At 69.9% G+C, this 104141-nt stretch carries 140 protein-coding genes and 3 pseudogenes (2 of these 143 cut by a window edge); 34 read left to right on the top strand and 109 right to left on the bottom strand.

The annotated features are described in order from the left end of the window. Positions 1 to 218: the 3' portion of a YciI family protein gene (locus ACZ6D7_RS23025; RefSeq protein WP_469493625.1), read on the top strand. 331 nt of this gene lie to the left of the window's left edge; the window shows 218 of its 549 coding nt (coding positions 332-549); the start codon falls outside the window, past its left edge; the stop codon is at positions 216 to 218. A gap of 69 nt (positions 219 to 287) precedes the next feature. On the opposite strand, the gene ACZ6D7_RS23020 is transcribed toward ACZ6D7_RS23025, so the two are convergent. Then, entirely contained in the window at positions 288 to 1085 is a 798-nt protein-coding gene (locus ACZ6D7_RS23020; protein WP_469493622.1) for an acyltransferase, read from the bottom strand. A 173-nt stretch (positions 1086 to 1258) separates the two neighbouring features. Here ACZ6D7_RS23020 and ACZ6D7_RS23015 point away from each other — a divergent pair, with 173 nt between their 5' ends. Continuing rightward, positions 1259 to 1813 (top strand): gamma carbonic anhydrase family protein, encoded by a 555-nt coding sequence (locus ACZ6D7_RS23015; protein WP_469493619.1) that lies wholly within the window; start codon positions 1259 to 1261, stop codon positions 1811 to 1813. A gap of 33 nt (positions 1814 to 1846) precedes the next feature. On the opposite strand, the gene ACZ6D7_RS23010 is transcribed toward ACZ6D7_RS23015, so the two are convergent. Beyond that, on the bottom strand, positions 1847 to 2518 hold the full coding sequence (locus tag ACZ6D7_RS23010; protein WP_469493616.1) for a DedA family protein: 672 nt from the start codon (positions 2516 to 2518) through the stop codon (positions 1847 to 1849). A gap of 225 nt (positions 2519 to 2743) precedes the next feature. Between ACZ6D7_RS23010 and ACZ6D7_RS23005 the strand changes: the two genes are divergently transcribed. Next, complete coding sequence (locus tag ACZ6D7_RS23005; RefSeq protein ID WP_469493613.1) at positions 2744 to 3142, top strand: hypothetical protein; 399 nt, start codon at positions 2744 to 2746, stop codon at positions 3140 to 3142. 33 nt (positions 3143 to 3175) lie between these two features. Here ACZ6D7_RS23005 and ACZ6D7_RS23000 read toward each other — a convergent pair whose 3' ends face one another. Continuing rightward, complete coding sequence (locus tag ACZ6D7_RS23000; RefSeq protein ID WP_469493610.1) at positions 3176 to 5644, bottom strand: beta-glucosidase; 2469 nt, start codon at positions 5642 to 5644, stop codon at positions 3176 to 3178. A 302-nt stretch (positions 5645 to 5946) separates the two neighbouring features. Beyond that, positions 5947 to 8001: an RICIN domain-containing protein gene (locus ACZ6D7_RS22995; protein WP_469493607.1), complete on the bottom strand. Its 2055-nt coding sequence runs from the start codon at positions 7999 to 8001 to the stop codon at positions 5947 to 5949. Positions 8002 to 8401: 400 nt separating this feature from the next. Here ACZ6D7_RS22995 and ACZ6D7_RS22990 point away from each other — a divergent pair. Further along, positions 8402 to 9260 (top strand): annotated as a pseudogene (locus ACZ6D7_RS22990) (UTP--glucose-1-phosphate uridylyltransferase). A gap of 159 nt (positions 9261 to 9419) precedes the next feature. Here ACZ6D7_RS22990 and ACZ6D7_RS22985 read toward each other — a convergent pair. Beyond that, a complete protein-coding gene (locus tag ACZ6D7_RS22985) occupies positions 9420 to 9857 on the bottom strand; it encodes a DUF4442 domain-containing protein (RefSeq protein WP_469494118.1) in 438 nt (145 codons plus the stop codon). Between the two features lie 176 nt (positions 9858 to 10033). On the opposite strand from ACZ6D7_RS22985, the gene ACZ6D7_RS22980 reads away from it, so the two are divergent. The 4 genes from ACZ6D7_RS22980 to ACZ6D7_RS22965 all read left to right on the top strand — a co-directional run bounded on the left by ACZ6D7_RS22980 (position 10034) and on the right by ACZ6D7_RS22965 (position 14489). Continuing rightward, positions 10034 to 11053 carry a DUF8017 domain-containing protein gene (locus ACZ6D7_RS22980; protein ID WP_469493604.1) on the top strand — a complete coding sequence of 340 codons (1020 nt, stop codon included), beginning with the start codon at positions 10034 to 10036 and terminating at the stop codon, positions 11051 to 11053. Between the two features lie 104 nt (positions 11054 to 11157). Further along, a complete protein-coding gene (locus ACZ6D7_RS22975) occupies positions 11158 to 12324 on the top strand; it encodes an MFS transporter (RefSeq protein WP_469493601.1) in 1167 nt (388 codons plus the stop codon). After that, complete coding sequence (locus tag ACZ6D7_RS22970) at positions 12216 to 13838, top strand: recombinase family protein (protein ID WP_469494115.1); 1623 nt, start codon at positions 12216 to 12218, stop codon at positions 13836 to 13838. The genes ACZ6D7_RS22975 and ACZ6D7_RS22970 overlap by 109 nt, the downstream gene beginning before the upstream one ends. A gap of 186 nt (positions 13839 to 14024) precedes the next feature. Then, positions 14025 to 14489 (top strand): Pycsar system effector family protein, encoded by a 465-nt coding sequence (locus ACZ6D7_RS22965; RefSeq protein WP_469493598.1) that lies wholly within the window; start codon positions 14025 to 14027, stop codon positions 14487 to 14489. Between the two features lie 190 nt (positions 14490 to 14679). Here ACZ6D7_RS22965 and ACZ6D7_RS22960 read toward each other — a convergent pair whose 3' ends face one another. The 4 genes from ACZ6D7_RS22960 to ACZ6D7_RS22945 all read right to left on the bottom strand — a co-directional run bounded on the left by ACZ6D7_RS22960 (position 14680) and on the right by ACZ6D7_RS22945 (position 18196). Then, complete coding sequence (locus ACZ6D7_RS22960) at positions 14680 to 16053, bottom strand: replication initiator (RefSeq protein WP_469494110.1); 1374 nt, start codon at positions 16051 to 16053, stop codon at positions 14680 to 14682. A gap of 300 nt (positions 16054 to 16353) precedes the next feature. After that, entirely contained in the window at positions 16354 to 16551 is a 198-nt protein-coding gene (locus tag ACZ6D7_RS22955) for a hypothetical protein (RefSeq protein WP_020130201.1), read from the bottom strand. Next, a complete protein-coding gene (locus ACZ6D7_RS22950; protein WP_469493595.1) occupies positions 16548 to 17849 on the bottom strand; it encodes an FtsK/SpoIIIE domain-containing protein in 1302 nt (433 codons plus the stop codon). The genes ACZ6D7_RS22955 and ACZ6D7_RS22950 overlap by 4 nt, the downstream gene beginning before the upstream one ends. Continuing rightward, complete coding sequence (locus ACZ6D7_RS22945) at positions 17849 to 18196, bottom strand: SCO3933 family regulatory protein (protein WP_469493592.1); 348 nt, start codon at positions 18194 to 18196, stop codon at positions 17849 to 17851. The genes ACZ6D7_RS22950 and ACZ6D7_RS22945 overlap by 1 nt, the downstream gene beginning before the upstream one ends. A gap of 168 nt (positions 18197 to 18364) precedes the next feature. Between ACZ6D7_RS22945 and ACZ6D7_RS22940 the strand changes: the two genes are divergently transcribed. Continuing rightward, positions 18365 to 19144: a GntR family transcriptional regulator gene (locus tag ACZ6D7_RS22940; protein WP_469493588.1), complete on the top strand. Its 780-nt coding sequence runs from the start codon at positions 18365 to 18367 to the stop codon at positions 19142 to 19144. A gap of 410 nt (positions 19145 to 19554) precedes the next feature. On the opposite strand, the gene ACZ6D7_RS22935 is transcribed toward ACZ6D7_RS22940, so the two are convergent. Continuing rightward, complete coding sequence (locus tag ACZ6D7_RS22935) at positions 19555 to 19854, bottom strand: hypothetical protein (protein ID WP_469493586.1); 300 nt, start codon at positions 19852 to 19854, stop codon at positions 19555 to 19557. Positions 19855 to 20167: 313 nt separating this feature from the next. Then, entirely contained in the window at positions 20168 to 20737 is a 570-nt protein-coding gene (locus tag ACZ6D7_RS22930; RefSeq protein ID WP_469493584.1) for an ATP-binding protein, read from the bottom strand. 193 nt (positions 20738 to 20930) lie between these two features. Between ACZ6D7_RS22930 and ACZ6D7_RS22925 the strand changes: the two genes are divergently transcribed. Further along, complete coding sequence (locus ACZ6D7_RS22925) at positions 20931 to 22283, top strand: tetratricopeptide repeat protein (RefSeq protein ID WP_469493576.1); 1353 nt, start codon at positions 20931 to 20933, stop codon at positions 22281 to 22283. A 120-nt stretch (positions 22284 to 22403) separates the two neighbouring features. Here the strand turns inward: ACZ6D7_RS22925 and ACZ6D7_RS22920 are convergent, their stop codons facing one another. Further along, positions 22404 to 23717 carry a hypothetical protein gene (locus ACZ6D7_RS22920; protein ID WP_469493571.1) on the bottom strand — a complete coding sequence of 438 codons (1314 nt, stop codon included), beginning with the start codon at positions 23715 to 23717 and terminating at the stop codon, positions 22404 to 22406. A 144-nt stretch (positions 23718 to 23861) separates the two neighbouring features. On the opposite strand from ACZ6D7_RS22920, the gene ACZ6D7_RS22915 reads away from it, so the two are divergent. Continuing rightward, complete coding sequence (locus ACZ6D7_RS22915) at positions 23862 to 24617, top strand: hypothetical protein (protein WP_469493568.1); 756 nt, start codon at positions 23862 to 23864, stop codon at positions 24615 to 24617. Positions 24618 to 24767: 150 nt separating this feature from the next. Here ACZ6D7_RS22915 and ACZ6D7_RS22910 read toward each other — a convergent pair whose 3' ends face one another. The 3 genes from ACZ6D7_RS22910 to ACZ6D7_RS22900 form a co-directional block, all read right to left on the bottom strand. Then, positions 24768 to 25262, bottom strand: coding sequence for a hypothetical protein (locus tag ACZ6D7_RS22910; protein WP_469494145.1), 495 nt, complete (start codon positions 25260 to 25262; stop codon positions 24768 to 24770). Then, positions 25235 to 25522, bottom strand: a complete 288-nt coding sequence (locus ACZ6D7_RS22905) for a DUF4238 domain-containing protein (RefSeq protein ID WP_469493566.1) — start codon at positions 25520 to 25522, stop codon at positions 25235 to 25237. Before ACZ6D7_RS22905 ends, ACZ6D7_RS22910 begins: the two co-directional genes overlap by 28 nt. A gap of 201 nt (positions 25523 to 25723) precedes the next feature. Beyond that, positions 25724 to 26002, bottom strand: a complete 279-nt coding sequence (locus ACZ6D7_RS22900; protein WP_469493563.1) for a DUF4238 domain-containing protein — start codon at positions 26000 to 26002, stop codon at positions 25724 to 25726. A gap of 130 nt (positions 26003 to 26132) precedes the next feature. Between ACZ6D7_RS22900 and ACZ6D7_RS22895 the strand changes: the two are divergent. Continuing rightward, a pseudogene (locus tag ACZ6D7_RS22895) lies at positions 26133 to 26441 on the top strand (MFS transporter); the annotation flags it as partial. A gap of 1 nt (position 26442) precedes the next feature. Here the strand turns inward: ACZ6D7_RS22895 and ACZ6D7_RS22890 are convergent. Then, positions 26443 to 27234, bottom strand: a complete 792-nt coding sequence (locus ACZ6D7_RS22890) for a spermidine synthase (protein ID WP_469494104.1) — start codon at positions 27232 to 27234, stop codon at positions 26443 to 26445. Between the two features lie 150 nt (positions 27235 to 27384). Further along, positions 27385 to 28554: an elongation factor Tu gene (tuf, locus tag ACZ6D7_RS22885; protein ID WP_469493558.1), complete on the bottom strand. Its 1170-nt coding sequence runs from the start codon at positions 28552 to 28554 to the stop codon at positions 27385 to 27387. 313 nt (positions 28555 to 28867) lie between these two features. On the opposite strand from tuf, the gene ACZ6D7_RS22880 reads away from it, so the two are divergent. After that, positions 28868 to 29428: a hypothetical protein gene (locus ACZ6D7_RS22880; protein WP_469493555.1), complete on the top strand. Its 561-nt coding sequence runs from the start codon at positions 28868 to 28870 to the stop codon at positions 29426 to 29428. Here ACZ6D7_RS22880 and ACZ6D7_RS22875 read toward each other — a convergent pair. Continuing rightward, positions 29425 to 30156 (bottom strand): DNA alkylation repair protein, encoded by a 732-nt coding sequence (locus ACZ6D7_RS22875; RefSeq protein WP_469493552.1) that lies wholly within the window; start codon positions 30154 to 30156, stop codon positions 29425 to 29427. The two genes, ACZ6D7_RS22880 and ACZ6D7_RS22875, sit on opposite strands and share 4 nt — an antisense overlap. Positions 30157 to 30205: 49 nt before the next feature. On the opposite strand from ACZ6D7_RS22875, the gene ACZ6D7_RS22870 reads away from it, so the two are divergent. Beyond that, a complete protein-coding gene (locus tag ACZ6D7_RS22870; protein ID WP_469493549.1) occupies positions 30206 to 30994 on the top strand; it encodes a TVP38/TMEM64 family protein in 789 nt (262 codons plus the stop codon). Between the two features lie 33 nt (positions 30995 to 31027). Here ACZ6D7_RS22870 and ACZ6D7_RS22865 read toward each other — a convergent pair whose 3' ends face one another. Continuing rightward, the gene (locus tag ACZ6D7_RS22865; RefSeq protein WP_469493546.1) at positions 31028 to 32197 is read right to left on the bottom strand and encodes a thiolase family protein; all 1170 of its coding nucleotides are present in this window, start codon (positions 32195 to 32197) and stop codon (positions 31028 to 31030) included. Between the two features lie 116 nt (positions 32198 to 32313). Here ACZ6D7_RS22865 and ACZ6D7_RS22860 point away from each other — a divergent pair, with 116 nt between their 5' ends. Next, a complete protein-coding gene (locus ACZ6D7_RS22860; RefSeq protein WP_469493543.1) occupies positions 32314 to 32805 on the top strand; it encodes a winged helix-turn-helix transcriptional regulator in 492 nt (163 codons plus the stop codon). A gap of 42 nt (positions 32806 to 32847) precedes the next feature. Here ACZ6D7_RS22860 and ACZ6D7_RS22855 read toward each other — a convergent pair whose 3' ends face one another. The 4 genes from ACZ6D7_RS22855 to ACZ6D7_RS22840 form a co-directional block, all read right to left on the bottom strand. After that, positions 32848 to 33642, bottom strand: coding sequence for an alpha/beta fold hydrolase (locus ACZ6D7_RS22855; RefSeq protein ID WP_469493540.1), 795 nt, complete (start codon positions 33640 to 33642; stop codon positions 32848 to 32850). Between the two features lie 139 nt (positions 33643 to 33781). After that, the gene (locus ACZ6D7_RS22850) at positions 33782 to 34501 is read right to left on the bottom strand and encodes a cupin domain-containing protein (RefSeq protein ID WP_469493537.1); all 720 of its coding nucleotides are present in this window, start codon (positions 34499 to 34501) and stop codon (positions 33782 to 33784) included. Continuing rightward, a complete protein-coding gene (locus tag ACZ6D7_RS22845; protein WP_469493535.1) occupies positions 34495 to 35508 on the bottom strand; it encodes a DUF6807 domain-containing protein in 1014 nt (337 codons plus the stop codon). The genes ACZ6D7_RS22850 and ACZ6D7_RS22845 overlap by 7 nt, the downstream gene beginning before the upstream one ends. Beyond that, on the bottom strand, positions 35505 to 36698 hold the full coding sequence (locus ACZ6D7_RS22840) for a Gfo/Idh/MocA family protein (protein ID WP_469493532.1): 1194 nt from the start codon (positions 36696 to 36698) through the stop codon (positions 35505 to 35507). Before ACZ6D7_RS22840 ends, ACZ6D7_RS22845 begins: the two co-directional genes overlap by 4 nt. Positions 36699 to 37023: 325 nt before the next feature. On the opposite strand from ACZ6D7_RS22840, the gene ACZ6D7_RS22835 reads away from it, so the two are divergent. Next, on the top strand, positions 37024 to 37902 hold the full coding sequence (locus ACZ6D7_RS22835) for an undecaprenyl-diphosphate phosphatase (protein ID WP_469493530.1): 879 nt from the start codon (positions 37024 to 37026) through the stop codon (positions 37900 to 37902). A 644-nt stretch (positions 37903 to 38546) separates the two neighbouring features. Continuing rightward, positions 38547 to 38786, top strand: a complete 240-nt coding sequence (locus ACZ6D7_RS22830) for a helix-turn-helix domain-containing protein (RefSeq protein ID WP_469493527.1) — start codon at positions 38547 to 38549, stop codon at positions 38784 to 38786. A 104-nt stretch (positions 38787 to 38890) separates the two neighbouring features. Here ACZ6D7_RS22830 and ACZ6D7_RS22825 read toward each other — a convergent pair whose 3' ends face one another. From ACZ6D7_RS22825 to ACZ6D7_RS22815, 3 genes are all read right to left on the bottom strand, one after another. Continuing rightward, positions 38891 to 39082: a hypothetical protein gene (locus tag ACZ6D7_RS22825; protein ID WP_469493524.1), complete on the bottom strand. Its 192-nt coding sequence runs from the start codon at positions 39080 to 39082 to the stop codon at positions 38891 to 38893. Next, complete coding sequence (locus ACZ6D7_RS22820) at positions 39079 to 39396, bottom strand: hypothetical protein (protein ID WP_469493522.1); 318 nt, start codon at positions 39394 to 39396, stop codon at positions 39079 to 39081. Before ACZ6D7_RS22820 ends, ACZ6D7_RS22825 begins: the two co-directional genes overlap by 4 nt. Positions 39397 to 39483: 87 nt before the next feature. Then, positions 39484 to 40734 carry a helix-turn-helix domain-containing protein gene (locus tag ACZ6D7_RS22815; protein WP_469493519.1) on the bottom strand — a complete coding sequence of 417 codons (1251 nt, stop codon included), beginning with the start codon at positions 40732 to 40734 and terminating at the stop codon, positions 39484 to 39486. Positions 40735 to 40907: 173 nt separating this feature from the next. On the opposite strand from ACZ6D7_RS22815, the gene ACZ6D7_RS22810 reads away from it, so the two are divergent. Next, positions 40908 to 41045, top strand: coding sequence for a hypothetical protein (locus ACZ6D7_RS22810; protein WP_469493517.1), 138 nt, complete (start codon positions 40908 to 40910; stop codon positions 41043 to 41045). Positions 41046 to 41922: 877 nt separating this feature from the next. Here ACZ6D7_RS22810 and ACZ6D7_RS22805 read toward each other — a convergent pair. From ACZ6D7_RS22805 to ACZ6D7_RS22655, 31 genes are all read right to left on the bottom strand, one after another. Beyond that, positions 41923 to 42219: a hypothetical protein gene (locus ACZ6D7_RS22805; RefSeq protein WP_469493514.1), complete on the bottom strand. Its 297-nt coding sequence runs from the start codon at positions 42217 to 42219 to the stop codon at positions 41923 to 41925. Between the two features lie 16 nt (positions 42220 to 42235). Next, complete coding sequence (locus ACZ6D7_RS22800; protein WP_469493512.1) at positions 42236 to 42502, bottom strand: hypothetical protein; 267 nt, start codon at positions 42500 to 42502, stop codon at positions 42236 to 42238. 2 nt (positions 42503 to 42504) lie between these two features. Continuing rightward, complete coding sequence (locus tag ACZ6D7_RS22795; RefSeq protein WP_469493509.1) at positions 42505 to 42723, bottom strand: hypothetical protein; 219 nt, start codon at positions 42721 to 42723, stop codon at positions 42505 to 42507. A 2-nt stretch (positions 42724 to 42725) separates the two neighbouring features. Continuing rightward, positions 42726 to 43697 (bottom strand): hypothetical protein, encoded by a 972-nt coding sequence (locus tag ACZ6D7_RS22790; protein ID WP_469493506.1) that lies wholly within the window; start codon positions 43695 to 43697, stop codon positions 42726 to 42728. Continuing rightward, positions 43697 to 44245, bottom strand: a complete 549-nt coding sequence (locus ACZ6D7_RS22785; RefSeq protein ID WP_469493501.1) for a hypothetical protein — start codon at positions 44243 to 44245, stop codon at positions 43697 to 43699. The genes ACZ6D7_RS22790 and ACZ6D7_RS22785 overlap by 1 nt, the downstream gene beginning before the upstream one ends. 1 nt (position 44246) lies before the next feature. After that, complete coding sequence (locus ACZ6D7_RS22780; protein ID WP_469493498.1) at positions 44247 to 44687, bottom strand: hypothetical protein; 441 nt, start codon at positions 44685 to 44687, stop codon at positions 44247 to 44249. Positions 44688 to 44696: 9 nt separating this feature from the next. Next, positions 44697 to 45254 (bottom strand): hypothetical protein, encoded by a 558-nt coding sequence (locus ACZ6D7_RS22775; RefSeq protein WP_469493495.1) that lies wholly within the window; start codon positions 45252 to 45254, stop codon positions 44697 to 44699. A gap of 9 nt (positions 45255 to 45263) precedes the next feature. Further along, positions 45264 to 48116: a hypothetical protein gene (locus tag ACZ6D7_RS22770; protein ID WP_469493491.1), complete on the bottom strand. Its 2853-nt coding sequence runs from the start codon at positions 48114 to 48116 to the stop codon at positions 45264 to 45266. Positions 48117 to 48120: 4 nt separating this feature from the next. Next, entirely contained in the window at positions 48121 to 48633 is a 513-nt protein-coding gene (locus ACZ6D7_RS22765) for a hypothetical protein (protein WP_469493488.1), read from the bottom strand. Positions 48634 to 48642: 9 nt separating this feature from the next. Continuing rightward, positions 48643 to 52329 carry a phage tail protein gene (locus ACZ6D7_RS22760; protein WP_469493485.1) on the bottom strand — a complete coding sequence of 1229 codons (3687 nt, stop codon included), beginning with the start codon at positions 52327 to 52329 and terminating at the stop codon, positions 48643 to 48645. Positions 52330 to 52486: 157 nt separating this feature from the next. Further along, complete coding sequence (locus ACZ6D7_RS22755; RefSeq protein WP_469493481.1) at positions 52487 to 52885, bottom strand: hypothetical protein; 399 nt, start codon at positions 52883 to 52885, stop codon at positions 52487 to 52489. Between the two features lie 34 nt (positions 52886 to 52919). Then, entirely contained in the window at positions 52920 to 53327 is a 408-nt protein-coding gene (locus ACZ6D7_RS22750; protein ID WP_469493478.1) for a hypothetical protein, read from the bottom strand. 24 nt (positions 53328 to 53351) lie between these two features. Then, positions 53352 to 53723 (bottom strand): hypothetical protein, encoded by a 372-nt coding sequence (locus tag ACZ6D7_RS22745; RefSeq protein WP_469493475.1) that lies wholly within the window; start codon positions 53721 to 53723, stop codon positions 53352 to 53354. 5 nt (positions 53724 to 53728) lie between these two features. Continuing rightward, positions 53729 to 54163, bottom strand: coding sequence for a hypothetical protein (locus ACZ6D7_RS22740; protein WP_469493472.1), 435 nt, complete (start codon positions 54161 to 54163; stop codon positions 53729 to 53731). 11 nt (positions 54164 to 54174) lie between these two features. Continuing rightward, on the bottom strand, positions 54175 to 54927 hold the full coding sequence (locus ACZ6D7_RS22735) for a hypothetical protein (RefSeq protein WP_469493469.1): 753 nt from the start codon (positions 54925 to 54927) through the stop codon (positions 54175 to 54177). A 1-nt stretch (position 54928) separates the two neighbouring features. After that, positions 54929 to 55390 (bottom strand): hypothetical protein, encoded by a 462-nt coding sequence (locus ACZ6D7_RS22730; protein ID WP_469493466.1) that lies wholly within the window; start codon positions 55388 to 55390, stop codon positions 54929 to 54931. Positions 55391 to 55396: 6 nt separating this feature from the next. Next, positions 55397 to 55771, bottom strand: a complete 375-nt coding sequence (locus ACZ6D7_RS22725) for a hypothetical protein (RefSeq protein WP_469493464.1) — start codon at positions 55769 to 55771, stop codon at positions 55397 to 55399. Continuing rightward, complete coding sequence (locus tag ACZ6D7_RS22720; protein WP_469493461.1) at positions 55771 to 56826, bottom strand: hypothetical protein; 1056 nt, start codon at positions 56824 to 56826, stop codon at positions 55771 to 55773. The genes ACZ6D7_RS22725 and ACZ6D7_RS22720 overlap by 1 nt, the downstream gene beginning before the upstream one ends. 37 nt (positions 56827 to 56863) lie before the next feature. Further along, positions 56864 to 57277: a hypothetical protein gene (locus ACZ6D7_RS22715; RefSeq protein WP_469493458.1), complete on the bottom strand. Its 414-nt coding sequence runs from the start codon at positions 57275 to 57277 to the stop codon at positions 56864 to 56866. Further along, positions 57277 to 57729, bottom strand: coding sequence for a hypothetical protein (locus ACZ6D7_RS22710; protein ID WP_469493455.1), 453 nt, complete (start codon positions 57727 to 57729; stop codon positions 57277 to 57279). Before ACZ6D7_RS22710 ends, ACZ6D7_RS22715 begins: the two co-directional genes overlap by 1 nt. Continuing rightward, positions 57729 to 58190, bottom strand: a complete 462-nt coding sequence (locus ACZ6D7_RS22705; protein WP_469493452.1) for a hypothetical protein — start codon at positions 58188 to 58190, stop codon at positions 57729 to 57731. The genes ACZ6D7_RS22710 and ACZ6D7_RS22705 overlap by 1 nt, the downstream gene beginning before the upstream one ends. A 12-nt stretch (positions 58191 to 58202) precedes the next feature. After that, positions 58203 to 58622, bottom strand: coding sequence for a hypothetical protein (locus tag ACZ6D7_RS22700; RefSeq protein ID WP_469493448.1), 420 nt, complete (start codon positions 58620 to 58622; stop codon positions 58203 to 58205). Positions 58623 to 58703: 81 nt separating this feature from the next. Next, positions 58704 to 60206 carry a phage major capsid protein gene (locus ACZ6D7_RS22695; protein ID WP_469493445.1) on the bottom strand — a complete coding sequence of 501 codons (1503 nt, stop codon included), beginning with the start codon at positions 60204 to 60206 and terminating at the stop codon, positions 58704 to 58706. Continuing rightward, positions 60203 to 63700, bottom strand: a complete 3498-nt coding sequence (locus ACZ6D7_RS22690) for a head maturation protease, ClpP-related (protein ID WP_469493442.1) — start codon at positions 63698 to 63700, stop codon at positions 60203 to 60205. Before ACZ6D7_RS22690 ends, ACZ6D7_RS22695 begins: the two co-directional genes overlap by 4 nt. Before the next feature lie 258 nt (positions 63701 to 63958). After that, positions 63959 to 65458 (bottom strand): hypothetical protein, encoded by a 1500-nt coding sequence (locus ACZ6D7_RS22685; RefSeq protein ID WP_469493439.1) that lies wholly within the window; start codon positions 65456 to 65458, stop codon positions 63959 to 63961. Continuing rightward, positions 65439 to 65951: a hypothetical protein gene (locus tag ACZ6D7_RS22680; RefSeq protein ID WP_469493437.1), complete on the bottom strand. Its 513-nt coding sequence runs from the start codon at positions 65949 to 65951 to the stop codon at positions 65439 to 65441. Before ACZ6D7_RS22680 ends, ACZ6D7_RS22685 begins: the two co-directional genes overlap by 20 nt. A gap of 139 nt (positions 65952 to 66090) precedes the next feature. After that, on the bottom strand, positions 66091 to 66249 hold the full coding sequence (locus ACZ6D7_RS22675) for a hypothetical protein (protein ID WP_469493435.1): 159 nt from the start codon (positions 66247 to 66249) through the stop codon (positions 66091 to 66093). Beyond that, the gene (locus ACZ6D7_RS22670; RefSeq protein ID WP_469493432.1) at positions 66246 to 66437 is read right to left on the bottom strand and encodes a hypothetical protein; all 192 of its coding nucleotides are present in this window, start codon (positions 66435 to 66437) and stop codon (positions 66246 to 66248) included. The genes ACZ6D7_RS22675 and ACZ6D7_RS22670 overlap by 4 nt, the downstream gene beginning before the upstream one ends. Positions 66438 to 66475: 38 nt before the next feature. Continuing rightward, entirely contained in the window at positions 66476 to 67204 is a 729-nt protein-coding gene (locus ACZ6D7_RS22665) for a PP2C family serine/threonine-protein phosphatase (RefSeq protein ID WP_469493429.1), read from the bottom strand. A 17-nt stretch (positions 67205 to 67221) separates the two neighbouring features. After that, positions 67222 to 67515: a hypothetical protein gene (locus ACZ6D7_RS22660; RefSeq protein WP_469493426.1), complete on the bottom strand. Its 294-nt coding sequence runs from the start codon at positions 67513 to 67515 to the stop codon at positions 67222 to 67224. Between the two features lie 38 nt (positions 67516 to 67553). Then, positions 67554 to 67970, bottom strand: coding sequence for a WYL domain-containing protein (locus ACZ6D7_RS22655; protein WP_469493424.1), 417 nt, complete (start codon positions 67968 to 67970; stop codon positions 67554 to 67556). Between the two features lie 110 nt (positions 67971 to 68080). On the opposite strand from ACZ6D7_RS22655, the gene ACZ6D7_RS22650 reads away from it, so the two are divergent. The 4 genes from ACZ6D7_RS22650 to ACZ6D7_RS22635 are packed head-to-tail and all read left to right on the top strand — an operon-like array spanning position 68081 to position 68914. After that, positions 68081 to 68293 carry a hypothetical protein gene (locus ACZ6D7_RS22650; RefSeq protein WP_469493421.1) on the top strand — a complete coding sequence of 71 codons (213 nt, stop codon included), beginning with the start codon at positions 68081 to 68083 and terminating at the stop codon, positions 68291 to 68293. Next, positions 68290 to 68526: a hypothetical protein gene (locus tag ACZ6D7_RS22645; RefSeq protein WP_469493418.1), complete on the top strand. Its 237-nt coding sequence runs from the start codon at positions 68290 to 68292 to the stop codon at positions 68524 to 68526. Before ACZ6D7_RS22650 ends, ACZ6D7_RS22645 begins: the two co-directional genes overlap by 4 nt. Beyond that, positions 68523 to 68723 carry a hypothetical protein gene (locus tag ACZ6D7_RS22640; protein ID WP_469493416.1) on the top strand — a complete coding sequence of 67 codons (201 nt, stop codon included), beginning with the start codon at positions 68523 to 68525 and terminating at the stop codon, positions 68721 to 68723. Before ACZ6D7_RS22645 ends, ACZ6D7_RS22640 begins: the two co-directional genes overlap by 4 nt. Continuing rightward, entirely contained in the window at positions 68720 to 68914 is a 195-nt protein-coding gene (locus ACZ6D7_RS22635) for a hypothetical protein (RefSeq protein ID WP_469493413.1), read from the top strand. The genes ACZ6D7_RS22640 and ACZ6D7_RS22635 overlap by 4 nt, the downstream gene beginning before the upstream one ends. Positions 68915 to 69074: 160 nt before the next feature. On the opposite strand, the gene ACZ6D7_RS22630 is transcribed toward ACZ6D7_RS22635, so the two are convergent. The 9 genes from ACZ6D7_RS22630 to ACZ6D7_RS22590 all read right to left on the bottom strand — a co-directional run bounded on the left by ACZ6D7_RS22630 (position 69075) and on the right by ACZ6D7_RS22590 (position 74386). Beyond that, positions 69075 to 69356, bottom strand: coding sequence for a hypothetical protein (locus ACZ6D7_RS22630; protein ID WP_469493411.1), 282 nt, complete (start codon positions 69354 to 69356; stop codon positions 69075 to 69077). 32 nt (positions 69357 to 69388) lie between these two features. Next, positions 69389 to 69730: a hypothetical protein gene (locus tag ACZ6D7_RS22625; protein ID WP_469493408.1), complete on the bottom strand. Its 342-nt coding sequence runs from the start codon at positions 69728 to 69730 to the stop codon at positions 69389 to 69391. Between the two features lie 187 nt (positions 69731 to 69917). Next, complete coding sequence (locus ACZ6D7_RS22620; protein ID WP_469493406.1) at positions 69918 to 70241, bottom strand: hypothetical protein; 324 nt, start codon at positions 70239 to 70241, stop codon at positions 69918 to 69920. A gap of 1 nt (position 70242) precedes the next feature. Further along, positions 70243 to 72147, bottom strand: coding sequence for an FtsK/SpoIIIE domain-containing protein (locus tag ACZ6D7_RS22615; protein ID WP_469493403.1), 1905 nt, complete (start codon positions 72145 to 72147; stop codon positions 70243 to 70245). Positions 72148 to 72153: 6 nt separating this feature from the next. Further along, positions 72154 to 73146 carry a DUF2637 domain-containing protein gene (locus ACZ6D7_RS22610; RefSeq protein ID WP_469493400.1) on the bottom strand — a complete coding sequence of 331 codons (993 nt, stop codon included), beginning with the start codon at positions 73144 to 73146 and terminating at the stop codon, positions 72154 to 72156. 41 nt (positions 73147 to 73187) lie between these two features. Then, positions 73188 to 73433 carry a hypothetical protein gene (locus ACZ6D7_RS22605; RefSeq protein ID WP_469493397.1) on the bottom strand — a complete coding sequence of 82 codons (246 nt, stop codon included), beginning with the start codon at positions 73431 to 73433 and terminating at the stop codon, positions 73188 to 73190. A gap of 88 nt (positions 73434 to 73521) precedes the next feature. Next, positions 73522 to 73731 carry a hypothetical protein gene (locus tag ACZ6D7_RS22600; protein ID WP_469493394.1) on the bottom strand — a complete coding sequence of 70 codons (210 nt, stop codon included), beginning with the start codon at positions 73729 to 73731 and terminating at the stop codon, positions 73522 to 73524. A 152-nt stretch (positions 73732 to 73883) separates the two neighbouring features. Further along, positions 73884 to 74051, bottom strand: coding sequence for a hypothetical protein (locus tag ACZ6D7_RS22595; protein WP_469493391.1), 168 nt, complete (start codon positions 74049 to 74051; stop codon positions 73884 to 73886). Further along, the gene (locus tag ACZ6D7_RS22590) at positions 74048 to 74386 is read right to left on the bottom strand and encodes a hypothetical protein (RefSeq protein WP_469493389.1); all 339 of its coding nucleotides are present in this window, start codon (positions 74384 to 74386) and stop codon (positions 74048 to 74050) included. The genes ACZ6D7_RS22595 and ACZ6D7_RS22590 overlap by 4 nt, the downstream gene beginning before the upstream one ends. 183 nt (positions 74387 to 74569) lie before the next feature. Here ACZ6D7_RS22590 and ACZ6D7_RS22585 point away from each other — a divergent pair, with 183 nt between their 5' ends. Beyond that, a complete protein-coding gene (locus ACZ6D7_RS22585; protein ID WP_469493386.1) occupies positions 74570 to 74866 on the top strand; it encodes a sigma factor-like helix-turn-helix DNA-binding protein in 297 nt (98 codons plus the stop codon). Continuing rightward, the gene (locus tag ACZ6D7_RS22580; RefSeq protein ID WP_469493384.1) at positions 74859 to 75266 is read left to right on the top strand and encodes a DUF6221 family protein; all 408 of its coding nucleotides are present in this window, start codon (positions 74859 to 74861) and stop codon (positions 75264 to 75266) included. Before ACZ6D7_RS22585 ends, ACZ6D7_RS22580 begins: the two co-directional genes overlap by 8 nt. 250 nt (positions 75267 to 75516) lie before the next feature. Here the strand turns inward: ACZ6D7_RS22580 and ACZ6D7_RS22575 are convergent, their stop codons facing one another. From ACZ6D7_RS22575 to ACZ6D7_RS22515, 13 genes are all read right to left on the bottom strand, one after another. Beyond that, complete coding sequence (locus ACZ6D7_RS22575; protein WP_469493381.1) at positions 75517 to 76134, bottom strand: DUF6221 family protein; 618 nt, start codon at positions 76132 to 76134, stop codon at positions 75517 to 75519. Further along, a complete protein-coding gene (locus ACZ6D7_RS22570; RefSeq protein ID WP_469493376.1) occupies positions 76127 to 76357 on the bottom strand; it encodes a hypothetical protein in 231 nt (76 codons plus the stop codon). Before ACZ6D7_RS22570 ends, ACZ6D7_RS22575 begins: the two co-directional genes overlap by 8 nt. Next, positions 76354 to 76767, bottom strand: coding sequence for a hypothetical protein (locus ACZ6D7_RS22565; protein WP_469493374.1), 414 nt, complete (start codon positions 76765 to 76767; stop codon positions 76354 to 76356). Before ACZ6D7_RS22565 ends, ACZ6D7_RS22570 begins: the two co-directional genes overlap by 4 nt. Beyond that, entirely contained in the window at positions 76764 to 76937 is a 174-nt protein-coding gene (locus ACZ6D7_RS22560) for a hypothetical protein (protein WP_469493371.1), read from the bottom strand. Before ACZ6D7_RS22560 ends, ACZ6D7_RS22565 begins: the two co-directional genes overlap by 4 nt. Next, positions 76934 to 77203 carry a hypothetical protein gene (locus ACZ6D7_RS22555; protein ID WP_469493368.1) on the bottom strand — a complete coding sequence of 90 codons (270 nt, stop codon included), beginning with the start codon at positions 77201 to 77203 and terminating at the stop codon, positions 76934 to 76936. The genes ACZ6D7_RS22560 and ACZ6D7_RS22555 overlap by 4 nt, the downstream gene beginning before the upstream one ends. 32 nt (positions 77204 to 77235) lie before the next feature. Continuing rightward, positions 77236 to 77790, bottom strand: a complete 555-nt coding sequence (locus ACZ6D7_RS22550; protein ID WP_469493365.1) for a hypothetical protein — start codon at positions 77788 to 77790, stop codon at positions 77236 to 77238. Between the two features lie 178 nt (positions 77791 to 77968). Beyond that, complete coding sequence (locus ACZ6D7_RS22545; RefSeq protein WP_469493362.1) at positions 77969 to 78328, bottom strand: hypothetical protein; 360 nt, start codon at positions 78326 to 78328, stop codon at positions 77969 to 77971. Continuing rightward, a complete protein-coding gene (locus ACZ6D7_RS22540) occupies positions 78321 to 79148 on the bottom strand; it encodes a hypothetical protein (RefSeq protein WP_469493359.1) in 828 nt (275 codons plus the stop codon). Before ACZ6D7_RS22540 ends, ACZ6D7_RS22545 begins: the two co-directional genes overlap by 8 nt. A gap of 49 nt (positions 79149 to 79197) precedes the next feature. Then, positions 79198 to 79452 (bottom strand): hypothetical protein, encoded by a 255-nt coding sequence (locus ACZ6D7_RS22535; protein WP_469493356.1) that lies wholly within the window; start codon positions 79450 to 79452, stop codon positions 79198 to 79200. 33 nt (positions 79453 to 79485) lie between these two features. Next, on the bottom strand, positions 79486 to 79908 hold the full coding sequence (locus ACZ6D7_RS22530) for a hypothetical protein (protein ID WP_469493351.1): 423 nt from the start codon (positions 79906 to 79908) through the stop codon (positions 79486 to 79488). 47 nt (positions 79909 to 79955) lie between these two features. After that, complete coding sequence (locus ACZ6D7_RS22525; protein ID WP_469493348.1) at positions 79956 to 80606, bottom strand: PDDEXK family nuclease; 651 nt, start codon at positions 80604 to 80606, stop codon at positions 79956 to 79958. An 11-nt stretch (positions 80607 to 80617) separates the two neighbouring features. Continuing rightward, entirely contained in the window at positions 80618 to 81979 is a 1362-nt protein-coding gene (locus tag ACZ6D7_RS22520) for a replicative DNA helicase (RefSeq protein WP_469493345.1), read from the bottom strand. Beyond that, positions 81976 to 82869 carry a hypothetical protein gene (locus ACZ6D7_RS22515; protein ID WP_469493341.1) on the bottom strand — a complete coding sequence of 298 codons (894 nt, stop codon included), beginning with the start codon at positions 82867 to 82869 and terminating at the stop codon, positions 81976 to 81978. Before ACZ6D7_RS22515 ends, ACZ6D7_RS22520 begins: the two co-directional genes overlap by 4 nt. A gap of 148 nt (positions 82870 to 83017) precedes the next feature. Between ACZ6D7_RS22515 and ACZ6D7_RS22510 the strand changes: the two genes are divergently transcribed. After that, positions 83018 to 83323 carry a type II toxin-antitoxin system prevent-host-death family antitoxin gene (locus ACZ6D7_RS22510; RefSeq protein ID WP_469493338.1) on the top strand — a complete coding sequence of 102 codons (306 nt, stop codon included), beginning with the start codon at positions 83018 to 83020 and terminating at the stop codon, positions 83321 to 83323. 57 nt (positions 83324 to 83380) lie between these two features. On the opposite strand, the gene ACZ6D7_RS22505 is transcribed toward ACZ6D7_RS22510, so the two are convergent. The 24 genes from ACZ6D7_RS22505 to ACZ6D7_RS22390 all read right to left on the bottom strand — a co-directional run bounded on the left by ACZ6D7_RS22505 (position 83381) and on the right by ACZ6D7_RS22390 (position 93932). Further along, the gene (locus ACZ6D7_RS22505) at positions 83381 to 83575 is read right to left on the bottom strand and encodes a hypothetical protein (RefSeq protein ID WP_469493335.1); all 195 of its coding nucleotides are present in this window, start codon (positions 83573 to 83575) and stop codon (positions 83381 to 83383) included. Then, positions 83572 to 83901 carry a hypothetical protein gene (locus ACZ6D7_RS22500; protein WP_469493332.1) on the bottom strand — a complete coding sequence of 110 codons (330 nt, stop codon included), beginning with the start codon at positions 83899 to 83901 and terminating at the stop codon, positions 83572 to 83574. Before ACZ6D7_RS22500 ends, ACZ6D7_RS22505 begins: the two co-directional genes overlap by 4 nt. Positions 83902 to 84001: 100 nt before the next feature. Continuing rightward, complete coding sequence (locus ACZ6D7_RS22495) at positions 84002 to 84214, bottom strand: helix-turn-helix domain-containing protein (RefSeq protein ID WP_469493330.1); 213 nt, start codon at positions 84212 to 84214, stop codon at positions 84002 to 84004. A 100-nt stretch (positions 84215 to 84314) separates the two neighbouring features. Continuing rightward, entirely contained in the window at positions 84315 to 84638 is a 324-nt protein-coding gene (locus tag ACZ6D7_RS22490) for a hypothetical protein (protein ID WP_469493327.1), read from the bottom strand. 61 nt (positions 84639 to 84699) lie between these two features. Beyond that, on the bottom strand, positions 84700 to 84843 hold the full coding sequence (locus ACZ6D7_RS22485; protein ID WP_469493324.1) for a hypothetical protein: 144 nt from the start codon (positions 84841 to 84843) through the stop codon (positions 84700 to 84702). After that, entirely contained in the window at positions 84840 to 85157 is a 318-nt protein-coding gene (locus ACZ6D7_RS22480) for a WhiB family transcriptional regulator (RefSeq protein ID WP_469493321.1), read from the bottom strand. The genes ACZ6D7_RS22485 and ACZ6D7_RS22480 overlap by 4 nt, the downstream gene beginning before the upstream one ends. Beyond that, positions 85154 to 85474: a hypothetical protein gene (locus ACZ6D7_RS22475; protein WP_469493319.1), complete on the bottom strand. Its 321-nt coding sequence runs from the start codon at positions 85472 to 85474 to the stop codon at positions 85154 to 85156. Before ACZ6D7_RS22475 ends, ACZ6D7_RS22480 begins: the two co-directional genes overlap by 4 nt. After that, a complete protein-coding gene (locus ACZ6D7_RS22470; protein ID WP_469493316.1) occupies positions 85474 to 85860 on the bottom strand; it encodes a WhiB family transcriptional regulator in 387 nt (128 codons plus the stop codon). The genes ACZ6D7_RS22475 and ACZ6D7_RS22470 overlap by 1 nt, the downstream gene beginning before the upstream one ends. Further along, complete coding sequence (locus ACZ6D7_RS22465; protein WP_469493314.1) at positions 85857 to 86909, bottom strand: DNA cytosine methyltransferase; 1053 nt, start codon at positions 86907 to 86909, stop codon at positions 85857 to 85859. Before ACZ6D7_RS22465 ends, ACZ6D7_RS22470 begins: the two co-directional genes overlap by 4 nt. Then, positions 86906 to 87211, bottom strand: a complete 306-nt coding sequence (locus ACZ6D7_RS22460) for a hypothetical protein (RefSeq protein WP_469493311.1) — start codon at positions 87209 to 87211, stop codon at positions 86906 to 86908. Before ACZ6D7_RS22460 ends, ACZ6D7_RS22465 begins: the two co-directional genes overlap by 4 nt. Continuing rightward, positions 87208 to 87606: a hypothetical protein gene (locus tag ACZ6D7_RS22455; RefSeq protein WP_469493308.1), complete on the bottom strand. Its 399-nt coding sequence runs from the start codon at positions 87604 to 87606 to the stop codon at positions 87208 to 87210. Before ACZ6D7_RS22455 ends, ACZ6D7_RS22460 begins: the two co-directional genes overlap by 4 nt. Before the next feature lie 84 nt (positions 87607 to 87690). After that, positions 87691 to 88164: a hypothetical protein gene (locus tag ACZ6D7_RS22450; RefSeq protein WP_469493305.1), complete on the bottom strand. Its 474-nt coding sequence runs from the start codon at positions 88162 to 88164 to the stop codon at positions 87691 to 87693. Positions 88165 to 88271: 107 nt separating this feature from the next. Then, positions 88272 to 89072, bottom strand: a complete 801-nt coding sequence (locus ACZ6D7_RS22445; protein ID WP_469493302.1) for a hypothetical protein — start codon at positions 89070 to 89072, stop codon at positions 88272 to 88274. Next, positions 89062 to 89952, bottom strand: coding sequence for a PD-(D/E)XK nuclease-like domain-containing protein (locus ACZ6D7_RS22440; RefSeq protein WP_469493297.1), 891 nt, complete (start codon positions 89950 to 89952; stop codon positions 89062 to 89064). The genes ACZ6D7_RS22445 and ACZ6D7_RS22440 overlap by 11 nt, the downstream gene beginning before the upstream one ends. After that, complete coding sequence (locus ACZ6D7_RS22435; RefSeq protein WP_469493294.1) at positions 89949 to 90278, bottom strand: hypothetical protein; 330 nt, start codon at positions 90276 to 90278, stop codon at positions 89949 to 89951. Before ACZ6D7_RS22435 ends, ACZ6D7_RS22440 begins: the two co-directional genes overlap by 4 nt. Then, entirely contained in the window at positions 90275 to 90475 is a 201-nt protein-coding gene (locus ACZ6D7_RS22430) for a hypothetical protein (RefSeq protein ID WP_469493291.1), read from the bottom strand. Before ACZ6D7_RS22430 ends, ACZ6D7_RS22435 begins: the two co-directional genes overlap by 4 nt. Next, a complete protein-coding gene (locus ACZ6D7_RS22425; protein WP_469493288.1) occupies positions 90475 to 90846 on the bottom strand; it encodes a hypothetical protein in 372 nt (123 codons plus the stop codon). Before ACZ6D7_RS22425 ends, ACZ6D7_RS22430 begins: the two co-directional genes overlap by 1 nt. After that, a complete protein-coding gene (locus tag ACZ6D7_RS22420; protein WP_469493286.1) occupies positions 90843 to 91070 on the bottom strand; it encodes a hypothetical protein in 228 nt (75 codons plus the stop codon). The genes ACZ6D7_RS22425 and ACZ6D7_RS22420 overlap by 4 nt, the downstream gene beginning before the upstream one ends. After that, positions 91070 to 91447, bottom strand: coding sequence for a hypothetical protein (locus tag ACZ6D7_RS22415; RefSeq protein WP_469493283.1), 378 nt, complete (start codon positions 91445 to 91447; stop codon positions 91070 to 91072). Before ACZ6D7_RS22415 ends, ACZ6D7_RS22420 begins: the two co-directional genes overlap by 1 nt. Beyond that, a complete protein-coding gene (locus tag ACZ6D7_RS22410) occupies positions 91444 to 91683 on the bottom strand; it encodes a hypothetical protein (protein ID WP_469493280.1) in 240 nt (79 codons plus the stop codon). Before ACZ6D7_RS22410 ends, ACZ6D7_RS22415 begins: the two co-directional genes overlap by 4 nt. 32 nt (positions 91684 to 91715) lie before the next feature. Then, on the bottom strand, positions 91716 to 92774 hold the full coding sequence (locus tag ACZ6D7_RS22405) for a hypothetical protein (protein ID WP_469493278.1): 1059 nt from the start codon (positions 92772 to 92774) through the stop codon (positions 91716 to 91718). Further along, complete coding sequence (locus ACZ6D7_RS22400; protein ID WP_469493275.1) at positions 92771 to 93214, bottom strand: DUF6197 family protein; 444 nt, start codon at positions 93212 to 93214, stop codon at positions 92771 to 92773. The genes ACZ6D7_RS22405 and ACZ6D7_RS22400 overlap by 4 nt, the downstream gene beginning before the upstream one ends. A 93-nt stretch (positions 93215 to 93307) precedes the next feature. After that, positions 93308 to 93673, bottom strand: a complete 366-nt coding sequence (locus tag ACZ6D7_RS22395; RefSeq protein ID WP_469493272.1) for a hypothetical protein — start codon at positions 93671 to 93673, stop codon at positions 93308 to 93310. After that, entirely contained in the window at positions 93627 to 93932 is a 306-nt protein-coding gene (locus ACZ6D7_RS22390; protein ID WP_469493269.1) for a helix-turn-helix domain-containing protein, read from the bottom strand. Before ACZ6D7_RS22390 ends, ACZ6D7_RS22395 begins: the two co-directional genes overlap by 47 nt. Positions 93933 to 94117: 185 nt before the next feature. On the opposite strand from ACZ6D7_RS22390, the gene ACZ6D7_RS22385 reads away from it, so the two are divergent. The 6 genes and pseudogenes from ACZ6D7_RS22385 to ACZ6D7_RS22360 all read left to right on the top strand — a co-directional run bounded on the left by ACZ6D7_RS22385 (position 94118) and on the right by ACZ6D7_RS22360 (position 97381). Further along, the gene (locus ACZ6D7_RS22385) at positions 94118 to 94564 is read left to right on the top strand and encodes a hypothetical protein (RefSeq protein ID WP_469493266.1); all 447 of its coding nucleotides are present in this window, start codon (positions 94118 to 94120) and stop codon (positions 94562 to 94564) included. 156 nt (positions 94565 to 94720) lie between these two features. Further along, on the top strand, positions 94721 to 94915 hold the full coding sequence (locus ACZ6D7_RS22380; protein ID WP_469493263.1) for a hypothetical protein: 195 nt from the start codon (positions 94721 to 94723) through the stop codon (positions 94913 to 94915). An 84-nt stretch (positions 94916 to 94999) separates the two neighbouring features. Next, positions 95000 to 96394, top strand: a complete 1395-nt coding sequence (locus tag ACZ6D7_RS22375) for an integrase (protein ID WP_469493260.1) — start codon at positions 95000 to 95002, stop codon at positions 96392 to 96394. Further along, positions 96379 to 96528, top strand: a pseudogene (locus tag ACZ6D7_RS22370) (undecaprenyl-diphosphatase); the annotation flags it as partial. The gene ACZ6D7_RS22375 and the pseudogene ACZ6D7_RS22370, both read left to right, overlap by 16 nt. Positions 96529 to 96541: 13 nt before the next feature. Beyond that, positions 96542 to 97090, top strand: a complete 549-nt coding sequence (locus ACZ6D7_RS22365; protein WP_469493257.1) for a DUF1877 family protein — start codon at positions 96542 to 96544, stop codon at positions 97088 to 97090. Between the two features lie 111 nt (positions 97091 to 97201). After that, positions 97202 to 97381, top strand: coding sequence for a hypothetical protein (locus ACZ6D7_RS22360; RefSeq protein ID WP_469493254.1), 180 nt, complete (start codon positions 97202 to 97204; stop codon positions 97379 to 97381). An 867-nt stretch (positions 97382 to 98248) separates the two neighbouring features. Here ACZ6D7_RS22360 and ACZ6D7_RS22355 read toward each other — a convergent pair. Next, positions 98249 to 98944: a YqeB family protein gene (locus ACZ6D7_RS22355; protein WP_469493251.1), complete on the bottom strand. Its 696-nt coding sequence runs from the start codon at positions 98942 to 98944 to the stop codon at positions 98249 to 98251. 178 nt (positions 98945 to 99122) lie between these two features. Between ACZ6D7_RS22355 and ACZ6D7_RS22350 the strand changes: the two genes are divergently transcribed. Further along, positions 99123 to 99791 (top strand): hypothetical protein, encoded by a 669-nt coding sequence (locus ACZ6D7_RS22350; protein WP_469493248.1) that lies wholly within the window; start codon positions 99123 to 99125, stop codon positions 99789 to 99791. 50 nt (positions 99792 to 99841) lie between these two features. Here the strand turns inward: ACZ6D7_RS22350 and ACZ6D7_RS22345 are convergent, their stop codons facing one another. From ACZ6D7_RS22345 to ACZ6D7_RS22335, 3 genes are all read right to left on the bottom strand, one after another. After that, entirely contained in the window at positions 99842 to 101014 is a 1173-nt protein-coding gene (locus ACZ6D7_RS22345; protein WP_469493246.1) for an AI-2E family transporter, read from the bottom strand. A gap of 26 nt (positions 101015 to 101040) precedes the next feature. Beyond that, complete coding sequence (locus ACZ6D7_RS22340; RefSeq protein WP_469493243.1) at positions 101041 to 101208, bottom strand: DUF4291 family protein; 168 nt, start codon at positions 101206 to 101208, stop codon at positions 101041 to 101043. Between the two features lie 132 nt (positions 101209 to 101340). Further along, positions 101341 to 101526: a DUF4291 family protein gene (locus ACZ6D7_RS22335; protein ID WP_469493240.1), complete on the bottom strand. Its 186-nt coding sequence runs from the start codon at positions 101524 to 101526 to the stop codon at positions 101341 to 101343. 382 nt (positions 101527 to 101908) lie between these two features. Here ACZ6D7_RS22335 and ACZ6D7_RS22330 point away from each other — a divergent pair, with 382 nt between their 5' ends. Together ACZ6D7_RS22330 and ACZ6D7_RS22325 are read left to right on the top strand one after the other, a co-directional pair. Beyond that, positions 101909 to 102427: an RNA polymerase sigma factor gene (locus ACZ6D7_RS22330; RefSeq protein ID WP_469493238.1), complete on the top strand. Its 519-nt coding sequence runs from the start codon at positions 101909 to 101911 to the stop codon at positions 102425 to 102427. Next, positions 102424 to 103029 (top strand): hypothetical protein, encoded by a 606-nt coding sequence (locus tag ACZ6D7_RS22325; RefSeq protein ID WP_469493235.1) that lies wholly within the window; start codon positions 102424 to 102426, stop codon positions 103027 to 103029. Before ACZ6D7_RS22330 ends, ACZ6D7_RS22325 begins: the two co-directional genes overlap by 4 nt. A gap of 218 nt (positions 103030 to 103247) precedes the next feature. Here the strand turns inward: ACZ6D7_RS22325 and ACZ6D7_RS22320 are convergent, their stop codons facing one another. Together ACZ6D7_RS22320 and ACZ6D7_RS22315 are read right to left on the bottom strand one after the other, a co-directional pair. Continuing rightward, the gene (locus tag ACZ6D7_RS22320; protein WP_469493232.1) at positions 103248 to 103667 is read right to left on the bottom strand and encodes a hypothetical protein; all 420 of its coding nucleotides are present in this window, start codon (positions 103665 to 103667) and stop codon (positions 103248 to 103250) included. A gap of 16 nt (positions 103668 to 103683) precedes the next feature. After that, positions 103684 to 104141, bottom strand: the 3' portion of a protein-coding gene (locus ACZ6D7_RS22315; protein WP_469493230.1) for a hypothetical protein. It continues 202 nt past the right edge of the window; the window shows 458 of its 660 coding nt (coding positions 203-660); the start codon falls outside the window, past its right edge — the gene reads right to left on this strand; the stop codon is at positions 103684 to 103686.

Genomic DNA, 104141 nt, shown 5'->3' with positions numbered 1-104141 from the left:
TCGGGCTCGGCGAGGGGAAGCCCGCCGACCTCGAACCGCCCGCGGACCAGGACGGACTGATCGCCTACGGCCCGCTCCTCTCGGACGACGGCACGGCCTGGCTCGGCACGGCGGCACTGCTGCGCGCACCCGGCCCCGACGCCGCCCGCGCCGTCCTGACGGCGGACCGGTACGCCGCCGTCGAGGTCCACCCCTGGCAGTTCGGCGGACGGTCCTGACGAGCCGCTCCGACGCCCGCGTGGAACGCTGCCCACGCGAGGGCCGCTGACCGACCTCCCCTCGGACGGTCAGCCCTCGCGCTCCAGTCGCGCCAGCGCTGTCGTGTCCTCCTCGTCGAGCCGGGCCAGCCGGGCGGCCGTCTCCTCGTCCAGACCCGACAGCGCGACGAGTTGGTCCGAGGTGACGCCGTCCGGTATCGGCACCGGCGCCGGGGTGCGCAGGGGCGGCTGCCAGCCCTCGGCGGGGGTCCAGCGCCGTACGACCCGGGCGGGCGCGCCCGCCACGACGGCGTGGTCGGGGACGGTGCCGCGCACCACGGCCCCCGCCGCCACGACGACATTGCGCCCGATCCGCGCGCCCGGCAGGATCACGGCCCCGGTGCCGATCCAGCAGCCGGGACCGATCTCCACGGGCTCCATCCGGGGCCACTGCCGGCCGATGGGCTCGTGCGGGTCGTCGTAGGAGTGGTTCGTGGACGTCACGTAGACGTACGGGCCGAAGTAGCAGTCGCTGCCGATGGTGACCGTCGTGTCGGCGATGACATGGCTGCCCCGGCCGAGCACGACACCGTCGCCGATCCGCAGGATCGGGTCCGGGCCGAGGTCGAGGTCCGGCATCAGCCCGGCCGTGAGCGTGACCTGCTCGGCGACGATGCAGTGGGAGCCGAGATGGATCCAGGGCTCGCCGAAGACCGTGCCGAGCGGGAAGGCCAGCCGGGTCGCCGGGCCGATCGAGCCGAAGCGCAGACGGCCGGGGTGCTCGGCCGTGACGGAGCCCGCGCGCTGCGCCCAGGCCCAGCCCGCGTGGACCACGCGCTGGGCGAGACGGCGCCGCCATGATGAGAACGTGTTCTTGTCCTTCGGCACCCGCTCACCGTACTCAGCGCGCGGTGACCCCATGCGCCCGGAGGCCTGTGATCTTCACCCCACCGGGTGACGTACGGTGCGATGGAACGACCAGAGCGACCCGGGCGACCGGTACGACCAGAGCGACCGGGACGACCGGGACGACCGGAGCGACACGAGGAGACGGTGAGACGGTGACGACGCACAAGGCGCTGATCGTGGGCATCGGCGGCAGGGAACCGAAGGTCGACGACGAGGCCTTCGTGGCGCCGACGGCCTCGGTGATCGGGGACGTGACGCTCCAGGCGGGCGCGAGCGTCTGGTACGGCGCGGTCGTGCGCGGTGACGTCGAGCGGATCTCCGTCGGCGCGCAGAGCAACATCCAGGACAACTGCACCCTGCACGCCGACCCGGGGTTCCCGGTGACCATCGGCGAGCGGGTCTCCGTCGGCCACAACGCCGTCGTGCACGGCGCGACCGTCGGGGACGACTGCCTGATCGGGATGGGCGCGACCGTTCTCAACGGCGCGGTGATCGGGGCGGGCTCGCTGGTCGCGGCGCAGGCGCTGGTGCCGCAGGGGATGGAGGTGCCGCCGGGCTCACTCGTGGCCGGCGTACCGGCCAAGGTGCGGCGCGAGCTGACGGAGGAGGAGCGCCAGGGCGTCACGCTGAACGGCACGCTGTACGCCGACCTGGCCAAGGCGCACGACGAGATCCACGGCGAGAGCCACAGCGAGAGCCACGACTAGAGCGACCCGGGGGATCGCTCCGGACCCTGGGGGTTACTCCGTGGCCCCCACGGTCCGCGCCTCGGTCTGCGCCTCGGTCTGCGCCTCGGTCTCCCGGGCGGCGGCACCCTGCTTGGCCTTCCGCTTCAGGACCAGCATCGACGTGACGCCGATCAGCACCGCCAGCACCAGCCCCACCCAGGAGAACCGCTTCAGCCAGGACTCCGCGACGACACCCACGTAGTAGATGACCGCCGTCGTACCGCCCGCCCAGAGGATCCCGCCGAACACGTTGGCGACGAGGAACTTCAAGTAGGGCATCCGCAGCACGCCCGCGAGGGGCCCGGCGAAGATACGCAGCAGCGCGACGAAGCGGCCGAAGAAGACGGCCCACATGCCCCACTTCTCGAAGGACCGCTCGGCCGTGGCGATGTGCCCCTCGCTGAAGTGCCGGGGGAACTTCTTGCCGAGCCAGGCCAGCAGCGGCCGTCCGCCCTTGCGGCCGATGGCGTAGCCGATGGAGTCGCCGATCACCGCGCCCGCGGAGGCGACCGCGCCGAGGATGAAGGGGTCGATGCCCGCGTGCTGGGAGGACAGCAGCGCGGCCGAGACGAGGATGATCTCGCCCGGCAGCGGGATGCCGAGGCTCTCCAGCCCGATGACCAGACCGACCACGGCGTACACGGCGGCCGCCGGCACCGTGTCGAGCCATTCCTGGACGTGCACCGGCGCTTCCTCCCCTTTGGCTTTCCCTGGCATCCCAGCGTTCCCGGGAAGCCTACCGGGTCGCCGGATCCCGCCCGGATGCGTGGTGGAGCGCGCTCCACCACGCGTCGGGGGGTGCGGTCCCTCGTGACGGCGCTCCGGCCACGTGATCGTGGTGGGTGACAGAGCCGATGACGACGACAGCGACCGGGTCGGCGTCGAAGACAGCGCCGAAGGGACCCCTCCATGACCGTGAACCACCGTCGCCGCCCCCGTGCCGCCGTGCTCGCCTCCGCCGCCGCGGCCGTCGCCCTGGCCGCCGGACTGCTGACCGGCTGCGAGTTCGGCGACACCGTCGACTGCCTCGCGAACGCGGACGACATAGCGGACAGCGTCACGGCGATGCACCGGGCCGGCGCGGAGGCGATCGAGGACCCGTCGAGGACTCAGGAGTCCATCACCACCATCGAGAAGAACCTCGACCGGATCCACGACAGGTCCGACGACAGCGAGGTGGACAAGGCGGTCACGAACCTCGACCGGGCGATCGAGGACTACAACCAGGACGTCCTCGACGGCGACACCCCGGACGCGACCGCGATCGACGAGGCCGCCGCCGGTCTGCGGGACGTCTGCGCCTCCTGACGCTCCCGACGCGCCTCGCGGGGGATCACCTGATCACTTCCGCACCCGTACGGCCGTGCGCAGCCGCAGGTCCCGCGCCGACGCCCCGACCCACACCGTGCGCCACCCGGTGCCCAGCACCCAGCCGTGCCGCCCCGGGTCCCAGGAGGACAGGGTGCGGGCGTCGACCCGTACGGTGACCCGGCGCCGCTCGCCCGCCCGCAGCGAGATCCGCCGGTAGCCGCCCAGGACGCGTACGGCCTGGTCGACCCGGAGGTCCGGGGAGCGTCCGACGTACACCTGCGGCACGTCGACACCCGCGCGACGGCCCGTGTTGCGGACGGTGAAGGTGACGTCGAGCCCCTGCCCGGTCCACCGGGCGAGGACGTCGTCGTAGCGGAAGGCGGTGTACGACAGCCCGTGCCCGAAGGGGAACAGCGGGCGGACGTCCTCGGCGTCGTACCAGCGGTAGCCGGTGTGGACGCCCTCGGAGTACTCCTCGACGCCGTCCACCCCCGGGTAGCGGCGCGGGTCCCCGGCGACGGGGTGGTGGTCGTCGTCCACCGGGAACGACTGGGTGAGGCGGCCGCCGGGGTCGCAGTCGCCGAACAGGACGGCGGCGGTGGCGGCCGCGCCCTCCTGGCCGGGGTAGTACATCTGGAGCACCGCACCGGTTCCGCGCAGCCACGGCATCGCGGTCGCCGAGGAGGTGTTGAGGACGACGGTGGTACGCGGGTTCGCCGCCGTCACGGCCTCGACGAGCGCGTTCTGGTTGCCGGGGAGGGCGAGGCCGGTGCGGTCGACGCCCTCGGTGGCGTCCTCGTAGGCGAACAGGACGACGTGCCGGGCCGCGCGCGCGACGCGGACCGCCTCGGCGACGTCCTGGGCGCGGGTGGCGGCGGTGACCCGGCGCAGCCGGAACGTCTGTCCGGCGGCCCCGCCCGCCGCGCTGATCTTCAGTGTGTGGGCGCCGGGCGTCAGGTCGCGGGTGCCGCGACGGACCGTGAGGCCGTCGGGGGCGGTGGTGACCAGGCCGCCCATGAAGTATTCGCCCCAGCCGGCGGCGAGCGGGAAGAGTTCCTCGCCGTCGAGGAGGACGGTCGGGCGGGCGGTGGGCGCGCCGTCGAAGTGCAGGACGAAGGTCCACGGCCCGGCCTCGTCGACGGTGAGCGTGCCGTCGTACGTCCATGCCTGCCCGGCACCGACCCGCTGGCCCTCGCTGTCGAAGCCGGGGCCGAGTGCGCCTGCCGGGAGGGCCTTGCCGAAGAGGTCCTCGCCGAGGGCGTACGTCACCCGGTCCCCGGATCTGGCCCGTATCGCGGTGAGCGGGCTGTCCGCGTGGTCGGGGACGACATGCGCGCTGCCGCCGCCGCTGACGAAGGGCAGCGAGCCGCTCGGGCCGATCACCGCGACGGAGCCGCCGGTCAGCGGGAGGGTGCCGTGCTCGTTGCGCAGCAGGGTGGCGCCCGCCTTGGCGACCTCCAGGGCGACGGCGGCGCCCGCCCGCGCGTCCCGGTCGGGGCGCGGCGGCGCTGTGCCGTCGAGCAGTCCGAAGCGGTCCATGACGGAGAGGATCCGGCGTACGGCCCGGTCGACGTAGGTCTCGGAGACACTGCCGTGCCGGACGGCCGTCCTGAGCGCCGTACCGAAGTAGGTGCCGTCGGGCATCTCCATGTCGAGGCCGGCGGTCAGGGCTCTCACCGTGCTGTGGGCGGCGAACCAGTCGGTCATCACCCAGCCGGTGAAGGCCCACCGCTCGCGCAGGACGTCGGTGAGGAGAGTCTTGTTCTCGCACGCGTAGACGCCGTTGACCTTGTTGTACGCGCCCATGACGGCGCCGGTGCCGGCCGCGACGGCGGACTCGAAGCCGCGCAGTTCGACCTCGTGCATGGTCTGCTCGCCGACCCGGACGTCGACGGTGTTGCGGTCCTTCTCCTGGTTGTTCATGGCGTAGTGCTTGACGGTCGCCACGAGGCCCTCGCCCTGGATGCCCTCGATCTCGGCGGCGACCAGGTCGGCGGAGAGCAGCGGGTCCTCGCTGAAGGTCTCGAAGTTGCGGCCCGCGTACGGCGTGCGGATGAGGTTGACCATCGGGGAGAGCAGGACGTCCTGGCCGAGGGCGCGGCCCTCGCGGCCGATGACCTGTCCGTAGCGGCGGGCGAGGCCGGGGTCGAAGGCCGCGGCCAGCAGGACGGGGGCGGGCAGGGCGGTGGCGTGCGCGGTGACCCGGACGCCGGCCGGGCCGTCGGCGAGGCGCAGCGGCGGGATGCCGAGGCGGGGGACGCCGGGGACGTAGCCGGCCTGGCCGAGGGAGTCGGGGTCGGTGGCGCCGTGCAGGAGGGAGATCTTCTCGTCGAGGGTGAGCCTGGCGAGGAGCCCTTCGACGCGGGGGCCGGCCGGGGCGTCGGGCCGGTCCGCCGCGAAGGCGGGCGGGAGCGGGGTGAGGCCGCCGGTGGCCGCCGTGGCGACGGCGATGGCGCCGGCCAGGAGGGTCAGGGCGGATCGTCGGGAGACGTCGGTCATGAGCCGTCACTCCTTCGTGGTGCGGGGCACGACGATGTGAACCGCGGTGCGCCGGGCTCCCTCCGGCCCGCCTCCACCCTCTGAACACAGCGGCATCAGAAGGGAGATGACGGCCCGTCGGGCACCACCGGCGCGTCGGAAACGTAGGTCCGCCGGTGACTCGTGTCAATAAATCGAACAGAAATGGGCCGGGCACCGACAAGAGGCGAAGGGAGGGCGAGGAACGTGAAAGGGGCCGCCCCGGGTACGGGCGGCCCCCTTCTTCGGCTCTTCGGCGGCCGGTCAGCGGCCGAGCGCGGCGCTCACCCCCGCGCGACGGCGCCATCGAGGACGCCACCGACCACGCCTCCCACGACGTCACCGACGACAACACCGCCGACATCACCGGGCGCGGGCAGGGCCCCGATGGCCCCGATGACCCCGATGGCGTCGACGGGTTCGGCCGGGGTGAGCGGCCCCTGCGGGTCGGGGGTCCCGCAGCAGTGCACCTGGGCGGTCCTGGTCTCGAACTCCGGTGCGAGCGGGGCGGGTTCCGCCGGTGCCGGGGCGGCACCGCCGGGGAGCGGCGGGGCGAAACGAGGCCGCGCGGGCTCGAGCGTCTCCGGGGACTGCGGGGAGTCCGGGGAGTCCGGGGAGTCTGTCGAGGGCTGGTCGTCCGCCGGCGTCCGCCCCTTCGGCGCGGGCGCGGCCGTCGTCCCGGTGGCGGCCGGGTCGAACGCCCACCTCTGCCCCGCCGAGCCGTCCCGTCCCCGTACGACGACGTCCGCCCCGGCCCCGCCGGTGCCGGGGGCGAGGGCCAGGCCGCCGTCGCGGCGCAGCAGCAGTTCGCCGCGGACGGTCAGGTCGAAGAAGGTCTCACCGGCGTGGACCACGCATCCGGCCAGGGTGACCGTCCCGCGGTCGGGGTCGGCGGCCAGGCAGAGCGTCGGGTCGGCGGCGCTGCGCAGCAGCCCGTCGCCCTGGTACGACCACTGCTGCGATTGCTGCGACCGTTGCGACTGCTGCGTCGCGTCCCGCGAGCAGGCCCGCAGGACGGCCGCCGCGCCGGAGACGGCCCTGCCGCCCTCGACGTCGAGACAGCGCCCGGTGTCCGCGCTGCGCAGCCGGCCGTGGGCCACCTCGCCGGGGCGGGCGGCGGAGGCGACCGAGGAGGATCCGGCGGGCGAGGGGGCGTCACCGACGGGCGCGGACGCCCCTTCGGCGCCCTGGGCGCTGGTGCCGCCCGCGGGTGAGCCCCAGGTGGCCCGGGGACCGGGCACACCGTTGTCGCCGGTCCAGCCCTTGGTCACCAGGACGGTCGCGAGCAGGGCGAGCGAGGTCAGGCCGACACCCACCAGCACGGCCTTGGGCCGTCGGCCCGGCAGTTCGAGCAGCCCGGCGGGGCCGATGCGGTGGCGGCCGGCCCGGCGGTCCGGGGCGGTCCGGGCCGACCGGCCGACGGAACCGGCGGAACGGATGGAACCGGCGGAAGGGGCGAATCCGGTGGAGCCGACGGAATCGACGGAACCGACGGAACCGACGGAACCGGCGCGTTCGGAGCGGGAGTCGAGATAGCGGCGGGCGCCCCAGCCGAGCACGGTCTCGGCGAGCAGCGCGTCCAGTCCGTCGTCGAAATGGCTGAGTTGTTCGGCGGCGTGCCGGCAGTAGCGGCAGTGGGCGAGATGCTGCCGTACCTCGGGCAGCAGGGTGCCGCCGCGGCGCAGGGGAACGTCGAGGAGACGGTTGTTGAAGCGGCATTCGCTGGACGGCGCGAGTTCGCCGTGAGCGCGTACGCAGCCCGCCCGGAATTTCTCCCGCGCCTGTTCCAGCGCGACCGTCGCGGTCATGCCGTCGACACCCAGCAGACCGGCCGGTACGGATATGGGTTCGGCTTCCACCTCCACATGCCACAACAGGCATTGGGAGGCGGCCGGAAGGGAACGGAAAGCGCGTTCGGCGAGTTGTCGCCTTTCGGGTGTCCCGGGCCGCGCGGCGCGCAGTCCGCGACCGCCGACGGTTTTCGCCAGCTCCGGCAGGACAGCGGTGACTCCGTCGGAGCCGGCCCATTCGCGGACCGTGTCCCTTACGGCGACGAGGAGTTGGGGCCGCAGGGCGCCGCCGGGATGTCCGTCGGACAGCCGGCCGAGCACCGTGTGGAACGCGGCGGCGGCCACGAGCCGCGCCGAGTCCCCGGTGGTGGCCAGGCAGACGGCCGCGTAGTCGTGGGCGGCCCGCCAGTGCCGGGCGAGCAGCAGAGCGACCGCGTGACCGCGCCCGTCGCCCTTGGCCAGCCGGGCGGCGAGATGGGCGTCGGATTCCCCGGGGGGCCATCCGGGGCGGGGCGGGTAGGGGGGTCGTGGGGGGTTCGGGGATTGCACGGAACCATTTCCTTCCAAGCCGACGGAGGGCACACGAATAGCGGTCCGCCGGAAAGCAGGTGCCTGATTGGTGCGTACCTTTGGCCTGACCAGGCACGTTGCGGCCCTGATCAGGTTCTTGCGCGAGGGGAGGCTCACCTTCGCACACGCGCCTCACAGGAAACAAGAAGTTCGAGTGATCCAAGTTCAAAGCGGGGAAATTTCAGATAAGTTACCGCCGGTATCCTTACCGCTATTCGTGATCGGCCGGATCGTGCGACTCAACTTGTGTGCGGGGAAAGCCGGTTGGCACACGGAATCTTCATCTTCCGGACCGGACCGGACCGGCCCGCCCCTCCCCCACCCCGTACCCCGCGTCCGTAAGGCGGTCGTCCCCGCCGCCGGACTCGGCACCCGCTTCCTGCCCGCGACCAAGGCCACCCCGAAGGAGATGCTCCCGGTCGTCGACAAGCCCGCCATCCAGTACATCGTCGAGGAGGCCGCGGCGGCGGGCCTGGACGACGTGCTGATGGTGACCGGCCGGCACAAGCGGGCCATCGAGGACCACTTCGACCACGCCTTCGAACTGGAGCAGGCCCTCGCGGCGAAGGGCGACACCGTGCGCCTGGACGCGGTGCGCGACCCCGCCCGTCTCGCGGACATCCACCACATCCGCCAGGGCGACCCGCTCGGCCTCGGCCACGCGGTGCTGTGCGCCCGTCGGCACGTCGGCGACCAGCCGTTCGCCGTGCTCCTCGGCGACGACCTCATCGACCCGCGAGACCCTGCTCAGCCGGATGCTGGACGTCCGCGACCGGTACACCGGCAGCGTCGTCGCCCTGATGGAGGTCCCGCCGGAGCAGGTCCACCTCTACGGCTGCGCGGCCGTGGAACCGTCCGGCGAGGACGGCGTCGTGCGGGTCACGGGCCTGGTGGAGAAGCCCGCCCGCGCGGACGCGCCCAGCCGGTACGCGGCGATCGGCCGCTACGTCCTCGACGACCCCGCCGTCTTCGGCATCCTCGAGCACACCGCACCCGGCCGCGGCGGCGAGATCCAGCTCACCGACGTCCTCCAGGAACTCGCCGCGGACGGCACGGTCCACGGCGTGATCTTCACCGGCCGCCGCTACGACACCGGCGACAAGGCCGACCACCTCCGCACGGTCGTCCGCCTGGCCTGCGAGCGTCCCGACCTGGGCCCGGATTTCATCACCTGGCTGAAGCAGTTCGTGACAGACCTCGAGACCGAGGGGACGGAAGGGGGACGGGTGGCGGCGTGAGTGGGGTCCGCGCCCCGAGCCCGCCTCACGGCCCCGGGCCCCCGCTCGGGCCGCGCCGGACACCACGCCGGACACCGCCCCGGACACCAAAAAACCCCGGCACCGGCGTGCGTCCGAAGACCCACACCGCCACCGGGGCCGGTAACGCCCGGTCCGGGCTCAGCCGTTGGGGCGCAGAGTCCAGATGACGGTCATCTCGCCGGTCACCGCGCCGTCCGCGCGGCGGATCTCGATCGCGACGGGGAACTCGGGGCGCTCGCCGGCGTCGAGCTGGGCGACGACCTCGGCGGCCGGGCGGCCCAGGGTCGCGGTGGCGGTGACGGCGCCCATCGCCAGCTTGCGGTAGCCGATCTCGGCGCTGACCGCGAGCGGCACGGCGCGCGCGAGCTGGTCCCCGAACGCGGCGAGGACGATCGCGCCGCTGGCGGACTCGCCCAGGGTGAACATCGCCCCGGCGTGCGGCCCGCCCACGTGGTTGTGGAAGTCGCTCTGGTCCGGCAGGGCGACCACGGCCTTCTCCGGGCTCGTCTCCAGGAACTCGAGGTTCAGGGTCCGGGCCATGGGCACCGTGGCGGCGAGCATCTCGCCGATGGACATCTGGTCTGCGCTCATGACCGCGATGTTACCCATGGGTAGCTCGGCTGACCAGATCGGTGTGACGAGCGACGCGTGCTCCACCACGGCGGCTCAAGGCGCCGGACACCGAGTTCGGTACGTCCCTGACAAGGGGCGGTGACCGAACCGTGTCCCCCACGGCACTAGGGTTTCAGGCCATGTGGCCAGGACAGCAACAGCCGCCCGGGGGAGAGCAGAACCCGCAGGCGCAGAACAATCCGTACCAGCAGCCGGGATACCAGCAGCCGAATCCCTATCAGCAAGCCGGCTACCAGCAGCCCAACCCCTACGGGCAGCAACCGCAGTGGGGCGCCCCGACGGTCGCGGGCGGACCACAGCCGCAGCCCGGCGGGGGCGGCGGCAACCGGACGAAGGTGGTCGCGATCGTGGCGGCCACGGCCGTCGTCGTGGCGGCCGGTGTCACCGGGTTCCTGGTGCTGGGCGGCAAGGACGACGACCCGGCCGAGGCGTCGGACAAGACCAGCGCGAGCCCGACGGTGTCCGAGTCCGCCTCGGCGTCCGCCTCGTCCGGCACCGACGACAACCCGCGCGACGACGACACCGAGCCGGCGACCATCACCGGCTGGAAGGTCGTGGTGAACCCCAAGTGGGGCATCGCCTTCGACGTGCCGGCCGACTGGGAGGTGCAGTCCCCGGGGCTCAGCCAGGGCTTCGAGTGGGAGGACAAGGAACAGTCCAGCGGCTACGACTCGATCATCATGGGCGGTACCGTCGAGTACAAGTCCAAGTGGTGCGGCGTGGACGACGACAAGGACGGCAAGACGGACTACACCCCGCTCGCGATGGCCGGCTCCAAGGGCGCCGAAGGGGCCAAGAACACCGACGAGATCGCGATCAACACCCCCGCCTGGTGGGTGTTCGGCGGCTACACCGAGCCGGACAAGAAGAGCATCACGTTCGAGGACAAGGCCACCGCCTACACGACGACCTCCGGCATCAAGGGCAGCTACGCCTGGGCCCAGTCGACGAACACGCCCCAGAAGGGCAAGTGCGACAGCGACGGCAAGGCGATCACCTTCGGCTTCAAGAACTCCAAGGGCGACTTCGTGTCGTGGAACTGGTACGGGGCCAAGGGAGTGAAGGAAGAGGTCCCGAAGGAGACGATCATGAAGATCCTGAGCACGGTGCGGCTGCACGGGGAGCCGACGGAGAACTGAGCCGTGTCCCCACCTGAGCCGTATCCCACGGCAGTCGAACAGCGGCACGCATTCGGCGGGTAATCGGATTGGCATACTGACGCCGGTCCGGGGATAGTCGGCCGGTGACCCCAACCGCCGACACCCGCCGCCGCCTGCGCGGACCCGCCTGGGCGAGCCGCAACTACACGCTGCTGACCGCCGCCGCCTTCGTGACGAGCCTCGGCAGCAACGGCGCGCTCATCGCCGCCGCCTTCGCCGTCCTGGAGTCGGGCGGCGACGGCGGCGACGTGGGCCTGGTGGCGGCGGCCCGCACGCTGCCGCTCGTGCTCTTCCTGCTGATCGGCGGCGCGGTGGCCGACCGGCTGCCCCGCCACCGGGTCATGGTCGCGGCCAACGCCCTCAACTTCCTGTCGCAGGGCGCCTTCGCGGCCCTCGTCCTGCTCGGGGAACCCCGGCTCTGGCAGATGATGCTACTGACCGCGCTCGGCGGCACCGGCCAGGCGTTCTTCTCCCCCGCGGCCGAGGGCATGCTGCTGTCCACGGTCCGTGGCGAGCAGGCCGGCCGGGCGTTCGCGGTGTTCCGGATGGCGATGCAGGGCGCGGGGCTGGGCGGCGCGGCCCTCGGCGGCGCGATGGTCGCCGTGGTCGGCCCCGGCTGGGTGCTCGCGGCGGACGCCGCCGCGTTCGCCGTCGCCGGGTCGCTGCGCTCGTTCCTCGACGTCGGCGACATGCCCCGGCGCGACCGCGGCGGCGGCCTGCTCACCGACCTCCGGGAGGGCTGGCAGGAGGTCAGCGGCCGCCCCTGGCTGTGGACGATCGTCCTCCAGTTCTCCGTCGTGAACGCCATGGTGGCCGCCGCCGACGCGGTCTACGGCCCGCTGGTCGCCCGGGACCACCTGGGCGGCGCGGGCCCCTGGGGCCTCGCCCTCGGCTTCTTCGGCGCGGGCACGGTCGTCGGCGCGCTCCTGATGACCCGCTGGAAACCCCGCCGTCTCCTCCTGGCCGGCACCCTCTGTCTCTTCCCCCTGGCCCTCCCCTCCGCCGCCCTCGCCGTCCCGGTCCCGATCGGCGCCCTGTGCGCCACGATGTTCGCGACCGGCGTCACGCTGGAGGTCTTCGGCGTCTCCTGGATGACCGCACAGCACCCCCGTGAACGTAACCTCTTTGTATGGCTGACGACTTGGTACAGCGAGCGCACTGGGGGAACCTCGAAGGGCAGAACTGGGCCGGCTTGGCCCGACTGTCGACCGAGGAGGCTGAGGGCGAACTCTCTTCTGACGACAGCTTAGAAGGGTCGTCCCGCCCCAGGTTCATGACCGGCAGGGACATCAAGAGCACCGAGGAGCAGGAGAGGGACGGCCGACAGTTCGTCGAAAGTCGGGGCGGACGGTACGTCTACACGTACATGGAGCCGGACACATCGGCATGGAAGCGCCGACGCGTACGTCTGCCCGACGGCAGCATCGGGTACCGCGTCGTACGACCTGTGTACGAGGGCGCGTTGGAAGACCTGAAGCAGGCGAAGGCTCCGAACGGCGAGCGCATCGACGGCCTGATCGTCTACGACATCGACCGTCTGACCCGAGACCCCCGGCACCTCGAAGACGCGATCGAGACCGTGGAGCACTACCACCGGCCGATCATCGACATCACGGGCACCCTGGACCTGTTGACCGACAACGGGCGCGCCATGGCGCGTGTGGTCGTCGCCATGGCCAACAAGCAGTCCGCCGACACGGCCCGGCGCGTACGCCGCAATCACAAGGCAAGGCGGGACCGGGGCATACCCGTGGGCGGCACGCGCCCGTTCGGGTGGCAGGAGGACAAGCGCGCTCTGAACCGGGCCGAAGCCCAGCTCATACGGGACGCGGTCAAGCGCATCATCCTGGGCGCTGAGTGGCACGCGATCGTCGCCGACTGGAACCGCAAGGGGATCACTACGTCCAAGGGCAACCCGTGGACGTGGATCGGTCTCAGGGACATGATGCGGAATCCGCGCCTGTGCGGCTACCGATCTCACGTCGTGATCGAGTTCGATCCAGAGTCGGGCCGAGAGATAAGGCATCTGACGACCGCGCACGATGATCAGGGCGAGCCAGTCAAGGGACAGTGGACGTCGATCTTGGAGGTGGCCGAGTGGGAGGCTGTCCAGGAGATCATCGGCGACGGACCGATGCGTGGGGGTAGCCACAACACACGCGTCTACCTGGCCAGCGGCACGCTCCGCTGTGGCAAGGAGGACTGCGGCTCTTTGCTGCGCGCGATGAAGGCCGCGCCGAGCCGAGGCAAGCCGGAGGGCTACTTCTACTACGTCTGCCCGGCGAAGACCACGGGCAGGGGGTGCGGCGGGGTCAAGCTCCCTGGGCCGGAGACAGACGAGTTGATCCGCAAGCTTGTGATCGCGAAGTATGAGGAAGAGGCCAGCCAGCGGCAGGCAGTCAAGGCGCCGGCGGAGTGGTCGAAGGAGGCCGAACTGGCGTTGGTCCGTGAGGACCTCTCCGACCTCAAGAAGGCCCGCCGTGAGCGGAAGATCAGCGCCGAGCGGTACTACTCCGATCTCGCCGAGTACGAGGCCGAGGAGCAGCGACTGAAGAGGGAACGCAACGTGTGGCAGCGTAAGACGCTCGCGGACCAGGGCGAGCCCGTGGACATGGCCGAGGAGTGGGAGAGGGACGGGATCACACTGGCTGAGCGTCGGTCGTACGTCGCACGGACGTTGACAGCCCTGGTTGCGCTTCCCGTGGGGAGTGGACGCCGAGTGCCGTTGCGTGATCGGCTAGTTCCAGTGTGGGCCGAGAACTGATGTCGATCTCTGATGGCAGTTGCCGCGGGGTCGAGGGGCAGGCTGATCTTGGCAAAGTAGGGCCAGCGAAGGCATCCTCGACGTCGCACAATGCGCCTCATGCGCCGTTCACCACGTCCAAGCGCCCTTCCACGCCGAGAGCTACGGCGTCAAGCTGACCCCAGTCTCCGACGCTGAGAGTCAGACGTGACACAGAGCCCTCCATCTACCGACATAGGCAATGCACTTGACGCAGCCCTTGCCGACGTACGTGCTGAGATCGGGCGCGCCGAGACAACGGCCGGCGCGCTGCTCACCGGACTGGGTATTCCGTTCGCCGTGCTCGTAGCCACAGTGCCGGGCAAAGAGCTTGAAACAGCAGCCGCCGTATTGCTAGGCATCGCCGGAACAGGCCTCGTCGCAGCCATGCTCGTCGTTCTCCTAGTCGTAAGACCACACTTCAGTGGGGGGCCCTGCGGGACCTACAGGCTGTGGGCTGAATGCACCCCACTACAAGTACGAGAGGACGTGGCGACTGATCGACGTGCAGAACTGATCATTGGGCTTTCGCAAGCGGCCAAGCGCAAGTATCGCGGTCTGCGCCTATCTGTCGACATCACGACCATGTCTCTGACAGCCATGGTGATTGCAATGGTTTTGGCACTCACATGACCAATCCCCAGGGAGGGCGATTGGCTGTGGCAGACGCTGTCACGACGCACGGCGATGCTGGCGAGCTCCATCCCGCGTGGAGACCTCCACGCCCATAGCGGCGTTCATCCGGCGCCACTGGGCATCAGACCAGCCGGGAGACCTACGCGCGTGCGCCCGAGCCCAAGCCATGTCCTGATCTTCTTCAGCGTCACGCTGGCCTGGCACTCAACCCCCGTCCGTCCGCCCCGAGCTCCTCTCGCGCAATCTCGCGGTTGGTGGCGAGATCCTCGGCGACGCCAGCAGCCAGCAGGGCCGCGCCGGGGGTGTGGCCAGAGCCGACGTAGCGCCAGTGGCGTTCCGTGATCGCGTCAGGGGTGCCGTCATAGCCCATGTGGTGGGCGCGTTCAGCGCGGAGGGCTGCGTAGGTGGTGGAGTAGGCGCGGGATTTGGTGAGGATGTGGCCCCGGTAGCCGAGTGTGTGAGTCCACGCCTGGAGGCGGAGGGATTTGCATTCCGGGAGGCCGCCGAGGCGCCAGCAGGCGCGCATGAGGGTGCGGACGTGTGTGCTGACGTGTGCCGTGGCGATGTCGGCCAAGGTGGTAAGCGGGTGGTCGAGGCCGGCGCCGGTCTCGCTGGCTCCCTTGGTGACGTACTTGGCGACGTATGCGGCCACGGCGTCGTCGTCCGGGCCGTCACCGTCGGCGTGCAGCGGTCGGACGTCGATCTGCTCACCCCAGCGCAGGGCCAGCTCACCCACGGCAGGGATGTGGGACGTGTGGACGCGGACGCGCCGAGCGGACGCGCGTACAGCGTCGGCGAGGAGGTCTGTGGTGGCCCAGGCCGGGGGTTCGTCGTCGGGTCCATTCGGGCCGTCGAGGCGGACCACGGCATGGAGGTGGATGGCCGCCCGCTTCTGGTACTCGGCGACGCGGGCGAAGGAGAGCCGGGCATGCTGGGCGAAACGGGACTGCACGAGGTCGGCGGAGGAGGCGAGGCGTCGCCGGACGTCGATGACGAACCGGTCCCACAGCTTGGAGGCGTGTGCGTGCCAGAGGACGTGAGCGGTGTAGTCGTAGCAGTCGGGGCACAGTGGTTGGCCGACTATTGGGGCGTCCGGGGCGTGGACGGTGCCGCAGTCGAGAGGGCGGCCGTGTTCGCAGGTGCCGCCGTCGCGGCGAGGTCGGCAGGCTTCCCCCGCCCGGTGGACGGGTCCGAAGGACGGAGCGGTCAGGGTGACGAAGAGCCGGGGCCGGTTGCGGACGGCGGCAGGGACGTTCTTGCCGCCGATCAGGCCCGCGCGGACGAGGTGGAAGGTGTCTCCGGCGTGGAGGCGGGAGCAGGCGGGGCAGATGGTGGCGCGTCGGTTGCGGCAGCGGACGAGAAGGCGTTCGCCGGGTTCGTTGCGGGTGTCGTAGTGGTGGACGATCTCTCCGGTCGTGCCATCCAGGGCGGTGGTGGAGCCGGAGAGGTGGACAGGGTGGGCACATCCGCCGGTTGCGGTGATCTGCTCCAGCCAGCGGGCGAATTGCGGATCTTGGGCGAGGCGGATTGCGTCGCGGTCGGTTTCGGGGAGCTGACGCAGGCGCGCCGCGCGGTCGAGGGCGGCGCGCCTGTCAGCCGAGGTGTACTCCGGGGTGATGGTGGTGACCTTCCGGGGTGAGCCGCCGCAGCGGCACGGATGTGGGTTGGTGGCGCGTGGTCGGTCATGGGGATCGCTCCCTTGTCTGGTCGGGTGTGGCGGGACGGGATCAGCGGATGGTGCCGGTCCCCCGGCAGATGCGGCAGCGCCGGATCCGTCCGGTCCAGGTCTTGCGGGCGCCGTCGCCCTTGCAGTGGGGGCACCTCACGCGAGGCATGGGCATGACTGGGGTGTCCTCTCTGCTCAGGTGTGGGAGAAGCCGCTGATGAACCAGGTCACAAGTCCGTGGATGGTGAAGACCACGGGGGTCTGTCCGAGGTAGACGCCGAAGAGGCCGACGCAGACCGCTTCCCAGGCGCGGACGTCGCGGGAGCGGACGAGGAGGACGGTGATGATCCCGAAGATCACCGCGAACGTGAACGCCGTTCCTTCGCTGATCACTTGGTCTCTCCTTCCAGCACGGTGAGCGCGCGGGTGACGAGGGGCAGGTCCGGGGTCATCGCGGAGTACTTGCGGGCCGTGGCCACGGCCTCATCGGTGGGGGTGAGGTGGGAGCGGGCGCGGCTCCATCCGCCATCGGGACCGGTGCACACCGCCACGCCGCGTTCCTCGGGTGTGATGGCCTGGGCGACGGCCACGGCGTCCTTGTTGAGGTCGCCGAGGGTCATCTCAGCGGTGCCGGGGTCGTTGACCCGGTGGCAGATGCGGCCGCCGAGCTGGGCGCGCAGGGCGGTGACGCCGGGGCCGAGGTCGGAGCCGACGCGTTGGCCGGCGACGACCAGGTGGATGCCGAGGGCGGCGCCGAGCTGGGCCAGCCGCAGCAGGAGCGTCGAGCACTGCTCGCCTTCCGCCTTGCCCTCGCGTGTGCCGTCGGACAGGTACAGCTCCGCGATCTCGTCGACCAAGACCACGACCGGCACCGGGCGGAGCCTGTCCGGCAGCTCCCAGACGGAGCGGACCCCGGCCGACCGGCACGCGCTCATCCGGTCCTGCATGTCGACCACCAGGGCGGAGAGCACGGCCACCGCCTCACGGCGAGACGTGGCCAGCGCGCTCAGCCGTCCGGCGAACAGGCCGAGTTCCATGCCGCCCTTGCAGTCGACGCCGACCAGGGCGACGCGTTGTGTGGAGAGTTGGGTGATGAGCCGGGCCAGCAGGGTGGACTTGCCCGAGCGGGTGGCCCCGGTGATCAGCCAGTGCGGGACCAGGCGCAGGTTCATCACCCACGCCCCGCCCGTCTCCAGCGCGCCGATCAGGGCGGAGAGGAGTTCGGCCGGGGCCGTGGCTAAGCCCGGCCGCTCCAGCGGGTCATGGGCCATCGCGGTCAGCAGCACGAGGCCCCGTTCCGGCGAGGTGACCCGCACCGCGTGCACCTTCCACGCGTGGACGAAGGCGTCCGCCGCCTTCAAGTAGGTCGCCGGGGTCTGCCCCGCATGCAGTCGCACCACCGTCGTCAGCCCCATGGGAGTGGCGCGCGGGAAGGAGCGGCGCGGAGCCACCGGCCTCACCGGGTCACCCTTGACCAGCAGGTGCCCGACGAGGGTGCGGGCCGGAAGCCGCGAGACCGCGAGGTCGTTGAGGACGGCGACCCGCCGCCAGGTGAAGGCCACCCGCCACGCGGTCACCGGGTAGCCGACGATGTACCAGTGCCAGGCCGGACGGTGCCGGCGCACCAGGTCGCCGACGACGAGCATCCAGGCGAGGACGGCGAGGGCGAAGGCGAGCACGATCGGTCCCATCACGCGTCACCGCCCTTGCCGTGCGCGGCGGCCGTGCGGACGGGGGTGATGGCGTCGGCGCGGAAGCTGACGCCGTGGCGGTCGCCCATCGACCACATGAACGCCATCAGGCCGGTGACCTTGACGATCTGTCCTTCCTCGATGCCGGTCGGTTCACCGCTGACGGCGATCTCGATGACGGAGATCCTTCGCCTGTCCTGCCGCACGGTGACGGCCACGGTGTAGACGGGGTTGCCGTCCCGGTCCTTCTTCACCTCCTGTGTCTCGGAGTTGCTGATCTTTACTTCGGGAGCGATGGCGCACCGCAGTACGCCGAGTCGCGCCGTGTCCACGGGAATGGACTGCATGTGTGTTGGCCTCCCTGGCCATCCAGGACGCCAGACTCAACCTGACGTCACTTGTCCTTACGAGTTATGAGTGTGAGGTGCTGTACGGCGAGAGTGCAACTACTTATGCTGACGAGTGACGTCGCGCGTGCGGCGTACCTATGACCTCAACCCGTCGGAGATACCGAGATGTCGGAGATCCAGCGCCCCGGAGCCCTCTACCAGCAGGTGGCCGCCGCCATCCGCGAAGCGATCCTGGCCGGCGAGTACGAACCCGGCGCCCCACTCCCCTCGGAAGCGCAGCTCATGGAGCGCTACCAGGTCTCGCGCCCGACCGTCCGCAATGCCGTCGCCGCCCTGCGCGCGGAAGGGCTCATCGACGTCCACCACGGCAAGGGCAGCTACGTGCGCTCCGACAGTCGGCCCGTCGTCAGCCTCGCCGGATACGTGGGCAAGACGTCCGGCGGGCAATTCGTGCTGCACGGCACAGCCGCGTGGCAGCAGGCCGAGGAGCCGAGCACTTACCGCACGCACGCCACCGAAGCCACAGCCCACCAGTTGGAACTCCGGGTGGAGGACGCGCTGTTCGGGTGTGACCGCCTGCTGGTCGATCCCGCCACGGGCACGCGGGCGATGCACCGCACGCTGACTCCGTTCGCCACGGCCGAGGCCGTACCCGGTCTCGCCGAAACGCCGGATGCCGAGCCCGCGGCCGTGTACGCGCTGCTGACGAAGGCCGGACACAAGCTGTGGTGGTCCGAGACGGTACGGGCCCGCATGCCGCTGCCCGACGAGCGCACCGCCCTGCGCCTGCCCGACGCGACCCCGGTCCTGCACCTGTCCCGCGTCACCTGCGGCACCGACGACCAGGCCCTGATCCTCGAAGAACTCCGCATCGGCGCCGACCGCGCCGAACTCGCCTACCGGATCACCGCCGACAAAGAGCCAACCCGGCGCCGCCCGGCATGACCGCGATCGGGCATCGGTCGAAACAGTCTTCACTTCCTCAAGGGCGCGCCTGCGGCGCGCCGGGTCGCCCGGCCGCCCCGGCCGGGCGTGCGGCGTGGCCGCCGGTCCCGGCCGAGCGCCGGACGCCCCACACCGCAGCACGCCCGAGGAGCCGAGGCGACGACCGGCTGCCGAGGGCCGGGGCCCACAGGGCTGGGGGTCGCCGGCCTCCGAAACTTTAGGCAGCCACCATGGGGCGAGCCTCGAAGAACAGGGGGCCAATCGGGCACAACACCGGGCAGGTCCAGTACCTGCCCGATTCGCCGGGCGAGCGTAAGGCCCCCTGTTCACTCGCCCCATGGCAGCTCCCGCCCAAAGTCTCTCCAGCCGGCGACGTGCGAACGCGCGCCACTCACCAGCGGAAACACCCCTCACCGCACGCCACCGTCACCGTCGGCGAGCGCCTCCAGGAGTCGCGCGAGCCGGACGGCCGCACCGGGCAGGCCCACCAAGCGCACCACCCCGTGCCCGTCGTCGTTCGTCGCAGCGACGGCCCGTAACTCAGACGGCTCGAACTCTGCTAAGAGAAGCGAAAAGTTCAGTTGATCGGCGGCCTCACGCGCCACGCGCCAGCCCGCCATGTAGTCGACGCCACGCACCCACAGACCGGATCCCACGCCTGCCACATCGTCCAGCCCGTCACCCAGCCAGCCCTCACCCGAGCCGCTCACGTGTCCCACCTCTGCCCTGATCTAGATAACGGATCGTCAACTCTCTTTGGTTCAGGGCCGATACACAGCACGAAGGCCCCGGTACCATCAGGCACCGGGGATCTTCGCGTTCCCCAACCGGGCCACCCTTCGCTTTCCAGGGCTGATGGGGTGGCCCGGTCTCGGTATGAGGTTGTGAAGCGCGGCCCCAGGGCGCCGAGTGGGGATCTCAGCCGTCCCAGGAGCCACGCCCCGTTGCCGGATGGATTGCCTTCCGGCCCACCCGGCCGCCGCGCGCTCCAGAGAGAGCGAACCGCGCAACGACAGCCGGAGATCATCTAGAGGGCAGGCCCCGAGTTCCGCCGTCGAGGTCGAGGCGGCACCACACGGTCTTGCCGCCCCGGTCTTCTGGTGTCCACCACACCGCCGACGCCAAGCGCTGAATGATGAGCAGCCCCCGGCCGCTGTCCGACAGGACCGCTTCCGACAGCTCTTCCATCAGGCCCGGCCAGAACGTGTCACCGAGCGGCAGCAGCGGCGGCGACGAGTCCTCGTCCGCAACCCCGATGAACAGCCATTTCGGCCACACCTTGAAGTGCACGTCGACACGACGGGAGCCGCCAGGATGTGTCAGGGAGCGTTCCGGCACCACGTGGTTGACCACGTTCCCGACCAGCTCCGACACGATCAGCCGCGCGTCGTCCACCACTTCGCCGGCGCCAACGCCCCAGAGGAACTCGGCCGTCTGGTCACGCGCGACACGTGCGGCGTTGCCGCAGTCGGCGAAGAGGGTCAGCGTCAGGTAGTGCCCGCCGGACGAGGGATCCGGCGCGGTGAACCAGTGTGCGTACGCATCCAGTTCACTCGCTAAGTGCGCATGTGATCGCGCTCTTCTCGCGTCCATGAACGGGTCCCGTCTCAGGTCACGTCTACCGAGGCCATCCCGGCAGGACGACGAGAGTACACCCATCAACCCACCCGCCGCTCCCCCCTCTTGGGGACCCCCCTCACCGGTACACTCGGCATTAGGACGTGAGTGCAGATCGAGAGAGCCGATCTGACGAAGAGCGTCAGGTCAATCACGATGGGGAAGTGAGATGACCGAGGTAGCACCTACACCGGCAGCTCTGCCGCCGCACGTGCTCGAACGCGCGGACGTGCGGTCAGCGATCGCCAACCACGACTTCGGCGAAGTCTTCAGACTCGCCAGGCTCCACGGCCACATCAGCTACGCCAAGATCTCTGAAGCCGTCGGCTACAAGCGCGAACACATCGGCAAGATGGCCCGCCCCGAGACCGACGGCAAGGGCGTCCGCCCCCGGATCACCCAGCACTACAAGATCCTCGAAGTCGTCGACGGCCTACGCATCCCCGGCCATCTCGCAGGACTCGCACCGCGCCCATGGGAGTTGGAACGACCGGCCGTCGCTTCCCAAACCGACGACCCCAGCACATTGATCGCACAGGGCGGAGCCGGCCTGTGGGACATCGCCGAGATGCTCCGACGTACGGAGATGTCCAACATCAACAGCGCCGCCCTGGAGTCGATCGAACAGGGCATCGACCAACTCGCCCGCGCCTACCCGTACGCCGATGCGGATTACCTCCACGACCGCACCCGCAACGGCCTCCAGTACGTCACCAAGCAGCTCGAAGGCCGCATGACGCTCCGCCAGCACCGGGAACTACTCGTCGATACCGGTTGGCTGTTCCTGCTCAACGCGTGCGTCCAGTACGACCGAGGCCAGCGCGAGGCTGCGAACCTCAGCAAGGCCGCCGCACTCCGCATCGGCCAGGAGGCCGGCCACGGCGAGATCATGGCGTGGGCATGGGAGATCGAAGCATGGTTCGCCCTCACCCAGAGCCGTTGGCAAGACATGCTCGAAGCAGTCGAAGCCGGCCACGTCGCCGACCAGACCCATTCCGTCGGCGTCCAGCTCTACGCCCACAAGGCCCGAGCCGCCGCCCGCATGGGAGACAGTCGCCTGGTCCGAGACTCCCTCGACGCCGGCCGCGCCCGCCTGGACCGCCTACCGCGCCCGGACCACCCGGAACACCACTTCATCATCGACCCCGACAAGTGGGACTTCTACGAGATGGACGCCTATCGCCTCCTAGGCGACGACGAACGCGCCGCCGCCCACGCCCGCTCGGTCATCCGCATCAGCACCGGCCCCGACGGCACCGAGATCTCCCCGATGCGCGCAGCAGAAGCCCGCCTCACACTCGGAGTCGCCGCTGCCCGTACAGGCGACATTGAAGAAGCCATCGGCATGGGCACCACGGCACTCGAAGCAGACCGCAAATCGCTTCCGTCCCTGCTTTTAGTCGCTGACGAGCTAGACAAGGAACTACGCTCCCGATATCCGCGTGAGGCCTCGGCACGGGACTTCCATGAGCAAGTCACAGCCATCAAGCGAGGTACGACCAGGCCCGAGCTTCCGTTCTGAATCCAGCCGTGCATGAGCAGGCTCACCTCCTCGACTGGAAGCCGGTTCTGATCACGCGCATGGATTTGAGGATGGCCCAGCGGGCGGGGCTTGGTCTCGTAGGTCAAAGCGAGCGAGGGATCAGGAGTATCGAGTTCCTCGCTTGTAGCCGTTTGGGCCCATCCAGATAACACACGCATCGGTCACCGTTCTTGCGCCTTCCAGACTAACCTTTCCGTCAACATCATACGAGGCACAGGTTCCGAGCCGACCTCCACAACTGCAGGAATTCGCTTTGCAGTCGAAGATGGATTCGCCAGAAATGCAAATAACATCCTTTCGAGCGCGCCGCCGCATCCTTGGCACGACCAAGCTATTGGAAACCACCGCATAGCTACCGATCCTGGTTCGGATACTTCGCGATGCATGCGTTTCCCACCGTTCCTTTGTTAGTTCGGAGTCAAATACGGGAACAAGGAAATGAGATACGCCAAGCTTTCTAAAAAGCTCACCATCCTCCAAAAGTCGCCCCAAGTCCTCGCAAATTAGGATTGCGAAACGACCTACACTAGTCTCCAACACTGACAGCATATTTCCGCCATCTATGTGCTCATCCCTATACTCGCTCCTGAGATGCCTTGGGACGGCCCATCTCTCCATTGTTCGCCGATCGATCCTGTAGCCGTGTCGCTTTTCCTGGAGCAAGAGGGAATCCCCGGTTCGAGCCAAAGCCACAGCCTCATTGTTGGGTATTTCGCCGTGATCACCCAATGGTCCGGTGCCTACCACGATCCACCTCAAGGGAGACCTAACCCCACGAGTTTCCCTTAGAACCTTCCGCCACTTCTCAAGTATTGCTTGATCCAGGCAAGCCTCGGGAAGCACAGCAACCACCGCGCCCGTCTTCAAAAGCTTCCCTAGAGCTCGGCGTATCCTGATCTCCGTCAGTGCACAGGATCCCGGATGAATGAAGTATTCATCCGTGTCAACTGCATCGAACCTTATTTCTCCTGGTGAGCCAGCGAAAGGTGTGCAGGCCACAGGGATTCCTCCTGGATGGACGACTCCGTCGATCATCTTTGGAGAAGGGTCAAATCTTCCAGGGTTAAAGTCGCAATTAAGCTTACGAGCAACGGCATAGTCAACATACTTCCACTTTTCCTCGTCGATTCTGACTACCGATTGAAATATGTCGGCCACGCCTTCACGTTGCACAGGCATGACCCACCTTGGAAGCAGGGCCCCAAGGATTCCATTATTGTGATCATTGAACATGCCCTCGCCCATATAACGCAGCTTCACATCCTGCAAGGGCTGCAGCCCCGCAAAATACAGGGGATGGCATTTCCCGAGAGCCTTGTCTAGCGCCGCCAGCAGTATGAATGCTTGTTTCGGATCCCGCCTGCCTCGATCAGCCAGGTAGCCGGGCACCCCATCCTCGTCTAGGATCTCCATCTCCCATTGCGAGCTGAGATCCTGGTGATCGCGAATAACTTTGGCCACCCATTTGGCACGCACTCCGGGAGCAACGGCGAAGGAGTCGTACAGTTCGCAAAACAGGTGAGCGGGATCAAAAGACTGAGTCATGACGGTTGACCAGTGCTTGATGAGAGCTACTCTGGAGGGGTGGCACAGTCCCAAGCCTCTCGGCTTGCAGCTCTCTGCGAGGCCCTACGTCGTGGCGACGACCAAGACGTCCATGGTGGCCGCTTCGAAGCGCTCGCAGCGATGCTGGTTGATGCCTTGGTGGCGTCGGACCACACGGCGCTCGTTGTGGCACTCGATGAGATCCAGCTTACGCTTGACGTCTCATCGTGCAACGACAACGCTGGCAGCGGCGTGATACACGGCAGGCTGCTGTCGTTGAATGACGTTGCGCGATGGGCGGTCCATTACTCCCTGCCGTCGGCGATTGCCGCATCTCTAGAGCCCTACGGCATGAGTCACCGTTTCCTCGCCGCTGTGTCTATCAAACCAGGGGTCTCTAACAAGGACCTGCAGTATGAGATGGACGCCAGAAAGGAAATCGTCAGCCGCATTGGCCGACGTCTCCGAGAAAGCGGCCTTGTTCTTCGCTATCGGCTGGGTCGGTATAACCAATGGGAGATAACACCTCGGGGGCAGAAAGTTTTGGATGAACTTCCTCCTCTGGGCCTAGCGGATTTGTCACCGCGCAGGAGAGCCCCTATAGCGCGGAAAGATGATAAACCCGACCCGTACGACCGGAATATTGGCGTTTCGGGCGACTATCCTGCGCGGGCTTCCTCGACTGACCGAAAGCGCGAGCGGTCGTTCCTCATTGAGGGACCTGGAAGGATAGTCGAGGAAAATAAATACCTTAGAAGTTCCCTGTAACGCGTTACCGCCACGCAACTTGGGAGGAGTCAAATGCCAGGCTCCAAGGGTCCTCGAATATCATCCGCGCTGACGGTGCTTGGGTCGCTCGACGCTCACGAGCTGGCAGCCGTTTTCGATTTCCTTGAGGAAAGCACTCGAAGCGAGCGGTCAAAGCATAGCGCTGCCCGCCTCCGTAAGCGATTTGAGGATTTCGCCCATAGGCATGAGTTCCATGTGGGCCAATTGGTCACCTGGAAGTCGAATCTTCAGAATCGAAAGCTGCCCGAAGCTGGGGATCCTGCCATAGTAGTCGAAATTCTGCCGAATCCTGTATACGGAGAAAAACCAGACTCGGGCTCGCCCTTTTTTAGGGAACCATTGGACATAGTGCTCGCCATAACGGACGAGGACGGTGACCTGCTCTGTTATCACTACGATTCCAGGAGGTTTCGGCCGTACGACGCCGCCGAGGAGTGATTCGCATCGATCGAAGGAGTCCGAAGGGCCGGCGGGCAACAGGAAGCCCTCCGGGGACTGGCTGATCACCACCTCCTGATATCGCACGGGAGGCAGTTCGTTGCCCTCTAGCGGACTGTCGTGAGGTTCGTGGTACAACTCCTTGCGTGCATTCCATGTCAATCTGTGACTGGCGTCCTTGGCCACCTTGGTATGGCTGCCCGTCGCTCGGTCGGCATGATGATCCCGGCTGCGGTGACAAGACCAACGCCGCTCCAGCTCGGCATCCTCTCATCACGCATCAATGTCACTCGGTGATCCGGGATGAGCAGGGTCCGGCACTGGAACCGACACAGGCCCCAGGAGCGCCCCATCATCACCTTGTAGGCCGTCTTCATGGACTGGCCCATCGACAACATGTGGTCATTGACCGATATCTCAGCGGAGTAGTTGTCGAAGTCCGTCACTTCGGCTCACAGTGCCACGACCTCTTCATCCGAGACGGGCTCCGCGGCGTCCTCTTCGAGAAACCGTCGGATCTCCTGCTTCCTCCCATGGTCATTAGGATCTTGCCGAGGTGATCCGCCATCTCATTGTGCGCCACACGTGCGGAAGGAACCCGCGTGTTCTGTGCTGCGATCCACTCGCCAATGATCAATCGGCAGAGGCTACATGCCGTCCACCACGACTTTTCGGAGAGCCGTCGCCGCCTTCCCGTCAAGCTCAGTGAGCAAGTTCTCCACGATGTCGTCGAGCTGTCCCGACGCGTCCCGCATCGAGTAGAAGTCACGCTGAACGGTGACGTCGGCGACGCCGCACACGCGTCGATCAGCTCCGTCGAGCGGGACACGGCCGAGGCGCTCACCATCGGCGAACCGCCTCAGGCGCAGGCTGGGCACAGTGTGGTGACGGCGCTTCAACTTCGACTTCCCCGAGGAAATGCTCATGTATTGACGATATGGGCAACCATCACACCGTCATGGCCTTTCCATTGACGCTGATCAAACAGCCAGCCCCGCCCAGGTAGGTGCCAGGCGTTGGCCTGTCGCCAAGCGGCTACATTGGCCAAGGTGTTGCGCCCTCCACCAGGAGATCCCCGAGGACAAGCTCTCCCGGGTCTCCGCCTACGACTGGTTCGGCTCGGTCGCCATGGTCCCGGTCGGTACGGCGCTGGCGGGCCCGGCGGAGTCGGCGTTCGGGCGCACCGCCGCGCTGTGGGGGTGCGCCACGCTGGTCGTCGTGGTCACGGCGGCGGTGCTGTGCGTCCCGGACGTACGGAACCTGACCCGGCGCACCAAACAGGTCACCCGCCACGCCCCGGCGGACACGGAGACCGAGGAGGCCGCCGCGGAGGCCGAGGAGGCCGACCGGGGCCTCGTGAAGTAGGTCAGCCGATGCCGAAGGCCCCGGCCGGGGGCTCCGGGGACGGTACGGCGTCCTCGTCCCGCACGGGGCGCGCGTCGCCGATGAACCGCCGTAGCCCGGGGCCGTGTTCCACCCGGGCCGGGAACGCGTCGGAGGCGGTACGGCGGGCCAGGGCGGGCACGTCGAACGGGTGGTGCCCGGCGACGAGCACGGCGTTGCCGAACCGCCGGCCGCGCAGCACCGCCGGTTCGGCGATCAGCACCAGCTCCTCGAACACCTCGGCGAAGTTCGCCAGTTGGGACCGCAGGAAGGCGAACGGCGCCGCGTCGGCGAGGTTGGCCAGATAGACGCCGTCGCCGCGCAGCACCCGCCCGGCCTCGCGCGCGTAGGCGAGGGAGGTCAGATGGGCGGGGACGCGGGAGCCGCCGAAGACGTCGGCCACGAGCACGTCGGCCGAGCGGTCCGGGGCCGCCTCCAGCCAGGCCCGGGCGTCGGCCGGGTGCAGCGCGACGCCGGTGCCGGCCGGCAGCGGCAGCTGCTCGACGACCAGCTCCAGCAGCGCCCGGTCGGCCTCGACGACGTCCTGCCGGGAGCCCGGCCGGGTCGCCGCCAGGTAGCGGGGCAGGGTGAGCGCCCCGCCCCCGAGGTGCAGCACGTCCAGGGGGCGCCCCGCCTCGGCGACGGTGTCCAGGACGTGCCCCAGCCGCCGCGCGTACTCGAACTCCAGATGCTCCGGCGCGTCCAGGTCCACGTACGACTGCGGCGCCCCGTCGACCGTCAGCAGCCAGGCCCGCTCCCGGTCCACGTCGGGCATCAGCTTGGCGGTGCCGTGGTCGACGGCTCGGGTGACGGGTATGGGCTCGTCGTCGTTCACCGTCCCATTGTGCCCGTGCCCCGAAGGGACGCGGGGAACCGCGCGACCGGCCGGAGCCGACCCGCGGTCCCCCGCGCGCACCGGGCACCCTCACAGCACGGCGGTCACGGTCCCCGCGCCCACGGTCCGCCCGCCCTCACGGATGGCGAACCCGAGCCCCGGCTCCAGCGGCACGTCCCGCCCCAGCTCGACAGTCATGGTGACCCGCTCACCGGGCCGCGCCACACCCGCCTCCCCCAGGTCGACGACCCCGACCACGTCCGCCGTACGGACGTAGAACTGCGGCCGGTACCCGGTGGCGACGGCCGTCGTCCGGCCGCCCTCGCGCGCCGACAGCACATACACCTGCGCCGTGAACCGGCGGCTCGGACGGACGCTCCCCGGCGCCACGACGACATGCCCCCGCCGTACGGCGTCCCGTGGCACGCCCCGCAGCAGCAGCGCCACGTTGTCCCCGGCCTGAGCCTCCTCCATCGGCTTCCCGAAGGTCTCCAGACCGGTGACGACGGTCTCCAGCCCGGCGCCGAGCACATCGACCCGGTCGCCCAGCCGTACCCTTCCCCGCTCGACGGCACCGGTCACGACGGTCCCCCGGCCGGTGATGGTGAGCACGTTCTCGACGGGCAGCAGGAACGGCGCGTCCAGATACCGCTCGGGCATCGGCACGTAGGTGTCCACCGCGTCGAGCAGCGCGTCGACGGACGCCGTCCAGCGCGGGTCGCCCTCCAGGGCCTTCAGTCCGGAGACCCGTACGACGGGCGCGGCGTCGCCGCCGTAGCCGTGCGCGGTGAGCAGGTCGCGTACCTCCAGCTCGACCAGGTCGGTCAGCTCATCGTCGCCCGCGTCGGCCTTGTTGAGGGCGACGACGATGTGGTCCACGCCCACCTGCCGGGCGAGCAGGACGTGTTCGGCGGTCTGCGGCATGATCCCGTCGAGCGCGGAGACGACGAGGATCGCCCCGTCGAGCTGCGCGGCGCCGGTGACCATGTTCTTGACGTAGTCGGCGTGACCCGGCATGTCGACGTGCGCGTAGTGCCGGGTGTCCGTCTCGTACTCGACGTGCGCGATGTTGATGGTGATGCCGCGCGCGGCCTCCTCCGGGGCGCGGTCGATGCGGTCGAACGGCACGAAGGTGCCGGCGCCGCGGTCGGCGAGGACCTTGGTGATGGCGGCGGTCAGGGTGGTCTTGCCGTGGTCGACGTGACCCATCGTGCCGATGTTCAGGTGCGGCTTGGTGCGCACGTAAGCGGTCTTGGGCATGGCTGTACCTCGAAGCGTGTCCGTGTCCTGGAAGTCTCCGGTGGGAGAGGGGACCCCGCGGTACTGCCCGACCCTCCCCCTGCGGGGTCCGCCGGACGATCCGGAGAGGGTCAGCTTCGGGCGCCGTCGACCGCGGTCAGATAGAGCGGGACGGCAGCCTTCGGCGCATCCGCGACGGCGGATGCTGCGACGACGAAGGCGTACCGGAACATGGGGTCGATCCTCGCCGACGGTTCGTTCGGCGTCGAATGGTTTTCTGCAGACGGAATCTCCGCAGAGGGATATTCCGCAGAGGGAGAGGGGTCCGGTCGAGATGACCGACATCAGCGCGGGCGAGTGGTGGGAACTGCTGCCGGCGGGCATCCGTGAACAGGTCGACGGATACGTCCTCCAGGACGCCTATATGCAGGCGGTGCGGATCGTCTGGGAGGCGGGCCGGGCCGGCGGCCTGGGTCTCAACGACGCGCAGGTCGTCGTCCACGAGCGCTACCTCCTGCACGGCGACCGGATCGCGCGGACGCCCGACGATCCGCTGGACCTCGACTCGCTGGCCGCCCGCGCGGCCGGTGCGCCGGGCCGTGTCGTGGCCGTCGAGGCCGTCTGGGACGGGGACACGGTCCACGACTGGTTCGTGGTCCTGCTCGCCGTCACCGCCGCTCCCGAGGCCGATCACCACCTCGATCACCACCTGGCGACCCTCCACCGGGGGCGGTCGGTCCGCCACCTCGACGGCGAGGATCCCGGCGCGCTGCACCCCTCGGCGGCGGTGGCCGACCGGGTCGGCGGCGCCCTGGCCGCCCACCTCGGCGTCCCCTTCCACTTCGCGAGCCCGCACACCCCGGACGACGAGGCGCCCCGCTGGCGACAGCCCTAACCCTGGACGCTTCCGACGTTCTTCAGCGCCTCCCGCACCGACAGCGGCGCGAACCGGCCCCGCTCGCGGGCGAGGAAGGAGCGGACCGCGTCCGGGTCGGTCCTGGCGTACTCGCGCAGGCACCAGCCGATCGCCTTGCGGATGAAGAAGTCCGGGTGTCCTGACTGGCGCAGGCAGTAGGCGAAGAGGCGGTCGGTGTCGGTGCGGTCCTTGTAGCGCAGCTGGTGGAGCAGGGCGGTGCGGGCGACCCACAGGTCGTCGTCGGCGATCCACTCGTCCATGACGGCGGCGAGCCGGACGTCGGCGGCGACCAGGGGGCCGACGACGTGCGCGGCGAGCAGGTCGACCGTGTCCCACCAGGACGTCGTGGTGATCAGCCGACGGGCGACCGGCAGGAAGGCCGACGAGCAGCGGCCGGCGTGTCTGCGGAGGTAGTCGACGGCGAAGTAGTGGTACTCGCGCTGCGGCAGCGCCCAGCAGCGCAGGGCGACCGCCGTGCAGTCGTCCTCGCTCGGGCGGGGCGTGCCCGCCAGGACGGTCCGGGACAGGGCGCGGCGTGCGGGGGTGGGAATGCCCAGGAACGGCGCCACGTCCTTCATGTACGCCCGCATCGCCGCCGCCCGGACGGGGTCGGCCGCGCCGGCGTACACGTCGGTCAGCCGGTCCAGCACGGTGTCCGCGAGAACGCTGCGCGGCGCGCCGGACGTTCCCGCGGCTGTGACGGTCATGAGACGAACCATACGGCGATCAGACATGTCCGTCCGTTAGTGTCGCGGGATGCTCGATGCCCACACCCGCTCTGGGGGCACCGCCACGGCCTCTCCCCGGGCCACCGCCACGGAGCTCGTCGTTCCCGTGCCCCTCGTCGTCCCCGCGCCCGCCGGTCCCCTCGCGCGCTGGACGAGAGTGCTGCTCTCGCCCTGGTCCCGGTTCTCGCTGCTGGTCGCGCTGCTCGCGGCGGCCGGTGCGAGCGTGCTGCTGTTCGAACCGCAGAAGCTGCTCGCGGACGGCTGGCCACCCCACCTGGCCGGTGCCTCGGCGGCCGTGGTGTTCGCGGTGGCGTACGGGCTGTGCACGGTGGCGTTCGTGCCGCGGCCCCTGCTGAACCTGGCCGCCGGCGCGCTGTTCGGCTCCCAGCTCGGCCTGGCCACCTCGCTGGGCGGCACGGTGCTGGGTGCCGGGATCGCCTTCGGGCTCGGCCGGGTGCTCGGACAGGACGCGCTGCGGCCGCTGCTGCGCGGCCGCCTGCTGACGGCGGCGGACGGCCAGCTGAGCCGGCACGGCATGCGCTCGATGCTGGCGGCGCGGCTGTTCCCCGGGCTGCCGTTCTGGGGCGTGAACTACTGCGCGGCCATCTCCCGGATGGGATGGGTGCCCTTCCTGGTGGCGACCGCGCTGGGCTCGATCCCGAACACGGCCGCCTACGTCGTCGCGGGCGCCCGCGCCTCGGCCCCGACCTCACCGGCCTTCCTGATCGCGCTGGCCGCCATCGCCCTGCCGATGGTGGCGGGCACGGTGATCGCCTGGCGCAAGCGCCACCATCTGCGGGGGCGGAAGACGGGGTAGCCGGGCCACCGACGCCGGAGCGCCGACCCGGCGCTACACCGCCTCCACCACCATCGCGTTGGCCAGTCCGCCCGCCTCGCACATCGTCTGAAGGCCGTAGCGCGCGCCGCGTTCCCGCAGGGCGTGCACCAGGGTCGTGGTCAGGCGTGTGCCGCTGGCGCCGAGCGGATGGCCGAGGGCGATGGCGCCGCCGTGGACGTTGACCTTGTCGAGGTCGGCCCCGGTCTCCTGGCGCCAGGCCAGGACGACACTGGAGAACGCCTCGTTGACCTCGAAGAGGTCGATGTCGTCCAGCCGGAGGCCGGCCCGGCGCAGCACCTTCTCGGTGGCCGGTATGACGCCGGTGAGCATCAGCAGCGGGTCGGAGCCGGTGACGGCGAAGCTGTGCAGCCGGGCGAGCGGGCGCAGGCCGAGGCGGGCGGCGGTCTCGCCGGAGGTGATGAGCACGGCCGAGGCGCCGTCGTTGACGGGGCTGGCGTTGCCCGCGGTGACGTTCCACTCGATCTGCGGGAAGCGTTCGGCGAACGCCGGGTCGTGGTAGGCGGGCTTGAGCCCCGCGAGGATCTCGGGGGTGCTGCCGGGCCGTACGCACTCGTCGCGGGAGACACCGTCCAGCGGCGCGACCTCGGCGTCGAAGAGGCCCCGCTGCCAGGCCTCGGCGGCCCGGTGGTGGGAGGAGACGGCGAAGGCGTCCATCTGCTCGCGCGTGATCGACCACTTGGCGGCGATCAGCTCGGCGCTGATGCCCTGCGGGACGAGTCCCTCCGGGTAGCGGGCGGCGACCCCGGGGCCGAAGGGGTCCGCGCCGGGCGGCACGTTGGACCACATCGGCACCCGGCTCATCGACTCGACCCCGCAGGCGACGACGAGGTCGTAGGCGCCCGCCATGACGCCCTGCGCGGCGAAGTGCACGGCCTGCTGGGAGGAGCCGCACTGGCGGTCGACGGTGGTCGCCGGGACGGTCTCCGGGAAGCCCGCGGACAGCAGGGCGTAGCGGGTGGTGTTCATGGCCTGCTCGCCGACCTGGTCGACGGTGCCGCCGATGACGTCGTCGATCAGCGCGGGGTCGACGCCGGAGCGTTCGACGAGGGTGCGCAGGGTGTGGGCGAGGAGCTCGACGGGGTGGACGTGGGCCAGGGAGCCGTTCGGCTTTCCCTTGCCGATCGGAGTGCGTACGGCTTCGACGATGACGGCGTCACGCATGGGCGGGCCTCCGAGGCTACTGGCGAGTAGGAAATCCGAACTCACCATAGCTCCGAGAGTTGGAAAATCCAACCCACTAGAGTTTGGATTTCCAACCCTCCCCTAGACTGTGCGCCATGGCCGCCACCAAGGACCCGCGTCCCTGCTCGATCGCCGACGCCCTCGCGCTCGTCGGCGAGAAGTACTCCCTGCTCGTCCTGCGGGAGGTGTGCCTCGGCAACGGCCGCTTCGACCAGCTGGTACGGAACATCGGCGCCCCGCGCGACATCCTCACCACCCGGCTGCGCCGCCTGGTCGACGCCGGGATCCTCACCAGGCGGCCCTACAGCGAGCGCCCGCAGCGCTTCGAGTACCGGCCCACGCAGGCGGGGCTCGAACTGGAGCCGGTCCTGATGACCCTGATGGCGTGGGGCGACCGCCACCTCCGCGGGGACGCCGACCGCCCCATGGTCATCGAGCACGTCTGCGGCAACGAACTGGTGCCGGTGGTCACCTGCTCGGCCTGCGGCGACCAGGTCCGCCACGAGGACCTCACCGCCCACCCCCAGGCACCGGGCTGGTCGGTCGCGGGACCCACGGCGGCACGGACGGGACCGACGGCGGCGTAGACGGGACCGACGGCGGCACGTGGACAGGCAGGGCGCGCGGCGTCACGCGTGCGCGTGCGCGTGGCAGAACTCCCGCACCGCCCGGTCGAAGTCCTGCGGCGCCTCCAGGTTGCTCATGTGCCCCACGCCCGGCAGCACCACGAGCCGGGCTCCCGCGATCGCCTCCTGGAACGCGCGGGCGACACCCAGCGGTGACCTCGCGTCGAGTTCGCCCCAGACGAGCAGGGTCGGTACGCCGATCGTGGGCAGCAGGTCCCGCTGGTCGGTCTCGGCCATGAGGGCGAGCTGCGCGCCCATCGTCTCCGGGCGGACGTCGCGTGCCGTCGCGTCGAGCATCGGGACGAACGCGGCCGGCGGCTCACCGGCGAACAGCCCCGGGAGAGCCGGATCGAACTCCTCCCCGGGCACCGCGAGCATCCGCCGGACCCCCTCGACGCGCGCCGCCACCTCCTCCGGCGGCAGCGACCCCTTCCAGCCCGCGTACGTGTCGGCCAGGATCAGCGTCCTGACCAGCTCCGGGTGGCGGCGGTACAGCTCCAGGACGACCGTCCCGCCCCAGGACAGCCCGGCGACATGGGCCGGGCCGAGCCCCAGCTCCCCGATCACCCCGGCGAGACAGTCCGCGAAGTCCGCGAGCCCGAACCCGGCAGGCAGGTCCGAGGAACGCCCCGCCCCGGGCTCGTCCCAGGCCACGACCGTGAACTCGGCCGCCAGCTCCGCGAGTTGCGGCAGCCACATCCGCCCGTCGGTGCCCGCCCCGTGCACGAGGACGAGCGGAGCCCCCCGGCCCACCCGCACATAGGCCACCCGGACGTCACCGACCCACACCGTCGCCATGCCTCCAGGCTAGTCACGGGCCCGGAGGGTGTCTCGGCGACGACCCCGGACAAAGCCCGGCCGCGCCGGCTCCGCATTCCGCATCACGCATCCCGCATCCCGCATCCCGCATCCCGCCCCAAGGGCGACAGCAGACCGATCACACCGGGGGCTCCGGGTGCCGGTACACGTCCAGCCGTCCGCACATCCCGAACTTCCCGTACGCCGAGGGCTGTTCGGCCCGTACGGCGGCCTCGGCGAGGTGGGAGACGTCACCGGCCGCCAGCCGGTCGAGCTGCTCCCCCGTCGCCTCCGCCGCCGCCCGCGCGCCGCGCCGCCAGCGCTCACGCCACTCGGCGAGCCGGGGCCGTACGAGCGCCGCGGCGGCGCGATGGAAGGCGGCCAGCCCCTCGGGGGCCTCGCGCAGCGCCCGGTAGCCCTCCAGGGCGAGGTCGCGGCGGGCGCGGGCCATCCGGGCCTGCTCCTCCTCCGGCGCGTCGGCCGGGACGGTGGTCGCGGCGGCGTACGTCTCGGGGTCGCCCAGGTACTCCGGGGGCAGAGTGAGGACCGCGTCGCCGGCCTCCGGGAGCCCGCTGTTCTGCATCAGCACGGTGATGCGCAGGTCGTCCTCGTTGACCAGCCGGTGGACGGTGCCCGGCGTGAACCAGGCGACCGTGCCGGGCGTGAGGGGCGTGACCTCGTACCCGGAGGTGGTCAGCGTCTGGACCGCGCCCCGGCCGCCCGTGACGACGTACCCCTCCGAACAGGCCAGGTGCATATGGGGTGTTCCACCGGGCGGACCGTCGGCGGCGGGCCAGTCGTACACACACAGGCGCGAGACGGCGACCCCGCCGGGCAGCCCGCCGTACGCACTCACCACGGGTGGGCCTCCAGGTACTTGGCGATCTCCTCCCGCTCCCAGGCCCCGTCGGCCACGACCACGCGGTAGCGGCGGGTGAGGGTGTCGCCGGGGGCCAGCTCCAGCTCGTCGAAGAACGCCCAGGACGGAGCGATGCCCGCGAAGGGCTCGTTGCGGACGAACCAGTGGGCGGGATGCGCGCCGCCGGCACCGGAGTGGTCGTTCTCGGGGGCATGCGCGACGACGACGGTGGCGTGGCCGTCGGTGCCGTCATGCTCGCCGGAGAGCGCGAGCCAGGGACTCTGCGAGGCCATCAGGCCCGGGCCCTCGCCGTCGGGGCCGATGATCCGGCCGTCCCGGAACGCGCGCGGGCCGCGCCAGAACAGGCCGGTGTAGCCGGCCATCTCGCGGCCGGCGGTGGTCGGGCTGCCGAAGCGCAGCGGCTCGTCCCGGCGGTTGGTGACGGCGCTGGTCCAGGTCAGCGCCCAGGAGCCGGCCTCCCGGTCGACGTCGTGCACCTCGATCCGGCGCGCCTCCTCGGCCCACAGCTCTCCGCCGTGCGGGTGCCAGGTCAGCCGCTGTGCGACGACCACCCGGTCGCCGTCGGCGCGGACCTCGTCGAAGCCGGCGTGGGCCATCGAGCCGACCCGTTCGGGCAGGGCGAGGTAGCCCTCGCCGTGGACGTACGAGTTGCCGCCCCACAGGTTGGCGCCCGAGAGGTGGGAGGCGGTCAGGGACAGGCCCTTGTGCCAGCGGTGGTCGTTGGGCCGGTAGTCGGTGACCAGGTCGCCTCTGAGGGTCCGCAGCGGGTGGATGTACGGCCTCGGCGCCTCCCAGGCCGCCTCCGGCCGGTAGACGTAGGCGAGCAGCTCGACGCCCGTGGCCGGGTCGGTCACCGTGATCCGGTCGCCGTGGGCGTGGACGAGGCGCAGTCCTTCGGCCGTGCCATCGGTCGGGCCATGGGTCGTGCCGCCGGTCGGGCCATGGGTCGTGCCGCCGGTCGCGCCTTCGGCCGGTCCGCCGGTCATGCGGACACCTCCGCTGCCTCCGCGGCCTCCGCTGCCTCCGCGGCCACGCCCGCCTCGGCCGGAGCCCAGCCCTGGGCGCCGCCGTGCAGGGCGGTGTAGTACGGGTCGCCGGGGCCGATGTCCCCGCGCTTGACCGTCGTGTCGGTGAAGGCGGACTTGTAGAGCGAGGTGATCAGCTCCAGGCTGGTGCGCCCGTCCGCGCCGCTGCTGCGCGGCCGCCGCCCGGCGCGCATGCTCGCGACCAGCTCGCGCAGCTGGGCCAGGTGCGAGCTGGGCACGTCCGGCCCGAAGTCCTGCCAGGCTGCGACCTCGTCGCCGGTGGCGTCCGGGGCCGGGGTGATCCGCCAGTCGGCGTTGGAGTGGCCGTACAGATGGGTCAGCTCGACGGTGGCGCGCTCACAGTCGATGCGGATACGGCTGACCTCGTCGGGGCTGAGGACGCTGTTGACGACCGTCGCCATCGCACCGCTGTCGAAGCGGAGCAGGGCGGTGGAGACGTCCTCGGTCTCGACGTCGTGGACGAGCCGGCCGGCCATGGCGCGCACCTCGCTCCACGGGCCGAGGAGGTCCAGCAGGAGGTCCATCTGGTGGATGCCGTGGCCCATCGCGGGGCCGCCGCCCTCGGTGCGCCAGCGGCCGCGCCAGGGCACGGCGTAGTACGCGGTGTCGCGGTACCAGGTGGTCTGGCAGTGCGCGACGAGCGGCCGGCCCAGGGCCCCCTCGGCGAGCAGCCGCCGCACATGCCGGGTGCCGGAGCCGAACCGGTGCTGGAAGACGATCGAGGAGTACGGCCCGCTCGCCGTCCCCTCCTGCGCCTGTACGGCGTCGTAGTCGGCGAGGGTCGGCACCGGGGGCTTCTCGCACCACACCCAGGCCCCGGCCCGCAGTGCGGCGACGCTCTGCTCACGGTGCAGGGTCGGCGGGGTGCAGATGGTCACCAGGTCGGGGCGCTGCTCGGCGAGCATCCGCTCCAGGTCGGTGTAGGCATGCGGAACCCCGCCGTCCGCGCAGAAGGCCTCGACGGCCGTGGCATCGATGTCGACGGCCGCGACGACCTCGGTCTCGCCCTCCGCGGCGAGCTGCTGGAGCGCGGGCAGGTGGGAGCCTCGGCCGATGGCGCCGGTGCCGATCACGGCGGCCCGGATCCGGCGGCCGGCGAGCGGAAGTGGCGGCGGAGTGGACGGGGACATGGGCGTGATCAGCACTCCTCCGACGGACGGCCGAGATGACCGGTGAGCGGTACACGGAGGAGAGCGCCGACGCCATGCCCGCAGCAAGCGCTTTCCCCTCGGCAGCAACGTAAGCGCCACGGACCGGGCCGGTCAACCACTGGGGCGTCGGGTGTGGGCCTGTCGGCGGGCGCCCCTCACCTGCGGGGGCGCCGACTGCGAAGCCCCTGTGCCGGGGCTGTCACACCGGACCGCTACCCTTCCTTTGCACACCCTTGATCACACGCGCGGCGGCATGTCGTCTCCGTCGCCCCTTTTCCGATCGGCGCTTGGACTCCTTAACCTCATGTCTTGGTTTGAATCCCTCATCCTCGGACTCGTCCAGGGGCTGACCGAGTTCCTCCCCGTCTCCTCCAGCGCGCATCTGCGGCTGACCGCGGCCTTCTCGGGCTGGGAGGACCCCGGGGCCGCCTTCACGGCGATCACCCAGATCGGCACGGAGGCCGCCGTGCTGATCTACTTCCGCAAGGACATCGGGCGGATCATCTCCGCGTGGTCCCGGTCGCTGTTCGACAGCGCGGTCCGCAAGAAGGACCACGACGCCAAGATGGGCTGGCTGGTGATCGTCGGCTCCATCCCGATCGGTGTGCTGGGCGTGACGCTCAAGGACCAGATCGAGGGGCCGTTCCGGGATCTGCGGATCACCGCGACCATGCTCGTCGTGATCGGCATCGTGATCGGCATCGCCGACCGGCTGGCGGCTCGCGACGAGAACGGCGGGCGCCACCGCGCCCCCAAGCAGCGCAAGGCGCTGGACGACCTCGGTGTCAAGGACGGCCTGATCTTCGGCCTCTGCCAGGCCTGCGCCCTCATCCCGGGCGTCTCCCGCTCCGGCGCCACCATCAGCGGCGGTCTCTTCATGGGCTACCGGCGCGAGGCGGCGGCCCGCTACTCCTTCCTCCTCGCCGTCCCGGCCGTCCTGGCCTCCGGCGTCTTCGAGCTGAAGGACGCGATGGAGGGCGGGCACGTGGCCTGGGGGCCGACCGCGTTCGCCACGGTGATCGCGTTCGTGACCGGGTACGTCGTCATCGCCTGGTTCATGAAGTTCATCAGCACCAAGTCCTTCATGCCGTTCGTCTACTACCGGGTGGTGCTGGGTGTGGTCATCATTGTGCTGGTCAGCATGGGTGTGCTGAGTCCTCACGCGGCTGAATCCGGGGGCTGAGCGGGGCTGGTGGTCGAGGGTTGCCGCTAGCGGTACCTCCTGGAAACTCTCGGAAGCTCTCGGAGCCTCCGACCCGATTTCCTTGATCATCTCCCACTTGTCTCCCACTCTCCCAGTCCGGGCATGACGAAGGCCCCCGCGGGTCAGGTTCCGCGGGGGCCTTCTTGTCGGCGCAGACCAGGACGGGAGCTCCACATGGGGGGTGAGCCCACGCCCCCGCCCTGGCTATCTGGGCCAACGATCGCACGTGGCACATGTCACGGGCAGGTTCTTCGCAGATTTTGTCGAACTTGGGTGGGAATTGCTCGCGAATGGCGGGAGTCTGCTTGGACCGCCCGCCTGCACGCAGGGGGGTGCCACGGCAGGACCGTGAACCTGCGGCAGGCGGGCGGCTCCGGCGCGGTCGCGTGGGCCGGCCGGTCTGCGGGGTGGGGGGCTGTCTTGCGTCTGACCGCAGGACACACGGGGCGTGGAACGTGCACCGGAGCGCGTCCCGACACTTCAGTCACGCGGGGTACGCGTTCGTGACTCGCTGTTGAGTTCGTTGGATGACCATTGCATATATCTAAGCGCTTGCCAAGATCTGAAATCTAGCGACCACTTGGGTACTGACGCACGATCTTGCTCACTAGAGCGTCTACCGCGTGCCACGCCGCCGTAACCCGTACCCCGACTGGGTCCTCACCCGACGCCAACAGCTCGCTCACAGGATCGCCGCACTCCGCGCCGCCGCCGGCCTCTCACAAGACCAGCTGGCCGTGACGACAGGCTTAGACCGGCGGACGATCCAGCGGTTCGAGGCGGCCACTCGCGATCCGGGCTACTCGGACCTGCTCCTGATCGCCGATGCCCTCGGTGTGCCGCTCGCCGATCTGGTGAGGTGAGTGACCCGCCGCCGGTACGGGGTGAACGGCGGCGGGTCACTCGGGCCGCCCCCTCCGGGCGGCCGTTCCGGGCCAGCCGGGTAGGGACACGGCCGGACCGGAAGCTAGTGGGGTGTGTGCGCCTGCTGTACGTGCTTGCGCATCCGCACGTTGAGGTCGGACACCCGCGACCACCCGCCCGTCGCACGGGCATGCGTCCGCCGCTCGGCCAGCTGGGCGCAGGTGTCGCACCCAGCCTCCGGGACAGGCTCCGGCGGCAGGTCATGCAGCAGATAGGTGACTGCTTCGCCGGTCATCGTGTGACCGCCCGCAGGAGCCGGTTCAGAGCGCGCCCCGTCTCGCAGTTCACGTCGCAGCCGTCGCAGCCGCGGGCGTGGGCCTGGAGCGCGCCCATCGTGGTTTTGGCGGTGCAGGACCGGCAGGCGCGCGGGAACGCCAGACGTCCGCCTATGGGCCGCTGGCCGAGGTCGACAGCAGTGCGGGGGGTGAGGGTCTCGCCGCCGTACACGCAGATGTGCCCGTCGAGGTGCTGGTCCAGCAGGTCGTCCGGGAGGACGAGCAGAGCAGCCGCCTCATAGGTGGGCATGTCGCTGCGCACTGTCTGATCCATCGCTCACGCCTCCACGGTCACGGTGATCCGTCTCACACCTGTGACCGTAAAGGCGCCCGCACCCCACCGAGGACCGGAATCCGGTCCCTATCCCGCAAGGACCCCCACCTGCGCCGCCAGCACTGACGCCCGACGCCGACGGGCCGCCTGCTTCGACTCGACTTCCTCGAGGAGGATGGCGCGCGCGTAGCCGTTGTAGCGGATCGTTTCCGGCGCCGCCTCGAAGGCCTTCTCGAGCGAGGCGATCGCGACGTCCGGCTGTCCGTCCAGCTGGTAGCCGCGGGCCTCCTCGATCCGGTGGCGTGCGCGGCGGGGCTTGGACTTGATGACGGTCTGGTCTGCTCGAGCGGCCTGCCTCACGGACTCGCCGCCCTGGTGCAGTTCGACCGCCACCGTCACGGCGTGGGCGCCCATGATGGCCTGGCTGAAGCTGGTGATGGGGTGGTAGTAGTCGGCCGGCAGCCTCGAGGCCATGCTGTTGGCCTTGTCCCAGTGCCGCCACGCCGTGCCCGTGTCCTGGCGTCGGGCTGCGGTGTAGCCGAGTTCGAACTCGAGCGCGCCCGCGATGGCGAGGACGTCGTCGTCGGCGTCGGGCAGGAGGGGCTCGAGGAAGCGGACGGCCTCGAGGTTCACGGCGTCTGCGGTCTCGAGATGCCGAGGGCCAGAGTCGCGGTGCGCCTGGGCCAGCAGCCACGCGGCGACGCCGATGGCGTGCGGGTCACCACTGTCCTGGGCGGCGATCATGCCGCGCTCGGCGACCCGCCACAGCAGGGCGCTGTCGGGCTGGTAGGCGATGAAGAACTGGCTGAGGGAGTACGTCTGCGCCAGCAGGGCCTGAGCGCGCCGACGGTCGTTGCTCGAGTCCGCGTGCCGCACCAGCGCCTGCGCGTCCCGGACCAGATCCGGCAACAGGGCCCCGATTGCCTCCCGGTGGTTCTTCGCCGCGTGCCGGGCCTTCCACGCGGCGTGCAGGCGGGCCTCGAGGTGCGCGACCGGCGGCGGCTCCAGGCTCGAGCCCAGGGCGAAGCTGTCGATCGCGGCCTTCACCGCGGCGAGGCGGGGGTGGCCGGGGCCGATGAACAGATCGACGTGCATGTCGGGGTGCCCGGTGAGGTCGGCGAGGTCACGGACGCGGAGGGCTTCGGCGATCCGCATCACCATCTCGAGGCCGGGTGCCTGCTGCTGCCCGTTCTCGATCTTCTTCAAGGTGTGGACGCTGACGCCGATCAGGCCGGCGAGTTGCGTGCGGGTCATGCCGCGGCGCTCGCGGAGGATCTGGACTCGCTGGCCGAACTTCAGCGGGTCGGCGTAAGGGTCCGGGGTAGCATCAGTAGGCACGGTCTCGCCCCTTCCTGTTCAGGTCGCACTGTCAGGGTATGGGGCGGGACCTTTCTCGTGTGAGGGTCTCGAGACTGGCGTAATCGGCATGAGTGATTGGGCCCTAGGATCGATAGGCTGATCACATGCCCCCCTCCCCCTCCGCTTGCGGCTCTGTGCGTTCGGCTGCCGCGGTGAACGCGGCGATCCGGGCGATCGTGGTGCGGGCACAGGGCAGGCCGTGGACGACCGCGGAGCGGGCCTTGTACGGGCTGCTGCTGGAGGAGTGGGAGCAGGCCAGGCGGGCGGAAGGAATGACCACGGCCGCGTGATCACTCTGCGGGCACTCGCAAAGTGATGCATATCCGCAGGTCAGCCAGCTTACGCATGTGGAGAACCTGGGGCTGCCTGCGGCCTGACCCCGGGCAGCCGCATGCCTCCCGTGGGGAGCCGGGAGGCGCGGCGGGCCCCGCCAGGTCGCAGCAACCTGGCAGGGCCCAGCAAGGGGAAACCGCCCTGGGGGGAAGGCCGTTCCCGCACCCCCACCATGCACCACAAACCAGCCAGCCGGATAGATCACGGCCGAAAGTAGCTACGCGTATTGGGTGCGCCGAGGATCCAACCCCAGCAACCCCGACCCGCCGTTCCCATTCCCCGGCCCCGGATCCGGCGCCCCATCCCGCCTACACACCAATGCATCGGGGTCCCACGACGGCACCTGCAAGCTGTACCCGTCCGGGCACGTCTGCCCGTCCACGCCATCCTCCCCCGGCTCACCCTGAGGCCCAGCCGGACCCGGCTCCCCCTGAGGGCCCGCAGGACCAGCCGGACCGGTAGCACCCGTAGCGCCTACCGCCCCCGGCTGGCCCGACGCGCCCACCGCACCAGGAGTACCGGCCGCCCCGGACGCACCCGGCGAACCAGACGGTCCAGGCGGCCCCGTCGCACCCGGCACGCCAGGAGGCCCCGTCACGCTCTCGCCCGGCTCACCCTTGCTCCCTGTAGGACCCGCCACCGGCGTCCCCCCAAGCTCCTCCACCTGCCGGGCCAGAGCGTCGCGCGCCGCGTTCGACGTCTCCAACTCGTGGTTCAACGCCTGCACACTCAGCACGATCCACGCCAGCGCCGCGCCCAGCAGCAGTGCCCCCACCACCGCGAGCACATCGCCGCGGCGCCATCTCCGTTCCTCAGCCCGGATCTGCGCCCGGCTCATGACCCGCTCCCCTGCGTCAGGAGGATGATGACGGGGAGGAGGATCCCGACCAGCGGCACGATCACCGCGCCGATCAGCCACCGCCGGGTGGCCACCAGCTTCTCGGCATCCTTCTCCCGCAGCGTCTCCAGCGTCGACACCCGCGCGGCCAAAGCCTCGTGCCGCAGGTCGTAGATCCGCTGGTCGACCTTCTCGTCGAGCCGACGGCCGATCTGGGCGATGTCGTCACGGACGTCGGTGAACCGGTCCTCGAACCGGCGCACCACCTCGCCCAGAGTCGGCTCGTCCGGCACGTGCTGTTCTCCTTGCTCAGACGCCCGAGGCCGTCGACGCGCTGTTCTTCTCGCCCACCAGCCGCGCCCCGACACCCTTCAGCAGAGCGAACGCCGCCGTCAGACCGCCCGCCCCGACCGCCTGCCAGAACGAGGCGTGGAACATGTCGGCCGGCCCGGCCGCGACGGTCACGGCGGTCGCGCCGCCGAGGAACGACCAGATGGTCCGCTCGGCGAGGTCTCTGGCGTAGGTCGCCGCCGTCTTCACCACGGTGTCGACGTCAGGCAGGTTGATCTCAGACATGGTCATGCCTCTTTCTTGTCGAGGGCTGCCCGGACGAAGCAGTCCTTCGCCTCCAGCAGCTTCCGTAGACCGGCCGTCAGTTCCGGTCCGTCCGGCAGTGCATCGGTCATCTCCTGCGCGAGGTCGCCACACGGCTTGCTCACGGCCTGGAGGTGCTCGGGGAGGTGCGCGTACTCGAAGTAGCGCAGGAGGTGAGTGGTGCCCGGATGCCGTTCGGACATGGTCAGTTCTCCTTGGTGAGTGCGTCGCCGAGCCGGTCGAGCGCCGCCTCGGCGCCCGCCTGAGCCGCGGCCTGAATCTCGGTCGCGTCCAGCCCGCCGCCCTCGGCAAGCTTTCCGACGGCCGCCGACAGCGCGCCGACCTGCGCGGTAAGAGCGGCCGTGGTTGCGTCGACGCGGCGGCCCACGATCTCGTTGTTACGGACCGCGGTCGCCAGCGAGATGAACGGGTTCGTGGCGGCGGTCGCCGTGTTCGGGTTGGCGATCACCCCGTCGATGGTCAGTGTCTTCTTCGCCGCCGCAGTGGCGATCTTGTCGATTTCGGCGTCAGTCAGCGCCACGTCGTCCTCCTCGGGGACGGTCTGGCCCTTGGCAAGGGCAATGAGCTTGGGAAAGTCGATCGCGCCTGGATCGCCGTGCACGTTCTCCGGGACATGCATGTGGCCGCACACGCCCTTGAAGCCGTTCCACTGGTCGAAGGTGAAGCGCTGCCCGCCGCCGTTCGCGTAGGACGTGGGGTATGCCGGCCACTTCGACGGCCCGACGAGCGGGACGCCGTGTTCGGCGTTCAGCCACTTCAGGAACGTGGCCAGTTCGGCGAGCGCCCAGTCGGGGGCCTCGGGCCAGTAGATGTGCTCGGCGCTGCCCCAGTTCCTGTGGGTGGCCGGGTCGCAGGTGCCGACCAGCTCGACCTGTACGACGTTCAGGGTGTTCGTCTCCACCCCGCCCGACAGGTTCACCAGGGCGCGGGAGGAGCGGTCGATGTCGAAGTGCTGGAACCACCGCAGCTTCCGCGCGGCGAAGTCTGGGACCGCCGTCAGGTTCGGCGCGCTGCTGCCGCCCCCGTAGTCCGGCAGCGTCCGGCCCTCTGTCGTGTGGAGGACGACGACGTTGACCTCCATCACGTCGCCGCCGTACCGGTTCTGGTAGAAGTACGCCGTCGACGCACCCGGATACTTCTGTGGGCCAGTGGCCATCACACGGCCTCCGTTCTCAGTGCGGATCGGCGGACCTTCAGCAGCGTGTACGTGCCGTCCACCGTGATCGTGTCCCCCGCCACCGCCGCCGTGGAGTGCGCATCCGCGCGCAGCACGACCACGATGCGATGCCCCACCGGCCAGTCGGCCGGCACCTGCCAGTGCGCCGTGACGTGGATGGGGAGGTGGTGTCGGTCGCGGGAGACGTTGTCGCCCCACGACGGCGCAATCTTCGTCCACGGCCGGGCCGACACCACCGGCACAACACCGGTCTCGTCCGGGTCCGGGTCGCAGTCGTAGATCCACAGGTGCGCCCCGATCCCCACCGTGTAACCGGCCGTACCACGCGAGACGCCGGTGTCGTTCGTGACCCGGGCCCGCGCATCCACATCCAACAGATCACCCGGCTCGACCGGCAGCACGCGGGTGACGACGGTGCGCCAGGTATCCGTCACTGTGTCCACAGGCAGCTTCACTCCGGCCGTCGCCACGTCGCTGGAGTACTCGCCCTGGACGACCACGTCGCCGCTCAGGCTGATCGCGACCACCTCAGACCTCCTCGTAGATCGTGACGAGGAGCGTCGTGAAGGCGGCCAGGACCTGGATGCCGGTGCCGCTGGACATGGACCCGCGGAGCTTGAACGTGTGGCTGCCAGCCGTGCCGACCGCGCCCCGCCACGTGAAACTCGCCTCACCGAAATCCGTCGTCACCTCACCCGACCAGCGAGCGTTGCCCGTGAGGCTGGCCCCGTCGAGCTGGCAGACCCCGCTCGCGAAGCTGGTCGTCGCCGAAGTGATGTCGAATGAGAACGTCGCCTGCACCACGTAGTAGGCGCCCGCGGTCTCCGTCGTCAGCGTGATCGACGCCCCGGTGATGTCGGTCTCCGTCGTCGACAGGGCCAAGTTGCTGCTGCCCACCGCGTTGTACACGGCCGGCTTCAGTCGGTTGATGCGGGCTGCGGTGATGCGCTCACCAGCGAGATAGACCATGGGCGCTCCTCAGGCGATCCGCTGCAAGCGCAGCCACGAGTCGGTGAACAAGGTGACGTTGGAGGCGTCGGAGACCTGCTGTGACCAGTCCAGGGAGTACGTGCCGCTCACGGAGCCGACCCGGACGGTGGCGGCCAGGACCATGGTCAGCGCGGTCCCAACCCCCAGGCAGCCGAAGCTCTTTGCCGCTGTGACGTCGTTGGACTCGGTGCGGATCGGGTAGCCGCGGGACTGGACGGAGTCCGAGACGATCGCCGGCGTGGTGTTGAAGGAGACCACGGGGCTATGGCCGACGCCCCAGCCAAGCCACTCGCCCTCCGTGCCGGACGGCGCCGACCAGTCCAGCAGCAGGTCAGCGGCGGTCGGCCCGTCGTATTTGATCCATCCGTCGAGCACGTACACCGCGTTCGCGACCACGCTGAATGTGAGGTGCGGGTCCGCGGCCGGCGTCGTCGTGGCAGCGCGCTGGGTGTCGGCGGTCTTCCTCGCCACCTGCGGCTGCCCGGAGGAGAGCAGCGATGCGGTGATCCGCTGCCCCGCCAGGTAGGTCGGGTACGCCTCAGGCATTCGTCCTCCTCACAGCGACACGATCGTCGGATAGGCCAGCCGGATGTCCTCGCCCGCGACCTGGGCTTTCGAGACCCCGTTGACCGAGCGGGTCACCGTGAAGATCTGCGGTTGCTGAAGGTCCAGGTTGTCGTAGCTGACGATGGGGTTGACGTTCGAGTTCGCGACGTCGGAGATCGACCGCACGCCGAAGAACGGCGAGTTCGTCAACGCCGAGTCCGAGGCCGTGATCTGCCACTCCGGGGTCTCCACCACGCTCGCCGCCCACGCCTTCGCCCGCAGCACAGCGCCACGCCCCTGGAAGCGGACCCGGTAGAAGGTGCCGGCCACGTAGGTGTCCGGCAGGTTGTACGTGCCGAGCGTCGTCTGCACGTCGTTCACGCGCTTCCGGATCGTCAGGGCGATCGCGTTGGCCGTGGTGAACTCCAACTGCGCCGTGTACATGTTCGACGAGTCGACGTAGCGGGCGGCCAGGCCCCCGTTCAGCGAGCCGCCCGTCGCGGTCGCCGAGGTGGTCATGCTGCCGTAGAAGTCGAAGTCGCTGTACGCGGTGCCGGCGTCGATGAAGCTGCGGCGGGACGCGCCCGTCGTCGACAAGGTGTGCCCGCCGGCGCCGGACGACACGTTGAAGTCGCCAGCCACGCCGCCCGCCGTCTGCCAGGTCTGCCCGTTGTCCGACGTCCCCCAGCTGCTGGCCGCACTCCGGGTGAACGTGTCGTAGATGAAGCTGCTGATGTCGGTGACCGTCATGATCTCGCCGCCGCAGCGCACCGCGAACGGGAACTCGGCATCCGTCGTCGTCCAGCGGGCGTAGTCCGTCGTCGACGGTGTCACCACCAGCGTGGTGTCCGCCGCCCCCACCGGGAGCAGCAGCGCGGACCCGTCGGTGTCGACGCGCGCCCCGTTCAGGTCGAGGACCCCCACCCGGTACGGCGAAGCGGGCGCGCACACGAACGTGATGCGGTGCTCGAAGTGGCTGATGGTCCTGTTGTCGATGCCGAGGATGACCTGGTCCACGTCACCCGGGGGCAGCCAGGCGGGCGGGTTCTGCATCAGGATCCGGTCGCCCTGCCGCAGCCCGAGAACCGCGCGCCGCAGGGCCGGGTTCGTCGTGAACGTGCTGTGGGCCAGGTTCACGGAGATCCGCGGGTAGCGCGGCTCGTCGACCGTGCCCATGTGGACCCGCCACGCCGCATGCGACAGCCCGCTCTCGGACGGCGCCAAGGTCAGGCTGTAGTTCGTGCCGTACACGCCCACACCCGACGGCGGCTGCTGGACGGACAGGTTGCCCTCGTCCAGCGAGTACGTCTGCGCCACCCCGCCCACCGTGACGGTGACCTGGTTGGCGATGTACCGGTCGTCCTCCACCGGCGTGGGAATGTCGGCGAGGTTGAACCCGGCGTAGTCCAAGGTGAGCTGCGGGTCCTGGTTGCACAGGCTCACCCGGGTCCGGTAGCCGAGACCGCCGCGCGCCTCGTACAGCATGCCGCCGTCACACAGCTCCGCCTCCCGCATCAAGTCGAGCGGGTTCTGCTTCGTCTCAGCGCCCATCTTCGTGGTGTCGTCGAGATCGCCGATCCACTCGAACGGGATCGCGTTCTCCGCGCAAAGCCGCTGGATCCGCCGGCCCGCAGCCTCCCCGACCGGGTTGAGGTGCACGCCGAGGACCGTCAGCGGAGTGATCGTGTCCTCGACCGTCACGTGCCCGATCGCCACCGTCGTCAGCCCCGACGTACCGATCGGCCCGACCACGCTGCGGCTGGCGGCCCCAAACTCCACCTGCGTGACCCGGTTCAGATGGGCCGACGTTCCGCTGTCGGTGACGTCGTAGCTGATCTGGTCGGTGAGGTCGTACAGACGGAGCGCACGATTGATCGTGCTGGCCGACTCCTGCAACTCGATCGATACGTACAGCCGCCTGCCTCGGACATCGACCGCACCCGTCATGTCCGGGCCCAGCAGGGCGCCATCACCGTCGAGTTGACGCAGCATAAAGCTGTTGCTGGTGGCGGCGTCGTACATCAGCTCCCATCGCAGGGTGCCGCCGTCATCCTCCTGCGTGACCGTGCAGACCACCTTGCCGTCGGTCAGGCCCTCCGCCGGAATCGAGCACAGGAACCTCACCTGCGTCATCGTCGGATCGCTGTAGTGCGCCACCCCGCCGGACAGCACGTTGCCCTGCATCAGCACCACAGGATCCGACGCAGCGAACCCCTCGAACCCGGCCAGGCTCGGGGTGCCGGTGAACGTCATCGCCGACCCGCTCGTCAGCGGCGACACGATCGACGTCGCATCCGAGGCATCCTCCACCGGCCAGTACGCCCGCAGCGACGACGCGGCCGGCTCCGCCAGCGCCCGATACAGCACCGACCGCGCCGGCGGCGGGCCCTGCGCGAGGCGCCGCATCGGCCCCGAGATGATGACGTCCACCCACACGTCGGAGCCGGTGGAGTCCCAGGACTGTGCCCACTGGGTGACGTCGCCCCAGATCACGTAGGTTTTGCCGTCGTTGCCGTCCGGCACGCTGATCCGCATCGGCGTGTTGCGGCCGATCGCCCCGTAGTACGGGCCGCTGGGATTGCGCGGCGAGAACCGGGCGTCCGTGTTCCGCAGCTGGAGCCGCGCCTCCGCATGCTCCGCCTGCTGGCCCTCCGACCGGATGCCGCTGACGATCTCCACCCGGCCCGAGTCGTCGCGGACCATGCAGTACGAGGTGATGTCCACCCACGTCCCGCGTACCCACATCTCGATCTGCACCGGCTCGCCGTTGGACGCCTCGCCGCCCGCGCGGGCACCCGGGCCCGGCAGGTTGGCCAGCCGACGCCGGAACCCTGCGACGAAGGGAGCGATCGAGGACGGCATCAGGTCAGCCCACCTGCTGGAACGTGATGAAGGTCCGCATGTCTGAGGCGGTCGTCGGGGTGGTGGCACGCACCCGCAGGAAACGGGACACCGCGATGATCGGCCGGTCGTCCGGCATGAACGTCCGCACGTAGGACAGCCCGGACTCGCCCGACACCGAGGACAGCGACACCGTGTCGAACACGCGGGTAGCCGTGATCGAACCCTCAGCGGACGCCGTGTAGCCGGTCGCCGACGTACCCACCGTGAGGAGCGTTGTCGGCCCGTTCGGGTCGAGGTTGACCACACCGGTGGCCGCGACATGCGCGGTGACCGTGGCCGCCACATCGGTCTGGAGAAGCTCGACCACGCCGTCGGCGCCGGGCGGGTCGTCGAGGCTGAAGCCCCACTCCAGGATCTGGATCTGCGTGGTGCTGGGCGTGGCCAGTTGCAGCATCGTTTTGATCGCGGTCCCCGTCGTGACACTGGCCTGCGCGGCCGTCGTCGGAGCAGGACCGTTCCACACCGTGAAAGGCACTCTCGTCTCCTATCCTCTGTCTCGCTGCCCGAGGGCCTGCTGCACGTTCCCGCCGCGCGCCCGGATCTCTTCTTTGAAGGGGTCGAAAATCGTGCGAGCCACCACACGCCCATCGAGCGTGATCGTCTGGTGCACGATGATCGGCTGCACCGCGCCCCCGGCGGCCGCCGCCCGGCCGCCGGTCCGGCGCGGGCTGTTCAGCATCGACGCCCACGGCGCCGCCTGCCGCTGCGAGTCCGCGTTCGACCACACCCGGCTCCCGGCCGGCAGGTCCAGCAACTCCGGACCCTGCTCGCCCACCCACGTCAGGTTCGAGCGCACCCCGCCCGCCGCCGCGAACCCGACGATCCCGCCGGCCGCCTTCTTTCCCGGCGCCCGACTGATGACCTTGTCCAAGTTCTTGGCCAGGCTGGCCATCGTGGCTTCGAGCTTGTCCTGGCTCTTCTGGAGCCGGTTGGTTGCCGCGGTCTGGCTCTTGATCGCCGCCCCATACACCGCGTCCGACGTGGTCTTCCCGGCCGCTGTGGCCGCCGTACCGATCTGCCCCTGAAGGGAGTTGATCGCGGCGAGGTCGCCCGACGACGCGGTCATCAGCGCGCCTGCCGTCTCCAGGCCGCCGCCCTCGATCCCCGCCTCGGCGATCTGCCGGAGCAGCGACGACGACAAGCCCTTCGACTTCAGCCCGGACAGCGCCTTCGAGAACGCGGTCGCCTTGTCCCGGTTGTCGGTCAGGCCCTGGATGATCCCCCCGACGGTGACGTTCTTGCCCGCGTTCCCCGAGGTGATGTTCGCCGCCGACAGCACCCCGCCCTTCACCGACGACGCCAGCTGCGACGAAGCGCTCTTCAGGTCCTTCAGCTTGTCCTTCGCCCCGTCGAGCGCCTTGTTCACGCTGGTGAGCGCCTTCTCGTGGCCGATGAGCTTCTTACCCACGGAGTCCAGCGTCCGCAGCAGTCGCGCCTCCGTGCCCCCGGACGTCTTGTCCTTGATCCGGGCCCGGACGTCGGACAGCGTCGACTTCAGCGACGAGACATCCGACGGCGACGACAGCCCCTTGAGCTGGCCCTTCGTCAGGCCGCCGCCAGCGAACGACGGGAGCTTGCCATCGTTGATGGCCTCCAGCAGCGGCAGATGCTTCTTCGTCTGCTTGGCGTTCACCACGAACTCGGTGTCCGACACCGCGCCGACCGCGCCGGACGCAAACAACGCGAGGATGCTGTCCGACGTGCCAGTACCCGGCCCGCTGAGCAGCCCCTCGGGCGCCACCTGCACGTCGCCACCGCCGGCGTACCGGGGCATCCGCCCGCCAGCCGCCTTGCCCGTGATGTCGTGCACCGACCGGAACGTCTTCGAGTTGGTGATGATCTCGTTGATCGTGCGGATCGTGTTTGTCGTGTACGTGTGGGCCGTCTTGCCGTTGAGGTTGTTCAGCGCCGTCGATACCGCGCCGATGTTGCCGAGGGCCTGCCCGTTCGCCGTGAACACCCTGGTCTGGCCGTCGGGCAGCGTCTCGGTCTTCAGGCCAACTGCTTCCAGCGCCGCGATGGCCGCGCCGTTCAGCGTCGAGACGGTGACTTCCTTGGCGTCCGGCGTCGCCTGGATCGCGGTACGCACCTCCTCCAGCCCGGTGATGGCCTCCTCGCGCTCCAGCTTCACCAGCGTCTTGATCTCGCTGGGTGCGCCGAGCAGCGTGTTGACGTACTCGGTTGCCTTCGCTTTGTTCCCGTCGAACGCATCCGTCGCGAGCTTCATCATCGACTCGCGCAGCTCGCCCGACTTCGCCGTCATCGACGCCAGCGACTCGCCGGCCGCCAGCCCGGACGCGATCATCTCGTCCTGCGCCTTCGCGGCCGCGGACATGGCCTGCCCGTTCGCCCGGCCAGCCTCGGTGTTGAGGTCGAGGGTGGAGCCGTTCTTCGCGAACGCCTCCGAGAGGCTGTCGAGCGCGGCTTCGAACCCGATCTGCGCGTCGTATGCCGACCGGTTGGCGTCGTTGAGGGCGAGGATGCTGGCCCTCAGCCCGTCCGCCGACTGCTTCTGCGCTTCGAGCTTCGCCGACGTGGCCTGCGCTGCCGTACCGAAAATGCCCATGCTGTCGGCCGCAAGCTGCTGTTCAAGCTTCAGGTCAGCGAGCGCACTGTCGTACCCGTCCAACTCGCCCTTGAACTTCTTGACCTCCTCGCCGTTCAGCCCCTTCAGCATGCTGCCGAGTGCAGCCTTCGCCAGATCGGCGTTGCCGCCCTTCACCATGTTGGCCAGCGACTCGTCGATGGCGTCCATGCTCTTGGTGAACGTCTCGGTCGCATCGCCCGCGCTGAGCAGGCCGTTCGTGACGTCCGCGCCCCAGTTGTTGATGCTCTCCACGACGCTGGGGTTGACGACCTTGCTGATCTGGTCGTGGAGCTTCCCGAAGTCCGTCCCGAAGTGGGAGGCCGCCTCGCCCGTGACCTTGCCCGTCCGACCGAGCTGGGCCAGCGACGTCGTCAGCCGGTCGACGTTCGGGGGCGCCTCGCGGCCCATGTCCGACAGCTTCTGGAACACGGCCACTGCGGCAGCGATCCCGGCCACCACGATCGACGCTTTCGCCGCCTTGCTCAGCGTTCCGAACGCTGCGGCCACGCCCGCCAGCCCGCCGCCCGCCGCCGCCGACACAGCCGACAGCGCGGCGATCCGAGCGCCGAGCGTCGCGATCCCGCCCGAGATCGCCGCCGCACCCGCGCCCGCGATCGTGACCAGCTTCAGCGCGACCGCGGTCTGCATCAGCACGGTGACCAGCTCCGGCGGCAGCGACGCCACCAGATTCGCCGCCGCGTTCACCAACGTCAGCATCCCCGGCCCCGCGGCCGCAGCCGCCTCCACCAGCGTGGTGACCGCGTCGCCTATGTTGCCGAGGGTCTCCCGCAGCGCAGGCCCGTTCTGCTCGGCGTACTCCATGAACGCCTTGACGCCGCCGCCCGCAGTGCCCTCCGACAGCGCCCGTGAGAAGTGGATGACCCCGTCAACTGCGTCCCTCAGCGCCGAGTTCGCGAACGTGGACACCTTCTCGGCGAGGGCGTCGAACCCCGGCGTAGCCATCGCCCCGCCGGCCACCGTCACCAGCCGGTCCAGCTGCGAAGCGGCCCCCTTCGCCATCGGCGTCAGCTTCGGCAGCAACTGCCCCACCAACGTGAGGCCCTTCTCGACCGGGACCATCGTGAACGAAGCCGTCGAGTCCGAGAACTCCTTGAACTCATTCTTCACCGACGACAACGCCACCGCGGCCCGCTGCGTGGCCTGAGGCATCGCCGCGAACGTCGCCTGCACCGCACGCTGCGCCTCAGCCGCCTGCTTCGACCCGCGCCCGTACTGGGCGACCGCAGCCGTGTACTTGTCCTGCGCGCTGGCCGCGTCCGTCAGATAGCCGACCTGCCCGGCCACCGCCGCACCGAACGCCGCCACCGCCACACCGGCCGCGCCCGCCTTCACCGCGATCGGCGCCAGCGCAGCACCCAGCGGGACGGCCGCCGACGCGAGCGGAATCAGGGACCCCTTCACCCCGCCGATCGCCGCGGTGAGCCGGTTCATCGACCCCGTCATCGCCGAACCCTCGGACACGAACCGGCCGCGCATGTCCCGCAGCCGGCCGTCGACATCCCGGAACGCACGGATCACGTCGCCACTGTCCGCACGAATGGTGATTGTTACGTCGTCGGCCACGGGTCACCTCCTTCTTCGGGGTCGGGGTCGGGGTCGTCGGGTGTGCCGAGGCGTTCGATGCTGAGCAGGCGCAGCAGCCGGACGTCCTCTTGGAGCAGGGTGGTCAGGGTGTAGCCGGGGAAGCGGCGGAGAATGCCAAGGAGCTGGCGGGCGTGGGTCAGCTCGCCTGGCTCTCCGACAACGGAGCCATCGGGATTTCGGGCGCCGGGGAGGGCGCGCCAGAGGTGGAGCTGTCGGGCAAAGGGTCGCTGTTGTGGACCCCCACGAGGGCCTGCACCCACGCACCGTTGAGGGCGAGGATGAGGCGCTTGTCGCGGCTGCGGGCCTCGCTCACAGGGATGGGCTTGTCCTGGCCGTCGGTGAGGTTCCAGTCGATGAGCGCCTTGAAGAACCGTTCCAGGGTGACGCCGTCGGTGTCGCCGCCGTTGCCGTCCCAGCCCATGGCGGCGGCGTACTCGTCGATGGTCATGCTGCGCAGGGTGGCTTCGAGGCCGTGGTAGCGGTGGCCTTCCTCGAAGCGGACGGTGACGGTGCTGTCAGGCTCGCGGAAACCCACGGCCGCACCTCCAATCAGTAGCAGGGGGCTGGGCCTAGCTCCAGGCCGGCGTCGTTCCGTCAGCAAGGCTGAACGGGGCCGAGAACGTGAACTCGCCGGACTGCGCGCGGGTGAGGGCGTAGTCGGTGATCAGGCACTCGTTTGCCAGTGTCTGGCCCGAGATGCCGATGCTGATCGTGCGGGTCACCGACGTGGAACTGACCGTCTTGAGGACGGCGTGCGACTTGTTCGCGGCGTCGTTGAAGACGCCGTTCATCGTCCCGGAGAAATCCGCGAGGAGCAGGAGCCGTTCGATCGCGCTCTTGTCGATACCGGTGATGTCCTGGACACCGCGCGGCATGGACCAGTCGAGGTTGGTGATGTCGTTACGGATGTCCTGAGCGGCGGCAGCCGCATCGTCCACGCTGAACGTGGTCCAGCCGAGGCCGTTTTCCTTCGCCATGGTTCACATCCCTCTTAGTTGGAGCTACGCCTCAGCGAGCTGCGGTTCGGTGACCCACTTCGGATCGAGGTCACGGTTGGAAGCGAGGCAGCCGAACATCTTGCGGATGCCGTTGCGTTCCACCCACTGCTGGTGGAACTGGACCGGTACGGGGAGCGCTTCGTTCTCGAATGCGACCTTGACGTGCCGCACCGCCTGGCCACTGTCCACGAGTGCCAGCAGGCGTTCGCTGGGCGAGGTCAGGGCGATCCAGAAGCCGCGTGGGCCCAGGACTCGCCTCTGTCCGCGCCCGTCGTCGTGCGGCACGTCGTAGACCAGAGCAGGCATCTCGAAGTCGAGGCCGTCGCACTCGTCGGTGTATTCGTCGCCGTCGATCCACAGGCGCCAGCGCTTCACTCGGCTCACCCCCTGTGCCGGTCGTCGTCGAACCTGTGGAACTCTTCCTGCATGTGCTCCACCCAGTCCGCCGGCCGTGTGTGGACACGGCGGCGCCCTGTCGGATTCCCCCGGTGGTCCCCGTCACGGACGAGGTACAGCTCGGGGCGCGTCTGGTGGTCGGCGAAGCAGCGCTGTCCCGACTCGAACCGGAACACGGTCAGCCCGGCCTCGGTGCGCATCTCGCGGAAGGTACGCCCGGACTGCTGCCGGATGTACGCCCCCTGTGCACGGCCGAGGTCCGTGCTCTCGTCGATGGCGGACTCCCATCCGTCCCGCCACTGCGGGCAGCCGACCTGCTCGCACACCGTGCGGATCATCCGGTCGGGGCGCGACTTGATGCTGAACGTCTGGTACGCCCCCACGGGGCCTTGTGGCTCCAGCCGGAACGGCTCACCCATCACGCGCCTCCCTAAAAGATCGTTGAGGCGTCGTTGCGGGCGACACCCACCACGAACTGGACGTTGGAGAAAGTCCCGGACGTCACGACCCGCAGGTAGCGTTCGACGGTCTGCCCGCGCGCCGTCTGGATCCGCTCTGCCGTCGGCGCACTGGACACGACCGTGAACGCGCCGCCGGTCACGTCCGCCCACGCATCACCGGCACCGTTGTCGGACGACTCCTGCAACTTGATCGTCACCGAGGTCCCGGTGAACGCGAGCACCTGTAGGTACGCCTGCAAGCCGAACGCCGTCGAGCCCGTACCGAGGTCGTGAGACGTCCCGTTCGTCGCGGTGGTGTCCGTCCGGATCCCCGCCGTCAGCAGATCAGTCCACTCCAACCCGTAGGCATTGGCCTGCGCCGACACCGAGATAGTGAGCGACCCGTCCGCGCCCCGCGTCGGGTTGTAGTCGATCTGCTTGCCCACCATGCATGCCGCCGGGGAACCGATGGCGGAACCGGTCGCCCACATCAGGTGCCGGTCCGTCGTCGGCAGCGTGGACAACACGTCGTGGGCCTTGTCGATCGCCGGGTTGAAGAAGCTCGTCCACGACAGGCGCCCGTCTCGCAGCAGCCCGATGCGCTCGTAGGCGGACTTGTCGATGCCCGTCACGTCCTGGGTGCCGGCGAGGCCGCCGCCGATTTCGTTTCCGGCGCCGGTGTCGCCGGACAGGTTGTAGCCGCCCAGGTAGAACGCCTGCGCCAGGCCGGACTTCTTGGTCACCCTAGGCCACCTCGTTCCATGCGTCGTTGATGATCAGCGGGATGGTGAGAGTGGCCACCCGGTAGGTCGTGGAGTCGAAGCGGGTGTAGCCGAAACGGGCCCGCAAGGCAGCTCCGTGGGCGCCGAGAAGGTCGACGTTGGCGACCGTCCCACCGAGGGTGAAGTCGCCGCAGTACTCGCGCATCAGCCCGTTCACGGCGGTCGTCACGGCGGTGTCGACGTCGTCCTCGGGCTGGCTGTCGGCCGGCATGAGCACCCGGCCCGCCAGCTCCAGCCGCACCGACACCGAGGCCAGTCCGGAGCGGGGCGGGATCGGCGAGAGGTCCGACACCCACATCGCGTAGATCAGCCCAGAGCCGGGCGCGGACACCGGCTCGTGGCCCAGGACGTTGGTGAACATGCCGAGGCCCTGCGCGTGCGACAGGGACGCGGCACGGTAGGCGACAAGGTCGAGGTCAGCCACGGAGCATCACATCCGTCCCGTGTACCGGCGCAGCAGCCGCTCACCGATGCCGCGCTTGCGGGCGTTGAGCTTGGCCCGGGTGACGATCCAGTGGTCGTAGCCGCGGAACTTCGTCACCGGGTAGTTCCTGCTTCCGATGCCGGCCAGCCACGGCCCGTAGACCACGCGGTTGTCCCAGATCTTGTTCCCGTCGATGACCTCGATCCGGGTCGCGTAGTACGGGGTCTGGGTCCTTAGGACGCGGTCGAGTTCGCCGAGAAGGATGGTGCGGCCGTCCTCGGCGAGCTGCCGCTCAAGGTGGTCGACATAGGCGTTGGCGGCTGCACGAGCACGCCCGTCGAACATCGGGCCGCGGCTGCTGGTGGAGACGTCGAGTCGCATCAGACGCTCCTCATCCGGGCCTTGCGGGCATGGCTGGTGTACACGCGGTCCCTCAGGTCCTTCAGCCCGCGCCCGGACGCCTCGCGCTCGCTCTCGCCGCTGCCTGCGGTGCGCGCGTACCCAGACCGCCCCTGCAACAGGTCGGTGAGGGCCTCGGCGACGCACAGCTGACGCACCGGGCCGGGCGGGTCCCACCGGTACACGCCGGCGCCGGAGTCGTGGGTAGCCGCGGTGGTGCCGAGTGCGGCCCGCACCACGGCCAGGGTCCGCGGTGCGTAGATGGCGGCGCCGACCGTGTGGGCGGCGATCGTGGATCCGTCCCACGCCCGCGTGACAACGAGGGTGTTGCCTGCGATCTCGTCCACGCGCATGCGCTCGCCGTCGATCAGGATCGCCTCCCCGGCCGCGAACGCCGCGCCCGACTGGACGGTGACGGTGACGCTGTTGTTGACGTTCGTGAGGCCGCTGCCGCCGAGCGTCTGCCCGGTGTCGAGCTGGGATCGGCCGGTGACGATGACCCGCTCCGAGTCGATGCGCAGCAGGGAACCGACGCCGACCGCGGCCGAGGTGGCGGCGTCCACGTCGACGCCCGTCTCGCTGCTGTCGAGGGCCTCGATGGTGGCGCCGACGGTGGTTTCGTCGTTGCGGTAGCCGAAGAGGCCGGTGACGGTGATGTCGCGCTGGTGGGTGTCGCCGCCGCCGAAGCTGGCGCTGGAGCCGAGATCGATTTCCAGGCGGCTGTATGGGGGGCCGCTGCGGTTGGGCTCCAGGAAGAAGTCCGACGCGGCGATCGTTGTTCCGCCCGAGGCGAGAGTGGTGACGGAGATGATCTCGGAGTCATCGAGCCACAGCCGCCAGGACGTGCCGTTCTGGCTGTCGGGCCAGTTGAAGTAGCGGGTGGCCAGCGTCGGGTAGAAGACCCGGTGCGTGAGGCCGTGCACGGTTTCGGTCGCATCGGCGAGGGCGCGGTCGATACGGGCGTTGGACCGGGCGGTCTCTTTCACGTCCAGCTCGGCTTTGATCTCCTCGCGCGTGGCGTAGAACGGGGTTGTCATCTCTCGTCACCTCCTCTCAGGTCTCGTGTCGTGCGGGTCAGGGCCGGCCGTGGATGGAGAAGGACACCCCGGTGAAGCTGGGGGTGTCGGTGCCTCCGACCGACCACCGGATACGGCCCTGGTTGGCCAGGGTGTAGCCCGTGCTGATCTGCCCGTATGTGTAGCCCGACGACGTCAACAGCGCCCCGCCGATCGACGTCGCCCCCGACGTCTGCACCCACACCAGGCCCGTCGCGTCGAGGACGTCGAAGAACACGGCCAGCGTCGGGTTGGTGCCTGTCGGGGCGTTCACCACGTTCACGACCAGCAGGCCGCTGCTGACGGCGCTGATGTTGATCGCGCCGGTGCGGCCGGTGGTGGCGTTGGTCACTCCGGCGGTGATGTGGTCGGTCGAGCTGTTCAAGGTCAGACCGCTGGCCTTGAACAGCTCGTTGTTCCGGAAGGCGCTCACTACTCGCCCGCCTCGTCAGACGCCGACGTACCGGTCTCCTGGCCGCCATCCGTCGAAGGGGCAGAAGAGGTCCCCGTCTGGGCCTTGGCGGAGCGGCTCGCCATCTTGCGGGCACGCTTCGGGGGCTGTGGTTCGCTCGGCTCGGATGTCGGCTGCGGCATCTCGGTAGATGCTGATGAGCTGCTCCCAGGCGATGACTCCTCACCTCCCTCCTCCTCCGGTGCGGCCTGGTAGACCGCACCGTCGTCGGCGGCCGGTGCCGCCTCGACGGCCTCGGCTTCGGCTTCCGGCGCGGGCACCGTATGGTCCGACGCCCCGCCGTGCTTCGTGATCTTCGCCATGGGGTCTCCGTCCTCGAAGAACTCGATGTTGTGGCAACGAGGGCAGCGGGACAGGCCGACCGCGTACTTCGTCCCGCAGCCCGCCTCCCCGCCACACACCCACAGAGCCATCAGGCAGCCACCAACGTCGCGCCGTCGTCGAGGGGGATCCAGAACACCGTCCAGGTGATCTCGCCATCCGTGCCCGCAGACACCGACTCGATCTGCCCGATCCCGATCGGCACGATCCCCGTCAGAGACACCGTCGACACCGTGGTCGTGGACCCGCCCGTGATCGCAGCCGCCGGGCTCGTCATGGACAGGACGGCGCCGGCCGGGGTGTCGTTCGTCCCCAGGTCGGTGGCCGTGCAGAGGTCCATGGTCGTGCCGGTCGTCGGGTTCGACACCAGCTTGTAGCTGTTGGCGACCGTGATCGCGGTGCCCACGTAGCCGTAGATCGCGGTGATCCCGACCCGGCCGCCCGCGATCGTGAACAGCGGAACCGTCGTCGCCGCCAGGGTGCCGGTGCTCTTCGATGCCCGCTGGCCGAGATTGACGAGCCGCAGCTGGTTCGCCTGGATGAGAACGCTCATGAGTCAGCCCCCTCAGACCAGAGCCGGGAGGTTCTCAGGCGCACGCTGCACCTTGAGGTCGTGCAGGATCGCCACCACCGTGCCCGTCGACGTGGAAGCGACCTTGACGTGCGTGTGGTTCGCCGGCAGTTCCGCCTCACTGATCGTGAACACGGAGCAGTCGTGGCCGGCCGTGCCGTTGTTGACGACGGTCGAGGCGGCGGCCTGCGTCACCTTCGACCACGCGCCACCGACGCCGGTGCTGTCGTAGAAGTGGTCGACGGTGGCCAGCACCGCAGCGCTGCCGCCAGCCGCGCTGGTTGCGGACGTCACGGTGTACGTGTCGCCGGCGCCGAGGAAGCAGACGAAGCTGACCGCGCTCGCGTCCTTGAGCGGGACGTAGACGTCGTCGGCTACGGCGACGACGTTGAAGACCCTTCCGAGTCCGTCCATGGTGCCCTCCTTGAGGGGGTTGATTGCCTCTGGGGATCAGGCCCTGGCAGGGGGGTTAATGCCTGCCAGGGCTGGCGGGGGTCAGGCCCGTGCGGCGAGCTGCACGAACGGGGAGAGGGTGGCGCCGTTGTTCTGGGGGGTGACCGCGGACTGAAGCCACGGCTTGCCGTCGACGCGCTGGATGATGCGGTAGGCGGTCTGGTCGTTCTGGAACTTGAAGTGCGGGCTGGACATGGCGGACATGACCTGCCGGTCGCCGATCAGGTAGAACCCGAAGTCGACGAAGCTGATGTCGCCCTGGTCGCCGAGCAGCCCGGGGGCCTTCTCGGTGACGATGACGGGGCGGCCGAGGATGGTCATCGGCGGGCCCTGGACGCCGTTGTTCAGCCAGATCGCGGAGCCGCCGGTACCGACACTGAGCGCCATGGTGGCGAGCTCGGGGAAGGTGTCCGGGGAGACGACCCACACCGCCCGGTCCAGCGAACCGGGAAGCATGCGGGCGTACATCTTGACGATGTTCTCCCACACGATGGTGTCCGCGACCTGCCCGGACTCCTTCGCCACGGTGACGATCGCGCTGTTGTTGGCGGACAGGGCGCCCTGCGGTTCGCCGACGCCGGAGCCCTTGAGGAACGCGAGGTCCTCATAGAAGTTGAGGGCCTCGGGGAAGATCTGGTCGAGGAACGCCTGGAACGAGATCGCCGAGTCGGAGATCAGCTCGTTGGGGACCTCGGTGTACGCGGTCAGCTTCTTCGCGTCGAGGACGATGCGGGAGAACGCCGCCTGGCTGGCGGTGAGGGCGGCGCCTTCCTCGGTCCAGTAGCCGACCACGCCGCCGTACACGGACGACACGTTGCTGGTGGCGTCGATGGCCGGGAACGGCACCCGCAGGGTCTCCATGGGGATGACGCGGGCGCGCTGGCGGACGACGGACTGCTCCAGCGCGATGGCCAGCAGCTCGGAGCGGAGCACCTCGGGGATGAGGAACCCGCCCTCGCTGGGCACGGTCGAGGAGAAGGCGTTGCGAACCCGCGTGAGCTTGGCCTGCATGTCCGCGGTGCGGTTGGCGTTGTGCCAGATCGTCTGGAAGTACTCCGCCGAGTTCTTGAACTCGCGGTCCAGGACGGCGCCCATCGCCTTCGGGTTGTGCAGGTGGTTCTTCGCGTTGCCGGTCTGTACGACCGCGCGGGGGGTGAGGTCGAGGCGGTCGATGCCCTCGGGCTGGTTCTCCCGCATCCAGTCCGCGAGGGTGGCGGTCACCTGCTCCTTGACCTGCGTGGCGATGGACAGGTCGCGGTTGTGGACGGCCCGCGCGTAGTTGGTGACGAACTCGCCGAACGCGCCGTTCTTGTCGGCGAACACCCGCTGCATCTGCGCGGAGTCGGTGAGCATCGCCTCCAGCTCGGCCTGCGAGGTGGGGATCGCCAGCCGCTCGGGATCCATACCCCCGGCCGGAGCGGCAGGGTTCGCGGCCCGGTTGAACGGGCGGCCGACCGCGGACGGGTCGAAGCCGGCGCGCTGGAGCATGCGTTCCCGGATGCCTGCGGTGACGCGGCGCCTCTGGATGGTGCTGGACGTGTTCACAGTCGTGCCTCCCTGAGGCTGCGTTCGAAGCTGGTTCTGTCGATTGCTGGGATCGGCTCGGCGGGTGCCGGGCCGGGTGCCGCAGCCTGTTCGGGGGCGGCGAGATCTTGGGCGGCGTTCGCCATGAGGGTGCGGAAGTATTCGACCGCGACCTCGCTGGCCGGAGCCGGAGCGTGGTCCACCGGTGCCGCGTCTGCCACGTAGGGGGGTGGGGTGGGCGCGGGGCCGGTGGCGTTCGGGTGGGCGGGTGCGTCGGCTGCCACGCCTGCCATGAGTCCCCGGAAGCGGTCGGGGTCGTAGTCGGGCATGGGGTCGAACGCGGCGCGCGCGGCGACGCGGAAGGCGGCCGGGTCGAAGGCGGGCATGACGGCTGCGGGCGGCTCCGGGGCCGGCTCGGGCTCGACGGGTTCCTCGGTTGCGGCCGCTGGTGCGGATGGCGTTTCGGTCTCGGGCGGTGCGGGCGCGGTCTCGGCGACGCTGCCCATGAGGTCACGGAACCAGTCCGCCTCGAAGTCGGGCATCGGGCCCGGGTCCTGGGCGGTGGCGATCGCTGCGGTGAACTCGGCCGGGTCGACGCCGGTACACACAGGGCCTTCGCCTACCGAAGCGGTCACGGTCGCGGTGACCACGCCACCTTCGCCTGTCGGCAGCTCAGGCTCGGGTGCATCCTCGCGGCTGGTGTGCGCGTAGTTGTAGACCTTCAGGTCCCACGCCGCAGCGATCGCCTGCGCGTCTTCCGGCTGCCGCTCCGGCTTCGCCACCTCGTCCGCCAGCCCTGCGGCCACCGCCTCGTCGGCGAAGTACCAGGTCTCCGCCCGCATCCTGCCGCGCCACTGCTTTGCCGTACCGCCCGCACGTTCGGCGTAGACCCCGGCGATGTTGTCGGACTGGCGGTCGAGGAAGTCGGCGTACTCGCGGAGCTCTTCGGGGCTGCCGCAGGACACGCCCTGCGCGTCGTGAATCATCATCTGCGAGTGCGGGGACATGACGATCCGATCCCCGGCCATCGCGATCACCGAAGCGATCGATGCGGCCAGCGAGTCGACCTGCACCATCACCCGCGCCCGGTGCGAGCGCAGCGCGTTGTGGATCGCCAGGCCGTCGAAGACCTCCCCGCCCGGGGAGTTGATGAACAGCTGGATCTCGGCAGCGTCGACCGCCTTCAGCTCGTCGACGAAGGAGGCAGCGGTGATGCCCCAGGATCCGATGTCGCCGTAGATGTGCACGCTGGCTGTCGGTGCCCCGGCTGCGTCCATGCTGTTGGTGATGCGGTACCAGCCCTCGTCCGCGCCTGCCGTGGTGAGGGCGGGCCGCATGGCGCGTCCGCGTTCGGCGATCTGCTCGGGGGTGGCGCTGTTCCAGCACCGTTGCGTGCGGCCCATCGCGTTCTCCTCCGTCGTCTCCCACACGGCGGTCACCGTGCCGCGGCAGCGGATGCCGCCCTCGCAGTGCAGGTAGCCGCCGCTGCCGTACAGGCCCTGCACGGCAGCGAGGTCGTCGAACTCGGTGCCGTCGATGTCCGTGCACGGCTGGCAGCGGTTGCTGTCGTTCTTCTCCGCAGCGAAGTAGCGGGCCTTGGGCGCGGCCTGGAGTGTCGCCACGCGGCCCGTGTTCTGCGCGCGGTGCAGGGCGCCGCCGAGCTGGTCGCGGCGGAACCAGTTCTTCAGGCCCTTCAGGAACCCGGTGACCTTCTCGGCGACTTCGGCCCCGGACACGTTCGGCACGAGCAGACGCAGCGCCTCTCGGCCGGCGGACGCGGCGATGTCGGCGGCCAGCAGGCCAGCCGTCACGACGGCGATCTCCACCAGTTCGCTGCCGAAGGCGTTCGTGAGGGTCTTGTCGAGGCGCGGCGGCCGTACCTTCACGCCCTGTTCGGCGGCCTCCGCAGCCATCTGGGCGGCCGCGGTCTCGGCCATGTCGGCAAGTGCGTGACGCAGCGTCTTCGCGGCGGCGGCGGAGTCCACGGTCAGGTCGGCAAGTGCCTCTGTGTCGCCGTCGTCGACCGCGGTCTCGATCTGCTTCGCGAGGGCTTCGAACTGCGCCTCAGCGACGGGCTCCCACGCTTCCAGCAGCGCGTCGAGCGCGTCGTCGAACTGCTCGCGGACACGGGCGAGGGCGTCGTCGTGGTCGACCTTCGCGAGCAGTGGGCGCCGCGGCGTAGTCGTGCCGACGAGGTTGTACGACGGCTGGCGGGCGGGCAGCTGGTACGGCACGTGGTGGTGCAGGTCCACGCGAGCCGCGGGAGCCGAAGCAGCCGGGGGCAGAGCCGCAGGTGCGGGCTGGGGAGGTGCGGGTGCGGTGTAGCCGAGGTCCGGCAGGCCGAGGTACTCGGAGGCCAGCGCGGCGTCCGCGCCGGCGCCGACGAGCTTCACCCACGCCTCGCTTTTGGTGGTGATCTCTTCGTTGCGGGCTGCGGCGTCTGCGGGTACCGGGTCGTCGTAGTCGAACTCCAGGCCGCGCGCGGCCTCCGGCCCGTACAGCGGGAGGAGGTCGTTGTTCAGGGCGCCCTTGAATCGCTCCAGCCGCGGCACCGTCAGCTGCTCCGCGAAGAGCGCCTTACTCGCGTCGGCGGTGGCCCGGTTGACGTCGCCGACCTCACCGAGGACGAATGCCGGAGCGCCGAACGCCTCCCGCATCACGTCCCGGGACACCTGCCGGAGTTCGGCGAACTGCATGTCGCGCTGAGTCAGCTTCCGGTCGACCCACTTCAGACCGTTCTCGATGATCGCGACACGGTGCGCGTTCGAGACGCCCTTGTGCTGCTCCGCCCAGCGGTCGCGGGCCTCGTTGAACTCGTTGTCGGTCAGGCGCCGGTCGACTTCGAGGATGCCGCCCGGCTCAGCCGAATTGAGGAAGAAGTTGCGGTTCCACTCCGCGGAGTACCGGGAGGCGTCGATCTCGGTGAGGATCGACTGCACTGGCCCCAGCCCCCGGTACGGATCCAAGGGATTCGGCATCCGGATCTGGATGACGTCCTCGACGCGAAGCGGGATCTGCCGGCCGTCGGGCGCGGTGTACACGTAGCCGGCGATGAAGTCGATCGGGTCTGGGATGGGCGCAATGCGGTCGGGGCGGACCGGCCACAGCTCCAGCGGGATCGGGGAGCGGGTATTGCGGGTGATGACCCACCAGCCTTCGCCGGTGAGGTCGATGTGCTGCTGGGTGGACTCGATCAGTTCTTGCCGGGTGAAGAACGGGTTCGGCCGGTTGATCAGCTTCAGGGCGGCGTGTTCTGTGACCTCGACGCGGTCTTCCTTCAGCCCGGACGGGGCCTTGCGGTAGAGCCGCCAGTTGACGAGCGCGGTGGCGTTCGAGGTGCGGTTGACAATGGCGAAGAGCGTCCCCACCGACCCCATCGCCCGCATCTGCGCTTCGGCGCCTGTCGGCTGACGCCACGGAACGCTCACGTTGCTGCTGGAGACGTACGGGACCGGGGAGCGGTTGAACAGGGCGCGGGCGGCGTTGCCGAGGTCGCCGAGAAGGGTTCTCGCCACCGCACCTCCCTCGCACTACTGGCGCCCTCCGAAGATCCGGTGGCCCATGTAGAGCACCGACAACCCGAGGGCCGCTGTTCCGGCCACGACGCTCCACATCATGGCAGATCCCGACAAGAGCATAGCTCCAGTCCCGTCAACCACATACGGCATAGCCGTATTCATCTGACGCCTTAGCCTGTGCCTTTGCTCTTCCGTCACCGAAACGCCCCAATCGTCCTGTCGCATGTCTGTTGTAGGAACCGTACAAGGTGGTGATCAGAGCCACCTCACTCGCGGACGGCCCACGCTGTAGAAGGCGAGCAGCAACGCATCCGCGTTATCCGGCGACCGCCCGAGCCGCTTACGGATCTCGTCCTTCGGCTCCACAAAGATCCGGCCCTGCGCGTCGACCTCCCACAGCGGCTCCAGTAGTTGCGCCACCGTGGTGTCCGCGTTCTCCATCCCCGATAGATCCCAGCCCTGCCGCTCCGACAGGCTGCGGGCGATCTCCCACCAGATCTCCGCCCGCAGGTTCTTGAACTTGTCCGGCTCCTGGGACTTTTCGCCGACGTTCACGCCCTCGATGTGCGCCTGATGCTTGCCTTGATCGGCCAGGTTGCGGAGTTCGCCGATCACACCGAAGCCGACGCCGATGCTGTCGACCTTCACGGTGGCGGCACCGGATTCCTTGATGGCCTGTAGCACCAGCGGTGCGATCTTCTCGGGCCGGTCGGTGTGCGCCCGCCACTCCCGGCCGGCGCGTCGGCCGCGGCGCTCGCGGATGACGGTCTCGTCTCCGCCGCCACCGACGTCCACGCCCAGTTCTACGGGCTCCAGCTCGGCGGCGGTGAGTTTGCGTTCGGGGTCGATGCGGCAGCGCGCGATGTCGGAGGCGCGGACGACCTTGTTCGGGGCGTCCTCGGAGAACTCGCCGAGCACCTTGGACTTGTAGAGGGGGTTGTCCTCGCCCCACTCCTGGGCTTTCTCCTCCACCCACTCCTGGCCCACCAACGCCTGGGCGACGTCGTCGGGGACTTCCTCGCCGGTGAGGTTGGGTGACTCGAAGGCGCTGATGCCGATGACGTGCCAGTTGGAGCCGGGCTGACACACCTTCCGGAAGTGGCTCGCAGGGTTGTCGGGGTTACCGATCGCCAGGATCCGGCAGTCCGCGTTCGTCGTCAGCGCGTCAGCCGCCACCCACAGCTGCTCCGGGATGCCGCACGCCTCATCGAGGATGACGAGAACGTAGCGGGCGTGGATGCCCTGGAACGCCGACTCGTCGTGGTCGGCCGGCTTCCGGCCGAACGCCACCAGCTCGTCGTCGATGTGCCACTCGGTCTGATTCACCCGGCCGGCGAGTTTGCCGCGGCGGTGGGTGCGGCGAATGTACCGCCAGAGGATGGCCCGGACCTGCGCGAACGTTGGGGCGCTGGTGACGACGAACGCCTCGCCGGGCGGGTGCGTGTCGAGCCACCAGGCAGCCACCAGGCTGGCGGTGTGGGACTTGCCGACGCCGTGACAGGAGCGGACGGCGGTGCGCCGGTTGTCGCGGATCGACAGCATGATCTCTCGCTGCTTCGACCACACCACCTGCTTGAGGCGCTCCTGCACCCAGCCCACCGGGTTGTGCGCGTACAGCGCGGTCCGCTCGCGCAGGCCCCGCTTGTCGGCCTGGCGTTGGAGCTGCGCGTGGATGTGCTTGAGGGCTTTCGTGTCGCCGGCGCGCACGAGCCTCGCGACTTGGTCGCGGATGTCATCACGCGTCGGAGTCGTCATCAGGGGCGAGGTTGTCGAGGAGGCGGTTGATGTCGCGGCCGAGCTGTTCGGCGTCGACGCTCACGCGGGAGGGCTCGTCGGTGCCGTCCATACGGCGCCACGACTCGTTGACCTTGCGAAGCTGTTCGATGGCCTGAAGGCGCGGGTTGTCGTCACGGAGGGGCTCGCCGTCGACCTCGATGACCCTGCCGTTGGAGACGACGACGTGCCGGCTTTCGAGGATCTCCATGGCGGAGTCCCACAGGAATTGGAGTTCGGCGTCGCGGCGCTTTCGGACGTTGCGGGCGGGGGCTGCGGCGTCGCGGTAGCCGCGGTGGACGGCTTCGAAGGCGGTGCTTCTGTCGGCCCAGCCGAAGTGGGTGGCGATCTGCTGGTAGGTCCAGCCTTCGTCGCCGTAGAGGCGGGCGCATTCGGCGTCGCGGGCGACGGTTTCGAGGCTGCGGACGTAGCGGCCTGTGCTTTTGGAGCGGCGGTTCTGGTTGGGGTTGGCCATGTTGCTCCGCCTCTCCCTACTGGTGGTTGGTGTTCACGTCTCTTGATGATAGGCGGGTTGGCTATCGCGTACCGTGATGTGTGGTGGCATGGTGGTGGCCCCCTCCTGGGCGTGGAGGGGGCCACAGTGCTGTACGGGGTCAGGCGGTGCGGGTGGCGCGCCGGGCGAGCATGCGGGTCTTGATCTGCTCCTGGGTGGGCTGCTGGTATGTGTGGCGGCCGGCGGGCCCGTACTGGATGCCGTGGCTGCGCTGGTCGATGCCGCACAGGCCGCAGCTCATCGGGTTGGGGGCGCTCATCGGCTGGCCTGGTCGCGGTTGTTGGTGCCGGTCGGGTAGTTCACGGCGCAGAGCAGGTTCTGTCGGGCGTGGGTGCACTGGCCGGACAGGCATCGGCGGGAGCGATAGCGCATGCAGCGATTGGGTTCGTGGTCGCAGCGTCCGTTGCGGCAGTCGGCGTCCAGGTACGGGTAGTCGGTCACGGTCATGCGGGTTCTCCTGTCGTGGTCGGGCGGGAAGGTGGGGGTCATGTGGTGCGGAGGTCGGCAACCAGGACGGTCGCGTTGTCGGCGTGCGCGCTGGCATGGTCGATCGCGGCCTGCACGAAGCCGCGCGCCGTCTCACCCGGGTCACCGATGAGGTAGTCGGCGAGGTTGCGGCAGCTGTCTTCGAGCGGCTCGTAGGCGCCGTCGGAGGCGAGGAGGAGACGGGAGTTCTCCAGCTGGCGGGTGACCGACTCGATCGCGGGATGCCCGTACCGGTCCTTGGTGTCCTGGTCGGTGTCGACGTTGCCGAGGTAGGAGGTGACGATGTTGCGGTTCCCGCCGCCGTGGATGCCGTTGGGCGGGTAGACGCGTCGCAGGTTGTGGTCCTGCGTGAGGCGTTGGACCGTACCGCGGACCATGAGGTAGGCGCGGGTGTCGCCGCACCAGGCGACGGTGAGCCAGCGCGGGGTGGTGACGGCGACGACCGCGCACGCATCCGGGAGTTCGGGCCCCCAGGGGTCGCGGCGCTCCGGCTCGGCGGCGTACCGGTTGTACTGGGCGCGCAGGCCGGTCTCGGCGTCGGCGTGGTAGGCGGCACTGCGGGCGAGGCGGCGGGCCGCAGTGCGGGTCCAGTCGCGGACCTCGTCGGTGGAGCCGATCCCGTCGAGGAGGGCGAACGCGCGCACCCCGTTGGGGCCGGCAGCGGTCGCGGTGGCGTCGCACTGGTGGGTTCGGTCGCCGATCTGCTGGGCGTTGGCGTAGGTGCGCATTGCGGGTTCCGTTCGGTTCAGGCGGCGAGGGCGCGGAGCTGGTTGGCGTAGTCGGCGACGGTTCCGGTGACGGGCGGGAGGGCCTCCCGGGCGGCGGGCCACGCCAGCGTGCGGACCTTCGCGCTCACCCCGTAGTCGAGGGCACCCTGCGCCCGCCAGAGAGCGGTGTCGAGCCAGCCCTGCGTCATGCACGCCGCCTCCGTGGTGCCGAGGATCGGGTGGGTGATGGTGGCGTGCTCGTCGAGGTGGTCGGCGACCGTGGTGAGGATGCGGGTGACGGCCTCGGTGGTGGTGATCGTGGTCTGCTGCATGGTCGGTCCGTTCTCGTGGTGGTGCGCGGGCGGGAAGGTCAGGCGGCGAGGGCGTCGGCCAGCAGCTGGACGCGGGCGGCGATCGGCAGGTCGACGGGGTAGAGGACGGTGACGGTGGCGAGGCCGGTGGTACGGGCCGGCTTGTCGCTGGCGGTCGGGCGGGTGACCAGGTAGCGGGTCCGGTGGATCGAGTAGGTGCGGATGCGGTCCAGGCGGAAGGAGCGGGACTCGCCGGTGGCGCGGTCCATGGCCTTGATGACGATGTCGCCGGCCGTGCTGACGTAGAAGTCGTAGATCTCGACGGTGCGGACGGTCTCGACGAGGGCGCCGGTCTTGCGGCCGTTCTCGTCCTTCTCTTCCTTCAGGTAGGCGAGGGTGACGGGGTGCTGGCGGTCGGCGGCCTTGATGAGGCGGGTGAGGGTCTGGGTGGTGGTCTCGTTCGCCGTGTGCCTCATCTGGTCCCCCTCGGTGCGCTCCCTTGTGACTCCAATGTTGGCCTACCTTGTTGGCCATGTCAATAGGCTTGGCCTAGTCGGTTGGCCAATCCTGTGGGAGACTTGGGGGTATGGACACCGCCAAGCTGGAACTCGCAGCCCAGCGCTACCGAGAAGCCGAAGCCGCCTTCGACGCGGCACGCTCAGACCTGCAAGCCGAAGCAGTCGCGTTCCTGCGACAGACCGACGAGCGGGGTGCGCAAGCCGCCGTGGTCCGAGTGACCGGCTGGACACGCGAATACCTGCGCCGACTCGTCAAGAGCAGCGAGGAGCAGTCCGCATGACCTACCGCCCGTACCCGAGCGTCGATCGTGCCCGGCACCAGCTCGACCGCCACGACAACGAAACCCCGCCGTTCGTCCGCGCTCCTCGGCCGATGAGCCCCTTCGAGAAGCAGTTCTTCGAGGGCGCGGCGGCCATGGTGAAAGCGGCACAGCCGGGGCTGGAGCTGGCGGCCTCGCGGTTGAGTGCCGCGCTCCAGCCGCGCCCGGTGGGCAGCGAGGAGAACACCCCATGAGCGAGGAGCTGCCGCGTAAGCGGGAGTGGAAGCCCGGCGACACGGTCGGCCCCCAGGACTTCGGCATCACCCCCGCGGCGCCGAACCCGCTGGGTGAGGCAATGCGGCTCGACCTCGGGTTGTGGGCTGAGGAGATGCTCGCGCTCGCCGAGGACGACGACGCTGCTCCGGTGCGTCCGGGCGAGGAGACCACATGAGCGAGGCGTCGAAGCTTCCGCTCGCGGGGCTGATCTGGAGAGAACAGGGCGGCCCGGCGACGGGCGCGCAGAAAGACCTTGAGGATCTCGCCGAAGGGGCACTCAAGCTCGCGCGATGGAGCCGACAGCCAGACGAGAAGCGCGCGTTCGAGGAGCTGGCCGCAGGCACGAGCAGGCTCGCCCGCCAGTAGCCCACCGCATGACGGAGGCCCCGCCCGGATCGGGCGGGGCCTCTGCACGTCATGCGGCAGCCGCGCGGCATAAGCCTCGCAGCTCGCCCCCACACGACTGCCGCACCGCGGACGCTACGCCCAGGCCAGCACGCCTGTCACTACCCCTGATCGGGTGAGATCACGGCGTCGTGGCTGGCCAGTTCCGCAGGTTGTCCAGCACGTCCCGCCGCGCGTCGTCGAGGGCGTCCTCCATCACCTCGTCGGTGATCTCCTCCACCTCGTCCTCGTCGAGGTGATCGCACTCCTCCGGGGGTTCCACCGCAGCAGAGCCGGCTTGCACGCGCAGGGTGAGTGCCCGCTTGCAGGCGTCCGGGTCGCCGATCTGGCTGGTGTCGTTGGCGAAGGCGACGACCGCAGTGAGGATGACGACGCCGGCAAGGACGGCAGGGGTGGGGCGCATGGATTCACCTTGGGATGAGGGCGGGGCTTGGGTTACGGGATCGGGATGCTCGTGCACGACGAGTCCTCAAGGCACTCGTCGACCTTGCCTCGGTTCTCCGCGTTCCGCTTCTGCAACGCCTTCATGTACATGCCCGCCTGGCCCGGCAGCCCGTCACACGCAGCAGGTGTCGGCGGCTCCGCATCCGGGTCGTAGCCGTCCGCCGCCATCACCGCAAACCATGCATCCACGCACGCTTGCTCAGCCTGAGCAGCGGACAGGCTGGGTGTCTCGGTCTTCGTCACGGTGACCGCTGGCTTCGGATCCTCGCTTGAGCTGGAGCAGCCGGCCAAGGCGAGGCTCGCGGCGAGCAGCAGGACGGCAGTGGTGCGCATGGTTCCCCCAAGGGTGCTGGTGCGTGACCGGCATCATGCGCGGTTGTGTGGGTGGCGTGAAGGCGATGTCACTGGGTTGTGACCCGAATGGGCGAGGCCTCGCCGGCGGGGGGACGTCACGGCGAGGCCTCTCAGGGGCGTCCGGGGCTCGACCGGCCCGGCTGCTGCGCCCAGTCTCCCAGCCCTGTCAACTTGCCTTGCGGTAGTCATTCCACAGGCCGCGGAGCACCAGCACACAGATCGTCAGCGCGACCACCGTGAGCGCCAGGACGGCGGCGAGGATCGCGAACCCGAACACCAGGAACGCGACGAGGACGATCACGAACCCGAACGCCAGCACACCCACACAGCCCAACCCGGCGTAGGCGCCCCACGGGTGCACCCGGATCGGCTCCAACGGGACTGGCTGCGCGGGCTGGTAGGCGTAGTGGACGGGCGGCGCGTACATCGGCTGGCCGGCCATGTCGTAGCCGATCTGCACCAGCTGCTCAGCCGGCGGGGGCGTGGTCATCTCAGGCTGCCTTCGTGTGTCGGGCCAGGGCGAACATCTGCGCGCGGCCGTGCTTGCCGATCTCTACGACCCAGCCGGCGCGCCGCCACTGCTGCAGCGGCCCGTCCACCGAGGTGCGTGCGTTGTAGCCGGGCAGGGCGAGGGCGACCAGGTCGTTGATGGTGAACCCGCTCGCGCCGGCCTGGTCCATGGCCTGCCACAAGCCGACCCGGTTGTCCGGGATCGGGGAGCCGTCGGGGAAGCAGGGCACCGAGCGGAGCCGCGGCCGGCCCCCGCCGTCGGGGCCGGGGTCGGGATGGTCTGCGCCGGGGAGGGGGACGCGAGCGCCGGGCCGGCCGGTCCACAGCTTGCGGGCGTAGTCGATGACTTCGCGGCGGGCGTCCGGCTCGAACGGGAACGTCTGCACCCGGCGCGGGCGGGAGCCGTCTTCGAGTACCCAGGCGGCGCCCTTGTCGGTCTCGCCGAACAGGTGCGGGGTGGCGCCGCGGGTGGCCCAGCCCTGGCCGAGGATCGTGTCGGTCATCTGTGGGGTGGTGGTGGCGAGGGCGACGCGCTGCCCGCACACGTCGCGGATCTGCGACGGAACGACCTTGTCCTCGGGCTTCTGTGTCGCGAGGACGACGGCGATGAGGCAGGCGGGGCCGCGGGAGATCACGTCTCGGAGGACGGACACGATCTTCCCGCGGAGCTTGCGGTCGGGGATGTCGATGAACGCGGCCAGCTCGTCGACGATCAGGCCGATGGGCTCCCAGTCGTCACCCGGGGCGGCCTTCGTGCGGCCTTCCTCGACGAGCTTGGCGTACCGCTGGTCGATCTCTGCCTGCAGTTCCAGCAGCTTTGCCAGGAACGCTTCCGGGTCGCGGCCTACGAAGTCGTCCTCGCGCTGGCACAGGGGCGCCCACAGGCTGAGTTCGACGAGCTTGGCGTCCGCGAGGATCAGGCGGGCCTTCGATAGGGCGAGGTGGGCGACGATCACGGAGAGCAGGACGGACTTGCCCATGCGCTGCAGTCCTGCGATGAGGATTCCGGCGCGGGCGAGGAGGTGGAGGTGGACGCTTTCGCCGGTGTCGACGTCGAGGGCGGCGAGGAGCGGCTGCCACGGGTCCCACTCGCCGAGGTGGCCGACGAGGGGGTGCACGTCCGGGATGGCGATCTCGGCCCGTGGGGGCGCGGGCGGGCGGGCGGTGACGATCAGATGGTGGGAGGCTCCCCCGTCTTCGGCGTCGAGGGTCCAGCCGGGTGGCAGGCGCAGCGCGGCGGCGAGGCGTGCCATCCGCTGCGCGCTGCTGGCGATGTCGTGGGCGCTGGCGCCAACGGGGAGGGAGACGATGGCGGTCCACGCGCCGTCGGGGTGGCGGATCATCTGGTCGAGGCTGGCACCGGGGGTGCCAGTGGCGGCGAGGGCGCCAGCGACGTCGTCGGGTGCCAGCACGAGATCCGGGTCTGCCAGCTTGGCAGTCTTGCCTGCCAGCTTGTCGCGGTCGAGGAGGTGGCGTGCCAGCCACACCCAGTACGGGACGCTGGCACCCACGGCGCCAACGGCTCCGATTGCCAGCCCTGGCAGGGAGGGGGCTGTCACCTGCCAGGCGGACCAGGCGAGGGTGCCGCCGGTGAAGGTGCCGGCGTAGAGGGCGGCGGGGTTGCGGACGCCGAGCATGGCGGCGCCGACCGTGCCGGCGAGGGCGAGGGCTCCGGTGCCGCCGTAGGCGAGGGGTTCACGCCAGGTGACGTCGGTGAGCCAGTGCTCGGTGTAGATCCACGTGCCCCAGGCGGGTGCTGCGCCCATGGGCAGGAGGTACCGCCAGTTACCTGCGAGAACGCCGCGCAGGCGGCGCAGGTGACGTGACGTGTCGCGGCGCGGGAGAGGCCCGTAGGCGGTCTTGTAGAGGTTCGTTGCGTCAGTCACGTCACGTCACCCCGCGCTCTTCAGGGCGGGCGCGAACTCGCCTGCGTACTTGGGGTGCTTCTCCAGTTCGTCGCGGAGTTGCTGGCCGCGGGAGCGGGAGACGCCGAGGGCTTCGCCGAGTTTCGCGGAGGACGGCCGGCGCACGCCGAGGCTGGTACGGAGGGCGCGGTAGGCGGCTGCTACCTCGTCGAGGTCGCGGCCGGTGCTGGCATCGCTGGCGCCAGCGCGGTCGGGCCGTGTGTCCTTGGCAGGTGGCGCTGGCGGTGGCACCGAGGGGTCCATGCCGAGCCCTTCGAGGACGCGCTCCCTGGCAGTGGCAGGCTGCGGCTTCGCAGCGGGCTGGCGGGGGGTGCTGGCAGGGGCTGGCACCTGGCTGGCACCTGCGGCTGGCAGGGGCGTGGCGGGCTGGCTGGCGGTCGTCTGGCGGGTGGCAGGCGCCGGGCTGGCGGTGGCGGTGAAGGCGGCTGGCAGTGGCAGGTCGAGGACGTAGCGGCGCAGCAGATCCTTCGTGCCCTTGAAGTCGAACGCCCACCGCAGCGGGTGCAGGCGCGGCGCAACCCGTCCGGTACGGCGCTGCGCCGCGGCGCGCGCCTCCGACATGAGGCCCTCGAAGAGGATCACCGCGGAGGGCGGCATGAACGAGGCCACGGTCCGGCCGAGGGGGTCTTCGATGTGCTGGTAGTTGATCCACGACGACAGGCCGGTGAAGGCGACGATGAGGAGCCGCCAGACGAGGGCGGGCCTGCCGTGGGTGGAGGCTCGCATGACGACGATGGAGAGGCCGGCGGGGGCGCCGTCGAAGGTGATGGGGACGAGCCAGGCGGCGTCGTGGCTGAGGCCCATGTGGGTGGTGCCGAAGTCGTGGAGGCCGATGAAGCTGGCGGCCCATCCGGCGGCGGCGACGGTGAGGACGAGGGTGTAGCCGATGCCGCCGAGCAGGCTGTCGCGGCACCAGAGGGCGGCGTCGCGGATGCGCTGGGTGCGGGTCGGGCGGTGCACGGTCGTTGCCTCCGGGGTGCGGGTTGGGCCGGGCGGTGGGGTTAGTGGTGGCGTGCGATGCGGGGTCGGTGGGTGCGGATTTGGTGGGCGACGTACACGCCGAGGGCGGCGATGGTGGCGGCGCCGGGGTTGGCGGCTGCTCCGTCTGCTGCGCCTTGGACGATGGCAAGGAGGAGGCCGACGGCGGTTTCGGCGAGTTGGCCGGCTGTGGTGGGGTGCATGGCGGCGAGGATGAGCAGGGAGGCGTAGAAGAGGCGGAGCAGCAGCTGGTTGGGGCGGCGTCGCATGGCGGTCTCCCGGAGGGTCGGGGCGGTTGGTCGGATCTCCAGGGCGGGCGTCCGTGGGGACGCCCGCCGTGGGCTACCGGCCGGCCGGTCAGCTCTTCCGGTCGATGCGGTCGATCTGGACGCGGTTCTTGTCGCGCATGCCGCCGAGTTCGGCGACGGCGATCAGGCTGGTGGCGTGGGTGTCGAAGGTGCCGCCGTTGTTGGGGAAGACGTAGCAGTCGGTGGTGGTGTGCTGTTGGCCGGTCTGGGTGTCGGTCCAGGTGATGTCGGCGCGCTGCTGGTTGGAGCGGAAGGCCATGGCGGGTTCCTCTCGGAGGGGGCCGCCCCGTGTGGGGGTTGTCGCGGGGGCGGCGGTTGGTGGGGGCTAGCGGAGGACGGTGGCGAGGAGGGTGCAGGTGATGAGGAAGGCGAGCGCGGTGAGCGCGCGGTAGAGCCGCGGGTGGGGGCGGGTCACGAGCGGGACCCGTTGCGGATCTCGGCGAGGAGTTGTTCGGCGCCGGTGGTGGCGATCTGGTCGGTGAGGTGGTCGCCGGACGCGGCGGCTTGGTCGGCGGCGTCGAGGAGCCGGCGGACGTCGGCGTAGCGGGGGTCGGTGGTGGGGGTGGCGTCGCGGCTCATGCGGTCACCGCCGGGCGGGGCAGGGCGCGGCAGGTCTCGGCGTGGGCTTGGGCCCAGTCGCGGGCTTGCTGCTCGGCGTACTGGATGGCGTCCTCGCGCTTCATGGAGCGGAAGCCGCCGTTGTAGTCGTGGACGCCGTCGATCCACCGTTCGCGGTGGGTGGCGGGGCAGCCGCCGCAGGAGGCGATGGTGACTTCGAGGGTGATGCCGTCGCGGGGGCCGGTCTCGGTGATGTCGACGGTGGCGCCGCCGACGTTCAGGTAGCGGGCGATGAGGCCGGTGGGCCAGGGCGCGGGGGTGGGCGCTTGGGTGGCTTGGTCGGTAGCGTGTCCCATCAGGACCTGCTCCTTCGTCACGGTTGTGGGTGGGTCTGCCCCCGGCCCATTTGGCGTTCCAGCGCCGGGCCGGGGGCTTTGTTGTTGATCAGGCATAGGGAGAGTGACCAATGCCCGAGTTGCAGGGTACCCTACACGGAGCCCGTTCGGGTAGGCCACGCTCCCGGAAGGAAGGGAGCAGCCGTGAGCGATGAGGAGGTGCGGCGGGTGCTGGACTCGATCGATGCGCTCGGCGACGCGGGAGACGCGCAAGACAGGGCCCGACGCCTCACCGAGCTGCTCGACCAGTGGCCGGACACCCACAAGCGGGTGCGGGAGATGAGGCAGCAGGCGCTCGCGGAACTCCACAACGGCGGCAAGGGGTTGTCGTACCGGGAGATCGGGGAGTTGCTCGGGATCAGCTTCGGCCGGGTGCGGCAGATCATCGCGGGCGAGACCGCGGGGCCAGCGAAGCGGAAGAAGGAGGCCGAGGATGGATGATCTGGTGCGGTGGCTGACAGCCCAGTTGGATGAGGATCAGCGGATCGCGGAGGCTGCGCGCGGCCATGGCGGCGGCCGGTGGCATCACGACACCTCGTACCCCAACGGGTACGTGTACGACGGCGGCTCGCAGCCTCTCGTGTATGACGAGAGCACCCCGTCACCTGAAGAGGCCACCCACATCGCGGAGCATGATCCGGCGCGGGTGTTGCGCGAGATCGACGCCAAGCGGCGACTGCTCGACGAACACCCCAGCATCAACATCTCGGATCTCGGCAGCGACTGCGGCACCTGCTACCGCGATGACGGGATCAATGCCCGCTGGCCATGCCGAACGGTGCGCCTGCTCACCGCGCCCTACTCGCATCGGCCTGGGTTCCGGGAGGAGTGGCGGCCGTAGCCCCGCATGCTTGAGGCCCTCGTCGCGCTGTCGACGGGGGCCTCTGGTGTAGCAGCGCTGGCCGTCGGAGCAGCAGTACGACGGCCGGCAGGTTCATGGTGGCACGGGCGTCAAGCCGGTCATGGCCCGCCGTAGGGCACGCCCCACCGCTGCTCGTAGCGGCGGCGGAACCGGCGGCCGAGCCACCAGCCGACGGGTAGCCAGGCGCAGGCAATCCAGCCGGGCCCGTACAGGATGGCGTCGCGCCACGTCACGGCTGCGCCTTCGAGTTGGGGCCGCGGAGGGCGGCCGGCACTTCCATGCCCATACGGATCAGCGACTCGGCCATGCCGTTGATGATCGCGTCCGGGATCAGGAACCCGCGCCCGCCGTCGGATCGCTCCGGCCGGGCTGGCGTCTCGGGCTGGTCGAGGCTGGCGAGAATCTCGGGCGTGATGCCGTGGGCGTGGGCGAGGTCGAGGAGTTCGGGGCATTCGTTGAGGTTGTCGGTGTACGCCATCTCCTGGTCGCCGTAGGTGCGGCAGCCGAGGCAGGCCGGCTCATAGTGGCAGTCGGGGTTGAGAGTGTGGCGGGCGAGGATGCGGCGGTCGGCTTCGCAGCGGCGGAGCACGGCGGCCGGGTCGTGGCGGACGATGTGCTCGGCCATGAACATGCCCTCGTAGGAGCCGTTCCAGCGCCTGCCGATCTTCCGCTTCAGGGTCGGGTGCGGTTCGTCGACCACGAGGATGCGGCCGTCGGTCGGCTCGTCGCCGTCCTGGAAGGACCAGGACGGTGCGGGCGGGTGGCAGCCGCAGAGCGCGGCGGCGTTTCGCGCGGTGGTCTCGGCGGCGTCGATCTGCTGGGTGATCCAGCCGTGCAGGTCAGGCACCGGACTGCCCCCTGTGCTTGTAGTCGTACATGCCGCAGCGGGCGCACAGCCCACTGTTGGCCGGCTCGGTGGGCACCTGGTAGCCAGAACAGCGTCCGCCGGTGAGGGCGCGGCGCGCCATGAGTTTGTTGACGGTGTCGCAGTAGCGGTTGAAGGCGATGGCCAGCCAGGGCATGGCGAAGAACAGGGCGGCGAGGACGGCGATGGTGGGAAGCGGGGTCACGGCTGTTCCTTGTCGCAGGTGTGGCAGGGTTCGTGGTCCAGGCACGGGAATCGGCCGCCCTCGGCGAGGAGGCAGCGGCGGGCCGGGGGTTCGGTCGCTTGGGTCGCTGCGCTGGCCGCGGGCTGGTCGAGGGCGGCTGTGAGGCGGTCGTTGACGTGGGTGAGGCCCGGGTAGTTGCGGCGGATCCAGGCCGCAGCCTCGCGAACCCGGGCGAGAACGGCCTCGGCATGGGCGCGTTCGGCTTCGGATCGGTTGGAGGTCTGGTGCGCGATGCGCAGGAGGTCCTCGGCCTGGTCGGCGCGCTGCTCGGCTTCCTCCACCCGCTGCTGAAGATCGGTGACGCAGCCGGGGCAGTCCCAGACCATGACGGGTGCGTGGACGTGCGCCGGGCGTTCGGGCTTGTCGGTCATGGCTTCTTCTTCCGGTTGGCGCGTTGCATGGCTCGTCGGGTGGCCCGGTTGGGTTGGGGGTTGGGGGCGTCGTCGTCGACGATCAGCTCGGTGCGGGCGAGGACGGTGTCCCAGGTGGCGGCCGGGGCGGGCTGGTGCTCGCCCCGGGGTGCCGACGACGGGCCGGTCACGGCTGCTGCTCCTGGAGGTGGCGGATGATCTCGGCGAAGGCGTCGTCGAACGCGGCTTGTTCGGCGGTCTGCTCCGGGTCGGGCATGGGCCGCGGGTCGGGGATGACGGGCCGGGCCCGGTGTTCGGCGGCGATGGCCTCGTGGTGGCGTTGCCGGTAGCCGGCGGCGAGGCCGGTGCAGATGACTGTGGTGGCGAGGCCGAGGACGACGGCAAGGGGGCCCCAGGGGATGGCGGCTATGCCGGTGAGGGCGGAGAGGACGGCCACCGTGGTGAGGATGCGGGCTTTGCCGCGCGGCGTCACCGCGGACCGCCGAGGATCTGCCGGGCGAGGGCGAGCGCCCACGGGTTGATCACGCCTTCGTCGTCGCCGTCGGCCTGGTCGTCGAGGAGTTCGGCGAGGGCGAGGCCGACGCCGGGGTGCATGGTCGCGATGTAGGCGGCGTTGAGTGGGCCGTTGTGGTCGTTGCTGAAGGTGGCGAGGATCTTGCCTCCGCCGACGAGGCGGTGGTCGCGGTCGTCGCCCCAGCGGGTGTTGGGGTCTTCGGACACCCAGGGGCCTTCGGTGGCGTCGGTGACGAGGTCGCGGACCTTCTTGGCTGCCGTGCGGAGTTCCTCGTTGGGCGGGGTCATGGGGGTGGCCTTTCGGCTGCGGCGGACGGTAATCACAGGGCGTTTCCCGCAGAGGGCGAGAATGCGTTCGGCCCAGCCGAGGGTGAGCGGGGCGTGGCCCTTGAGCATCTGGTTGAGGTGCTTGGTGGAGCAGCCGAGTTGGCGGCAGGCTTCGGCCTGGCTGATCTTGGCCTTCGCCAACTCGGTCCGGACTTGGGTACGGAGGTCGTCTTCGGCGCTCACGCGGCGTCCTTTCGGGGTTGAGGCGCTGAGCGCCGTTCTGCGTTCTCCGGCTCCACGGGGACCCGCGAGCGGAGATCGGGCCGCAGAGAGCCGTCCAGGGCGCTTCTCGGGCCTGTTCCGGTCCGAGGCGGGGAGGCGAGCGCGGCAATCACCGCCTCACCCACCTCCCACGCCGCAATCACCGCGGGGCCTCGGTCCAGCCGAGTCGGTGGCCGACGCTGACGAGGAGCGCGGCCTGTGCGAGGGCCGTCTGACGCCCGTGCAGGTCTGGGTCGGCGGTGACCGTAGCGACGAGCAGGGCGGCGGCTTCGCGGGGCAGCTGTTTAAAGATCCGCGTGTACACGCCCATCAGGTCACCTGAGACCGTCGGCTTTCCAGCGCCCGGCGTCATCACGTAGGTGGGCAGGTCATCGTCGCTGAACTGCTGCCGGGAGAGGTCGATGCCGCGGGCGGTCAGCCACGACTGGAGGTGCGGCCAGACGACGGGGTGGACGAGGAGCTGCCGGACCTCGTCGTCGGGGCGGTTGTGGTCAGCCACGGTCGTCCTCCGGCTGCTGCGCCCCGCCAACAGCAGGCGCGTTGGCGTCCGTGCCGCGCTGTCCCCCGAGGAGGGCGCGAGCCTCGGCCTGCGCCGCCCGGTAGCCCTCGCCGAACGCGCCCTTGCCGACGTCGGACCATGACCAGATGAGGGTGCGGCCGATGCGCGCCGAGTCGCTCAGCCGCGTCTCGGGCTGGGTGTCGTCGGCCACCCAACCCGCAGACGAGACGGGGTCCATCGCCTCGATCACCGCGTACAGCTCGCTGATACCGATGAGCTGCTGCCGGTGGAGGCGGGCGGCGTCCCGGATCTGGTCGAGGCGGTGGGAGGCAATGCCAAGGTTGGCCAGCGTGGAGAGGTACTGGCGGTTCTGATCGGCGGGCTCGGGCAGCACCGCGAGCACCGCGTCGGCGAACATCTCCGGCTCGCCCTCCACCACCGCCAGCCTGCCGTGGTGCCACGCGAACGGCTGAATCCGCTGCCGGGCGCACTCCTCCTCGGTCAGGTTGCAGTCACCGGTGCAGGCGGCCGCGCGGATCGCGTCGGCGAGTTGCTCCCGGAGCGCCGTCCGGTCGGTGGCGGGCACCCGCACAGCAGCCTGGGCACGGGCCACCGAGGCGGCGACAGCAGCGATGTTCCGCGGGTCGTCGACCACGCTGGACGGGTGTTCGATGCGGCACTGCTCCCAGATGGCGGCGGCGATGGCCTCCATCAGCGAGTCGCCATCGATCCAGGTGGCGGGCGTTTCGGTGTGGTTGGTCACGGTGTACTCCAGGGGGTCGGTAGGGTGGGCGGCCAGGCCCGGCGGTGGTATCGACATCGCCGGGCCGTCGTCGTGTTGGGTGGGGGTGTCCGGCACAGACCGCACGTCAGGCGGTGGTGTCGAGGCGGCGGCGAAGCGTCCACTGGTAGTGGCACTCGGGGTTGATGCAGAAGGCTCGGACCCGCAGAGTCCTGACGGCGGTGGTGACTTCCTGGTGGTTGTCCTTGGGGTCCGGGTACTGCGGGCGGACCACGCCGTCGTCGTCGACGATGGCGGGGCCCCAGTCGATGCAGGACTCGACGTCCTCGGCGATTCCGCACTGGCGGCCGCACTTGGTGCAGCGGAGCGGGCGGCTGGTCATGGTGTTCTCCGGGTGGTGGGTGGACGGCGGACGTCAGGCGGGGGTGCGGGGGGCGAGGCCGAGGACGATCGCGCTGGTGCAGGGCCAGAACACGGCCTCCCGGACACGAACCGTGCGCGGCTGCTCGAAGGCGTCGATCGAGCAGCGGGTGACGTCGACGTAGCAGCGGCGGCAGATCGGGACGCCGTCGTATTCGATGGGCTTGTGGCCGAAGGTCTGGCCGTACAGCGGCGGGAAGACGCGGGCGTCGGCGGGGACGCAGTGAAGGCAGGGCAGCTTCCCGCGCATGGCGGCGTACTGCGGGCTGGGGTCCTCGCGGCGGTACGACCCGGCGGTGAAGCCGCCGCCGTAGTCGTCCCAGCTCTCCCAGTCGTGGAGGTACTCGCCATAGAGCATGCGGGGGCAGGCGGGGTCGGTGTGGTACTTGCGGCCGTGGGTCACGTAGGCGTTGGTCATGTGGTGGTCCTTTCGGGTCGTGGTGTGCCGGGGGGCGGGGCGGGGGGTTAGGCGGCTTGGCCGTGCTCGAAGCGGGCGGTACGACCAAGGAGGTAGGCGGCTTCGAGGTGCGGCATGCGGGGCGCCTGGGCGATGGGGATCGACTCGGTGAGATCACGTTCCGGGCGCTTGGTCGTCGGCCGGCACGCGGGAACGAGGAGCGCGTGGAGGCGACGCGCGGCCAGGTCGGGGCTCGCCTTGGGGAAGTCCGCCATGGTGGCGAAGTGGTGCAGGCCGAACAGGGCGCTGGTGAAGGGGCATCCGCTGTCGCAGGCGAGGGAGCCACGGCCGAGGGCGGCGGAGCGGCTGATGCTGAAGTGCGCGGGGACCGCGTCGCCGTAGGCGGGGATGGGGCCGAGGATGAGGATGTTGGTGCAGTACCAGGGATCGGTGCGCCCGATGCCGTGGGTGGGGTGGACGGCGTCGACGAGGAGGCTGACATCGAGGCGCTGGGTGTCGCCCTTGACTTCGATCCACCAGCCGAGGTCGGTGAGGTAGAAGTCGGGCAGGTACGGGCGCCTTTGCTCGCCGACGAGGTAGCCCTGGGGTTCGTACTCCCAGCGGATGCCGAAGTCGTTGAAGACGTGTGCCCAGCGGGCTTCGAGGCGGCTGCGGAAGTAGTGGCCGGCGTAGTAGGTGTCGATGGCCTGGATGGTCACGGGGCGGCCTTTCAGAGCTTGGGGCCCATGGAGCGCAGGCGGGCGTAGTGGCCTTGGAAGATCAGGGGGACGATGCGTCCGGCGATGCCGTTGCGGTTCTTCGCGACGGTCAGGTCGATCTCTCCGCTGCGGTCCGGGAGCCCGGCTTCGGGGTCGGCGGGCGGCGGGCGGTGCATGAGGACGATGACGTTGGAGTCCTGCTCGATCGCGGAGGAGTCCTTGAAGTCGGAGACGGTGGGTTCGCGTCCGGCGGCGCCGCGGTTGAACTGGGCGAGGGCGACGACGGGGATCTCGAACTCCATGGCGAGGAGCTTGAGGTTGCGGGAGATCTCGGCGACTTCGTTGGCGCGGCTGCGGTCTTTGCCGTTGGACTCGGGTGTGACGAGTTGGAGGTAGTCGGCGACGACGATGGCCGGGGGGCGGCCGGTGCCTGCCATCCAGCGAACCCGTGTACGGATCTTGCCGATGGTGAGGTTCGGGGAGTCGTCGAGGACGAAGTTGCTGGCGTTCTGGAGCTTGGGGGCGGCCTTGAAGACCTTCTCCCAGTCGGCTGGTCCGAGTTTGCGTCGGATGAGCTTGTCGACGTCGACGCTGGCTTCGGCGGCGGTGAGGCGGGCCATGAGTTCCGAGCCGCCCATTTCCATGGAGGCGACGAGGGCGGGCCGGTTGCGGGTGAGGGCGACGTGGGCGGCGAGGTTCATGCCGAGCAGGGACTTGCCGCCGCCGGTTGCTGCGCCGACGGTGATGAGCTGGCCGGGCTTGAGTTCGATGACTTCGTTGAGGTCGTGCCAGGGGGTGTCGAGGGCGCGGGGGTCGTGGCCGGCTTCGAGTTCGTCGATGAAGCCCATCCATCGGTCGGCGACGGAGAGGCGCTCGTCGACGAAGGCGACGCCTTTGGCTGCGGCTTGGAGGTCGGCCATGGCGGCTTCGAGGATTTCGCCGGCGGTTTGGGCGGCGGTGAGGGCGCGTTGGGTGGCGGTGCGGGTGGCGCGGAGGACGGCGCGGAGTTGGGCGCGTTCGCGGACGATCTCGGCGTAGGGCTCGACGTCGCCCATGATCGGTACGGATTGGACGAGTTCGTGGAGGTAGGTGTGGCCGCCGATCTTGGTGAGTTCTCCGGTGGCGAGGAGTTCGGCGGCGATGGTGATGGGGTCGATCTTGGGGTTGCGGGTGCGGCAGTAGAGGTCGGTGATGGTGCGGTAGATCGTCCGGTGGCGGGCCTCGTAGAAGTCGTCGGGGCCGGCAAGGACGCGGTCTGCGACATCGATCTCGGCGAGGTCGAAGAGCATCGAGCCGAGGGTGGCGCGTTCGGCTGCGAGGTCGTGGGGGTCGGCGGCTGCGGGGGTGTCTGCGTCCCAGAGTGGCTCGGTCATGCTGCGTGGCCTTTCGCTTTGGGGTTGCAGGCGGGGCAGTAGCTGAGGCTGCGGATGCCGCGGTCGTCTTCGGTTTCGCGGGTGCGGGTGACGGGGTCGCAGTCGGGGTCACCGCAGTGGGGAGGCCCGGTGTCTGGTGCGGGCTTCGGCCGTGAGGGTGTGGTGGCGGGTGGGAGTCCGAGCCATCCGGCCTTGGCGAAGTAGGTGGCGAAGCGGATGGGCTCTCGCGCGGTGGCTTTGGTCTTGAGGGCGAAGGTGACCATCTCGGCGACGCCGGCGCGTTGCTGGACGCGGGCGATGGCTTGGAGGTCGTCGGGTTGCATCTGCCAGGAGACGCGGATGCCTGCTTCGCCCATGGCTTTGATGAGCGGCTGGATGTAGTCGAAGGCTTTCGGGATGCGGTCCTGCCGGCTGTCGTGCTCGCCTTCGGTTGCCGGGGCGGGGGTGGAGGGAGGGTTGGTGTTTGTGTTTCTTGCGTTATGGGGTCCGGATTTCGGACCCCCAGGGGTCCGGTTTTCGGACCCCCCCGGTCCGGAATCTGTACCGGTCCGGTTTTCGGACCGGTCCGGAATCTGTACCGGTCCGGATTCCGGACCCCCTTCCGGGGCTGACCTGCGGTGACGCCTTGCTTTCGGGAGGGTGTAGACGGTTTCGCCGCGGGGGCCCTGCTGGCCTTCGACGACGGCGAGTTCGCCGAGCTGGATGAGCTTGTCGACGGCGGCCACGACGGAGGACCGGGCCGCGTTGCTGCGCTGGACGAGCATGGTCGTGCCGGCGTATGCCGAGCAGCCCTTGCCGTATGCCTTGTCGGCGATTGCCAGCAGCACGAGGCGGGCGGTGCCCTTGGCTTGGGAGTGGTTCCACACCCAGTCCTGTGCGTCGAGGCTCACGTGTTCTCTCTTCGGTTCGTGCTGGTCAGGGCATGTCGGGATAGCGCCCGTTTCAGGGCGGGTCGGGATCTTGCCTGACACGTCCATCATAGCTAAGAAAGCGACTTTGCGCTGTTGTGCGGTGTGGCGAATCCGCTACTCTGTCGACATGGCGACCCCCCGCAAGGAACACAGGGCGAAGATCGCCGAGGCGCGTAACGTCCTCGGTGAGGTCATCTCGCGCGCCCGCTACGCAGATGAGCCGACGGTCCTCGTGAACCGGGGCAAGGAAGCGGCCGTGATCGTCAGCCACCCCTTCTACGAGCAAGCCCTGCGGGACCGGGCGGTGATCGAGTTCCTGGAGGGGCGGGCAGAGGAAGCAACCGCCGGCCCGAATCCGGACGACCAAATTCGGGCGCGGACTCTGTGGGAAGCGCTGGATGCCGCCCACCGACACACCGCCGCCGAGTCCTGACACGGTTCCCTCCTTCCTCTCCGGCCTCGCCTTGTGCGAGGCCGTTGTCGTGTGCGGCTACTGGCTGGCTTCGCTGACTGGCCCGTGTTCGGCGACGAGGACCCGCCAGCGGATGAAGTGGCTACCGGTCGCGGTCCAGCGAGCACCGCGTTTGGTCCAGCGGCGGCCGGTCCGGTCTTGCACGGCGCGGACGTCGGCGGGGGCCTGGAACGAGCCGGGCCCGTTCGGGCGCCAGGTGCGGGCGTCGCTCACGCGACCCTCCCGGCTTGTGCGGCCCGCGTCCCCCGCCACACCCCGACTCGGGATCGCTCGCTGGTGCGGCGGGCGCTGCGGTCGGTGCCGGCGTCTTCGATCAGCTGCTCGCGGGCCAGTGACTGGACGAAGTTGCCCCAGTCGGAGGCTGGCTTCGGCGGCTCGGGCAGCCGGTTCTCCTCGGCGATCTCGTAGGAGGTGAAGCGGCGCCCGGACTGTGCTGCGGCGACGAAGTACGGGCGGACGAGGTCGGCCCATTCGGCGTAGCTGTAGCCGGTGGCCGGGGTGGGGAGGGTGCCGTCGAGGGTGGGTTGTTGCGCGGGCATCGGGTCCTCCAAGTCGCGGTGGGTTACTGGCCGACGGGTGCGCCGCAGCTGCCGCAGAACCCGCGGTGCGGGGAGCACGGGGCGCCACAGGCGGGGCAGGTCATCGGGTGTCCTTGGCGCGGAAGCTCGTCGCCCGCAGTCCGCCGCGCTTGCGGAACCTCACGCCTGCCTCGATCAGCAGGGTTCGGGTGCAGCCGTAGGAGCGGCCGATCTGTCGGGCGGTGGACTGGATGGTGCAGCCCTGGATGTACAGGCGGGCGGCGTGTTCGCGGAGGCGGATGCGGGCCTCGCCGCGGGTCGGGATGCCGGTCACGGTGGGGTCCTTTCTGCTGGTCGGGGGCCCGGGGCCCGCGGTTGGGGGAAGTCGCGGGCCCCGGGCTGGCGGCCGTGGGGGCGGCCGCCGGGGAGGAGGGTCAGCGGTAGTTGTGGATCACCAGCCACGCGGGCAGCGAGTGCTCCGAGATGCCGATGCGCGCGGCCGCCTCGTGCAGGGCGACGAGCCATTGCGCGAGTTCGGGCCTCGCGTGGTACTCGCCTCCGAAACGGACGACCTGGTTCTCCTTCACCTGCTGAACCTCGGTGACGAGGAGCAGTTGGTCGCGGTCGCCGATTACGACGTAGCCGACGCTGGCCGGGGTGTCGGGCTGCCCGAAGAGCGCCCGGTCGATGGCGTCGATGTCGGTGTCGTTGGGGATCTCGAAGCCGTAGGCGATGCCGACGGAGTGGTAGAGGCCCATGTCGTGTTCTCCTTGGGTTGGGTGGCCCCGGCCGATTCGTGCGGCCGGGGCCGTCTGCTGGTCAGGTGGTCTGGTCGGCCGGCTGCGGGACGCGGGGCTCCGGCTCGGGCGCGTGAGCTGCGCACTTCCAGCCCGTCCGGTAGAAGCGGACCGGCCCGGCATGCTCGCCGGGGATGTCGCACGGCTCCGGAGTACGGGCGCTCACGCCGCAGCCTTCGCGGCCCGGTACTTGCGGTAGAGGACCACCCGCTCAGCCGCCGTAGCCCCGCCACGGATCCCGAACCGGTTGTCGACCGCCTTGCCCCCCTCCTCACGGAGCGCAGCAACCAGACACGCCCGCTGCACCGGGCACACGCCGCAGATCTCCTTGGCCTCGGTCGTGTCCGCCTTGTCGGTGGTGAGGGGGAACCACAGGTCGCGGCGCTTGGCGTACTCGGCGCCCGCACACTGCGCGGCATCGCGCCAGTCCGTCTTGCGGCGAGTCTGCGGGGTGCGGGTGGGGTAGACGATGCGGGTCATGGGGTGACTCCCTTCTTGCGTGCCTGCCACTGCTCTTCGGTGAGGTAGCCGCGGGCGGCCATGGCGCGTTGTCGGCGGCAGCGTTCGGCGTTGGCCTTGCGGCAGGTTTTGCAGCGGCAGCCGGCCCGGTAGCCGGGCATTCCGTGCTCGCGGGACGCGTTGCGTGGGGTGAGTCCGAGGACGTCGAGGAGGGTGCGGCAGTCCTCGGCGCTGGTGGCTTGTGAGGCGACGTAGAGGGCCGCCCGGCGGCACGCTTCGGCGTCGACGTCGGCGAGGGTGAGCGAGTCGAAGCGCGGCAGGTCCGTGCCCGCCGCCATCACGCCGCCCTCCCCATCTGCTCGCGATACGCCTTCTGAACACGCCACACGGTGCGACTGCTGCACCCCACCTGGACGGCGATCTCCTCCGCCTCCATGCCACCCCGCTTGAGGAGCCGCAGGATCGCCGCGTCCCGCTCGGCACGCTCGGCGTTCACACGGCGGGTCTCGCGGTCCTTCTTGGTCTGGCCAGCCCACACGCCGTGTTTGCTGTAGATGGTGGCCTCGGCGTCGAGACGGGCCGTGTGTGCCTCGCACTGGGGGCGGACGGGGCAGCGGGCGCAGATCCGCTTGGCCTCGGTGTAGTTGGCGCCTTTGTCGGCGTGCCACAGGCCGGGGTCGGTCTGGGCGCAGCGGGCGTCTTCCATCCAGTCGTAGCGGCTCACGCGGCCACCCCCGCCCGGTCGGCGAGGAGGCGGATCGCGGCGGTGGCCTGCTGCGGGACGACGCCGTTACCGAGGGCCTTCAGCTGCTGGGTGCGGGTGAGGCCGGGGACGTCGGTGACGTGGCCGGCACGGAGGCCCATCATCCATTCGACGAACGCGGGGTTCAGTCGTCGCTGATCGTCAGTTGCCCAGGGGGCACGGCGGCCGGTCGCCGCTTCCCACCGCGCGATGGCGGGGGTGAAACGGCCCCAAGAAGTGTCGGGTTCCCTCTCGGGTACGTCGTGCTGCTCCGGTCCCCGTCCGCCGCGGTCGGTGTCGGCAGCAGCAGCCGCGCCGCATCGAGGAGCGTCATCCCATACCCCTCGCTGTACGGCGTTCCGTCCGGCCGGTAGTTCGCCGTGGTCCCGGGGAACGTGGCGTTCGGTGTCGGAAGCAGAGACACCGTGGTCCGCAGGTCCAAGCCTCCGTCGCCGTGCGCCCCCGCCCCGTTCGTGTCCGAGGTGCGGGGCGTCGGCAGAAGAGCCACGGTCTCGGTCGCCGATCCGCCCCGCGTCGCCCTGGGCGTCGGCAGCTGTGGCGAGGACGAAGAGCCGGCGTCGCTGGTGGGGAGCGCCGACCTCGTCCGCACGTACAACGACCCACTCCGCATCGAACCCGAGGTCGGCAAGGTCGCAGAGGACAGTGTCGAAGCCGATTCGAAGGTGGTTCGCGACGTTCTCAAAGATCGCGACTCGGGGTCGAAGAACCCGAAGGGCACTGGCAATGAAGGGCCAGAGGTGCCGGTCATCGTCAGTTCCTTTCAGCTCACCGGCCAGAGAGAACGGCTGGCAGGGGTAGCCGCCGATGTAGATGTCGACGGGCTCGACCTGCCGCCAGTCCAGGGTGGTGATGTCGCCGAGGTTGCGGACGCCGGGCATGCGGTGGGCGATGATCTTGCAGGCGCCCGGGTCGATGTCGGACACCCACGCGAGGTCGCCGCCGAACACCTGCTGTACGGCCTCGTCGAGTCCGCCGTACCCGGTGCACACGGAGCCGATGCGGATGCTCATGCGGTGCCCCCCGTGGTGGTGTTGATGGTGATGTGGCCGTGGTCGCAGCGGTGGGCGCCGTCGTGGACGACGACCGGCACCTCCGTCTGGCAGCGGACGCAGAACGCGAAAGCGGCGGTCGGCCAGCCGGGCCCGTGGACGGCGAGCGCGGGAATGAGGACACCCGCAGGCACGTACTCCTCCACCCGCCGCAGACGCGGCGCACGGTGCTTCGGGCGGGCCGGCCAGCTACGGCCGATCATCGTCATACCGACCCCAAGACCGAGGAGCGTGGACGCCAGCGCGGCGTGGAAGGCGCTCACGACGTGGCCTGCTTCGGGTTCTGGTAGCCGGGCTGCCAGCGGCTGCTGTCCTCGATGTGGTTGGGACTGCGGCCGACGGCGTCGTCGTACTGCTTCTCCAGCTGCCGGATGCGGCGGCGGAGGGTCGCAGTGCCCTCCGAGCCCGGGACCGGGGCGGCCAGCGCCGACTCCAGTTGGGCGGCTGCCTTCTCGGCGGCCTTCTTGTGGGCGTCACGGTCCTTGGCGAACTGGTCGCGTTCGCCCCGCAGCCGCTCGCGGTCGGCGGAGAGCGCAGTCAGCCGGTCCTCGGCCTCCCGAAGCTTGGCCCGCACCTGGTCGAGTTCCTGCTGGTGGCGGAGACGTTCGTCGGTGAGGATCTGTTCGTGCTGGCGGCGTGGAATGGATGGTCGCCTCATGGCGGGTTCTCCGTTCAGGGGCTGGTGTGGTGTGCTTGGGCGGGGCGCCCCCGATACCCGCGGGGGCGCCCTCTGGTGTGCGGGCTAGAAAGGCGGGTCGTCGCTGTAGCTGGGCGGGCGGTCGTAGCTGAACGGCACGTCCGGCCTGAGGTCTTCGGCCCGTCGCTCGACGTGGCCCGCGAGGTCGAGGCCGACCCGGCGCAACTCGTCGATGACGCTGCGGGCCCACTTGCGGACGGCGTCGTTCTCGCCGTCGACCAGCGCCTCCGCGACGTGTCCGGCGATGACCGGGATCGCGGCGGCCAGCGTGTCGGCGGGCGTGACATGCCCGGCGAGGTTGAGGTTCCGCAGCGCCGTCTCGACCGGCGGCGAATACGGCTTGCCGGGGATGCGCGGGCTCGGCGACACGGCGTCGCCGTCCGCAACCTCGGCAGGTGCCAGCCAGCTCACGGCGTCCCGCCATTCGTTGATGTGAGGTCCGTCGCCGACGTACCGGTCCGCCAGCTGGTCCGCAGCGGCAGCGGCTTGCGCGGCACCGAAGTGGGCTTGCGCAGCCATCAGGTGGAACATCGAAGCCGTCGGGTCGACGGGCTTCCCGCCCGGCCGGTCAAGGCGCTCGGCTGCACTCATGTGCTGCTCGCCCTCGGTGTAGTGCTGCGGCCCGTTCACACGCCACCGCCGGGCTGTGTCGCCTCGGGCCAGTCGGTGGAACCGCTGGCGGCCTCGTGGTCCCACAGGCCGTCACCCGACTCGTCGTCGCGGTCGACGCTGTACTCCGCCTCAGGCGCGGGCGGCTGCTCCGGGGCCTGCGGGGCGGGCGTGGGGGCGGTGATGGCCGCGACCGACAGCGGCGGCTTCGCCGGAAGCACCTCACCAGTGGTGAAGCCCTCCAGTTCCTCCGACACGTACGGCATGCCGTGCAGCGCGTCCGAGGCGATCAGCCGGCAGATGTCGCCCGTGGCGCGGGCCACGAGCATTCCCTTGGGGTTCTTCTTCCACTGGTCCTTGCCGAGCAGCCCCATGAGTCGCGCTCGGTCGGTGGTCCACTCGACTTCCTGCCACGTCTCCGACCCTGCGCGCCGCCCCCGCATCACGCAGCGGGTGTCGTCGGAGTGGACGAGCTCGATGTCGTGGCCCTGGGTCTGGATCACCGCGCGCATGGCGTGCGCCCGCAGGGCCGGGGTGCCCTGGATGATGTCGATGCTCTTCAGCGTCGCCATCGGCTTCAGCCCCAGCTCCGAGCCGGCCAGGATCGCGGCGGCGATGTCGCCGGGCTTGCCGCGCAGGGACTGCGGGACAAAGCTCGTGGCTGCGAGCTTTTGCGCCATGTCGTAGGCGAGGCTGGCCTCTTGTGCCCAGGCCACGAGGGCGGTTGTTCCGGCGGTCGGCTGGACCTGAGGGAGGGCCTGGGCCTGGATGGTGGCGACGGCGTGCTGCTCGTCGCGGGGGGCGATCTCAGTGCTCACCGAGATACTCCTCAGCTTGTCGGAGGGTGTCCCAGGTCGGCATTCCGATCTGGGGGATGGTGTCGACGGGGCCGGTCCAGTCCGGCCAGACGCCGGTGGACTCGCACTCGGCGTAGATGCGCAGAGCGCGTTCGTTGCGGGCGCGGCCGATGTCCTGGTCCTGGTCGGCGAGTTCACGAACCGTGACCAGATACGGGGCCTTCTTGGACTGGAAGACGAAGAAGAACCGCACGTCTGCCGGGTCGTATGCGGCGTACACGCCATCGACGTACAGGGCGCCCTGCTGGTGGTAGGCGTAGTTCGCGATCGCCTTGCTGCACGCCGTCGGGCTGGCGTCAGTGGTCGTCTTCAGATCGACGATGACCGCCATCTCCGGCCGCAGGATCAGCCAGTCCGGCCGCACCCGCACCCGGACACCGGTCGCCGCGTGGGTCCAGAAGATCGACCGCTCCGCCACACCCACACCCGGCGCCAGCAGCTGACCCGCATCCGGGTGCCGGCGGATCGCCTCCGCCATCGCCTCGACCTGGGTCTTCTCCTTCGGGAGGAGAGGGACCTTGCCGTCGGCGTAGGCCTGGAGCTTCTCGGCGCGGGCAGCGACCGTCTTGTAGTCGGGGTAGTCGAGTTCGACGATGTCGGCGCCCTCGCCCAGCACGACGGCGTGGACGGCGTTGCCGAGGTCGAACTCCCGCTTCGGCGGCTGGGGGTTGTCGCGGTCGTGCTTGAACTGGGCGGGGCAGCCGTCGTCGAGGAGGGAACGGAGCCCGGTCGAGGAGATCGATGTCTTGTCCGCGTGGTACTGCTCGGCAGTCAGGTCGTCCCGGATGGCCGGGCCGGCGGCCGAGGCCGGAGCCTCGGCATGCACGGTGGTAGCGGTCACAGGCCGCCTCCCGCGAGGGAGATGGTGCGGCCCATGAGGCCGGGGTCGGCGGACCAGTGGGTACGGGCGACCGCGAACTCTGGGAGGTCCACCAGGTCCGGACCGAGGACGACGAACCCGAGCACGACGGCTTCGTGGATCGTGGCCCGCTGGAACGTCCGCAGGTAGGAGTACGGTCCCTCGGCGCCGTTGCGCAGCATCGGCACGATCAGCGTCGCGTGGACCGTGTTGCGCTTCAGGTAGCAGGGGCGCCCCATCCCGGAGCGGAACTCCAGTTGGCGGACGAGGTCCCGGATCGGGCGGCGGGCATGCTTGAGGCCGCTCATGGGCGACGCTCCTTTCGGCAGCAGGGGCAGGGCACCCAGTCGAGGGCGAGGAGGATCCCGACCGAGCCGGCCACCAGGCACAGCCCGAACTCGGTGAACGGGTCCGTGACCGGCAGGAGGGAGGCGAGGATTACGAAGCCGCAGGCGATGGCCAGGACGGCGACGACGTGCGCCGTGTACAGGGCGAGAGCACGCATCACCGGACCTCCGCCGTCGGCTCGTACCAGACGACGGCCTTGTCCTGGTGCCGGATCAGATGGCCCGCCTGCGAGAGCGCGACGAGGTCACCAGCCGCGGTACGGATGCTGACCGGGTGGTAGCCGGCCCGGCGCAGAGCGGTGACCGCACGCCCCGACTTCCAGCGCACCTTCGGGTTCACGAGGATCGACGCCAGCAGCGCGCCGCGTCGGGCGTGCGTGTTGCCCGCGTGTTGGCCGAGGAGGCGGCGGACTTCGGCGACGTCACCCCAGCGTGCGGCGGTGGAGATGTCGGCGAGGAGGGTGCGGAGGGCGTCGAGTTCGGCATCCTCGCGCTGGCGGGTGACGAGGGCTCGCATTGCGGCGCTCATGCCGTCCGCCGATCCTGCTGCGCAGGCAGCGGGTTCGCCTTCAGGTGGGTGCGGGTCGCCGCGTGCGACGGGTGCTTGATCAGCGATGCGCCCCGGGACGGGCGGTAGCCGTCCTCCATGGCGACCTCGTCCGCCACGTCCCGCTCACGCCCGGCGTTGCGGATGCAGTCGTCGTAGTGCCCGCACGCCTCGCAGCACGCGCCACAGTCACAGTTGCGCAGCATCAGTCCTCGCCTCCCGGCATGTCGTCGTGGCGGTCCGCCGCATTACGGCAGCGGCTGGAGCAGTAGGTGGTCCCCGCCGGAACCGGCGTCGGGCACTCCGCGCACGGCGCCATCTGCGGCGCCCACAACGGGCAGCCCGTGTGCAGACCGGACAGCAACTTCCGGCCCTCCTCGCACTGCTCCGGCCAGCCCGGGTGCTCCGGGTACGGGCCCTCGGAGTCGGCAGGGGTGAAGTGCTCGCAGGTCTTGCAGCCACGAGCCGCCGGGTTGTTCCAGCAGCGGGCGATGTGCGCCTCAGCAGCGGCCTGCTTGGAGTGGGTACGGCGGCAGTGCGGGCACTGGAACCGCACGACCTTCACGCGAATCGCGGTCGTCACGGCTTGACCCCCTTCGGGGAGGTGGTGAGGAGAAGGACGAGGGCGGCGGCGTCACGCCCGAACTCGCGGACGGTGTGGCGGGCGTTGTCCCACTCCCGGCACAGCGGGTACACGACCTCCGACCGCACCAGCCGGGACAGCACCGGCCGCGGGTCGAAGTCCGCCGGGTCGGCGTCGACGAGCAGGAAGAACAACACCGACGCGGACGCGTACAGAGCGACAGCCAGGGACACCATCTGCGCCCACTCAGCAGCAGACGTCGTATGCATCAGGCACCCGCCCTAGGCCGGCGCACCTGAATACCGGTCTCCGACACCCGCAGGTCGACACTCGCCCACAGCACAGCGATCGCGCCCACCTGCAGCTCGGCCTCGTCGGTTACCCAGTACGGGCGGGCGTCCGGGAAGAGTTGCCGCAGTTCGGCCTCGCATGCTTCGCGCGCGGCGGCCTCCGTGCTGTGCCTGCTGACCTCGACCAGGCCGCGCACCGCGACGAAACCACCCACCTCCGGCCAGTCCAGGTCCCGGCCCTTGGCGTAGGCGCGGTGGACTGCCGCGTAGTGCTCGCCCTCCAGTTGGAGCGCCTGCGTCGGCGCGATCTGCCGCGTGATCCCATCCGCCACCAACTCGGCCGCCATCCGGGCCTTGAAGGCGCACGTCGAACACGGCTCCCCAAGGGTGTAGCCCGCCCCGCACGTCCGGCACGTCTGCACCGACGCGGGCGTCAACGCCTCCAGCTCGGCGACCCGAGCGATCAGCCAGTCGACAGCCGGAGTGAGCGTCTCCCCCAACGGGAACGGCACCTTGCGGTCCTCGCCCATCGGCGACAGCGAACCCCGCATGCTCAGTGCGTCGTTCTGAAGGGCGACGAGCCGGACCCGACGCCGCTCACGCTGCGCCTCCAGCTCGGCGATCCGGTCCCGGTCCACGCGCAGCTGCTCGGCCGCATCCGAGAGCGCCTCGTTCGTGACGTGCCGCTCCGCCCACAACCGGCGAACCTCCGTCACCAGCGCAGGCACATCCGACCCAGCCAGCCGGTTCCACTCGTCGACAGCGACGTCGCTGCCGTACTCGTACAGATGCGCCGCACGGCCAGCGACCTCGTCGAGTCGCTCCGCCGACAACGGCTGCGGCTCCGGGCCCACCGGTACCGGCAGGACGTCCGCCGCCCCCACGATCACGTGCTCCGCCAGATCGGCCAGCGTCGCCATCTGGAGACCCGGCCCCGGCCGCGCACCAACCGGCGCGTACAACGCCTCACCGGCAACCGACCCGCAGCACAGCCACACCCGGCCGTCCATGATGTTCACCACCAACGGGGCGCTCACGCCGACACCTCGCACGCGTCCGCAGCCGCCTCCAGCACCGCCACAGCCGACTCCGTCGTCCGGCCCTCCAGGTCCCCCCAGCCGTCGACGTGGTTCTCAAGCCAGCGGGGGGCGTCGCTCCACGGCGGCTCGCCCTCCACCTTCAAGCGGTAGGCCAGCACCTTCACCGCGGCCTCGGACCGCTCCGTCATGCGGTGCGGGTTGTCACCGTGCGGCGAAGCCACGCAGCGGATCGCCGCCACGATCGACAGCGGACGCTCGGCGTGCGGGCTGGTGGACCGGCGGTCGAACGGGTCCGGGCAGTAGTCGCCCTGGTGCAGACCGTTCGCGGCCAGGATCCGGGCCGCCGCACGGAACACCTGCGGCACGGTGACCGGCTCCGCCAAGGGGGAGCGGTTCAGCGGACGGACCCCGCTGAGGGTCTGAGATGATGCGTTCAAGGCTTGCGCCTCACTTTCTGAGTTGAGTGGGACTGCTGGCCGAGTCGTTGGGCTGTCGGGTCGCACCCCGGCGGCCCTTCGGCGTAGAAGGGGTCAGGAACCGGCGAGCGCCGGCGTCTTGCGGGTGCGGCGCGGCCGGCCGGTCGATACCGGCGGCGTGTCCGTCGCGCGCTGCCTTGCCGCGGTCTCCTCGCGGGCGATCTCGTCGATGACGGCGAGGTCGGACTCGCTGAAGATGAGCCGGCGGCCCATGTAGCGGCCGGGGAACTTGCGTCCCTTGCTGCCGTCTTCGGGGCGGTTGAAGCCCTCGCGGAGCCAGCTCTGTCCGGTGGTGTCGTCCGGGTCGTCCGGGTCGGTGAGGTCGAGCCGGATGGCGGCGTTGCGGACGTTGTAGAAGCGCTCCAGGACGGGCTCAGCCGTCCTCTGGGTGGGGACGTGGGGCGCCTTCGTCGGGGCCATCGGTGTCCTTCCTGTGCTGCTCCTCGGGTGTGGGGAGGAGGAGCCTGCGGTCGTTGGGCTGGATCTGGAGGGCGGTGCGCAGTCCCGCGTAGGTGGGGGGCCGCATGTCCCCTTTGAGGCCGGTCTCGATCTCGCTGAGGTAGCTGTGGGCGATGCCGGCTGCCTTCGCGCATTGGCGGAGGGTGAGGCCGACTTCCATGCGGCGCTTACGGATTTCCGCCCCGTCCACCTGGAAGGCGGTGGGTTGGGGTTTCTCCATGCCTTGAAGGTAGCGGACCAAACTGTCGGAAACTAGCGGTACGCGCGGGTAACTTGGAGTTTCCGAGAGTTTTCGCGAGTTGCAGGGAGAGTGCGCCCCACCTTCGCGCCTACATGCCGCAAGGATCCGGTCACGGAGCGAGGTGTTTCTAGCGGTCGCTGGCGGTCGCTGGCATCATGTGCGTCATGGCCCCTACCAATGGCGACGCCACCCGCCACCTGCAGAAACTCGCAGCGCTCGTGACGCAGCGGCGAGTTGCGCTGGGCTTCGCCAGCAAGGAAGCCGCAGCCGAGGCATGCGATATCTCGCACACGACCTACCGCAAGGTGGAGTTCGGGCAGCCCGTCCGCGCCACCACCTACGCGAAGCTGGAGCTGGGCTTCGGGTTCCAGGCCGGCTCGGTGAAGGCCGTCCTGGAAGGGGCGTCCGACTCGATCGCCCTGGAGGACGGCACGGAGCTGATCGAGGGCGGCCAGATCCGAGACTTCGTGAAGCTCGAAGACGAGATGGACCGGGCGTTCACAAAGTCTGCACAACTGACCGCGCCGCACCTGACACTGAGTGAAGCCAAGGCCTTGAAAGATGAGATGTTTCGCGAGCTCAGGGCGCGCGGCGTACTGAAATCCGACTAGTTACCTCGGGTAGCCTTACAACCATTCCACCGTGACCTGATCGTGACCTTCCAGTACTGACGAAACTTCAACGACACCCTGTTGCAGAGCCGTCACTCGTGTAAGTCTGAGCGTCCATCCACATGGGGGGTTCTCCGAGGTCAAAGGGGGACCTGTATGACGACGATGGTGACGTTCGACAGAGCCGGCTTCGAAGGCCACGTTCTGAAAAAGGACGGCGAGATCGTCTGCATCCTGGCCCCTGCGGCTCTGACCGACCCCGCAATTCAGGAGCGGGTAAGGGAACTGACGCACGGCCAGGGGATCGACTGCCGAAAGTGCCGCGCATGCCCCGTCGGCACGGAAGACTAGTCGGTCCAGAAAGCGGAGGCCGGTGGCAGGGGTGCCTGCCGGCGTATCCGCTCAACCCGCACGATCCATCTGGGGGGATGGCGTATGCCCTACGCCGAGCAGCGCGGCACCAAGTGGCGAGTCCGGTGGAACACCGGCAAGAAGCACCCCGACACGGGCAAGTGGCTCTACGACAGCCAGGGCGGGTTCGACACCCGTGACGAGGCCATCGCCTACGGCCTGGACCGCGAGTCCGACATCCGCAACGACCGCTACATCAGCCGCCGTGACGGCAGCGTCCTCATGAGCGAGTACTGCCGCACCTGGCAACAGACCATCCGCGTCGGCCACCTGAGACGACGGAACATCGCCTCCTACATCCGGCTGTACATCGAACCCCGCTGGGGTGACGTCGCCGTCGCCGACATCCGGGCCTCCGCCTACCGGGCGTGGGTGCTGTGGCTGGAGGACCAGCCGAACATCGGCGACCGGTACCGCGGCGAGATCTTGTTGGTCTTCGGCATGATGATGGACGACGCCGTCGACGACGGCCTGCGCCAGTCGTCGCCCGTGCAGAAGAAGAAGCGGCGCGGCCAGTACGCCAAGACGAAGCGCGAGCGGAAGCGCCCCATGGCCATCGCCGACGTGCACCAGCTCGCCTGCAACGCGATGACCTACTGGGGATTCACCGGCTACGCCTACGTCTGGACGTCCGTCATGACCGGCATGCGGCCAGCAGAGCTGTACGGACTGCGCCGTGAGTACTGCACACCCAACTGGCCGGCGTCCGACCCGCGGATCGACCCCGAGGAGGAAGCTCGGTACGCGGACGACATGGAGCGGTACGCCGGCACCTCGCCGATGCCCGCGATCCGGGTGGAGTGGCAGCATCAGCGGGAGGGCGGCACGAGTACGCCGGGCTTGTATCCTCCGAAGTACGAGTCCCGTCGGACCCTCGTCGTGCCGGAGTTCGTGGCGGAGTTGCTGGAGATGCTGCTGGCCAGCCACGAGTCTGAGTGGGTGTTTCCCTCAATCAATAACGGCCCGTTGATCAACGCGAACTTCACGTACCAGTACTGGCGGAAGTTCGCCGATGGGCACGCGGAGCGGACGGGGTTCACCCGTGTAAGGGGCGGACAGCAGCAGACCGTGGACTCCCGTCGGCCTCTGCCCGGACTGCCGACGGTGGAGGCGTGGAAGGGCAAGCGGCAGTACCTGACCCGGCACGGGCATAAGGAGTGGCTCGACGAGGACGGGCACAGCCGGATCGCGGTGGAGACGAGGATGGGCCACGAGCTGGCCGGCGTTGAGGGGTTGTACTCGAACGTGACGCCGGTGATGGAGCGGGGCGTCATGGAGACGCTGCAACTGCGGTGGTTGAGGTTCGCGGCGGGTCTCCCGGAGGGGTGGGAGCCGCCTCCTTCTCCCACTTCTCTCCCAGAGGGGTTCGCAGAGTGGGTGAAGTTGCAGGTCAAGGCCGGTCAGGCTTTGCCGTCGTAGCGTTGTTCATGAAGTTCATCAGCACCAAGTCCTTCATGCCGTTCGTCTACTACCGGGTCGTCCTCGGCATCGTGATCATCGTCCTCGTCGCCATGGGCGTCCTCAGCCCGCACGCGGCCGAGTCGGCCGGCTGACCCACCGCCCGCGATGGCCCTCACCCAGCAACTGGCGCGGGTCTCCCCGGCTTATCTGGAGCGCTGCCGCGAGTCGGCGCTCCGCTCACCGGGCGCCGCGCCGGGCTGGGACCCACCGGACACCGATCTCCTCGACACGGACTGGGGCGTGTGGGGCCTGCTGTGGTACGGCCGCCGCGTGGGCGCCGACGCCGACGCGATCGCCCTGATCGGGCGGGCGATCGACGGCGACCCGGGCGAGAGCGAAGGCGAGGCGGAGGGCGAGGGCGTCGGCTTCCTCGACCACGACGAGGTGTACGACGGCTTCGGGGAGGCGCCGCAACTGCTGGCACCGGAGGCCGTGCGCGAGGTGTCCCGCGGCCTCGACGGCATCGACCTCGACGGTTTCCTCACCGCCCTGCCCGCCTCGCCCGCCGAGGCGGCGGAGGTCTGCGGGTTCGGGAGGTTCGGGGGGTTCGACGGCGACGTACGGGAGTATCTCGTCCGGCACTTCTCCGCGCTGCGGGAGTTCTACCGCGAGGCCGCTCGGCGAGGGCTGTGCGTCGTGGCCTGGGTCGACTGACGCTACCCCGCCGGAGGCCTGGCCGGTTGATCGATCAACCGTGACCAACCCCATACGGGTGGCGTAGCCGACCGGTAGCGCACCGTCAGTGCTTGCCCCTAGGCTTGGGCCATGTCCCCCACTTCTGATGCCCCTGGTTCCGTGCGGTCCGCTTCCGAGTTAAACGAGCGGATCCGGGCCCTGTGGCTGCGCGCGGGCGGCTCGCTGTCGGCCACGGAGCGGGCGGAGTACGAGCTGTTGGTGGTCGAGTGGGCCGAGGCGATCAGGGGCGAGGTCGTCACCGCGGCGTAAGGGGACAACCCACCATCCTCCGGCCGGGACGGACGCTGCCGCTGCCGCTGCCGCTGCCGGCAGGAAGCACCACAGCCCGCCGCTCACCATCCCGGTGACAGCCACCCGGGGGGAGCCACCGAGGCCGACTCCGGAGGCAGACACAAGGCCCGGCACCCACCGCTCACGGCAGGCGCGGCGGCCGCGCGGCGCAGAGCCACCGGGCAGACACCGAGAAGCGCCGCCGTCACGCGGACGCGAAACGGGACCCGCCGCACAGGCTCTGAGCCAGGCACCGAGAACCGCCGACCCGGTCAGAGCCGCAGCACGCCAGACACGAAGCCCGGACCCGGCCCGCTCACGACCCGCGCGGCACCACCCCGGCTCAGAGCCGCTGGGACAGACGTCGGGAACCCCCGGCCCCCGCACCGCGGCAGCAGCCCTGAGGCGCAGCCCGCCGCCCGCGGCCGCCAAGGCCCGCCCGCCTCAAGGCGGCGAGGCCGCCTCAGAGAAGCGCCGACCGCTCAGGGCCGACCGCTGTCACGCAGACTCGAGACTCGTCCCGCCGCCGACACCACCGTGCCAGCCACGCAACGCACAGCCGCCGAGGCAGGCCGCCGACGCAGGCGCCGAGAACCGCCAACCCGGCACAGCCACGGGGGGAAGACACGAGGCCCGGCGCCCACCGCCCACGGCCGGCGCGGGGGCCGCGCGGCGCAACCGCTGGGGCGGACGTCGGGAACCGCCGCGCGCTCAGCAGCGCCGCCGTCACTCGGACGCAAGGCTCGGCCCGCCTCCGACGACCACCACGCCCGTCACCCGCCGCTCAAACCCAAGGCAGCGCCCCGGAACCACCGACCGGTCAGACCCGTCGAGACCGGTCGCCCCTCACCACCCCTGCGGCAAGCGCCAGTACTGGCGGTCCTTCTCGTCGCGGACGATCACGCCGAGGCGGATCAGTTCCGCCCGTAGTTCGCGGGCGTCCGAGGCGTCGTCCTTCGTCTTCAGGGCCCTGGCGCGGGCGTGCAGGAGGGCGTTCGCTCCCTCGGGCAGGCCGGCCGCGCCCGGTACCCAGCGGCGGAACTCGTCCCGATGCGGATCCTCGTCCGCCCACCGGTAGCCGTGCTCGGTGAAGACCCGGGCGAGGCGAGTCCAGGGAAGGCCGCAGTGCTCACGCGCGAGTTCCGTGCCGGTCCGGCCGAGGAGCACGAGCTGCTTGCCGTCCCGGACCGCGAGGGCGACCTCGTCGCGCGGGAACTCCCGCTCCTCGTCCCTGATCGCGAGTCCCACCTGGGTGCCGGAGACACTGACGGTCAACGACTCGTGCACCGCGACGAACCCGACGACCCCGCCCAGCACCGCACCGACCGCGAGGGCACCGAGGGTGCGGCCGGGCTCGGGTACCGAGTTGAGCAGCTCGGCCGGACCTTCCAGGGGCGCCCACGGGAGGGACACCAGCCAGTCCGCGAGGAGCGGAACCAGCCACCCCAGACCGACTCCGCACACCACGCAGAAGGCCACCGCGGCCCACGCCGACTCCGCGACCACGGTGCTCCGCCCCTGCGGATCCGTCCGCTTCCTCATGTCCACGTTTCTGCTCTTCCGTCGGGAACCGGGCAACGTCCCCACTCTGCGCGAACGCGGTACACCCTGTCGTCGGCCGATGGTCTACGGCGCCCCGACTTTGGTCGGGCGCGTGCCGCCGGCCCGGCCGCCCGGACGGGCCCGGCCGATTGTCAGAGGCAGCCGTCACACTGGCCCGATGGAGAACAACCACGGGCGCGACGGCCTCGTCGACCCGCACGCACTGCTGTCGCGCACGGACTGGAGCACCGTGGAGAACTGCTGGTCGGACGTCGCACCGCCCACCGAGGTCACCCTGCCCCAACTCCTCGACGCCGACCCGCGCGTCCAGGGCCACGCCCTGCGCGAGCTGATCGAGGCCGTACGGAGCGACCGCGTCCTCTCCAGCGCCACGGCCCCGGCGGCGCTGTTCATCGCGGCGATCCTCGGGGACCCCAGAACCCTGGCGAGCGTCACCGACCGCACGGCGGACGAGGAGTACTCCCTCGGGAAGAAGCCGGAGTTCCCCCTGCGGGTCGGGCTGCTGGACTGGCTCGGTGACACGGCCGCCGACGCCGTCGCCCAGCAAGGCTGCGCGTTCGGGGAGCAGGAGGACGCCGACGCCGTCCTCGACGCCGCCCCCGAACTGCACGACGCCATACGCCCGTTCCTGGCCGACACCTCGCCCGAGGTCCGGGAGGCGGCCCTCGCCGCGCTCCTCCCGCTGCTCACCCTGCCCGCCCTGGCCCACCACATCCCCGCCCTGCGCGACCGGGCCCGCTCCCTGGCGTCCGGCGACAGCCGCCACCGCCCGCGCGCCGTCGACACCCTCGCCTTCTGGGGCGAGGATCTCTCCACCCTCCTCTAGACGCCGGCAGCCTCCGGCCCTCTCTGGACGCCTACGGAATCCACCCTCCTCTAGACGCCGGCGGGCTCCGGATCCGCCTGGCCATCGACCCGCTCGGGCTCCGCAGCCGCCCCGGAGTCATCGGAGTCCCCGGAGCCCCCGGTCTCCTCGGACTCCCCCGGCGGATCGCCGAGCTGTTCGCGGACGTAGTTCCAGACGACGGCGATGATCGCCGCGACCGGCACGGCCAGGAGGCTGCCGACGATGCCCGCCAGGCTGCCGCCCAGGGTGACCGCCAGCAGGATCACCGCCGCGTGCAGCCCGAGCCCCCGGCTCTGGATCATCGGCTGGAACACATTGCCCTCGAGCTGCTGCACCACGACGATGATCCCCAGCACGATCAGCGCGTCCGTGGGCCCGTTCGACACGAGCGCGATGAGGACCGCGACGAATCCGGCGAACAGCGCACCCACGATCGGCACGAACGCGGAGACGAACGTCAGCACGGCCAGCGGCAGCACCAGCGGGATCTTCAGAATCCACAGACCGACACCGATGAAGACGGCGTCGAGCAGCCCGACGAGCGCCTGCGACCGCACGAACGCACCCAGCGTGTTCCAGCCCCGCTCGGCCACGATCGGGACGTCGACGGCGAGGCGACCGGGCAACTGCCGGGTGAGCCACGGCAGGAACCGCGGGCCGTCCTTGAGGAAGAAGAACATCAGGAAGATCGCGAGGACGGCGGTGACCACACCGTTGACCACCGTGCCCACGCCCGTGGCCACCGCGGAGACCATGCTGCCGACGCTGTTCTGCACTCGGTCGACGGCGGTGTCGAACGCCCCCGCGATCTGTTCGTCGCCGATGTTCAGCGGCGGCCCCGAGGCCCACTCCCGCAGCCGCTGGATGCCCTCCACGACACCGTCGGTGAGTTCGCCGGACTGGGAGGACACGGGTACGGCGATCAGCGCCACGATGCCCACGACGACCAGGAGGAACAGCAGGGTCACGGTCGACGCGGCCGGCGCGGGACGCCACCCCCAGCGGCGCAGGGTACGGGTCAGGGGCCAGGTCAGCGTGGTGAGGAACAGGGCGACTATGAGCGGCCACACGACCGACCACATCCGGCCGAGCGCCCACAACGCCACGGCGAGCATCACGAGAATCAGCAGCACGTCGAGGGAGGCACGCGCCGACGCACGCAGCGCGGCACGGGTTCTCGTGGAACTGAGCGGGGCAGACATGAGCCCACTCTATTCGGCCAGACGTCCTAACACCGCAGGTGGTCCAGCGTTTCGCCCGCCACCGGATACGGCCGCTCCACGGGCAACAACGCCCGCGCCCGCTCGAGTTCACCGGAGCGCACCAGTCCGTGGATCCGCGCGGCCTGCGGCGTCACGCCCTCGATCCCGACGACCCACTCGTCGGCATACCGCACCGTCGCCTCCCCTCCCCCGCGAGCCCCGGCCGGAGCGAGCGGTACGGCAGCCCGGCGAGACGCAGATCGCACTCCGGATGCGACCGCACCTGCGCCGGCCCCTGCCTCAACTACCGCTCCCACTCGGCCTGTTCACCATGAATCTCCGGCACGATGTGCGAGAGGCACACGCTCCGCAGCGCCCATGCGAAGCCCTCCCAGCGCCCATGCGAAGCCCTCCCACCGAATCTCCACGGCCGGCACGCTCTCCTGACCCTTCCTCAGCCCCCACCCGCAGCGGTACAACCTCCACGGGAAAGAGGCTTTGATCCACGTCAAGGCGTCGCACTGTGATCGGGATCGGTGGCCGAACAGCGAAGACCGTCCGACGGGAGGCGGAGGTCATCTGCCGGATGCGTTCGGCGGTGGTGGGGTCGATCTGGTCACGGGCGTGCAAAGCCATCATCGTGCGGACGTTGCTCTCCTCGTCGTCACGGGTGTCCGAGTGAGGTACCCCCCGTCCCGCGACAGCAGGACCCGATCATTGGGCCAGGTCGGAGTGACGGCCGCCAGGATCCACCTCTCCGCGGTAGCGGAAGGTCTTCTCGTACGCGAGCGCCTGAAAGGATCCGGCCGGTGCCGGACAGGACGGGTTGTGGAATCCATGACGGAAGAGGAGTCGCGCCAGAGGCAGCGGGCGCGCTTCGAAAGACTGGCGCACGTGGTGGTGGAACCATTGCACCGGTATCTGCTGCGACGGACGAGCGCCGACATGGTCGACGACATCCTGGCGGAGGCGATGCTGGTGCTGTGGCGCCGTATTGACGATGTCCCCGGCCTGGGGTCGGCGCCAGGTTCCCTGCCCGACCCCGATGACGTGCTGCCGTGGTGCTACGGGGTGGCACGGGGCTGCCTGGCGAATGCCCGCCGTGCCGACGGGCGCCGGCTCCGGCTGGTGGAGCGGTTGATCCGGACGCAGGAGCAGCAGCCGGCCGGGGTCGCCGACCACAGCGATCTACACGCCGCGCTCGCCGCCCTCGGGGCGCTGGACCGTGAGGTGGTGCGGCTGTGGGCGTGGGAGGGGCTGACGCCCCGGCAGATCGCGGAGGCGACCGGGCTGACGTCCAACGCCGTGAGCATCCGGCTGCACCGGGCGAAAAGGAAACTCGCCGAACAGTTGAGGCGAAAGCATGACGAACCGTCCGGACACAAGAGAGATGAAGGAAGGAGCGGTCAGTGAATGACGACGAGTTGCTGGCCCGGCTGAAGTCCGCGGACCCGGCGCTGACCCCACATGCTCCGCTGCCCGACATCGACCGACTTGTGGAGGACATCTTGACCACCGACACCGCGCTCCAGACAGGCAGTACGGTCCCCGCGAAGACCGCTGCGCGACGGAGCCGCCGTCAGCTCCTCGGACTCGCGGCGGCTGCTGGCCTGCTTCTGCTCGGCGGCGGCATCGCCGGAGGAGTCATGGCGAACGACGGCAACGGGCACTCGGCCTCGACCGGCCCACTGACACTCACCACCCACAGCGGCTTCGGCAGCCAGAAGTGCGGGGCACCCAGTCCCGACACCCTGGGTGGGTACCCGACCCTCTTCGCGGGAACGGTCACCTCCATCAAGGGTTCCACGGTCACCTTCCGCGTCGACCACTGGTTCAAGGGCGGCGACACGGAGACGGTCGTGCTCGACAGCGACGCGAGCCGGCCGGAGGCGCTGACGTTCTCGGAAGGTGAGCGCTACATCGTGGCCGCCGAGAACGGCGTCGTCCCGGTGTGCGGCGCGAACGGGGCCTCGGACGAGACCGTCGACGAGTTCCGCCAGGCATTCGGGAAGTAACGGAAACCAGCTGCACGGACGATCCGAGCCCGCCGACGGCCGCGGTGGGCTCGGGCCGGTTCGGGAAGTCGGCGCTTCTGTTGTCATGACCGTGTTCGCGCCGCGATGATCCTCAACGATATGTCCCGACTGCGCGGCAGAATGCTCTGTGTCGCAGCAGATCGAGGCCGCGGTGCGTAGCCGAACCCCGCGCTCCGGGCCATGACCGACCCTGAACGTCAGGGCGAGTAGTACTCGGCGTACTGGACTGAGAGATCCTCAGTGGAGAAGCCCTCGAAGTCACCGGCCGCTTCGGCATCGAGCAATCGCCGCAGCGCGGCGTCGGCCTCCGGCAGACGCTGAGACGTCAGGTACGCCTTGGTCCTGGCCAGTCCGCTTCCGCACAGCAACTGGATGTCGATCGAGCAGTCGGCGTCCATGCCGGCGGACTTGGCCTGCCAGATGAGCAACATGTCTTCGAGTACCGCGGCGTTGAACAGCTGTACGCAGCACAGCTTCATCAGCTCCGTGTCGCCGTCTCCCTGCGCACGCCTCTCCAGCCGGGTCTGTGCGGTGAGCAGACCTCGTACTTCGTCGAGGTTCGCCCCGGCGGGGTGCAGGCCGTACCGGTGCAGGCTCTCGTCTTCGTCCATCGCCATGCCTTCTCCGCGTCGCTCAGACTTCTGCCGTGCCCGCGTGGCTGTGGTCGGTGCTGCGTGTCCACAGTGAAAGGTCGCTGCTCGTCGCCACGGCGATGGTCTGTCCGGAGGGCGAGAATCCGACCGCGCGGAGTTCGGAGTAGCTGGAGTGGAAGATGTGCCACCACCGTTCTCCGTGGGGACCGGGGTGGGGCAGGCCGCCGTCGCCGGAGAGCAGGACACGGTCGTTCGGCCAGGCGGGGGTGACGACCTCCAGAGTCCAGCCGTCCGCGGTGGTGGTGTGGAGCCCTCCGCCGAAAAGCCCCGCGATGCGCACGCGGCTGCCGCTGATCGGCCCCAGTCCGGGGCAGGACAGGTCGGCAACCGCGTCGGGGGTGCTGCCCTCGGGGTCGGGGTCGCGGTCCCTGGCGATCTTCTCCCCCGTGGCGGCGTCGAAGAGGCCGTGACCGTCGTGCGAGACGACCATCACCAGAT

This window comes from Streptomyces sp. NPDC041784 (genome assembly GCF_055591025.1).
This window is presented reverse-complemented; position numbering and strand designations above follow the sequence as displayed.

Excerpts from the sequence above, each read along its gene's own strand:
- ACZ6D7_RS22320 (WP_469493232.1), bottom strand. The coding sequence starts at position 103,667 with ATGGCGATGGACGAAGACGAGAGCCTGCACCGGTACGGCCTGCACCCC.
- ACZ6D7_RS23005 (WP_469493613.1), top strand. The coding sequence starts at position 2,744 with ATGACCGTGAACCACCGTCGCCGCCCCCGTGCCGCCGTGCTCGCCTCC.
- ACZ6D7_RS22655 (WP_469493424.1), bottom strand. The coding sequence starts at position 67,970 with ATGAGGCACACGGCGAACGAGACCACCACCCAGACCCTCACCCGCCTC.
- ACZ6D7_RS22685 (WP_469493439.1), bottom strand. The coding sequence starts at position 65,458 with ATGACGACTCCGACGCGTGATGACATCCGCGACCAAGTCGCGAGGCTC.
- ACZ6D7_RS22475 (WP_469493319.1), bottom strand. The coding sequence starts at position 85,474 with ATGGCGGCGGGCACGGACCTGCCGCGCTTCGACTCGCTCACCCTCGCC.
- ACZ6D7_RS22500 (WP_469493332.1), bottom strand. The coding sequence starts at position 83,901 with ATGCCCGCGCAACAACCCACCCTCGACGGCACCCTCCCCACCCCGGCC.
- ACZ6D7_RS22835 (WP_469493530.1), top strand. The coding sequence starts at position 37,024 with ATGTCTTGGTTTGAATCCCTCATCCTCGGACTCGTCCAGGGGCTGACC.
- ACZ6D7_RS22410 (WP_469493280.1), bottom strand. The coding sequence starts at position 91,683 with ATGGTGTCCCTGGCTGTCGCTCTGTACGCGTCCGCGTCGGTGTTGTTC.
- ACZ6D7_RS22750 (WP_469493478.1), bottom strand. The coding sequence starts at position 53,327 with ATGGCGAAGGAAAACGGCCTCGGCTGGACCACGTTCAGCGTGGACGAT.
- ACZ6D7_RS22780 (WP_469493498.1), bottom strand. The coding sequence starts at position 44,687 with ATGGTCTATCTCGCTGGTGAGCGCATCACCGCAGCCCGCATCAACCGA.
- ACZ6D7_RS22875 (WP_469493552.1), bottom strand. The coding sequence starts at position 30,156 with ATGACCGTCACAGCCGCGGGAACGTCCGGCGCGCCGCGCAGCGTTCTC.
- ACZ6D7_RS22355 (WP_469493251.1), bottom strand. The coding sequence starts at position 98,944 with ATGAGGAAGCGGACGGATCCGCAGGGGCGGAGCACCGTGGTCGCGGAG.
- ACZ6D7_RS22635 (WP_469493413.1), top strand. The coding sequence starts at position 68,720 with ATGAGCGAGGCGTCGAAGCTTCCGCTCGCGGGGCTGATCTGGAGAGAA.
- ACZ6D7_RS22675 (WP_469493435.1), bottom strand. The coding sequence starts at position 66,249 with ATGAGCGCCCCCAACCCGATGAGCTGCGGCCTGTGCGGCATCGACCAG.
- ACZ6D7_RS22940 (WP_469493588.1), top strand. The coding sequence starts at position 18,365 with ATGTCGGAGATCCAGCGCCCCGGAGCCCTCTACCAGCAGGTGGCCGCC.
- ACZ6D7_RS22385 (WP_469493266.1), top strand. The coding sequence starts at position 94,118 with ATGGCCCCTACCAATGGCGACGCCACCCGCCACCTGCAGAAACTCGCA.
- ACZ6D7_RS22530 (WP_469493351.1), bottom strand. The coding sequence starts at position 79,908 with ATGACCAACGCCTACGTGACCCACGGCCGCAAGTACCACACCGACCCC.
- ACZ6D7_RS22600 (WP_469493394.1), bottom strand. The coding sequence starts at position 73,731 with ATGGCCTTCCGCTCCAACCAGCAGCGCGCCGACATCACCTGGACCGAC.
- ACZ6D7_RS22880 (WP_469493555.1), top strand. The coding sequence starts at position 28,868 with ATGACCGACATCAGCGCGGGCGAGTGGTGGGAACTGCTGCCGGCGGGC.
- ACZ6D7_RS22365 (WP_469493257.1), top strand. The coding sequence starts at position 96,542 with ATGGCCCTCACCCAGCAACTGGCGCGGGTCTCCCCGGCTTATCTGGAG.
- ACZ6D7_RS22775 (WP_469493495.1), bottom strand. The coding sequence starts at position 45,254 with ATGCCTGAGGCGTACCCGACCTACCTGGCGGGGCAGCGGATCACCGCA.
- ACZ6D7_RS22870 (WP_469493549.1), top strand. The coding sequence starts at position 30,206 with ATGCTCGATGCCCACACCCGCTCTGGGGGCACCGCCACGGCCTCTCCC.
- ACZ6D7_RS22605 (WP_469493397.1), bottom strand. The coding sequence starts at position 73,433 with ATGCGACGCCGCCCCAACCAGCTGCTGCTCCGCCTCTTCTACGCCTCC.
- ACZ6D7_RS22395 (WP_469493272.1), bottom strand. The coding sequence starts at position 93,673 with ATGGCCCCGACGAAGGCGCCCCACGTCCCCACCCAGAGGACGGCTGAG.
- ACZ6D7_RS22435 (WP_469493294.1), bottom strand. The coding sequence starts at position 90,278 with ATGAGCGGCCTCAAGCATGCCCGCCGCCCGATCCGGGACCTCGTCCGC.
- ACZ6D7_RS22625 (WP_469493408.1), bottom strand. The coding sequence starts at position 69,730 with ATGCGCACCACTGCCGTCCTGCTGCTCGCCGCGAGCCTCGCCTTGGCC.
- ACZ6D7_RS22770 (WP_469493491.1), bottom strand. The coding sequence starts at position 48,116 with ATGCCGTCCTCGATCGCTCCCTTCGTCGCAGGGTTCCGGCGTCGGCTG.
- ACZ6D7_RS22845 (WP_469493535.1), bottom strand. The coding sequence starts at position 35,508 with ATGACCGGCGGACCGGCCGAAGGCGCGACCGGCGGCACGACCCATGGC.
- ACZ6D7_RS22925 (WP_469493576.1), top strand. The coding sequence starts at position 20,931 with ATGACCGAGGTAGCACCTACACCGGCAGCTCTGCCGCCGCACGTGCTC.
- ACZ6D7_RS22425 (WP_469493288.1), bottom strand. The coding sequence starts at position 90,846 with ATGAGCGCCGCAATGCGAGCCCTCGTCACCCGCCAGCGCGAGGATGCC.
- ACZ6D7_RS22590 (WP_469493389.1), bottom strand. The coding sequence starts at position 74,386 with ATGGGACACGCTACCGACCAAGCCACCCAAGCGCCCACCCCCGCGCCC.
- ACZ6D7_RS22465 (WP_469493314.1), bottom strand. The coding sequence starts at position 86,909 with ATGAGCATCCGCATCGGCTCCGTGTGCACCGGGTACGGCGGACTCGAC.
- ACZ6D7_RS22565 (WP_469493374.1), bottom strand. The coding sequence starts at position 76,767 with ATGACCGACAAGCCCGAACGCCCGGCGCACGTCCACGCACCCGTCATG.
- ACZ6D7_RS22580 (WP_469493384.1), top strand. The coding sequence starts at position 74,859 with ATGGATGATCTGGTGCGGTGGCTGACAGCCCAGTTGGATGAGGATCAG.
- ACZ6D7_RS22390 (WP_469493269.1), bottom strand. The coding sequence starts at position 93,932 with ATGGAGAAACCCCAACCCACCGCCTTCCAGGTGGACGGGGCGGAAATC.
- ACZ6D7_RS22950 (WP_469493595.1), bottom strand. The coding sequence starts at position 17,849 with ATGGGACCGATCGTGCTCGCCTTCGCCCTCGCCGTCCTCGCCTGGATG.
- ACZ6D7_RS22670 (WP_469493432.1), bottom strand. The coding sequence starts at position 66,437 with ATGACCGTGACCGACTACCCGTACCTGGACGCCGACTGCCGCAACGGA.
- ACZ6D7_RS23000 (WP_469493610.1), bottom strand. The coding sequence starts at position 5,644 with ATGACCGACGTCTCCCGACGATCCGCCCTGACCCTCCTGGCCGGCGCC.
- ACZ6D7_RS22450 (WP_469493305.1), bottom strand. The coding sequence starts at position 88,164 with ATGGCTGCGCAAGCCCACTTCGGTGCCGCGCAAGCCGCTGCCGCTGCG.
- ACZ6D7_RS22620 (WP_469493406.1), bottom strand. The coding sequence starts at position 70,241 with ATGACCACGCCCCCGCCGGCTGAGCAGCTGGTGCAGATCGGCTACGAC.
- ACZ6D7_RS22890 (WP_469494104.1), bottom strand. The coding sequence starts at position 27,234 with ATGCCCGACGTGGACCGGGAGCGGGCCTGGCTGCTGACGGTCGACGGG.
- ACZ6D7_RS22985 (WP_469494118.1), bottom strand. The coding sequence starts at position 9,857 with ATGTCCATCGGCGAGATGCTCGCCGCCACGGTGCCCATGGCCCGGACC.
- ACZ6D7_RS22855 (WP_469493540.1), bottom strand. The coding sequence starts at position 33,642 with ATGGCGACGGTGTGGGTCGGTGACGTCCGGGTGGCCTATGTGCGGGTG.
- ACZ6D7_RS22920 (WP_469493571.1), bottom strand. The coding sequence starts at position 23,717 with ATGGAGATCCTAGACGAGGATGGGGTGCCCGGCTACCTGGCTGATCGA.
- ACZ6D7_RS22380 (WP_469493263.1), top strand. The coding sequence starts at position 94,721 with ATGACGACGATGGTGACGTTCGACAGAGCCGGCTTCGAAGGCCACGTT.
- ACZ6D7_RS22595 (WP_469493391.1), bottom strand. The coding sequence starts at position 74,051 with ATGAGCCGCGACGCCACCCCCACCACCGACCCCCGCTACGCCGACGTC.
- ACZ6D7_RS22840 (WP_469493532.1), bottom strand. The coding sequence starts at position 36,698 with ATGTCCCCGTCCACTCCGCCGCCACTTCCGCTCGCCGGCCGCCGGATC.
- ACZ6D7_RS22860 (WP_469493543.1), top strand. The coding sequence starts at position 32,314 with ATGGCCGCCACCAAGGACCCGCGTCCCTGCTCGATCGCCGACGCCCTC.
- ACZ6D7_RS22820 (WP_469493522.1), bottom strand. The coding sequence starts at position 39,396 with ATGGATCAGACAGTGCGCAGCGACATGCCCACCTATGAGGCGGCTGCT.
- ACZ6D7_RS22795 (WP_469493509.1), bottom strand. The coding sequence starts at position 42,723 with ATGTCCGAACGGCATCCGGGCACCACTCACCTCCTGCGCTACTTCGAG.
- ACZ6D7_RS22520 (WP_469493345.1), bottom strand. The coding sequence starts at position 81,979 with ATGACCGAGCCACTCTGGGACGCAGACACCCCCGCAGCCGCCGACCCC.
- ACZ6D7_RS22430 (WP_469493291.1), bottom strand. The coding sequence starts at position 90,475 with ATGCGTGCTCTCGCCCTGTACACGGCGCACGTCGTCGCCGTCCTGGCC.
- ACZ6D7_RS22455 (WP_469493308.1), bottom strand. The coding sequence starts at position 87,606 with ATGAGGCGACCATCCATTCCACGCCGCCAGCACGAACAGATCCTCACC.
- ACZ6D7_RS22535 (WP_469493356.1), bottom strand. The coding sequence starts at position 79,452 with ATGACCAGCCGCCCGCTCCGCTGCACCAAGTGCGGCCGCCAGTGCGGA.
- ACZ6D7_RS22660 (WP_469493426.1), bottom strand. The coding sequence starts at position 67,515 with ATGCAGCAGACCACGATCACCACCACCGAGGCCGTCACCCGCATCCTC.
- ACZ6D7_RS22490 (WP_469493327.1), bottom strand. The coding sequence starts at position 84,638 with ATGGGCCTCTACCACTCCGTCGGCATCGCCTACGGCTTCGAGATCCCC.
- ACZ6D7_RS22665 (WP_469493429.1), bottom strand. The coding sequence starts at position 67,204 with ATGCGCACCTACGCCAACGCCCAGCAGATCGGCGACCGAACCCACCAG.
- ACZ6D7_RS22800 (WP_469493512.1), bottom strand. The coding sequence starts at position 42,502 with ATGTCTGAGATCAACCTGCCTGACGTCGACACCGTGGTGAAGACGGCG.
- ACZ6D7_RS22740 (WP_469493472.1), bottom strand. The coding sequence starts at position 54,163 with ATGGGTGAGCCGTTCCGGCTGGAGCCACAAGGCCCCGTGGGGGCGTAC.
- ACZ6D7_RS22645 (WP_469493418.1), top strand. The coding sequence starts at position 68,290 with ATGACCTACCGCCCGTACCCGAGCGTCGATCGTGCCCGGCACCAGCTC.
- ACZ6D7_RS22790 (WP_469493506.1), bottom strand. The coding sequence starts at position 43,697 with ATGGCCACTGGCCCACAGAAGTATCCGGGTGCGTCGACGGCGTACTTC.
- ACZ6D7_RS22700 (WP_469493448.1), bottom strand. The coding sequence starts at position 58,622 with ATGGACGGACTCGGAAGGGTCTTCAACGTCGTCGCCGTAGCCGACGAC.
- ACZ6D7_RS22705 (WP_469493452.1), bottom strand. The coding sequence starts at position 58,190 with ATGAGCGTTCTCATCCAGGCGAACCAGCTGCGGCTCGTCAATCTCGGC.
- ACZ6D7_RS22900 (WP_469493563.1), bottom strand. The coding sequence starts at position 26,002 with ATGAGCATTTCCTCGGGGAAGTCGAAGTTGAAGCGCCGTCACCACACT.
- ACZ6D7_RS22350 (WP_469493248.1), top strand. The coding sequence starts at position 99,123 with ATGGAGAACAACCACGGGCGCGACGGCCTCGTCGACCCGCACGCACTG.
- ACZ6D7_RS22630 (WP_469493411.1), bottom strand. The coding sequence starts at position 69,356 with ATGCGCCCCACCCCTGCCGTCCTTGCCGGCGTCGTCATCCTCACTGCG.
- ACZ6D7_RS22945 (WP_469493592.1), bottom strand. The coding sequence starts at position 18,196 with ATGCAGTCCATTCCCGTGGACACGGCGCGACTCGGCGTACTGCGGTGC.
- ACZ6D7_RS22345 (WP_469493246.1), bottom strand. The coding sequence starts at position 101,014 with ATGTCTGCCCCGCTCAGTTCCACGAGAACCCGTGCCGCGCTGCGTGCG.
- ACZ6D7_RS22725 (WP_469493464.1), bottom strand. The coding sequence starts at position 55,771 with ATGCGACTCGACGTCTCCACCAGCAGCCGCGGCCCGATGTTCGACGGG.
- ACZ6D7_RS22650 (WP_469493421.1), top strand. The coding sequence starts at position 68,081 with ATGGACACCGCCAAGCTGGAACTCGCAGCCCAGCGCTACCGAGAAGCC.
- ACZ6D7_RS22420 (WP_469493286.1), bottom strand. The coding sequence starts at position 91,070 with ATGCTGCGCAACTGTGACTGTGGCGCGTGCTGCGAGGCGTGCGGGCAC.
- ACZ6D7_RS22375 (WP_469493260.1), top strand. The coding sequence starts at position 95,000 with ATGCCCTACGCCGAGCAGCGCGGCACCAAGTGGCGAGTCCGGTGGAAC.
- ACZ6D7_RS22680 (WP_469493437.1), bottom strand. The coding sequence starts at position 65,951 with ATGGCCAACCCCAACCAGAACCGCCGCTCCAAAAGCACAGGCCGCTAC.
- ACZ6D7_RS22640 (WP_469493416.1), top strand. The coding sequence starts at position 68,523 with ATGAGCGAGGAGCTGCCGCGTAAGCGGGAGTGGAAGCCCGGCGACACG.
- ACZ6D7_RS22720 (WP_469493461.1), bottom strand. The coding sequence starts at position 56,826 with ATGACAACCCCGTTCTACGCCACGCGCGAGGAGATCAAAGCCGAGCTG.
- ACZ6D7_RS22865 (WP_469493546.1), bottom strand. The coding sequence starts at position 32,197 with ATGCGTGACGCCGTCATCGTCGAAGCCGTACGCACTCCGATCGGCAAG.
- ACZ6D7_RS22480 (WP_469493321.1), bottom strand. The coding sequence starts at position 85,157 with ATGACCCGCATCGTCTACCCCACCCGCACCCCGCAGACTCGCCGCAAG.
- ACZ6D7_RS22510 (WP_469493338.1), top strand. The coding sequence starts at position 83,018 with ATGGCGACCCCCCGCAAGGAACACAGGGCGAAGATCGCCGAGGCGCGT.
- ACZ6D7_RS22360 (WP_469493254.1), top strand. The coding sequence starts at position 97,202 with ATGTCCCCCACTTCTGATGCCCCTGGTTCCGTGCGGTCCGCTTCCGAG.
- ACZ6D7_RS22540 (WP_469493359.1), bottom strand. The coding sequence starts at position 79,148 with ATGTCGATACCACCGCCGGGCCTGGCCGCCCACCCTACCGACCCCCTG.
- ACZ6D7_RS22980 (WP_469493604.1), top strand. The coding sequence starts at position 10,034 with ATGTGGCCAGGACAGCAACAGCCGCCCGGGGGAGAGCAGAACCCGCAG.
- tuf (WP_469493558.1), bottom strand. The coding sequence starts at position 28,554 with ATGCCCAAGACCGCTTACGTGCGCACCAAGCCGCACCTGAACATCGGC.
- ACZ6D7_RS22825 (WP_469493524.1), bottom strand. The coding sequence starts at position 39,082 with ATGACCGGCGAAGCAGTCACCTATCTGCTGCATGACCTGCCGCCGGAG.
- ACZ6D7_RS22930 (WP_469493584.1), bottom strand. The coding sequence starts at position 20,737 with ATGGACGCGAGAAGAGCGCGATCACATGCGCACTTAGCGAGTGAACTG.
- ACZ6D7_RS22710 (WP_469493455.1), bottom strand. The coding sequence starts at position 57,729 with ATGGCTCTGTGGGTGTGTGGCGGGGAGGCGGGCTGCGGGACGAAGTAC.